The organism is Pseudomonas sp. MWU13-2517 (assembly GCF_023242545.1).
Lineage (GTDB): Bacteria > Pseudomonadota > Gammaproteobacteria > Pseudomonadales > Pseudomonadaceae > Aquipseudomonas.
Genome location: NZ_JALMFA010000009.1, coordinates 113,819 through 229,161 on the forward strand (window position 1 = coordinate 113,819; position 115,343 = coordinate 229,161).

General features: G+C 58.8%; 99 protein-coding genes, 1 tRNA gene and 6 pseudogenes (2 of these 106 running past the window's edge). 53 read left to right on the plus strand and 53 right to left on the minus strand.

Annotated features, from left to right (window positions below):
* On the plus strand, window positions 1-1,347 hold the 3' portion of the coding sequence (locus tag M5B97_RS14855) for an efflux transporter outer membrane subunit (protein WP_248731880.1). The gene continues 123 nt to the left of window position 1, outside the view; the window shows 1,347 of its 1,470 coding nt (coding positions 124-1,470); its start codon lies beyond the left edge, outside the window; it ends in the stop codon at window positions 1,345-1,347.
* Here M5B97_RS14855 and hpaA read toward each other — a convergent pair.
* A complete protein-coding gene (gene hpaA / locus M5B97_RS14860) occupies window positions 1,274-2,134 on the minus strand; it encodes a 4-hydroxyphenylacetate catabolism regulatory protein HpaA (protein ID WP_248731881.1) in 861 nt (286 codons plus the stop codon). The genes M5B97_RS14855 and hpaA overlap by 74 nt on opposite strands.
* A 128-nt stretch (window positions 2,135-2,262) precedes the next feature.
* On the opposite strand from hpaA, the gene M5B97_RS14865 reads away from it, so the two are divergent.
* From M5B97_RS14865 to hpaI, 8 genes are all read left to right on the plus strand, one after another.
* A complete protein-coding gene (locus tag M5B97_RS14865) occupies window positions 2,263-2,928 on the plus strand; it encodes a fumarylacetoacetate hydrolase family protein (protein ID WP_248731882.1) in 666 nt (221 codons plus the stop codon).
* On the plus strand, window positions 2,925-3,695 hold the full coding sequence (locus M5B97_RS14870) for a fumarylacetoacetate hydrolase family protein (protein ID WP_248731883.1): 771 nt from the start codon (window positions 2,925-2,927) through the stop codon (window positions 3,693-3,695). The genes M5B97_RS14865 and M5B97_RS14870 overlap by 4 nt, the downstream gene beginning before the upstream one ends.
* A gap of 5 nt (window positions 3,696-3,700) precedes the next feature.
* Entirely contained in the window at window positions 3,701-5,161 is a 1,461-nt protein-coding gene (gene hpaE, locus M5B97_RS14875) for a 5-carboxymethyl-2-hydroxymuconate semialdehyde dehydrogenase (RefSeq protein ID WP_123716987.1), read from the plus strand.
* 48 nt (window positions 5,162-5,209) lie between these two features.
* Window positions 5,210-6,067 (plus strand): 3,4-dihydroxyphenylacetate 2,3-dioxygenase, encoded by an 858-nt coding sequence (hpaD, locus tag M5B97_RS14880; RefSeq protein WP_134656684.1) that lies wholly within the window; start codon window positions 5,210-5,212, stop codon window positions 6,065-6,067.
* Window positions 6,068-6,082: 15 nt separating this feature from the next.
* The gene (locus M5B97_RS14885; RefSeq protein ID WP_248731884.1) at window positions 6,083-6,475 is read left to right on the plus strand and encodes a 5-carboxymethyl-2-hydroxymuconate Delta-isomerase; all 393 of its coding nucleotides are present in this window, start codon (window positions 6,083-6,085) and stop codon (window positions 6,473-6,475) included.
* A gap of 133 nt (window positions 6,476-6,608) precedes the next feature.
* The gene (locus M5B97_RS14890; protein WP_248731885.1) at window positions 6,609-7,913 is read left to right on the plus strand and encodes an MFS transporter; all 1,305 of its coding nucleotides are present in this window, start codon (window positions 6,609-6,611) and stop codon (window positions 7,911-7,913) included.
* 11 nt (window positions 7,914-7,924) lie between these two features.
* On the plus strand, window positions 7,925-8,728 hold the full coding sequence (hpaH, locus tag M5B97_RS14895; RefSeq protein ID WP_134656687.1) for a 2-oxo-hept-4-ene-1,7-dioate hydratase: 804 nt from the start codon (window positions 7,925-7,927) through the stop codon (window positions 8,726-8,728).
* 16 nt (window positions 8,729-8,744) lie between these two features.
* Complete coding sequence (gene hpaI / locus M5B97_RS14900; RefSeq protein ID WP_123716946.1) at window positions 8,745-9,545, plus strand: 4-hydroxy-2-oxoheptanedioate aldolase; 801 nt, start codon at window positions 8,745-8,747, stop codon at window positions 9,543-9,545.
* Window positions 9,546-9,572: 27 nt separating this feature from the next.
* Here the strand turns inward: hpaI and hpaR are convergent, their stop codons facing one another.
* Window positions 9,573-9,995 carry a homoprotocatechuate degradation operon regulator HpaR gene (gene hpaR, locus M5B97_RS14905; RefSeq protein WP_123716945.1) on the minus strand — a complete coding sequence of 141 codons (423 nt, stop codon included), beginning with the start codon at window positions 9,993-9,995 and terminating at the stop codon, window positions 9,573-9,575.
* Window positions 9,996-10,202: 207 nt separating this feature from the next.
* On the opposite strand from hpaR, the gene M5B97_RS14910 reads away from it, so the two are divergent.
* The 5 genes from M5B97_RS14910 to M5B97_RS14930 are packed head-to-tail and all read left to right on the plus strand — an operon-like array spanning window position 10,203 to window position 14,267.
* Window positions 10,203-11,501, plus strand: coding sequence for an FAD-binding oxidoreductase (locus tag M5B97_RS14910; protein ID WP_134656690.1), 1,299 nt, complete (start codon window positions 10,203-10,205; stop codon window positions 11,499-11,501).
* Window positions 11,502-11,529: 28 nt separating this feature from the next.
* Entirely contained in the window at window positions 11,530-11,895 is a 366-nt protein-coding gene (locus M5B97_RS14915; protein WP_134656691.1) for a cupin domain-containing protein, read from the plus strand.
* 12 nt (window positions 11,896-11,907) lie between these two features.
* On the plus strand, window positions 11,908-12,729 hold the full coding sequence (locus M5B97_RS14920) for a molybdenum cofactor biosynthesis F family protein (RefSeq protein ID WP_123716942.1): 822 nt from the start codon (window positions 11,908-11,910) through the stop codon (window positions 12,727-12,729).
* Window positions 12,722-13,522: an SDR family oxidoreductase gene (locus M5B97_RS14925; protein WP_248731886.1), complete on the plus strand. Its 801-nt coding sequence runs from the start codon at window positions 12,722-12,724 to the stop codon at window positions 13,520-13,522. Before M5B97_RS14920 ends, M5B97_RS14925 begins: the two co-directional genes overlap by 8 nt.
* Window positions 13,515-14,267, plus strand: a complete 753-nt coding sequence (locus M5B97_RS14930) for an SDR family oxidoreductase (protein ID WP_248731887.1) — start codon at window positions 13,515-13,517, stop codon at window positions 14,265-14,267. Before M5B97_RS14925 ends, M5B97_RS14930 begins: the two co-directional genes overlap by 8 nt.
* A gap of 101 nt (window positions 14,268-14,368) precedes the next feature.
* Here the strand turns inward: M5B97_RS14930 and feaR are convergent, their stop codons facing one another.
* From feaR to M5B97_RS14945, 3 genes are all read right to left on the minus strand, one after another.
* Window positions 14,369-15,301 (minus strand): transcriptional regulator FeaR, encoded by a 933-nt coding sequence (gene feaR / locus M5B97_RS14935; RefSeq protein WP_134656695.1) that lies wholly within the window; start codon window positions 15,299-15,301, stop codon window positions 14,369-14,371.
* A 112-nt stretch (window positions 15,302-15,413) separates the two neighbouring features.
* Window positions 15,414-15,977, minus strand: coding sequence for a DUF3156 family protein (locus M5B97_RS14940; RefSeq protein ID WP_248731888.1), 564 nt, complete (start codon window positions 15,975-15,977; stop codon window positions 15,414-15,416).
* Entirely contained in the window at window positions 15,943-17,442 is a 1,500-nt protein-coding gene (locus tag M5B97_RS14945; protein WP_134656697.1) for an APC family permease, read from the minus strand. The genes M5B97_RS14940 and M5B97_RS14945 overlap by 35 nt, the downstream gene beginning before the upstream one ends.
* Window positions 17,443-17,660: 218 nt before the next feature.
* Between M5B97_RS14945 and M5B97_RS14950 the strand changes: the two genes are divergently transcribed.
* Window positions 17,661-18,983, plus strand: a complete 1,323-nt coding sequence (locus M5B97_RS14950) for an alginate export family protein (protein WP_248731889.1) — start codon at window positions 17,661-17,663, stop codon at window positions 18,981-18,983.
* A 38-nt stretch (window positions 18,984-19,021) separates the two neighbouring features.
* Here the strand turns inward: M5B97_RS14950 and M5B97_RS14955 are convergent.
* Together M5B97_RS14955 and M5B97_RS14960 are read right to left on the minus strand one after the other, a co-directional pair.
* A pseudogene (locus tag M5B97_RS14955) lies at window positions 19,022-19,495 on the minus strand (flavin reductase family protein); the annotation flags it as partial.
* A 57-nt stretch (window positions 19,496-19,552) separates the two neighbouring features.
* Window positions 19,553-20,722, minus strand: coding sequence for a p-hydroxyphenylacetate 3-hydroxylase oxygenase component (locus M5B97_RS14960; protein ID WP_248731890.1), 1,170 nt, complete (start codon window positions 20,720-20,722; stop codon window positions 19,553-19,555).
* A gap of 236 nt (window positions 20,723-20,958) precedes the next feature.
* Between M5B97_RS14960 and M5B97_RS14965 the strand changes: the two genes are divergently transcribed.
* Window positions 20,959-22,446: an aldehyde dehydrogenase family protein gene (locus M5B97_RS14965; RefSeq protein ID WP_134656702.1), complete on the plus strand. Its 1,488-nt coding sequence runs from the start codon at window positions 20,959-20,961 to the stop codon at window positions 22,444-22,446.
* Window positions 22,447-22,525: 79 nt separating this feature from the next.
* On the opposite strand, the gene M5B97_RS14970 is transcribed toward M5B97_RS14965, so the two are convergent.
* From M5B97_RS14970 to M5B97_RS15000, 7 genes are all read right to left on the minus strand, one after another.
* Window positions 22,526-23,452 (minus strand): pyridoxamine 5'-phosphate oxidase family protein, encoded by a 927-nt coding sequence (locus M5B97_RS14970; RefSeq protein WP_248731891.1) that lies wholly within the window; start codon window positions 23,450-23,452, stop codon window positions 22,526-22,528.
* 79 nt (window positions 23,453-23,531) lie between these two features.
* Window positions 23,532-24,416: a LysR substrate-binding domain-containing protein gene (locus M5B97_RS14975; protein WP_248731892.1), complete on the minus strand. Its 885-nt coding sequence runs from the start codon at window positions 24,414-24,416 to the stop codon at window positions 23,532-23,534.
* Window positions 24,416-25,336 (minus strand): LysR family transcriptional regulator, encoded by a 921-nt coding sequence (locus tag M5B97_RS14980; RefSeq protein ID WP_248731893.1) that lies wholly within the window; start codon window positions 25,334-25,336, stop codon window positions 24,416-24,418. The genes M5B97_RS14975 and M5B97_RS14980 overlap by 1 nt, the downstream gene beginning before the upstream one ends.
* Before the next feature lie 18 nt (window positions 25,337-25,354).
* Window positions 25,355-25,987, minus strand: coding sequence for a glutathione S-transferase (locus M5B97_RS14985; RefSeq protein WP_248731894.1), 633 nt, complete (start codon window positions 25,985-25,987; stop codon window positions 25,355-25,357).
* Between the two features lie 119 nt (window positions 25,988-26,106).
* A complete protein-coding gene (gene fetB / locus M5B97_RS14990; RefSeq protein WP_123716927.1) occupies window positions 26,107-26,898 on the minus strand; it encodes an iron export ABC transporter permease subunit FetB in 792 nt (263 codons plus the stop codon).
* Window positions 26,895-27,572 (minus strand): ATP-binding cassette domain-containing protein, encoded by a 678-nt coding sequence (locus M5B97_RS14995; protein ID WP_248731895.1) that lies wholly within the window; start codon window positions 27,570-27,572, stop codon window positions 26,895-26,897. The genes fetB and M5B97_RS14995 overlap by 4 nt, the downstream gene beginning before the upstream one ends.
* Window positions 27,573-27,747: 175 nt before the next feature.
* Window positions 27,748-28,269: a chemotaxis protein CheY gene (locus M5B97_RS15000; protein ID WP_123716925.1), complete on the minus strand. Its 522-nt coding sequence runs from the start codon at window positions 28,267-28,269 to the stop codon at window positions 27,748-27,750.
* A gap of 201 nt (window positions 28,270-28,470) precedes the next feature.
* Between M5B97_RS15000 and M5B97_RS15005 the strand changes: the two genes are divergently transcribed.
* The 9 genes from M5B97_RS15005 to M5B97_RS15045 all read left to right on the plus strand — a co-directional run bounded on the left by M5B97_RS15005 (window position 28,471) and on the right by M5B97_RS15045 (window position 42,338).
* Window positions 28,471-29,151, plus strand: a complete 681-nt coding sequence (locus M5B97_RS15005; protein WP_248731896.1) for a molecular chaperone — start codon at window positions 28,471-28,473, stop codon at window positions 29,149-29,151.
* A gap of 23 nt (window positions 29,152-29,174) precedes the next feature.
* The gene (locus M5B97_RS15010; protein ID WP_248731897.1) at window positions 29,175-30,158 is read left to right on the plus strand and encodes a fimbrial protein; all 984 of its coding nucleotides are present in this window, start codon (window positions 29,175-29,177) and stop codon (window positions 30,156-30,158) included.
* A gap of 59 nt (window positions 30,159-30,217) precedes the next feature.
* The gene (locus M5B97_RS15015) at window positions 30,218-33,016 is read left to right on the plus strand and encodes an ATP-binding protein (protein WP_248731960.1); all 2,799 of its coding nucleotides are present in this window, start codon (window positions 30,218-30,220) and stop codon (window positions 33,014-33,016) included.
* Window positions 33,003-34,196, plus strand: coding sequence for an EAL domain-containing protein (locus M5B97_RS15020; RefSeq protein ID WP_123716923.1), 1,194 nt, complete (start codon window positions 33,003-33,005; stop codon window positions 34,194-34,196). Before M5B97_RS15015 ends, M5B97_RS15020 begins: the two co-directional genes overlap by 14 nt.
* Before the next feature lie 81 nt (window positions 34,197-34,277).
* Entirely contained in the window at window positions 34,278-37,451 is a 3,174-nt protein-coding gene (locus M5B97_RS15025) for a hybrid sensor histidine kinase/response regulator (protein WP_248731898.1), read from the plus strand.
* A 23-nt stretch (window positions 37,452-37,474) separates the two neighbouring features.
* Window positions 37,475-38,122, plus strand: coding sequence for a response regulator (locus M5B97_RS15030; RefSeq protein ID WP_248731899.1), 648 nt, complete (start codon window positions 37,475-37,477; stop codon window positions 38,120-38,122).
* Between the two features lie 196 nt (window positions 38,123-38,318).
* The gene (locus tag M5B97_RS15035; protein ID WP_123716920.1) at window positions 38,319-38,924 is read left to right on the plus strand and encodes a fimbrial protein; all 606 of its coding nucleotides are present in this window, start codon (window positions 38,319-38,321) and stop codon (window positions 38,922-38,924) included.
* Window positions 38,925-38,998: 74 nt separating this feature from the next.
* Window positions 38,999-39,739, plus strand: coding sequence for a molecular chaperone (locus M5B97_RS15040; RefSeq protein ID WP_248731900.1), 741 nt, complete (start codon window positions 38,999-39,001; stop codon window positions 39,737-39,739).
* 85 nt (window positions 39,740-39,824) lie between these two features.
* Complete coding sequence (locus M5B97_RS15045; protein ID WP_248731901.1) at window positions 39,825-42,338, plus strand: fimbria/pilus outer membrane usher protein; 2,514 nt, start codon at window positions 39,825-39,827, stop codon at window positions 42,336-42,338.
* 148 nt (window positions 42,339-42,486) lie between these two features.
* Here the strand turns inward: M5B97_RS15045 and fecE are convergent, their stop codons facing one another.
* Genes fecE through M5B97_RS15065 form a run of 4 tightly spaced genes read right to left on the minus strand, consistent with a single transcriptional unit; the run spans window position 42,487 to window position 46,151 of the window.
* Window positions 42,487-43,275, minus strand: coding sequence for a Fe(3+) dicitrate ABC transporter ATP-binding protein FecE (gene fecE / locus M5B97_RS15050; RefSeq protein ID WP_248731902.1), 789 nt, complete (start codon window positions 43,273-43,275; stop codon window positions 42,487-42,489).
* Between the two features lie 4 nt (window positions 43,276-43,279).
* Window positions 43,280-44,248 (minus strand): iron chelate uptake ABC transporter family permease subunit, encoded by a 969-nt coding sequence (locus tag M5B97_RS15055; RefSeq protein ID WP_248731903.1) that lies wholly within the window; start codon window positions 44,246-44,248, stop codon window positions 43,280-43,282.
* Window positions 44,245-45,234, minus strand: a complete 990-nt coding sequence (fecC, locus tag M5B97_RS15060; protein ID WP_248731904.1) for an iron-dicitrate ABC transporter permease FecC — start codon at window positions 45,232-45,234, stop codon at window positions 44,245-44,247. The genes M5B97_RS15055 and fecC overlap by 4 nt, the downstream gene beginning before the upstream one ends.
* A 2-nt stretch (window positions 45,235-45,236) precedes the next feature.
* Window positions 45,237-46,151, minus strand: coding sequence for a Fe(3+) dicitrate ABC transporter substrate-binding protein FecB (locus tag M5B97_RS15065; protein ID WP_248731961.1), 915 nt, complete (start codon window positions 46,149-46,151; stop codon window positions 45,237-45,239).
* 194 nt (window positions 46,152-46,345) lie between these two features.
* On the opposite strand from M5B97_RS15065, the pseudogene M5B97_RS27720 reads away from it, so the two are divergent.
* Window positions 46,346-46,512, plus strand: a pseudogene (locus M5B97_RS27720) (4-oxalomesaconate tautomerase); the annotation flags it as partial.
* Window positions 46,513-46,555: 43 nt separating this feature from the next.
* Window positions 46,556-47,869 carry a C4-dicarboxylate transporter DctA gene (dctA, locus tag M5B97_RS15075; protein ID WP_248731905.1) on the plus strand — a complete coding sequence of 438 codons (1,314 nt, stop codon included), beginning with the start codon at window positions 46,556-46,558 and terminating at the stop codon, window positions 47,867-47,869.
* Window positions 47,870-47,918: 49 nt separating this feature from the next.
* Here dctA and M5B97_RS15080 read toward each other — a convergent pair whose 3' ends face one another.
* The 6 genes from M5B97_RS15080 to M5B97_RS15105 are packed head-to-tail and all read right to left on the minus strand — an operon-like array spanning window position 47,919 to window position 55,041.
* Window positions 47,919-48,341, minus strand: a complete 423-nt coding sequence (locus M5B97_RS15080; protein ID WP_123716912.1) for a RidA family protein — start codon at window positions 48,339-48,341, stop codon at window positions 47,919-47,921.
* 11 nt (window positions 48,342-48,352) lie between these two features.
* Window positions 48,353-49,936, minus strand: coding sequence for an FAD-dependent oxidoreductase (locus M5B97_RS15085; protein ID WP_248731906.1), 1,584 nt, complete (start codon window positions 49,934-49,936; stop codon window positions 48,353-48,355).
* 12 nt (window positions 49,937-49,948) lie between these two features.
* Window positions 49,949-50,872 (minus strand): ABC transporter substrate-binding protein, encoded by a 924-nt coding sequence (locus tag M5B97_RS15090; protein WP_248731907.1) that lies wholly within the window; start codon window positions 50,870-50,872, stop codon window positions 49,949-49,951.
* A gap of 18 nt (window positions 50,873-50,890) precedes the next feature.
* A complete protein-coding gene (locus M5B97_RS15095; RefSeq protein WP_134656721.1) occupies window positions 50,891-51,664 on the minus strand; it encodes an amino acid ABC transporter ATP-binding protein in 774 nt (257 codons plus the stop codon).
* Window positions 51,657-52,622 carry an amino acid ABC transporter permease gene (locus tag M5B97_RS15100; protein ID WP_248731908.1) on the minus strand — a complete coding sequence of 322 codons (966 nt, stop codon included), beginning with the start codon at window positions 52,620-52,622 and terminating at the stop codon, window positions 51,657-51,659. The genes M5B97_RS15095 and M5B97_RS15100 overlap by 8 nt, the downstream gene beginning before the upstream one ends.
* A gap of 25 nt (window positions 52,623-52,647) precedes the next feature.
* On the minus strand, window positions 52,648-55,041 hold the full coding sequence (locus M5B97_RS15105) for a TonB-dependent receptor (RefSeq protein ID WP_248731909.1): 2,394 nt from the start codon (window positions 55,039-55,041) through the stop codon (window positions 52,648-52,650).
* 653 nt (window positions 55,042-55,694) lie between these two features.
* On the opposite strand from M5B97_RS15105, the gene M5B97_RS15110 reads away from it, so the two are divergent.
* Window positions 55,695-57,320, plus strand: a complete 1,626-nt coding sequence (locus tag M5B97_RS15110; RefSeq protein WP_134656724.1) for a methyl-accepting chemotaxis protein — start codon at window positions 55,695-55,697, stop codon at window positions 57,318-57,320.
* Window positions 57,321-57,405: 85 nt separating this feature from the next.
* Window positions 57,406-57,936 (plus strand): GAF domain-containing protein, encoded by a 531-nt coding sequence (locus M5B97_RS15115; RefSeq protein WP_248731910.1) that lies wholly within the window; start codon window positions 57,406-57,408, stop codon window positions 57,934-57,936.
* An 18-nt stretch (window positions 57,937-57,954) separates the two neighbouring features.
* Here M5B97_RS15115 and M5B97_RS15120 read toward each other — a convergent pair.
* The 5 genes and pseudogenes from M5B97_RS15120 to M5B97_RS15140 form a co-directional block, all read right to left on the minus strand.
* Window positions 57,955-58,119: pseudogene (locus M5B97_RS15120) on the minus strand (lysis protein); the annotation flags it as partial.
* A gap of 134 nt (window positions 58,120-58,253) precedes the next feature.
* The gene (locus M5B97_RS15125; protein WP_248731911.1) at window positions 58,254-58,628 is read right to left on the minus strand and encodes a fe2+ zn2+ uptake regulation protein; all 375 of its coding nucleotides are present in this window, start codon (window positions 58,626-58,628) and stop codon (window positions 58,254-58,256) included.
* Between the two features lie 70 nt (window positions 58,629-58,698).
* Entirely contained in the window at window positions 58,699-60,915 is a 2,217-nt protein-coding gene (locus tag M5B97_RS15130; protein ID WP_248731912.1) for a TonB-dependent siderophore receptor, read from the minus strand.
* 110 nt (window positions 60,916-61,025) lie between these two features.
* Window positions 61,026-61,427 (minus strand): ParB N-terminal domain-containing protein, encoded by a 402-nt coding sequence (locus tag M5B97_RS15135; protein ID WP_248731913.1) that lies wholly within the window; start codon window positions 61,425-61,427, stop codon window positions 61,026-61,028.
* Between the two features lie 26 nt (window positions 61,428-61,453).
* Window positions 61,454-62,344, minus strand: a complete 891-nt coding sequence (locus M5B97_RS15140; protein ID WP_248731914.1) for a CoA ester lyase — start codon at window positions 62,342-62,344, stop codon at window positions 61,454-61,456.
* Between the two features lie 612 nt (window positions 62,345-62,956).
* On the opposite strand from M5B97_RS15140, the gene M5B97_RS15145 reads away from it, so the two are divergent.
* The 13 genes and pseudogenes from M5B97_RS15145 to M5B97_RS15205 all read left to right on the plus strand — a co-directional run bounded on the left by M5B97_RS15145 (window position 62,957) and on the right by M5B97_RS15205 (window position 79,998).
* Complete coding sequence (locus M5B97_RS15145; protein ID WP_248731915.1) at window positions 62,957-64,351, plus strand: Y4yA family PLP-dependent enzyme; 1,395 nt, start codon at window positions 62,957-62,959, stop codon at window positions 64,349-64,351.
* A 14-nt stretch (window positions 64,352-64,365) separates the two neighbouring features.
* Complete coding sequence (locus M5B97_RS15150; protein ID WP_123716901.1) at window positions 64,366-65,409, plus strand: cysteine synthase family protein; 1,044 nt, start codon at window positions 64,366-64,368, stop codon at window positions 65,407-65,409.
* A gap of 28 nt (window positions 65,410-65,437) precedes the next feature.
* The gene (locus M5B97_RS15155) at window positions 65,438-66,598 is read left to right on the plus strand and encodes an NAD/NADP-dependent octopine/nopaline dehydrogenase family protein (protein ID WP_248731916.1); all 1,161 of its coding nucleotides are present in this window, start codon (window positions 65,438-65,440) and stop codon (window positions 66,596-66,598) included.
* Window positions 66,599-66,634: 36 nt separating this feature from the next.
* Window positions 66,635-68,485, plus strand: coding sequence for an IucA/IucC family protein (locus M5B97_RS15160; protein WP_248731917.1), 1,851 nt, complete (start codon window positions 66,635-66,637; stop codon window positions 68,483-68,485).
* A 13-nt stretch (window positions 68,486-68,498) separates the two neighbouring features.
* Window positions 68,499-69,740, plus strand: coding sequence for an MFS transporter (locus M5B97_RS15165; protein WP_248731918.1), 1,242 nt, complete (start codon window positions 68,499-68,501; stop codon window positions 69,738-69,740).
* A gap of 16 nt (window positions 69,741-69,756) precedes the next feature.
* Window positions 69,757-70,935: an aminotransferase class V-fold PLP-dependent enzyme gene (locus M5B97_RS15170; RefSeq protein WP_248731919.1), complete on the plus strand. Its 1,179-nt coding sequence runs from the start codon at window positions 69,757-69,759 to the stop codon at window positions 70,933-70,935.
* A gap of 91 nt (window positions 70,936-71,026) precedes the next feature.
* Complete coding sequence (locus M5B97_RS15175) at window positions 71,027-71,542, plus strand: sigma-70 family RNA polymerase sigma factor (protein ID WP_248731920.1); 516 nt, start codon at window positions 71,027-71,029, stop codon at window positions 71,540-71,542.
* A complete protein-coding gene (locus M5B97_RS15180; RefSeq protein ID WP_248731921.1) occupies window positions 71,543-72,520 on the plus strand; it encodes a FecR family protein in 978 nt (325 codons plus the stop codon).
* A 96-nt stretch (window positions 72,521-72,616) separates the two neighbouring features.
* Window positions 72,617-75,031 (plus strand): TonB-dependent receptor, encoded by a 2,415-nt coding sequence (locus tag M5B97_RS15185; RefSeq protein WP_248731922.1) that lies wholly within the window; start codon window positions 72,617-72,619, stop codon window positions 75,029-75,031.
* A gap of 62 nt (window positions 75,032-75,093) precedes the next feature.
* Window positions 75,094-76,275, plus strand: coding sequence for an ABC transporter substrate-binding protein (locus M5B97_RS15190; RefSeq protein ID WP_248731962.1), 1,182 nt, complete (start codon window positions 75,094-75,096; stop codon window positions 76,273-76,275).
* The gene (locus M5B97_RS15195; protein ID WP_123716893.1) at window positions 76,272-77,333 is read left to right on the plus strand and encodes an iron ABC transporter permease; all 1,062 of its coding nucleotides are present in this window, start codon (window positions 76,272-76,274) and stop codon (window positions 77,331-77,333) included. Before M5B97_RS15190 ends, M5B97_RS15195 begins: the two co-directional genes overlap by 4 nt.
* A complete protein-coding gene (locus M5B97_RS15200) occupies window positions 77,327-78,082 on the plus strand; it encodes an ABC transporter ATP-binding protein (RefSeq protein WP_248731923.1) in 756 nt (251 codons plus the stop codon). The genes M5B97_RS15195 and M5B97_RS15200 overlap by 7 nt, the downstream gene beginning before the upstream one ends.
* A gap of 479 nt (window positions 78,083-78,561) precedes the next feature.
* Window positions 78,562-79,998 (plus strand): annotated as a pseudogene (locus M5B97_RS15205) (tyrosine-type recombinase/integrase).
* Window positions 79,999-80,189: 191 nt separating this feature from the next.
* Here the strand turns inward: M5B97_RS15205 and M5B97_RS15210 are convergent.
* Both M5B97_RS15210 and M5B97_RS15215 read right to left on the minus strand, forming a co-directional pair.
* The gene (locus M5B97_RS15210) at window positions 80,190-80,453 is read right to left on the minus strand and encodes a hypothetical protein (protein WP_248731924.1); all 264 of its coding nucleotides are present in this window, start codon (window positions 80,451-80,453) and stop codon (window positions 80,190-80,192) included.
* A gap of 103 nt (window positions 80,454-80,556) precedes the next feature.
* A pseudogene (locus M5B97_RS15215) lies at window positions 80,557-80,688 on the minus strand (NlpC/P60 family protein); the annotation flags it as partial.
* A 778-nt stretch (window positions 80,689-81,466) separates the two neighbouring features.
* Here M5B97_RS15215 and M5B97_RS15220 point away from each other — a divergent pair.
* The 5 genes from M5B97_RS15220 to M5B97_RS15240 all read left to right on the plus strand — a co-directional run bounded on the left by M5B97_RS15220 (window position 81,467) and on the right by M5B97_RS15240 (window position 87,999).
* Entirely contained in the window at window positions 81,467-82,066 is a 600-nt protein-coding gene (locus M5B97_RS15220; protein ID WP_248731925.1) for a hypothetical protein, read from the plus strand.
* A gap of 683 nt (window positions 82,067-82,749) precedes the next feature.
* Entirely contained in the window at window positions 82,750-83,145 is a 396-nt protein-coding gene (locus tag M5B97_RS15225; protein WP_184323071.1) for a hypothetical protein, read from the plus strand.
* 739 nt (window positions 83,146-83,884) lie between these two features.
* Window positions 83,885-84,979 (plus strand): hypothetical protein, encoded by a 1,095-nt coding sequence (locus M5B97_RS15230; protein WP_248731926.1) that lies wholly within the window; start codon window positions 83,885-83,887, stop codon window positions 84,977-84,979.
* Window positions 84,980-84,991: 12 nt separating this feature from the next.
* Window positions 84,992-86,575 carry a hypothetical protein gene (locus M5B97_RS15235; RefSeq protein WP_248731927.1) on the plus strand — a complete coding sequence of 528 codons (1,584 nt, stop codon included), beginning with the start codon at window positions 84,992-84,994 and terminating at the stop codon, window positions 86,573-86,575.
* Window positions 86,576-86,697: 122 nt separating this feature from the next.
* Window positions 86,698-87,999, plus strand: a complete 1,302-nt coding sequence (locus M5B97_RS15240; protein ID WP_248731928.1) for a hypothetical protein — start codon at window positions 86,698-86,700, stop codon at window positions 87,997-87,999.
* A gap of 241 nt (window positions 88,000-88,240) precedes the next feature.
* Here the strand turns inward: M5B97_RS15240 and M5B97_RS27650 are convergent, their stop codons facing one another.
* The gene (locus M5B97_RS27650; RefSeq protein WP_256214295.1) at window positions 88,241-88,369 is read right to left on the minus strand and encodes a hypothetical protein; all 129 of its coding nucleotides are present in this window, start codon (window positions 88,367-88,369) and stop codon (window positions 88,241-88,243) included.
* 562 nt (window positions 88,370-88,931) lie between these two features.
* Here M5B97_RS27650 and M5B97_RS15245 point away from each other — a divergent pair.
* The 3 genes from M5B97_RS15245 to M5B97_RS15255 are packed head-to-tail and all read left to right on the plus strand — an operon-like array spanning window position 88,932 to window position 94,865.
* Window positions 88,932-91,355 (plus strand): TerB N-terminal domain-containing protein, encoded by a 2,424-nt coding sequence (locus M5B97_RS15245; protein ID WP_248731929.1) that lies wholly within the window; start codon window positions 88,932-88,934, stop codon window positions 91,353-91,355.
* Window positions 91,352-92,647 (plus strand): ATP-binding protein, encoded by a 1,296-nt coding sequence (locus M5B97_RS15250; protein ID WP_069557042.1) that lies wholly within the window; start codon window positions 91,352-91,354, stop codon window positions 92,645-92,647. The genes M5B97_RS15245 and M5B97_RS15250 overlap by 4 nt, the downstream gene beginning before the upstream one ends.
* Window positions 92,622-94,865 carry a DEAD/DEAH box helicase gene (locus M5B97_RS15255; protein WP_248731930.1) on the plus strand — a complete coding sequence of 748 codons (2,244 nt, stop codon included), beginning with the start codon at window positions 92,622-92,624 and terminating at the stop codon, window positions 94,863-94,865. Before M5B97_RS15250 ends, M5B97_RS15255 begins: the two co-directional genes overlap by 26 nt.
* Window positions 94,866-95,020: 155 nt before the next feature.
* Here the strand turns inward: M5B97_RS15255 and M5B97_RS15260 are convergent, their stop codons facing one another.
* The 13 genes from M5B97_RS15260 to thrS form a co-directional block, all read right to left on the minus strand.
* Window positions 95,021-96,070 (minus strand): hypothetical protein, encoded by a 1,050-nt coding sequence (locus M5B97_RS15260; protein WP_248731931.1) that lies wholly within the window; start codon window positions 96,068-96,070, stop codon window positions 95,021-95,023.
* Entirely contained in the window at window positions 96,070-97,614 is a 1,545-nt protein-coding gene (locus M5B97_RS15265; RefSeq protein WP_248731932.1) for a hypothetical protein, read from the minus strand. The genes M5B97_RS15260 and M5B97_RS15265 overlap by 1 nt, the downstream gene beginning before the upstream one ends.
* The gene (locus M5B97_RS15270; protein ID WP_248731933.1) at window positions 97,615-98,424 is read right to left on the minus strand and encodes a hypothetical protein; all 810 of its coding nucleotides are present in this window, start codon (window positions 98,422-98,424) and stop codon (window positions 97,615-97,617) included.
* A gap of 11 nt (window positions 98,425-98,435) precedes the next feature.
* Window positions 98,436-99,872 (minus strand): hypothetical protein, encoded by a 1,437-nt coding sequence (locus tag M5B97_RS15275; RefSeq protein WP_248731934.1) that lies wholly within the window; start codon window positions 99,870-99,872, stop codon window positions 98,436-98,438.
* Between the two features lie 736 nt (window positions 99,873-100,608).
* A tRNA-Pro gene (locus M5B97_RS15280) sits at window positions 100,609-100,685 on the minus strand.
* Between the two features lie 90 nt (window positions 100,686-100,775).
* The gene (locus M5B97_RS15285; protein ID WP_003174972.1) at window positions 100,776-101,132 is read right to left on the minus strand and encodes a MerR family transcriptional regulator; all 357 of its coding nucleotides are present in this window, start codon (window positions 101,130-101,132) and stop codon (window positions 100,776-100,778) included.
* Window positions 101,113-101,415, minus strand: a complete 303-nt coding sequence (gene ihfA / locus M5B97_RS15290; RefSeq protein ID WP_002553164.1) for an integration host factor subunit alpha — start codon at window positions 101,413-101,415, stop codon at window positions 101,113-101,115. The genes M5B97_RS15285 and ihfA overlap by 20 nt, the downstream gene beginning before the upstream one ends.
* Window positions 101,416-101,418: 3 nt before the next feature.
* Window positions 101,419-103,797 carry a phenylalanine--tRNA ligase subunit beta gene (pheT, locus tag M5B97_RS15295; RefSeq protein WP_248731935.1) on the minus strand — a complete coding sequence of 793 codons (2,379 nt, stop codon included), beginning with the start codon at window positions 103,795-103,797 and terminating at the stop codon, window positions 101,419-101,421.
* 26 nt (window positions 103,798-103,823) lie between these two features.
* The gene (gene pheS, locus M5B97_RS15300; protein WP_034099107.1) at window positions 103,824-104,840 is read right to left on the minus strand and encodes a phenylalanine--tRNA ligase subunit alpha; all 1,017 of its coding nucleotides are present in this window, start codon (window positions 104,838-104,840) and stop codon (window positions 103,824-103,826) included.
* 109 nt (window positions 104,841-104,949) lie between these two features.
* On the minus strand, window positions 104,950-105,306 hold the full coding sequence (gene rplT, locus M5B97_RS15305) for a 50S ribosomal protein L20 (protein WP_003174975.1): 357 nt from the start codon (window positions 105,304-105,306) through the stop codon (window positions 104,950-104,952).
* Window positions 105,307-105,336: 30 nt separating this feature from the next.
* Window positions 105,337-105,531 (minus strand): 50S ribosomal protein L35, encoded by a 195-nt coding sequence (rpmI, locus tag M5B97_RS15310; protein ID WP_002553160.1) that lies wholly within the window; start codon window positions 105,529-105,531, stop codon window positions 105,337-105,339.
* Between the two features lie 60 nt (window positions 105,532-105,591).
* On the minus strand, window positions 105,592-106,143 hold the full coding sequence (gene infC, locus M5B97_RS15315; RefSeq protein WP_185021903.1) for a translation initiation factor IF-3: 552 nt from the start codon (window positions 106,141-106,143) through the stop codon (window positions 105,592-105,594).
* Window positions 106,143-108,065 (minus strand): threonine--tRNA ligase, encoded by a 1,923-nt coding sequence (gene thrS / locus M5B97_RS15320; protein ID WP_123716889.1) that lies wholly within the window; start codon window positions 108,063-108,065, stop codon window positions 106,143-106,145. The genes infC and thrS overlap by 1 nt, the downstream gene beginning before the upstream one ends.
* Before the next feature lie 366 nt (window positions 108,066-108,431).
* On the opposite strand from thrS, the gene M5B97_RS15325 reads away from it, so the two are divergent.
* On the plus strand, window positions 108,432-108,746 hold the full coding sequence (locus M5B97_RS15325) for a hypothetical protein (protein WP_123716888.1): 315 nt from the start codon (window positions 108,432-108,434) through the stop codon (window positions 108,744-108,746).
* Window positions 108,747-109,035: 289 nt separating this feature from the next.
* Window positions 109,036-109,248, plus strand: a complete 213-nt coding sequence (locus tag M5B97_RS15330) for a cold-shock protein (protein ID WP_003234260.1) — start codon at window positions 109,036-109,038, stop codon at window positions 109,246-109,248.
* Window positions 109,249-109,321: 73 nt separating this feature from the next.
* Here the strand turns inward: M5B97_RS15330 and M5B97_RS15335 are convergent, their stop codons facing one another.
* Both M5B97_RS15335 and M5B97_RS15340 read right to left on the minus strand, forming a co-directional pair.
* A complete protein-coding gene (locus M5B97_RS15335) occupies window positions 109,322-109,642 on the minus strand; it encodes an I78 family peptidase inhibitor (RefSeq protein ID WP_248731936.1) in 321 nt (106 codons plus the stop codon).
* A gap of 144 nt (window positions 109,643-109,786) precedes the next feature.
* A pseudogene (locus tag M5B97_RS15340) lies at window positions 109,787-110,094 on the minus strand (hypothetical protein).
* Between the two features lie 155 nt (window positions 110,095-110,249).
* Between M5B97_RS15340 and M5B97_RS15345 the strand changes: the two are divergent.
* Window positions 110,250-110,462: a hypothetical protein gene (locus M5B97_RS15345; RefSeq protein ID WP_248731937.1), complete on the plus strand. Its 213-nt coding sequence runs from the start codon at window positions 110,250-110,252 to the stop codon at window positions 110,460-110,462.
* A gap of 33 nt (window positions 110,463-110,495) precedes the next feature.
* Here the strand turns inward: M5B97_RS15345 and M5B97_RS15350 are convergent, their stop codons facing one another.
* The 6 genes in view from M5B97_RS15350 to M5B97_RS15375 are tightly spaced (at most 27 nt apart) and all read right to left on the minus strand, a layout consistent with a single transcriptional unit that may run on beyond the window.
* Window positions 110,496-111,524, minus strand: coding sequence for a nucleoside hydrolase (locus M5B97_RS15350; RefSeq protein WP_248731938.1), 1,029 nt, complete (start codon window positions 111,522-111,524; stop codon window positions 110,496-110,498).
* A 27-nt stretch (window positions 111,525-111,551) separates the two neighbouring features.
* On the minus strand, window positions 111,552-111,956 hold the full coding sequence (gene rbsD, locus M5B97_RS15355; protein ID WP_134656744.1) for a D-ribose pyranase: 405 nt from the start codon (window positions 111,954-111,956) through the stop codon (window positions 111,552-111,554).
* Window positions 111,953-112,870: a ribokinase gene (gene rbsK / locus M5B97_RS15360; protein WP_134656745.1), complete on the minus strand. Its 918-nt coding sequence runs from the start codon at window positions 112,868-112,870 to the stop codon at window positions 111,953-111,955. The genes rbsD and rbsK overlap by 4 nt, the downstream gene beginning before the upstream one ends.
* 23 nt (window positions 112,871-112,893) lie before the next feature.
* Window positions 112,894-113,916, minus strand: a complete 1,023-nt coding sequence (locus tag M5B97_RS15365; protein WP_248731939.1) for a LacI family DNA-binding transcriptional regulator — start codon at window positions 113,914-113,916, stop codon at window positions 112,894-112,896.
* Window positions 113,917-113,919: 3 nt separating this feature from the next.
* Window positions 113,920-114,897, minus strand: coding sequence for an ABC transporter permease (locus M5B97_RS15370; RefSeq protein WP_010209107.1), 978 nt, complete (start codon window positions 114,895-114,897; stop codon window positions 113,920-113,922).
* Window positions 114,894-115,343: the final stretch of a sugar ABC transporter ATP-binding protein gene (locus tag M5B97_RS15375; protein ID WP_248731940.1), read on the minus strand. 1,104 nt of this gene lie beyond the right edge of the window; the window shows 450 of its 1,554 coding nt (coding positions 1,105-1,554); its start codon lies beyond the right edge, outside the window; its stop codon occupies window positions 114,894-114,896. The genes M5B97_RS15370 and M5B97_RS15375 overlap by 4 nt, the downstream gene beginning before the upstream one ends.

Below are 115,343 nucleotides of genomic sequence, written 5' to 3' on the forward strand. Positions count from 1 at the left end.
GCACTGGCACAGGCCGGCACCGTTGCAGTGAAGCCGGACTGGCAGGCCTTGTTCCATGACCCGGCTCTGCAACAACTGATTGGCGCGGCGCTGATCAACAACCGTGACCTGCGGGTGGCTGGCCTCAACGTGGAGGCGTTCCAGGCACAGTACCGCATCCAGCGCGCCGACCTGTTCCCGGCGGTGTCGGCCAACGGGGCCGGTAAACGCCAGAAATTACCCGCCAATGTGACGGGCACCGGCAAGTCGGCGATCACCTCCGCCTACTCCGCCACCTTGGGGTTAAGTGCCTATGAACTGGATTTCTTCGGCCGCGTGCGCAGCCTCAGTGAGCAGGCGATGCTCACCTACCTGGGCACCGAAGAAGCACGGCGCAGCGCACAGTTGAGCCTGGTGGCCAACGTCGCCAATGCCTACCTGACCTGGCGGGCCGACCAGGAACTGCTGGTCCTCGCCCAGCAAACCCTGGTAGCCAACGACCACAGCTGGCAGTTGACCGACCGCAGCAAAACCGCGGGCAAAGCCTCGGCGCTGGACGTGGTGCAGGCCCGTACAGCGGTCGAAAGCACCCGCGCCAGTGTGGCCCGCTATGAACGCCAGGTTGCCCAGGACCTCAACAACCTCGCCCTGCTGGTGGGCGCCCCGGTGGATGAAAACCTGCCGGCGCGCCCATTGGCCGATGACCTGGTGGCACGCGTGCCGGCGGGGCTGCCGTCCGACTTACTGCAGCGCCGTCCGGATATCCTCCAGGCCGAATACCAACTGCAGGCCGCCAATGCCAATATCGGCGCGGCGCGCGCGGCGTTCTTCCCGTCGATCACTCTCACGGCCAACGCCGGTAGCACCAGCACTGACCTGTCGGGGCTGTTCAAGGGGGGCTCGGGCACCTGGACGTTCCAGCCGCAGATCAACCTGCCGATCTTCAACGCCGGCAGCCTGCGGGCCAGCCTCGACTACGCCAAGCTGCAAAAAGACGTCACCGTGGCCCAGTACGAAAAATCCATCCAGACCGCCTTCCAGGAAGTCGCCAACGGCCTCGCCGCGCGCCAGACGTTTAACGACCAATTGAAGGCGCAAAGGGATTTCGTCGCCGCCAACCAGGCGTATTACGACCTGGCTCAACACCGCTACCGCAGCGGCGTAGACAGCAACCTGACGTTCCTCGATGCGCAACGCTCGTTGTTCAGTTCCCAACAAGCGTTGATTGTGGACCGCCTGGCGCAACTGGTGGCAGAAGTGAACCTGTACACGGCATTGGGCGGCGCATGGAGCGTCACCGCAAGCCCGACTGCCGCAGCCGATACTCCCCCGGTGTCACCTGCGCGTAACGAAGGAAAAACCGGCTGAAATAGGCCGGGTCCTTGAACCCCAGCTGGTAGCAGATTTCATTCGCGGAGCTGCCGGTAAACAGCAGCAGGCGCTTGGCCTCCTGCATCAGGCGCTCCAGGATCAGACGCTTGGACGGCAAGTCGGCCATGCGTCGGCATACCTCATTGAGGCGCGCTTCGGTGACGCCGATCCTCTCGGCGTAACGCGCCAGCGGCCAATGCTCCAGGTAGTGGGCCTCGATCAGTTCGTTGAAGCGATTGAAGATGCGCAAATCCTCATGCCGCGTCGGACGCGCCGGCAGCGAATGGGCACACAGGCGCAGCAGGCGAATCATGATCAGGCGGGTCAGGCTATCCAGGGCGGCGGCGCGTCCTGGCCGTTGGGCATTGATCTCGCTGTTCAAGGCTTCAAACAGTTGATCCAGCCCTTGGGCATCCTCCGTCAAGGTGACGCAGGCAGCACCTGAGGCCAGGCTGGGGTCGGCTTCTATCAATGCCCAGACCAGTTGCTGGCGCACCGTCAACACATGCCCGTCGGCGTCAGCTTCGGTGACAAAAGCGTGGGGCACCGTGGGGGGCGTGAGGAAAAACATAGGCCCCGCTTCGACGTATTGGCGGTCATCCAGATACACCCGCACCGCACCACTTTTTACGTAATGCACCTGGAAAAATCGGTCATGCCGATGCACGGGCATGTTGCGCCCGAAAAATTCCGCCAGGTTGGCGAGCTTGTCGTAATGCACCTCGGCGTCGCTGTAACGCTGGTCGTAGACCTGCCCGATGTTGATGTTGGGAATCGGCTTCACGCTGCTCTCTTCTTATTATTGCGGTGTCGCTGGATTTTGCCATGCTTGACGATAGTTAACATATTAATTATAACGTTAACACATTAACGAACTGCCTACGCAGCCGTTGCCACCGCCAGGAGAAACGCATGAGCCGTACCCTGCATGATGTTGCCAGCGGCACCCTGTTCGGCGTTGCGCTGAACTACCAGGGCCTGCTGGACCAGCATCTCGCCGCCTTCGAACAGGCGCCCTATCAGAAGCCGCCGACCAAGCCGGTGCTGTTTATCAAGACCCCCAATACACGCAACGAGCACGGCGGCGTGGTGCTGCATCCTGCAGGAGAACGCCTGCAACCGGGGCCGGCGTTGGGCGTGGTGATCGGCCGGCGCGCCAGCCGCGTCAGCCTGGAAAACGCCATGGCCCATGTGGCCGGGTATGTGGTGGTGAATGAGTTCAGCCTGCCGGAAGACAGCTACTACCGCCCTGCCGTCAAAGCCAAATGCCGCGATGGATTCTGTGCCCTGGGGCCGCAGGTGGTGCCACGGGATCAAGTCGCCAACCCCAATCAGCTGAGTCTCAAACTCTGGGTCAACGGTGAGCTGCGCCAGGAAGACTCCACATCCAACTGGGTGCGCGACATCCCGCAATTGATCGCCGAGATCAGCGAGTTCATGACCCTGCACCCGGGCGATGTGCTGATCACCGGCACTCCGCCAGGTCGTGTGGATGTGCTGCCGGGCGACAAGGTTGAAGTCGAGATCGACGGCGTGGGCCGCCTGGTCAGTCATGTTCAAGCGGAGACTCAAGCATGAAACACGCGCGCATCCGTTTTGAAGGTGAAGTCCACGCCGTACAGGTTGAAGCCGATAATGCCGTACGCCTGAACGATGGCCGCCGGGTCGCGGAAGATCAGGTGCAATGGTTGCCACCGGCCACCGGCAACATGTTCGCCCTCGGCCTGAACTACGCCGACCACGCCGCCGAGTTGGCGTTCAAGCCGCCGACCGAACCCCTGGTGTTTATCAAGTCGGTGGGCACCTACACCGGCCATCGCCAGGTCACGTGGCGCCCGGACAACGTCGCCTACATGCACTACGAGTGCGAGTTGGTAGCGGTCATCGGCAAGACCGCGCGCAACGTCAATCGCGCCGACGCCCTGGACTACCTCGCCGGCTACACGGTGTGCAACGACTACGCGATCCGCGACTACCTGGAAAACTATTACCGCCCCAACCTGCGAGTGAAAAACCGCGACACCACCACACCGGTCGGCCCTTGGATCGTCGATGTGGCTGACGTGCCCGACCCGGGCAATCTCACCCTGCGCACCTGGATCAACGGTGAACTGCGCCAGGTCGGCAGCACCCGCGACATGATTTTCGATATTCCTTATCTGATCGAATACCTGTCCAGCTTCATGCCCCTGCAGCCGGGCGACATGATCGCCACCGGCACGCCCGAAGGCCTGGCCGATGTAGTGCCGGGAGATGAAGTGGTGGTGGAAGTCGAAGGCGTGGGCCGTCTGGTCAACCGAATTGTCAGCGAGGCGGATTTTTTCTCCGCCCGGAAAGAGGCGTGAGCAACATGATCAAACACTGGATCAACGGCCGTGAAGTCGAAAGCAAAGACACCTTCATCAACTACAACCCGGCCACCGGCGAGGCCATTGGCGAAGTCGCCAGTGGTGGCGCCGAGGAAGTCGCCCAAGCGGTGGCGGCCGCCAAGGAGGCGTTTCCCAAGTGGGCCAACACCCCGGCCAAAGAGCGCGCCCGGTTGATGCGCAAACTCGGCGAATTGATCGAGCAGAACGTGCCGCACCTGGCCGAACTGGAAACCCTCGACACCGGCCTGCCGATCCACCAGACCCGGAACGTGCTAATCCCACGTGCTTCGCATAACTTCGATTTCTTCGCCGAAGTCTGCACGCGCATGGACGGCCACAGCTACCCGGTGGACGACCAGATGCTCAACTACACCCTGTACCAGCCGGTGGGCGTGTGCGGTTTGGTGTCGCCATGGAACGTGCCGTTCATGACCGCCACCTGGAAGACTGCGCCGTGTCTGGCCCTGGGCAATACGGCGGTGTTGAAGATGTCGGAGCTGTCACCGCTGACCGCCAATGAGCTCGGACGCCTGGCGGTGGAAGCCGGGATTCCCAACGGCGTGCTCAATGTGATCCAGGGTTATGGCGCCACCGCCGGCGACGCCCTGGTACGCCATCCGGACGTGCGGGCGATTTCCTTTACCGGAGGCACCGCCACGGGCAAGAAAATCATGCAGACGGCCGGCCTGAAAAAATACTCCATGGAACTGGGCGGCAAGTCGCCGGTGTTGATCTTTGAAGATGCCGACCTTGAGCGTGCCCTGGACGCCGCGCTGTTCACCATCTTTTCCCTGAACGGCGAGCGCTGTACCGCCGGCAGCCGGATCTTCATCCAGGAAAGCGTCTACCCGCAGTTTGTCGCCGAGTTTGCCGCCCGCGCCAGACGCTTGATCGTCGGCGACCCGCAAGACCCCAACACCCAGGTCGGCTCGATGATCACCCAGGCGCATTACGACAAGGTCACCGGCTACATCAGGATCGGCCTCGAAGAAGGCGCCACCCTGCTCGCTGGAGGCCTGGAGCGCCCCGCCAACCTGCCGGCGCACTTGAGCAAAGGCCAGTTTATCCAGCCGACCGTGTTTGCCGATGTGAACAACAAGATGCGCATCGCTCAGGAAGAAATCTTCGGTCCGGTGGTGTGCCTGATTCCGTTCAAGGACGAGGCCGAGGCGCTGCAGCTGGCCAACGATACCGAGTACGGCCTGGCCTCCTATATCTGGACCCAGGATATCGGTAAGGCCCATCGTCTGGCGCGCGGCATTGAAGCCGGCATGGTATTTATCAACAGCCAGAATGTGCGGGACCTGCGTCAGCCGTTCGGTGGGGTCAAAGGCTCCGGCACCGGGCGCGAAGGCGGCCAGTACAGCTTTGAAGTGTTTGCCGAGATCAAGAACGTATGCATTTCCATGGGCAGCCATCACATCCCGCGTTGGGGCGTATAGCCAGCCACCTTTGCACACCAACAAGAATAATGACTCAGGAGAATCATCATGGGCGAAGTGGTTCTGGCAGCGAAGATCTGTCATGTGCCGTCGATGTACCTGTCGGAATTGCCCGGCAAACATCATGGCTGTCGCGAAGCGGCGATTGCCGGGCATAAGGAAATCGGCCGTCGTGCTCGAGCATTGGGCGCCGACACCGCGGTGGTGTTCGACGTGCACTGGCTGGTCAACAGTGGGTATCACGTCAACTGCGGCGAACAGTTCCAGGGCACCTACACCAGTAACGAGCTGCCGCACTTCATCAAGAACATGGAGTACGCCTACCCCGGCTGCCCCGAGTTGGGCGAACTGATCGCCGCCGAGGCCAACCTGGCCGGTGTGCGCAGCATGGCCCACAACATCCCGAGCCTGGAGCTGGAATACGGCACGCTGGTGCCCATGCGCTACATGCACATGGGCGTGCCGGACGATGAAAAATTCAAGGTCATTTCCATCGCCGCCTGGTGCGCCTGGCACCGTCTGGAAGACAGCTTCACGTTCGGCGCCGCCGTACGCCGGGCCATCGAAAAGAGTGACCGCAAGGTGCTGGTACTGGCCTCCGGCTCTCTATCCCACCGCTTCTCGGACGACCGCGAGGCCGAAGCGAATATCCACAACTGGACCCGCGAATTCGACAAGCAGATGGACCTGCACGTGGTGGATATGTGGCAGCAAGGCCGTTTCAAGGAGTTCTGCGCGATGTTGCCGGACTACGCCGAGCACTGTTTTGGTGAAGGCAAGATGCACGACACCGCCATGCTCCTCGGCCTGCTGGGCGGGCCCGAATATGCCCAGCCCGCCGAGATCATCACGCCCCCGTTCGGCAGCTCGGGCACCGGCCAGATCAACGCGATTTTCCCGCTGTAAACCTGGGAGAAACCCATGCCGCACTTTATCGTCGAGTACACCGACAACATCGAACAACAGGCCGACCTGCCCGGTTTGTTTGAACAGGTCCACTGCGTGCTGGGAGACAGTGGCGTGTTTCCCCTCGGCGGTATCCGCAGCCGTGGCGTGCGCCTGGACACCTGGCGCATGGCCGATGGCAAGCACGACTACGCCTTTGTGCACATGACACTCAAGGTTGGCCACGGCCGCGACCTGGCCACGCGCCAGGCGGTAGCCGAAGCGGTGTTCGCACTGATCACCACGCACTTCGCCGAGTTGCAGGCGCAGCGCCTGCTGGCGCTGTCGTTCGAGATGGTCGAGCTGCACCCACAGCTCAACTTCAAGCAGAACAACGTGCATGCGTTTCTGAACAATCCGGCGAACTGAAACGGACGCAGTCCTTGCAGGAGCGAGCTTGCTCGCGAAGATCCCACACGCACCGTGGGTAACCAAAGGCGCTGCGTTTTCGTTGACGTTTTTCGCGAGCAAGCTCGCTCCTAACAACAAAAAGTACACCATCATGAGCACAGCCCAAACCACTGCCAGCCGCGTACTGGCCGAGCACGACCGCACCCATCGTTCAGTCACCTGGCACCTGATGCCGCTTCTGCTGGTGTGTTACCTGTTCGCCCATCTGGACCGCATCAACATCGGCTTCGCCAAGATGCAGATGAGCAGCGACCTGCACTTCAGCGATACGGTCTATGGCTTCGGCGCGGGGCTGTTCTTCATCGCCTACGCGCTGTTCGGCGTGCCGAGCAACATGGCACTGGACAGGGTCGGGCCCAGACGCTGGATCGCCAGCCTGATGGTGGTGTGGGGCTTCTTGTCCACCGGCATGTTGTGGGTCGAGAGTGCGCGCGGCTTCTACGTGCTGCGCTTCTTGCTGGGGGTGGCCGAGGCTGGGTTTTTCCCGGGCATCCTGGTGTTTCTCAACCGCTGGTACCCGGCCCGCCGTCGCGCCCAGGTCACCGCGCTGTTCGCTATCGCCGTGCCCATGGCCGGGGTGCTGGGCGGGCCACTGTCCGGGGCGATTCTCGAACACTTCCATGATGCAGGCGGCCTGCGTGGCTGGCAGTGGATGTTCCTCATCGAGGGTGCGCCGGTGGTGCTGCTGGGGCTGGTGGTGCTCAAGGGGCTGCCGGACGGTTTCGACTCGGTGCGCTGGCTGACCGCCGAACAAAAGCAGCAGTTGCGCGCCCAACTGAACAGCGAAGAACAACGCAAGACCATCACCTCATTCGGCGGCATCCTGCGTGATCCGCAAGTGTGGCTGCTGGTCGCGGTGTACTTTGCGGTGATGCTCGCAGTGAACACCCTCGCGTTCTGGATGCCCACCCTGATCCACGGCGCCGGCATCGGCCGCGACAGCCAAATTGGCCTGCTCAGTGCCGTGCCGTACCTGGCCGGCTGCTGCTTCATGATCGGCTGCGGGCGTTCTTCCGACCGCCATCGCGAACGCCGCTGGCACCTGTGTGTGCCATTGCTGATGGCCGCCGTCGGCATTGCCGTGGCAGGCCTGGCGCCAGGCAATCCATTGCTGGTGATGGGCGGGCTGGTGGTGGCCGGCATGGGCGCCAGTGCGGCCCTGCCGATGTTCTGGCAACTGCCGCCGGCGTTTCTATCCAACACCACCCAGGCTGCCGGCATCGCCATGATCAGTTCGTTCGGCAGCGTCGCCGCATTTCTCGCGCCGTACCTGATCGGCTGGATGCGCGACGCCACCCAAAGCGCCAGCCTGGCCCTGTATGTCCTTGCCCTGTTTATCGCCCTCGGCGGCCTGCTGGTGCTACGCACACACGCCGCCATCGTCAACCCATACTAGAGATTGTTGCCATGCTCGACTCCCAGCAAATCCTTGAAGCGGCCGCCCGCCTGGACCGCGCCGAACACAGCCGTGAACAAGTGCGTCAGTTTTCCCTCGACTACCCGGACATCACGCTCGAGGACGCCTATGCGATCCAGCGCGCCTGGGTCGCCCAGAAGATCAAGGACGGGCGCACCTTGAAAGGCCACAAGATCGGCCTGACCTCGCGGGCCATGCAGGTGTCGTCGAACATCACCGAACCCGACTACGGCGCGCTGCTCGATGACATGTTTTTCGACGAAGGCAGCGACATCCCCTTCGATCGCTTCATCGTGCCAAGGGTGGAAGTGGAGCTGGCTTTCATCCTCGGCAAGCCCCTCAAAGGCCCGAACTGCACAGTGTTCGATGTACTCGACGCCACCGAATGGGTGATCCCGGCGCTGGAGATCATCGATGCCCGCATCCAGCAGGTCGACCCGCAGACCCGCGCGACCCGCAAGGTGTTCGACACCATCTCCGACAACGCCGCGAATGCCGGTGTGGTGCTGGGCGGTCGCGCCGTGCGCCCCACCGAGATCGACCTGCGCAAAGTGCCGGCGGTGCTGTACCGCAATGGAGTGATCGAGGAGTCCGGCGTCTCCGCGGCGGTGCTCAACCACCCGGCCAAGGGCGTAGCTTGGCTGGCCAACAAACTGGCGCCGTATGACGTCACGTTGCTGCCGGGGCAAGTCATCCTCGGTGGCTCCTTTACCCGGCCGGTGGCGGCCAACCCTGGCGATACCTTTCATGTCGACTACGACCTGCTCGGGTCGATTGCCTGTCGTTTCGTCTAAGCCCTGGAGGATTGCCATGGACATGCCCGTCAACCGCTTCAAACAACGCTTGCTCAACGGCGAAGTACAGATCGGCCTATGGCTCGGCCTTGCACACGCCTACTGCGCGGAACTGGCCGCCAACGCCGGTTTCGACTGGCTGTTGATCGACGGCGAACATGCACCCAATGACTTGCAAGGCCTGCTCGGGCAGTTGCAGGCCGTGGCGCCCTACCCCAGCCAGGCGCTGATTCGCCCGGTAATCGGCGACAGCGCGCTGATCAAGCAACTGCTGGATATCGGCGCCCAGACCTTGTTGGTGCCGATGGTGGAAAGCGCCGCCCAAGCCCACGATCTGGTGCGCGCCATGCGTTATCCACCTGCGGGTATCCGTGGCGTCGGCAGTGCCTTGGCCCGCGCTTCGCGCTGGAACAGCATTTCCGGATACCTCGACCAGGCCGATGAGCAGATGTGCCTGCTGGTGCAGATTGAAAATCGCGAAGGCTTGGCCAATCTGGAGGCCATAACAGCGGTCGACGGCGTCGACGGGGTGTTCATCGGGCCGGCAGATTTGAGTGCGTCCATGGGACATCGAGGTAATCCCGGGCATCCCGACGTGCAGGCGGCGATAGAAACCGCCATCCGGCGCATCGTGCAGTCGGGCAAGGCGGCAGGCATCTTGAGTGCCGATGAAACGCTTGCTCGACGCTATATCGAACTGGGTGCAACGTTTGTGGCAGTGGGCGTGGATACCACGGTGTTGATGCGCGGGCTGCAGGCCCTGGCAGGGAAGTTCAAGGGTAGTCCAGAGCCTGCAACCACTGGTGGGGTGTACTGAAATCGCACGTTCGGATTTGGCGGTGACTCAGCGCTTGATGTTCTTCAAATCTTCCAGCAGGCCCAGCAGGGCCTCGAACTTCTCTTCGCCCAACTGATCCTGCAAGCGCTGGTAGTTGGCTTCCATGCAATGGCTCATCGACTCGAAACTCGCCCTGCCCTTGTCGGCCAGCGTCACCAACACGCGGCGCTGGTCCTGCTCGGCTTTACGTCGGTGCACCATGCCGGCGGCTTCCATGCGCACCAGCACGCCGGTCATGCTCGGCTTGAGGATGCAGGCCAGTTCCGCCAACTGGTAAATCTCCAGCTCACCGTACTGTTCAAGGATGCGGATGATCCGCCATTGCTGTTCGGTCAGGCCGTGTTCATTCAACGACGGGCGGAAGAAACTCATTGCGGCTTCGCGGGCTTGCAGCAGGGTCAAGGTCAGGGACTGGCGAGGTTTGGACATAGGGATCAGGGTCACGAGGTATTTAGTTAATAATTTAACGAAACTCTAGCATTCCCTGCCAGTGAGAGCGCTATAACTTGTTGAGCGCACTGCCCATGGCGCTCTGAATCAAATGCACGGGCACGCAGCGTCAAGACTTCCATCCCGTCAGGGCCCTTAATGGAGGCATCCGCTTCAGAGCCTTCCTTCACCTTTTCAGGCTGCGCCATGATCAACATCGAAACTCCCACGTATTACACCGCCACCAAGAAATACAACCTCAGTTTCCCCACCCTGGAACAGGACATCGAAGCCGATGTGGTGGTGATCGGCGGCGGTTTTTCCGGCATCAACACGGCCCTGGAACTGGCGGAAAAAGGCATCACTGACATTGTGGTGCTGGAGGCACGCTACCTGGGCTTTGGCGGCACCGGCCGCAACGGCGGGCAGATCATGGCCGGTATCGGCCATGACTTGGAGAAGATCAAGAAGGACGTCGGCGAGGACGGCCTGCGCCAGGTGTTCGAGATCAGCGACCTGGGCGCCGACATCATCAAGAACCGCATCGCCAAGTACAACATCGATGCAGACTTCTGCCACGGCTACGGCTACATGGGCTTCAACGCCCGCCAGGAAAAAACCCTGCGCGCCTGGGAAAAAGACTTCAAATCGATCAACAGCCAGCACGAAATCCGCTTTCTCGGCGGCAGCGATGTGCAGCAGATCATCGGCTCCAACGCCTATACCAGCGCCCTACTGCACATGGGCGGCGGGCATGTGCACTCGCTGAACCTGCTGCTGGGCGAAGCCACCGCCCTGGCCAGCCACGGCGTACGGATTTTCGAGAACAGCCCCGCGCTGGAAGTCAGTTACGGCGAGCGCATCACCGTGCGTACCGGGCGCGGCTCGGTGCGCGCCAGCAAGTTGTTGTGGGCCTGCGACAGCTTCCTCAACAAACTCGAACCGGAGCTGCACCGCTCGACCATCAACACCTACGCGTTCCAGATGATGACCGAGCCGTTGTCCGAAGAGCTGATCCAGCGCATCAGCCCGATTCGCGGAGCCTACAGCGACATTCGCCCGGTGATCGATTACTACCGCGTGACCAACGAGAACCGCCTGCTGTTCGGCGCCGCGACGCCTCTGGTGGAGCATATTCCCGGCGACCTCAAGGCCTGGAACCGCCACCTGATGCTGAAGATTTTCCCCTACCTCAAAGACGTAAAGATCGACCTGGCCTGGGGCGGCCCGATGGCGTGCAGCCCCAATCTGTTCCCGCAGATCGGCACCCTGCCGGGCCGCAGCAATGCGTTTTTCGTGCAGGGCTACTCAGGCTTTGGCGTGACCCCCAGCCACATCATCTGCAAGGTCCTGGCCGAAGGCATGAGCGAAGGCTCGGCGCGCTATGACCTGGTCAGCTCCATTCATCGCCCGACCATTATCGGCAAGGACGCCATCCGCCCGTTGCTGCTGACGGCGGGCAAATCCTGGCACCAACTGTCCGGTTACTGGAACGGGCGCCGCTAATCCCCTTTACTCATCAGGAGCAACTGCCATGACGCTTATCACCCTCAAGCACAACGTCCAGCTGTCGGAACTCGACGCCTGGGGCACCGTGGCCGACCTCGGCTCGCAGATTCTCGAAGGCGAAGTGCGCGCCTTCGGCAAGATGACGTTTGGCGCGCCCACCGACCCCGTCAGCAGCGCCTATTTCGGCACGACCCAAGGCAAGTTCCGCATGGTCTACCCGTTCGCCGAACAAGCCACCATCGTGACTGGCGAAGTGGTGCTGACCGATGAATCCACCGGCCAGTCCGCACGCTACAAAGCCGGTGACAGCTGGTTCGTGACCAAGGGCACGCCGGTGTTGTGGGAAGTGGTCAGTGAAAGTTTCGTCAAACACTACTTCGCCGTCGCGTAAGGAAGCGTTGTCATGACGAATTCTCCGGATTGGATCACCGTGGGCGCCCTGGCCGACGGTTTCGCCCCGCAAGCTTTTATCCTGCCGAACCTGGCCGAGCTGGCCGGCCAGACGTTCACCCTGCACTTCGCCAATGGCTGGCAGATCGAGCACCGTTTCGAGCAGGAGCGCCTGGCCTGGCACGCCGCCGATGGCCACTCCAGCGGCAGCGCGCCTTATCGGGCCACCTCGATCCGCCCAGGGCTGTACCTGGTGGACTTCATCAAGCACGAAGCCGGGCAAAGCTGGTCGATCAGCCTGGTGCTGGATGTACCGGCAGCGTCATTCACTGCCGTGATCGGCAACCTGCCAAGCCAACAGGAGACCCACGAGGGCCTTTACCATCGGGCCCTGGCCGGCAAGCCGCTGACCTCGGTGCAGGTTGACTTCCTTCACGGCAGCCTCGACCGTCCCTGGCAGGACGGCCATTGCCTGCACGCCCCCACCGACGAACTGGTGGGCCTGCGCAATCAGTATCGCTACAGCCCCAGCGAGGTCTACGAGCATATCTACCTCAACCAGCGCTTCTACGCGTGGCAATGCCTCAAAGGCGTGGAACAGGGCTTGTGCGACACCGACCGTTGCCATTACTACAAAATCGCCGAGCAGTTGTACCTGTTTGTATGGCAGGAGAAGATCGTGCCCACCCTCGGCCTGGTGCTGATTGACCTGCAACAGCACCGCAGCGACGGCAAGATCTTCGGCTATGCCGGGGCGTCGTTCGATGCGCTGTCGAACTTCCCGATCAGCTCGTACTGCCAGGTGCTCAACCGCACGGAGTACCCTCGTGACTGAGCGGCGCACGGTGCTGATCACCGGGGCCGGCACCGGTATCGGTGCCGCATGCGCACGGATGTATGCCGAGGAAGACGCGCGTCTGGTGCTGGTCGGCCGGCGTCGGGAGCCGCTGGAGCAGGTGGCGCGCGAAACCGGTGGGCTGATCCTGGTGGGCGACGCTGCCTGCCCGGACACCTGGGACGGCTTTATCCGCCAGATCCGTGAACATTACGGCCGCCTCGATGTGCTGCTGGCCTGTGCCGGTGGCCATGGCCTCGGCAGCGCGACCCACACCAGTCCCGCCACCTGGGCAGACGCCCTGCGCAGCAATCTCGACAGCGCGTTCTACAGTGCCCGCGCCTGTTTGCCGCTGCTGCAGGCAAGTGCGGGCAACATCGTACTGATCGGTTCCATCGCCTCGCTGGCAGCGGGGCCTGAAGTGTGCGGCTACACCACGGCCAAACATGCGTTACTCGGGCTGAACCGCTCCCTTGCGCGCGATTACGGGCCACACGGTGTACGGGTGAACGCGGTGTGCCCGGGCTGGGTTCACACGCCCATGGCCGATGCGGAGATGCTGCCGTTGATGGACGCTTATGGCGAGACCTTGCCGCAGGCCTATGCGCGCGTGTGCGCCGACGTGCCTTTGCGGCGTGCCGCCCAGCCAGAAGAGATCGCCAAGGTGTGCCGCTTCCTGGCATCCGGCGATGCCTCGATCATGACCGGCGCCACAGTGGTGGCCGACGGTGGTTCAAGCATCGTGGACGTCCCCACTCTGGCCTTCGCACACCTGGAGACCCACCATGAATGACCTGCAATTCAGTGGGCGCGTGGTGTTGGTCACCGGCGGTGCCCAAGGCATCGGGCGCGGCATCGTCGAGGCATTTGCCCAGCGTGGCGCACGGGTGGTGATTGCCGACCGCCTGTTGGCGCAGGCCCAGGCAGTAGCTGCAGCGTTGTGCGCGCAGGGTTATTACGTCGAAGCGCTGGGTGTGGACCTGGCAGAGGCCGAGGCGGTATTCGATTGCGTCAAAGGACTGCCTCGGCTGGATACCGTGGTGCACAACGCGGGGTATTTTCCATTGACCGCTTTGCAAGACATCACCCCGGCGCTGCTGCAGCGCACTTTGGCGGTCAACCTGTCGGCGCTGTTCTGGCTGACCCAGGCGGCGTTGCCGATGTTCCGCGCACAAGGCCAGGGCTGCGTGCTGGTAACGTCGTCCGTCACCGGCAACCGGGTCGGCTACCCAGGGCTGAGTCATTACGCGGCATCCAAGGCCGGGGTCAACGGGTTTATCCGCAATGCGGCGCTGGAGCTGGCGCCGCTGAATGTGCGGATCAACGGCGTGGAGCCCGGCGTGATCGCCACCCCGGCGATGGGCAATCTGGGTGACGCCTCGCTGACCGACAGCATCGCCAGCCGCGTGCCCCTGGGGCGGTTGGGCGCGGCGGCGGATATCGCGGGGGCCATGCTGTTTCTCGCATCGGACCTGGCCAGTTACATCACCGGACAAACCCTGGTGGTAGACGGCGGGTCTACCCTGCCTGAAATCTGAAACCCGATTCAAATGAGGGAGGGGCTCGCTCCCGATAGCGATGGGTCAGCTACAGATGTATCAACTGACCCAGCCTCATCGGGAGCAGGCGCCCTCCCACATCAAGCCTGCAACCGGCTCGACCGGAAATCCTTCGGCGACACCTCGAACTGCTTCTTGAACGACCGGCTGAAGTGGGCCGAATCGGTAAAGCCCCACTTGTAGGCAATCGAGGTGATCGACTCACTGCGCAGGAACGGGTTGGTCAAGTCATCCGCGCTGCGCATGAGCCGCGCCCGCTGGATATAACGGCAGACGCTGTCGTCCTGCTCTTCAAACAACCGGTAAAGCTGGCGCACTGAAATGTTGAGCCGGTTGGCCAGGCCGATCGGGCTCAGGCCCGGCTGGCTGAGTGACTCATCAATCACCTTCTGCACATAGCTACGCAGGTTATTGCCCTGCAGCGCCGCCACGCCTTCGCAGCACTTATCGCCCTGCTCCAGGGCCGAGCCCAGCAGTGAGACGAACGCCGCTTGCAGCGCCTCGACCTCACCTGCGCCATCTTCGGTGTCGTCCTTGCACAGTTGGTCCATCAGCACGTGCAGCATGCGCCCACAGGCCTTGGTCGAGGATATCTTGCCGAAGGCGCGGGCTTCACCGCCCACGTGCTTGCACACCTCGGCGCGTGCGAGGGACAGCGAGGCATGTTCAATCAGGCCGAAGGGGGTGATTTCGATGGAGCCTACCGAGTCCATCAGCAGCATCTCGCCGGGGGCCAGTTGCAGAGTCTGGCCGTTCTGTACGATCTGCGAGTAACCGCTGCGCTGGCTGATCAGGAAACACGCCTGGTCGTCGTCATGGTCGGCATGGTGCGACGCACGCTTGATCAGCCCGGCATTGGTGCGCAGGATGGCCAGGCCGCGCGGGAGGTTGTGGATCTCGCCGATGAACAACGAGCGGTTGAAGGCCAGTTCGGTATCGAAGTGACCGCACGCGGCGCGCAGTTCGCTATTCCAGCTGTCGAGCCCGTTGTGTGCATGCTGTGGGATGCTCATGGGGTATCTCCGCAATGGCTTCTTTTTGTTGTTCTGGCGCAATAGTTAACATGTTATCTATATGCACGCAACAACTACCTGTTTGCCATTGCAGAAGCACTATTGATGCCAATCAGAGCGTCGATAACACGCGTTGCAACCCGGCCAACGTCGCGAGTAAATGTTCGCGCTGCACAGGGCTCAAGGCGATATAACGACGAAACGCCGGCATTCGATTAACCACTTCACTGCCGCCCATATGCTCCAGCCGTACGCTCCATTGCCGGTCTTGCAGCTCAAACCGCAAGCGCTTGAAATCCAGTGGCATCAGGGCCTGTAAAAGCACGTCGTCGGCCTGCAACCGCGCCTGCAATTCACGGCCCAGCGCCGGATTACCGGAGCGGCATCGTACGCGAATGCCATTGCGCCGGATCGCGCCGCCATGGTGCACCTCGAAACGCCCCGTGCCTCCTGCCGAAGCAGGTACCTGTAGAAGAAATTCGGTCATGACCAGGTGCATCAACAGCTGCGACTCGGTGCGCTCGACGATCTCAAACGCAAAGCCATTCACTTGGAGTGTCGCCAGCCCGAGATTGCGCCGCAAATGCGCCAGGGTGACTCCTGGCCGATACCCTGTCGGGGGGCGGTCGGCGCGTAACAGCTCAAACAGTTTTTGCCGCAAAGTCGCTATAACCATCACGCAGATGCCCCGGTTCGTTGCTGAATTCCTTGGCCAGTACCTCCTCCACGGAGGCCGGTTTGAAGGGATTGACCTTCTGCACCACCAGGGTCCAGAACAATGCATACGCCGCGGTCACGCCGAGCATCACGCCGAACGGCACATAGATATCGGCCGGGTGCATGCCTGGCGGTGTGATAAACCACATGCCCAACAGGATGCCGAAACTCGATACGATCTGCGGCAGCGGAAACCATGGCGAGCGGTAGGCCCGGGGCAAATCCGGGCGACGGATGCGCAGGATCACCACCGACACCGTCACCAGCAGGTAGGCAAAGCTCCACGCACACACCGCCGCCAGCACCAGGTGCATGATGTTGTCGGTGTTGCCACCCAGGTAAAGCGCGTGCAGGCAAGGGATCAGCATTGCCACGAGGATGCACAGCAGCGGCGTCTTGAAACGCGGATGCAGGTAGGTAAAGACCCTGGGCAGTGCGCCGTCCACTGCCATGCCGTAGAGAATGCGAGGCACACCGGCCATCAGGGTGTTGATGGTCGCCGCCCCGGCAAACAGAAAGCCGATGCCCAGCCACAGAGGGCCGACGTGTCCCATCACCTGCTCGGCAAATTTGGGGATCGCCATCGGCGTGTCCAGCAGGTGCACACCGGACGCGGCATCCAACACTACGTTTTCTACCTGGCGCTTCATCGCCGCGCCATAAATGAACATGCACATGGCCACGCCTGACAACCCGAGCATCATCGCGCGCGGCATCACCTTGGCCGATTGGCGCAGGTCCGGCGCCAACGGCGTGACGAACTCGCAGCCGACGAACATGAACATCGCCAGACCCACCAGCGACAGCACAGTGATCAGGTCGGTGCCCACCAGCGACGCACCGAACCAGCCATCCAACTGCACCGCCGGCGCGGCGATCAGGCCGAGCACGCCGAACACCATCAGGGTGGTCCACATGCCAAAGGTCAGGATGATTTCCGCACGGCCGAACGCGCTGACGCCAAAGGCATTCAGCACGCCGAAGACCACCACGAAGCCCACGCCGAGCAACCACGAACCGCCGGCGGATTCGGCCAGGGTATTGAGGTGTTCGAAGTTCACCAGGGCCATGACCCCTGAGAGGATGGTTTCGGCGGTGCCGGCAAACACATGCACGATCAGGTAGGCCGACAAGGTCCCGGTGATCGCAAAAAAACGCCCCATGCCGCAGTTGATGTAGTCGTACACCGAACCCGTGGTGGGCAGCAGGGAGGCGGCTTCGGCGAAGGTGCTCGCCTGGGCCAGCATCATCACCACGGCGATCAGCATCGCCAGGGCAAACGCACTGCCGCCGATGCCGAAGCCCATGGTGGCGGTGAGTATCACAGGGCTTGCCATGATCAGGCCGATGGTGCTGGCCAACGCGGTGGGGAAACCTACCGTACCCCGATTGAGGTGTGCGGTGAGTAGGTCGTTGCTCGACATGGTGGGGCCCTCGAAAAGGTTTTTTTTAATGTATCGGCACTCTGCGCCCCACCCGAGTTGCTCGTCTTGCCCCTGTGTGCCGCTGGTTTTGTTGCTCCCTGCCACAACGTGCCGGCTGGCGGCCTGGGTCAATTCCCTGGCACGCAGAGGAAAGACTTGGCTACTCGCCGCTCCCCCTAATGCGCCCTCACTCTCAACCAAGCATAAGGGCAATAATAATGGAGCACACACTGAAGAATCGTCGCCTGCGCCAGGCGGTCGTGCTGGGTATCAGCCTGCTGGCGGGCAAAGCCTGCGCCATCGAGTTGTACGCCGACGCCGACACCAAGGTCACAGGCAATTTCCTTGCCGTGTACGGCATGTTCAACAGCCCGAAGAACTACGATGGACGCAGCGGGGGTTCCACCTGGCGTGAGGCCTTCATCAAGTATGGCCTGAGCGTGGACCAGAGCCTGGGCAGCTTTGGCGGCATGTATGGCACCGCCAACCTGGTGAGTTCCGGGACCTGGGGCGACGGCGATGCATCCGGGGTCACCACCGGCAAGGAACGCACCACCAAGTTTGACGAAGCCTTTGCCGGTTGGCGCTCCGGCGACCTGTTCACAGCCTTGGGCAAAGACGGCGTGGACCTGTCATTCGGCCGACAGATCATCACCCTGGGCGACGGTTTTATCGTCAACGACGACGGGCCCAACCTGGGCAAGGGCGTGGGTGATGGTGAATTCAACCGAGGCGGCGCCTACTACATTGCGGCGCGACATGCCTTCGACAAAACCGCGGTGATCCGCCTGGGCGGCAAGGATGGCGTGCATGGCAGCCTGATGTGGATCAAGTCCGACAACCCCGCCCAGGCCATGACCGAAATGGCCGCAGGCACCCTGGAATACAGCACCGCGCCGGGCACCCTGGGGCTCACCTATCTTCACGGCATCGATGTGGATGAGCGCTTCGCCAGCGAGGTACAACGCCAACGCAAAGGCATGAACCTGTACAGCCTGCGCGGCACCGGCAATGCCGGCATCGACAATGCACACTTCGCCTTTGAACTGGCCCGCCAGGACCGCCGCGACAGTCAGCAAAACGCCGGCTACGCCGAAGCCGGCTATACCTTCACCAACCTGCCGTGGTCACCCGACCTGACGTACCGCTACGCACGTTACTCGAAAAACTGGGACGGTATGTTCTCGGGCTTCAACCGTGGCTACGGCACCTGGGTGCAGGGCGAAGTAGCAGGCAACTATTCCGGGCCGTACAACACCAATACGGCAGTGCAACACGTGGCGCTCAAGGTCAAGCCGCTGGACAACGTCACCCTCGGCGCACTGTTTTTCGACTACAGCACCGTCAGCACCCGCGGCCAACTCAACCTGGATGGCCGCGAGCTGGACCTGTACGCCGAGTGGGCAGTGAACGAGCACCTGATCATCACCCCACTGCTGGGCCTGTACAAACCCGACAAGGCGGCAGAGACCGGCGGCAACCAGGTTGGTGGCAACGGTACCAATGTCTACAGTCAGTTAGTGGTTGCCGTACCCTTCTGAACCACCTCGGGCGCACACGGATGCAGCGCCCGCACCTCTGCGTAGGCACCTTGATGATAGACCAGCGGCGCACGGCCGAAGTCGTCGAAGGCCACCACCTTGCCGATCATGATCCAGTGGTCGCCGCCGTCCACCTGCTGGTATTTCTCACAGTGGAAACGTGCGCAGCAATCAGCGAACACCGGCGAGCCGCCTTCCCCGGGCTCGTACTCGATCAGGGCAAAACGGTCCTCGCGCGGGCGCGCAAAGTTATTGGACAGATGCACCTGGTCAGCCGCCAGCACGTTCACCGCAAAGTGGCTGGCTTCCTCGAACACTTCATGGCTATTGGAACGTTTGTCGATGCTCCAGAGCACCAGCGGCGGGTCGAGGGACACCGAATTGAAACTGTTGGCAGTCACGCCGACCTTGCGCCCGGAGGCGGTGGCGGCGGTGACCACGGTCACACCCGTGGCGAAGTTGCCCAAGGCGCGGCGAAAGGCCCGTGGGTCGAAAAGGCGGCTATCAGACATGCAAGACTCCCGGGCGGCCCCGTGGGCGCGCCCTGATTGTTATTAGGAAAGAACGCGTCACACCATGCTCGGGTCCGGCTCAAGCCCCATCAGCTCGCGGCCCAGGATTTGCGCGCAGACATCGTAATCGGTATAGGCATGGGCACCGGTCATATGGGAGTCGCGGAACAGGCGCTGCATTTCGTTGTGCTCGAACCAGGCATTACCGCCTGCTGCGGCGAACAGGCGATCGACTGCCTCGATGCACATTTTGGTCGCATAGGCCTGGTTGGTGCGCCAGAACGCCAGGGTTTCGCGGCTGGGATAGCGTTGCGCTGCGCTATGTTCGGCGTGGTCCTGCCAGGTTTTTTCAAGGAAGGCGCGGGCAGCGGCCACCTGGTGCGTGGATTCGGCCAGGCGCATCAACGCCGGGGTTGCGGCGCCTACGGCGGCACCGGTGTAGGCGCGCACGCGATGTCTGGTTTTTTCACGGAACACTTCCAGCATGCGCTCGGCTACGCCGAGGCTGACGGTGGAAAAACCACTGGCGAAGTATGGCCGATACGGCGCGTAGAAAATCTGACTGTCGGGGTAGAGGCCAAAACCTGCGGATTTGCCTTCCATCATGTCCTTGGCCTTTTGGATACGGTGCTCGGGCACCCAGGCGTTGTCGATGAGCAAGGTCTTGGTGCCGCTGCCTTTCATACCGGCGGCGTGCCAGTCATCACGGATCTGGTAGTCGCTGCGCGGCAGTACCGCGAAGCAGTAATCCTGGCTGCCTTCGGCGTTCTGGCGGCGGCAGCCGACAATCGCCCACTCGCTATGGTCACAGCCACTGCTCCAGCCCATCTCACCGCTGAAATACACGCCGCCCTCACCCTCCGTCACCTGCCCGAACGGCGCGATACTGCTGCTGGCCGTGGCGTCCGGGTTCTCGCCCCAGATCTCCTGCTGCAACTTCGCCGAGAACAGCGCCAGTTGGTGACTGTGGGTGCACAGCAAGCTCATGGCCCAAGCGGTGCTGGCGCAACTGCCGGCGAGCAAGGCGATGCACTCGGTGAACTCGGGCAGCGAGAGTTCCAGGCCGCCAAAGGCCTTGGGCTGAAAAGCACGGTGCAGGCCGATGCTTTTGAGCAAGGCGATATTTTCATCCGGCACCTGCCGCAGTTGCTCAGCGCGTGCGGCATTCGCGGCGATGGTAGACAGGAGAGGCTTGAGGTCTTCAAGCAGCGGGTTTGGCTTTTTCATGGATGGCCCTGCTTATTATTGGAAGTCCGGCACACGCTCCGGATCGAGGAACGACGCCGGATGCAGGGCCAGTATCGACCGCTCGGCCCAGGCGGAAAATGCACGTTCCACAGGCAAGGTTGTACTTTTCACAGGCTCGGCAGGCACAGGCATGAACCCTGGCAGGCACAGTCAAGCCACCTCGATATTCCTTGGTTACCCTCGGCTTTTCTCAGTGAACTGCCAGGAAACCTGCCATGAGCGATATCCCGCTGCTGCCTCAAGTCGAAGCCTTTTTGCATCGCCGCCATGGGCTGTTCATCGATGGCATCAACGTGCCGAGCCACGCCGACCAGACGCTGGCCGTGACCAACCCTGCCACCGGCCAGGTCATCGCCGAAGTTGCCGATGCGAACCTTGCGGATATCGACGCCGCAGTCAGCTCCGCCAACCGCGGCTTTGCGCTGTGGTCACAGACCGCACCGGCGACGCGTGGCAATGTGTTGCTGAAACTCGCCGACCTGCTGGAACAGAATCGTGAAGAGCTGGCGCAGATCGAAACCTGCCAGTCAGGCAAGATCATCCAGATTGCCCGCGCCTTTGAGGTCGACCAGGCCGCGCACTTCCTGCGTTATTACGCCGGTTGGGCCACCAAGATCAGCGGCCAGACGATTACGCCATCGCTGCCTTCCTTCAATGGCGAGCGCTACACCGCCTTCACCCTGCGCGAGCCGGTGGGTGTGGTGGTGGGCATCGTGCCATGGAACTTCTCGACCATGATCGCCATCTGGAAACTCGCTTCGGCGCTGGTGACCGGCTGCAGCATCATCATCAAACCCAGCGAGTTCACACCATTGACCCTGCTGCGCATCGCCGAGCTGGCTATCGAAGCCGGGTTGCCGGCGGGCGTGCTCAACGTGCTGACGGGGAGCGGCCACGTCGGCAAGGGCCTGGTAGAGCACCCCGGCACCCACAAGGTGTCGTTCACCGGTTCGGTGCCCACCGGCATCGCCGTGGGCCGCAGCGCCATGGGGGCCGGCTTGACCCGTGCGACCCTGGAACTGGGCGGCAAAAACGCCGCTGGGTTCCTGCCTGACATGGATGTAGACAAAGCGGTAGAAGGCATCATCGAGGCAGGCTTTCTGCATTCCGGACAAATCTGCGCGGCAGCTGAACGCTTCTTCGTGCATCGCTCGCAGATCGACGCCGTACTGGAAAAGCTCAGCCGACGCCTGAGCCGCCTGACCATCGGCTCGCCCCTGGACGAACGCACCGAATTTGGCCCGGTGACCCACCGCCAGCACCAGCTCAAACTGCTCGGCTACTTCACCCAGGCCCGCGCCGAGAACAACACAATCATCCACGGCGGTACTCTCCTCGACCGCCCCGGCTGCTATGTCGAACCTACGGTGATCCTGGCCAACGGCATCAACGACACCCTGCTCAACGAAGAGACCTTCGGCCCCATCGCCACCTTCCTGCCCTACGACAGCGAAGACGAACTGCTCGCCCTGATGAACAACAGCCCTTTCGGGTTGAGCGCCAGCCTGTGGACCAACGACCTCGGCAAAGCGCTGCGCATGATCCCGGCGGTCAATGCGGGCACTGTGTGGGTGAACATGCACACCTTGCTTGACCCGGCGGTACCGTTTGGCGGCAATCGTTCTTCGGGGCTCGGCCGCGAGTTCGGCAGTGCGTTTATCGAGGATTACACAACGCTCAAATCGGTGATGCTGCGGTATTGACGGGCTTGCCGTCATGCATGGCGTCGGTTGAAAACATACCCAGTGACCAGGGGGGGCGGGCGCGGGGCCGGCCCGCTCCCTACCGGTGCCCGCTCACCTCGGGCGAAAATTCTGCAAACCGCCATCTCAATGCCAACGCCGCCGGACGCCGCACCCCATGTTCCACGGTGACCGTCCACAGCCGCTGCGCGCCCTCGAACAGGGCCACTTGCGGGCCGTCGAGGATCAACGATGTCCGTCCCGTCACTTGCAGCACGTCCCCCGACTCAAAGTCGATGAACAACAGGCCTGCCACCGGGTTCGCCTGCAGGTTGCCCAGTGTGGCGAAAAACAGGTTGCCGGCAAAGTCAGGGATGGTCAGCACGTTGCCTTCGACCCGCACAAACCCCGGGTTACCGCCTCGATGAGAAACATCCACCGAACGTTGGTCGTCCACCTCGACGTAACTCGCGACAAAGAAGGTGTCGGCATTGCGGATCATTGTTTGTGCCGCGTCATCCAGGCTGTCGAAATGCTCGGCCAACGTGCCGGGTTTGCGCACGACGCAATCAACCGGTCGCAGTTGGATGTACTTGGGGCAGTTGCCGAATGTGTGCACCACGTCGACCGAGAAACCCTCGTGATCGAGCGCCCCGACCCGGCCGTTCATGCGGTTGCGGCGGCGGGTATTGAGGTCGATACCCAGCAGGCCCACCGATGCGCCGTCTCGCAGGGCATGGCGGGCCGGGTCGCCCGGAGACGGCAGGCTGTCGATCTGTAAAGTCTGTGGGTCCGGCGAGTGGGCAAATCCCGGTGCCCCTTCAATCATCGTCGCCCAGGGGATACCTTGCCCGTCGACCACGCCCAGCATCAGATAAGGCAGCAAGGGGTAGAAATTGCGGTGCTGTTCCGGCAGGTGATCGCGAATCACCTTGGGCCCGACCACGGCCATGCGGGCGGCCACGCCAGCCAGCGCTTGCAGGTGCCGTTCGCCGGCATGCCAGGGTGTTTGTTCGATGGAGTTCATGGCGAGCACCTCATAATGAATGCCCCGATACTGCACCCTGCCCACCGGCGCGAGAATAACCACGCCCGGCAATCCACTATTACGCCAACTGAAATGCCGGATGCTCACGCAGCGCCGCTACGCAGTGGTCGACAAAACTGCGCACGCGCAGTGAGGCATGGCGCCCTTCGCGATACACCACCTGCACGGGCAACGCCGGCCGCTCATAGGCGGGCAACACCCGGCACAATTGCCCCTTAAGCAGGTAATCATGCACCGGGTAACTCAGGCAGCGGATCAGCCCCGCGCCGCCGACGGCCGCATTGATCGCGCCTTGCACTGTAGAACAGACCAAGCGCGCACGGGCCTTGAGCAAATAATCCTGAAACTCCCAATACAGCGGGTCGGCGTTGGCGATCAGCTGATGTTGCTTGAGGTCAGCCGGATGCCCGGGCTCGCCGTGGGCCGCGAGGTACTCGGGGCTGGCGCAGAGGATAGGTCGCACCTGCCCCACCGGCCGCGCGATCAGCGACGAATCAGGCAACTTGCCCATCAGTATCGCCACGTCCACGCCCTCTTCATGCAGGTTCACAAGATAGTCGTGGTAGTGCGCCTCCAGGCGCACGCCGGGATAACGCTCCATGTAACTGGCCAAGACCGGCGCCATCACATAGCGGCTGAACAGTAACGGCAAGAAAACCCGCAGATTGCCCTCGGCCTGCACATGCAGCCCCTTGGCCGATGCTTCGGCGGCCTCCACGGCGGCCAGCAAGCGCACGCAATCGGCCAGGTACGCGTGGCCCGCATCGGTCAAGCTGACACCCAGGGTACTGCGCAGCAGCAACGGCACGCGCAAGTGTGCTTCCAGCCGTCCCAGCGCCCGTACCAATGTCGGGCCGGACACCTGAGCAGCACGCGCCGCCGCCGCCAGGCTCGATTGCCCGGCCAGTGCGGCGAACAGTTGCATATCGCGATAACGCTGCATCAGCCGCGCCGCGTCGTCGTCGGGTTCAGGGCAATGTCCTGACCCAGACGCTGGGAAAGGAAGTCCACGAAGGTGCTGACCTTGGCCGGCACCCGCGCGCTTTTCTGGAACACCACTTGAATCGGCAACGGTGCCGGTTCGAATGCCTCCAACACAATTTCCAACTCACCCGCCGCCACCGCCGCCGCGACTTGATAGGACAGCACCCGCGTCAAACCCCAGCCCAACCGGGCCAGATTGATCGCCGCATTGTTCGCGCTCACCACCAGCCGCGGTTCGATAGGTACCGTCAGCGGCCGGCCCGCTTCGACAAACGTCCACTCGTTCACCCGTTGGCTGGCGGACGACGTGGCAATCTTGAATTCCCGCAATTGCGCTGGGTGCCCGGGTCGCCCCTGTTGATCGAGAAAGGCCGGCGCCGCACACACTACTCGGCGCACCTCGCCGACTTTAACCGCCTGTTGCCCCGGCTCGTGCAGATGACCGATACGCACCGCCACATCGACGCCCTCGTCGGGCAGGTTGACCACGCGGTCGACCAGCAACGCGTTAACCGTCACCAAGGGGAAACGGTCCAGGTAATCGCCTAGGATCGGCGCCACATACCGTTCGCCAAACAGCACCGGCGCCGTCACCGTCAGGTGTCCGCACGGGATGGAGTAACTCCCCGCCGCCGCTTCCTCGGCTTCATCGAGTTCGGCCAGTATGCGTCGACAGTCCTCCAGGTAACGCTGGCCGGCCTCGGTCAGATGCAAGCTGCGCGTGGTGCGCGAAAGCAACTGGGTGCCGATGCGCGCTTCCATCGCGGCGATAGCCCGGGTCACGCTGGGCGGGGAGGTTTTCAGGCGGCGGGCGGCAGCGGCAAAACCCTCCTCCTCGGCCACCGCCAGGAACACCTGCATTTCATGAAATCGATCCATCGGCGCCCCTTCCGGACGTTATTGGGTTTGCAAACCCGCCGCCGTGCGGGGCATGCCGACAAAACCCGGCAACGCCTCGATACTGGCGAGCCAGGCCCGCACATGAGGGTAGTCGGCCAGCGACACATTGCCTTCCGGCGCGTGGGCCACGTAGGAGTAAAACGCGATATCGGCGATGGTCGGTTGTTCGCCGACGAGAAAACGCGTCTGGTTGAGCTGCTGCTCCACCAGTTTCAGCAAGGCGTGGGAACGGGCGATGGCATTGACGGTGTCGATCTCGGCGCCAAACACCACGGCCAGGCGCGCCGACGCAGGCCCGACATGCAATTGGCCGGCGGCGGCCGACAGCCAGCGCTGTACGCGCGCCTGCCCGACAGGGTCGCCCGGCAGCCATTGGCCTTTGCCGTAGGTGGCCGCGAGATACACCAGGATCGCATTGGAATCCGCCAACACGACACCGTTGTCGTCAATCGCCAGGACTTGCCCGAAGCTGTTGACCTCAGCGAGATAAGCCGCCGTTTTGTGCGCGCCCTGCTTGAGGTCCACCAGGATGAACTCCGTCGGCAGGCCTAGCAGGGACAACATCAGCTCGACCCGATGGGAATGACCGGACAACGGGAAACCATACAGTTTAATCGCAGGCTGGGACATTGAGAGGCTCCAAAGGTTGGGGTTTAGACGCCCGCCATGTTCCACCACGATCCGAATCGTTGGAATCACCAGGATTTACAATCCAGCATTTCACCGGGTGGAACAATCCCCTAGGGCTCTCAGCGCTCCTCCAGACGGTCGCGCAAAAACCGATGGCTGACGGAAAACAACCGCCGGTAGGTGAGCAGCACCGCCCCCACCGTGCCCAACGCCGATGATGCCGCGATCAAAAACATGATCACGATCTGGTAACGCACGGCATCCAGCGGGCTCTCCCCCGCCAGCACTTGGCCGGTCATCATGCCGGGCAGGCTGACAATCCCGACCACCGTCATCTGGTTCAGCGTGGGGATCATCCCGGCTCGCACGGCCTGGCGGATCGCCTCCTGGGCGGCTTCCCAACGTGAGCCGCCCAGGGCCAGGATCATCTCGATGGTGTTGCGCCCCGACGTGAGTTCCTGGGTCATGCGCTCAATGCCCAAGGACACGCCGGTCAGGGTATTGCCCAGAATCATGCCGAGAATCGGGATCGCATACTGCGGCTCATACCACGGGTGGATGCGGATTACCGCGAACAGGCCCACCGCCGTCACCAGCCAGGAACTGCCCCATACCGACACAATGCTGTCGACCCGCTGCCCACGGTAAGTGCGTCGCCCACGGCCCGCCGCCGACATCCCGGCGATCAAGGTCATCGCGCACATCAACGGCAGCACCACGTACCAGTAGGCAAACTCGAACACCCAGCCCAACAAATAACCGATAGCCATCAACTGCACCACCGTACGCACGGCGGCCCACAGCAACTGGCGCTCCAGGCCCAGACGCAGCAGCAACGATAACGCGCCGTTGATCAGGATCAGCGAGGCGGCAATGCCCATATCCACGGCGGTGAGATTTTGATAATTCATGGCTGGGCGACTCCGTGCAGAACACCGCCGCTCATCTGCAAATGGAGGTCGCTCATGCGCCGGGCCTGGTCCAGGTCGTGGGAAACCCAGATGTAGGCGCGGGCCTTGTCGGCGGTGTACCAGGCATCGATCAGCGCTTCGACATCGCGGGACGAAGCAGGGTCGAGGGCGGCAGTCGGCTCATCCAGCAACAGCACTTCGGGGCCCAATTGCAAGGTGCGGATCAACGACACCACCTGGGATTCGCCCCCCGACAAATCGCCGGCGTTCTTGGCCAGGAAGTCCGGTTGCTTACCGGCATGTCCCAGCAACTGGGTCACGGCGTGCAGATCGAAGCGGCGCTTGCGCAGGGTTTTGAGGCTGAACGGGAAGCGCAAATTGTCCTCCACGGTACCTTCGATCAACGCCGGGCGCTGGGACAGGTAGCTGATATGGCTGCGGTAATGGGGAATCTGCGTGTTGGCAATCGGTTGGCCATTCCACAGGATCTGCCCGCTGGTGGCTGCGTCCAGCAGCGCCAGCGCGCGCAGGAACACGCTTTTGCCGGAGCCTGAGGAGCCGGTGATCGACACGCGGTCGGCGCGGTTCAACATGAAATCGGTGGGTTGCAGCAAGGTCGCCTGGCGACGTTCGTCCTGGCGCGTGAGGGCGCGGGTTTCTATCAGTGCGCTCATGGACACGGTGTTCCTCTTGATCCTGTTGGCGCAATGGTGAGGTACGCGCGCGAAGAATTCATGAAGTTTTTTTAAAAATAATCCTCGGCACCGTGCAGATACACATAGGAACACAGGCTTACCCTGGCGAGCGAGCTTGCTTGCGCCAGGCTGCCGGGCAGCCCTTGAAGGTGCATCACCGCTTGGGCGATAACCCCACCGCACAGGCCACCACGGCGGGGTCGCCCACACCGTTCGCGCGCAGGCTGATCGGCGCATGCAGCGTTCGCGTGTCCACCGCTCGCAACACGGGTCGCTCAACCACTGGCGGACTGTATGCCGGGTCGACGATTTCCATGCAGCGGCGCAACGAGTTGAAATCGGGCGATTGCGACAGTGACAAGTGCAGGGTCTGGCTCACTGACACCGACACCATTGAACTCAATGCACACTGCCCGTCATAGATCAGGGTGTGGCGGATCAACGGGTTGTCGTGGCAGTACTTGAGCAGGTTGACCTGGCGCGAATGCACCAGTGCCGTGTTGATGATCAACAGGTCGAACGCCACCCCCACCGAACGTGTCAGCCCCTGCAGTTCTTCGAATGAACTGATGGGAGCAATACGGTAATAACCCAGTTGATTCAGCATTTTCTCGAGCTTGATCCGTTGCAGCAGGTCGGCATCGGCAATCAGAAGGCGCAGCGCTTTGTTAGACATAGGGTAAACCTGACAGTTGGGCATCAACGTTGATCAACGGTGAACACGGTAACGGTCAGTGGCCGGGGATGACTTTAAGGCAATCCTGAAACGGTGAACGGTGGTCAGGGCGCACTTTTAAGAATCGCCTCAAAGCCCTGCCCTCGCCTGGTCTCTACCATGGCCGCCGTCCACAAACGCCCCATGGAACTCACTGTGTTGATGTCACTTTTGCGAATGCTGCTGATCGCCGGCATGTTGCTGGCCCTCGCGCCGCCCGCCCGCGCCGCGCTGAAAATCGAAGGTACGCGCCTGATCTATTTCGGCCAGGACAAGGCGGCCGGCATCAGCGTGGTCAATCAGGCGTCACGGGATGTGGTGGTGCAAACCTGGATCACCGCCGAGGACGAAACCGCCAACCGCGACGTGCCGTTTGCCGCCACCGAGCCGCTGGTCAAACTCGGTCCCGGGGAGCATCACCGGCTGCGAATTCTGTACGCGGGGGCCGGTTTGCCCACCGATCGTGAATCGTTGTTCTGGCTCAACGTCATGGAAGTCCCGCTCAAGCCGGAAGATCCCAACAGCGTGCAATTCGCGATACGCCAACGCCTCAAGCTGTACTACCGACCACCCATGCTTGAAGGCGGCTCGAGCGAAGCGGTGCAGCAGTTGGTATGGCGCCACGACGGACAGAGCATCACCGTGAGTAACCCCAGCGCGTTCCACCTGTCGCTGGTCAATGTGCACACCGACACCCAGGCGCTCAGCGACTATCTGCTGCTCAAGCCCCACGAAAGCAAGACCCTGACCACGCCGGGCGCGTTGCCCAAAGGCACCACCCTCCACTTCACCGAAATCAACGATATCGGTTTGCAGGCGCGCCATCGCGCGGCGCTCAACTGATCCATCGCGGGGTATTGGCACCTATGTCACTCATCAAACGTGTTGTCCCTTTATTGCTCTGCGGCTGCGCTGCGCTGCCCGCCACCAGCTATGCGCTGAGCTGCGTGGAAGATGGCAGCGGTGCGTACGTAGACATCAACCCTCTTGGCACTTCGCTGGCGGTCGCGGCCGACGCGCCGGATGGCACGATCATCTGGGAGTCGGGCCCGCGCTCCACTAATGTGCTGTGCAAGGACGACCGGAACCATGGCCGCGAAGAGGTGTATTTCTACGTCAACCCGGCCAATGTCAGCATCGGCCAGGGCATCCGCGTGGGCATCCGCTACAACAACGTGCCGATCACCCAAAGCACGGGCAAGGTCGGTACCGGTTTCTTCTCGGACCATGGCTGCACCTGGTCCAACTGCAAAGGTTGGGACAAGGCACGCTTTACCCTGAACTTCAGTGTATTCATTGAGAAATATGGCAAGACGCCGCCCAACGGCCAAGCCAGCACCCTGACCCAATACCGTGTATTTCAACTGGACGGTGTACGTGGGCTTAACACCAATCCCAACAGCAACCTCAATTACATCGTCACCGGTATGAACGACATCCGTTTCGTGCCCTGTGCGCCCGAACTCACCATCACCCCCAGCGTGGTCAATTTCCCCACGCCTTCACGTACGGCGCAGGTCGGCGCCGTGGCCAGCAGTGCAAATTTCAACCTGAGTCTGCGCAAAGCCTGCGACACGCCCTACACCGTCAATGCGCGCTTCGCCACCACCCCGGGCGGCGGCAGTGTGATCAATGGCTTGCTGGTGCCAGCCAACAACAGCTCGGTGGGCATCGCGTTATCCCGTGCCGAAAGCGATCAGCGCCTGCCGTTCAATGAATGGTTCACTTTGCAGACGCTGATGGGCTCCGGCCAGGCGCGCAACGATTTCCGCGCGGACCTGAACTGGCGCACCCTGCCGATTCCCGGGGCTTTCGAGGCGGCCGTAGTGGTCGACATGTTTTACAAGTAGCTGGCGACTTTAAGGATCGTCTTATGCCACTGGCAGCGATCTGCCACTACTCTCTGCCGATGCGATTGAAAAGTTATCTGCTCCAGATCAACCCCGTCCTTTCCCGACCCGAAGCAGCCAGAAGGCTGCTTCGTACGTTTGCCACCGTGTTATTGATCGGCATCCTGAGCGGGGTCTATACCTTCCTGCTGTCCACCTTCAACAACGACATCTCCCAGCGACGCGGCTACATGAGCAGCGCCATCGCCGAGGCACACACTTTTTTCACCAATCGCGAGGCCTTGCTCGAAAGCCTCAGCCTGTCGGCCGTGCGCAAACAGGCGCGGATCTACCCGCCCTCCCCGGAAGAAGAACACCTGCAACTGGGCGACATGCCCGGCAACCAGTGGAGCATCTGGCTCACCGCGCGCATGCGCGACTACCTCAAGGCCAAGCAACTCAACCTGCTCTATGTGAACGCCGGTCCCAGCCCACAGGTGATGCGCCTGTACAACTCGACCGCGCAGGCATTGCCTATTTCCAAGTGCATGCTCAACCGCCTGAAGGCCCTGCAACGTAGCAACCCGACCATGCTCGGGGAGCTATGGCTCAGTGACAGGACCGAGCACCACTCGCACCTGTACGTGTTTACCCGGCTGGATGAGCGCGATGTCAATTCAGGTTGGCTCGGCCTGGAGATGGAAAGCCGCGAGGTCTCCTCGGCGCTCAGCGACCAGAGCGCCGGCGAGTTCATGATGCTCAATTCCCAAGGCATGCTGGTATTCACCAACAGTGCCGATACGCGCCTGAGCCAACAACGCCTCAAGCCTGGCGAAGACAGCTTTTTCGGATTTGTGGGCAACGGCTGGTTGCCCGACCACCTGGTGATCCGCAAGCACTTGAAATCCTCCGACTGGCAATTGATGTATTCCATCGATCTGCGTGCGGTAGTCATCGGTCTATGGAAGCAACTGCTCGGTTCATTGTTATTCTGCCTGTTCAGCCTCACGCTGATCTGGCTGGTGATGCGCCGGGTCGACCAGCGCTTCATCATCCCGTCGATCCATCGCATCCAGGCCTTGATCGAGAGCGAAGCCTTTGGCCGCGATGTCATCCAGACCGCGCCGGTCGCCTTGTGTGTACTGCGCCGTACCGACGGCCAGGTGGTGCTGGAGAACACCCTGGCCCAGCAATGGCTGGGCAACGGCCCGGAACGCGAAACCCTGCGCGACGGCTGGATCGAGCAAGCCTTTGCCGGCGAACCTTCCGAACGCAGCGACTACTTTGAAACCGTCGACGGTCGCCACCTGTACCTGAGCAGCGTGCCCACCCGCTACAAAGGCGAAGACGTGCTGTTTTGCGCCTTCAGCGACCTCAGCGCCCGCAAACAGGTCGAGGCCGCGCTGGAAGAAGCCCGGCAATCGGCGGATGCCGCCAATGCTGCGAAAACCCTGTTCCTGGCGACCATGAGTCATGAGATCCGCACGCCCTTATACGGAGTGCTGGGCACCCTGGAACTGTTGGCCCGAACCCAACTGGATACCCAGCAGAAAGACTACCTGCATGCCATCGAAGGCTCGTCCGCCACGCTGCTGCAACTGATCTGCGATGTGCTCGACGTATCGAAGATCGAGGCCGGGCAACTGGCGCTGGAGATGAGTGAGTTCTCACCGTTGGACCTGGTGCACGAAATCATCCAGGGCTACGCCGCGGCCGCCCAGGCTAAAGGCTTGCAGCTGTATGCCTGCCTCGATCCCAAGTTGCCCGAACGGTTGATTGGCGATGTGACGCGTATCCGCCAGATCCTCAACAACCTGCTCAATAATGCGGTGAAATTCACCGATTACGGGCGGGTGGTGCTACGGGTCAAGGTGCTCGGCCGCGACGGCGAGCGCTCCAGTGTGTTGTGGCAAGTCTCGGACACCGGCAAAGGCATCGCCCAGGAAGACCAGGCGATGATTTTCGAGCCGTTTTACCAGAGCGAAGGCAACACTAATGTGGTCGCCGGCACCGGGCTGGGCCTGCCGATCTGCCAGCGCCTGACCGAATTGATGAACGGCTCGCTGCGCATGGTCAGCGAACTGGGCCTGGGCAGCAGCTTCAGCCTTACCCTGCCGCTGGAAGAAGCGCCTACCCTGCCGATGAGTGCATTACTGGCCGACACCATTTATGTCGCCTCCCCCATTCCGGAACTCGCCCACGCCATCAGCGGTTGGCTGCGGCGCTGGGGCGCACGGGCCCAGGCCGGCCTGCCGACCCTGCCCGACCAGAACCTGCTGCTGCAATTGCACCCCGGCAGCGTCGACCCATTGCTGGCACCCGACTGGCCGGGGCCGGTGATCCATGTCAGCAGCAACGCCTGCACCAGCGTGGAAGCCGAGGCCGGCGCGTGGCACGTCAACCTCAACCACCTCGGTGCGATCCATCAGGCAGTCAGCCAGGCCCAGGGGCTGTGGGTGGCCCGCAGCGATGAGCAAACGCGCCAGCGCGATGTCGACGCACTCAACCTGCACCTGTTGGTGGCCGAGGACAACATCATCAACCAACTGATATTGCGCGACCAACTCGAAGAACTCGGCTGCACGGTGGAGCTGGCGGCCGATGGCCAGGAGGCGCTGCAGTTGTACAGCGCCGGGCATTTCGACGTGGTGCTGACCGACGTCAACATGCCCCACATCAACGGTTATGAACTGGCGCGCGAACTGCGCCGCCAGGGCTGCTCGTTGCCGATTATCGGGGCCACCGCCAACGCCATGCGCGGCGAGGCCGACCTGTGCCTGGCCGCCGGCATGAACCACTGCCTGGTCAAACCCTTCGCGTTGCGGGCTCTATTCAATTCCCTGGCGCCTTATGCACGGATCACCCATGAAGCCCCTTAGTATTTTGATTGTCGAGGATCATCCCCTGCAGCACATCTACCTGCAGCACCTGCTCACTGAGTTGGGGGATTTCAGGCTCGAAACCGCCGAGGATGGCAAACAAGCGCTGGAGCGTCTGCGCCAGCGGGATTTCGATTTGGTACTGACCGACCTGCTGATGCCCGGCATGGACGGCGTGCAATTCATCCAGTGCCTGGCCAACCTGCGCTGCAAACCGGCCCTGGCGATCATGAGCGCAGCCTCGCGGCGCATGCTGATGGCGGCCAGCCTGGTGGCGAAAAACCTTGATGTCGAAGTGATCGGGCTGATCTCCAAACCGGTCGCCGTCGAGGCCCTGCGCAGCCTGGTGGAGCAACTCAAGAACAAAATGCACCAGCCCTCTCCCGACTTGACCGAGTACCTGGACATCGACCGTCACACGTTGATCCAGGCCATGGGCAACGGCCAGTTCCAAGCGTGGTTCCAACCGAAAAAATCCCTGGCCAACGGTCGTATTGTTGCCGCCGAAGCCCTGGTGCGCTGGATGCACCCCGAGCAAGGTGTAATGCTGCCGGCTGCGTTCCTGCCGGCGATCAAGGCGTTCGAGCTGGAGGAGCGCCTGTTGTGGGTGGTGCTCAAGCAGGCCATTCACGCCCAGGAGCGTTGGCGCCAGCGCGGTTATGAAATACCGGTGTCGATCAACCTGCCCACACACTTGCTCAACAGTCATGACCTGGCCGACCGCCTGCTGGAGTTCGTGCTGCACTACGATGGCATTCCCGGAATGATTTGCTTCGAGCTGATGGAGTGCTCGGTGCCGCAGGACATCAGTAACTTCTACGCCGGAGCTTGCCGCCTGCGTATCAAGGGCTTCGGACTGTCCCAGGATGATTTCGGCAAAGGCTACAGTTCATACCTCAACCTGGTGTCCACCCCGTTCACCGAACTGAAGATCGACCAGGCCCTGGTCCAGGGCAGCCACGACAACGAAGGCATGGCCCAGGCGCTGGCGAGCATCATCGCGCTGGGCCGCAAACTCGGCCTGACCGTGGTCGCCGAAGGCGTGGAAACACCCCAGCAACTGGCCCTGCTGCGCAAGATCGACTGCAATCAGGTACAAGGCTTCCTGATCTCCCATGCGGTGTCTTCAGACCAATTTCAGCAGCTACTGAACAATGATGGCCCCGCGACATCTCACTAGCTGACGGCCCCGGATCATTTGCCTTTTTAAGGGCTAAGCTCCATCCAGCGCCGATTTATCCAGCGCCTGCGGAAACCCCAGATGAAGCACAACAACGCGATCCTCGAAGCCTTTACCCGTAGCTCTGTACGCCTGAATAAAGGCCTGATGGTGCTGATTGGAATCGCTTTGCTGCTGCTCCTCAGCAACTACTGGTCACTGCAACGGGGAATCGAGACCCGCTACGGCGCCACGCGCTTTCACTTCGCGCGGCTGATGGAAAACTTCGCGGAGCAGCAAACCTACCTCAAGAGCCTGACTCACCCGGGCATACAGGCCGAACTGTTGCGTGCCACTCACGTTCAGGTCAGCCTGAAAAGCCGCATGGTCGACAACCGCCGCACGCTGTACGAAGGCCAGAAGTACTCGTTTTCGGTGCCGTTCAGCGTCAAGTTCGATGAGCAGCAGGTCGGTGTCGCCGCCAGACCGCCGATTTTTGCCTTGGGTGCGCACCTGACCAGCTACTACAGCGCCTTCTGGTCCTCGTCGCCGTACGAGGCGCCGCAAACCTTCCTGCTCAACCGTCAGACAAACTACACCATCACCATTCCGTCCGTGGGTTACCAGCGACGGGAAACTACCGAGGAAACTGGCAACCTGGTGGCGTTGGTCAAGGCCGTGCAAAACACCCTCGCGCAGACGCCGCAGCCGCTGGAGGAAGATCGCGTGTACTGGCAGACCGGACCAGAACCCGGACACCTGCTGGCCTATATCGGCCTGCCACTCGACGGTCAGGGCCAGGCGGTGGTGGGCACCTTGCTCGACCTGGCGCAGGTCGACGACGTGCAGCGTGCCCTGGATCACTCGGCATTTGATCGCTTCACCCTGATTGCACCCGACGGCAACCGATTGATCGGACCCGCGACACTGGCGCCACTCAGTGATGGCGTGCACTTCACCGCCCAGGGCTTCGAATTCAAGATTACCCAGGCCGGCGACCAGCCCTGGAGCGCGGTCTACGGCCTGGATTACTCGCACTTCTTCCATTCCGCCGTATGGCCGCTGAGTACGCTTACGCTACTGCTGGCCAGTTTGATCACCCTGGGTTGGGCCGGCAGCCGTTGGTATCGGCGCCAGGTAATCACGCCGGCGCGCCTGGCCCATGAACACATTGCCGAAAGCGTGGCATTCAGCCGCGTTGTCATCGACACCGCCCCCACCGGCCTGTGTGTGGTGCGGCGCAGCGACGGCAAGGTATTGATCGAAAACCAGCGTGCCCAGCAATGGCCAGGCAGCGCTCGCCTGGTGGCGGCCATGGCCGGTCAACATGAGCATGCCGAGAACGGCGAGACGCATCTGGAGATCGAAGGCCGGCACCTGCAAATCGGCTTCGTGTCGACCCGCTACCAGGCGGAAAACGTGCGGTTGTACGCGTTCAACGACATCACTCGGCATGTCGAAGATGCCCAGGCGCTGGAAGAGGCGCGCCACGCTGCCGATACCGCCAACAAGGCCAAGACGCTGTTCCTGGCGACCATGAGCCATGAAATCCGCACACCGCTGTATGGCGTCCTCGGCACCCTGGAATTGCTCGGCCTGACGGACCTGAACCCGCACCAGCAAACCTACCTGCACACCATCCAGCGCTCGTCCGCCACGCTCTTTCAACTGATCAGCGATGTGCTGGATGTATCGAAGATCGAGTCCGGGCAAATGGTGATAGAAGCCATGGATTTCTGCCCACTGGACATACTCGAAGATACGCTGCACACCTATGCCGCATCCGCCCAACGCAAAGGGTTGCAGCTGTACAGCTGCATCGACCCGCAGTTGCCGGACGGCGTAATAGGCGACCCGATACGCATTCGCCAGATCCTCAACAACCTGGTGAGCAATGCCATCAAGTTCACCGACTCCGGACGTGTAGTCATTCGTGCCCGAGTGACAGGGCGCGATGCCGACAACGTCGACCTTGAATGGCAAGTCGCCGACTCCGGCGTCGGTATTCCCGAGGCACAGCAGGCCAAACTGTTCGATCTGTTCTACCAGGCGCCGGATACGGCCTGCGAAGGTGGCGCAGGCCTGGGGCTGCCTATATGCCGGTGGCTGGCGCAGATGATGCAGGGTGAAATCAGGGTGGTCAGCGAGCCGGGCCTGGGCAGCAGTTTCACCTTGAAGATGCGCCTGCCACTGTGCGGCGGCACGCTGACCAACCTGCCACTGATCGAACCGAGCTCGACGCCGGTGTATGTGCAGGCACCGGTACTTGAGCTGGCGCAGGCAACGAGCGACTGGCTCAATCGCCTGGGCATTGCCGCGGTTCTGGCAGCGACCGCACAGGAAAAACACCACCACCACGCGGTATTGGTCGACCTGCTGCCCAACGAGCCCTTGCACCCCTGGCCCGGCCAGCGTGTGCTCTGCCTGCCAGGTGCGCACAGCCCGCCGCTGTACACGGCGCAAGGTTGGGTGGTGGATATGCACGACGTGCGTACGCTCGCCGCCACCGTGTCACTGGCGCAGCACGGCAAGCATGAACAACTGGCGGCGGCACAGCCACAAAGCGCGGGGCAATTGGGGTTGCGCATCCTGGTGGCCGAGGACAACCCGGTCAACCAGGCGATCATCAAGGAACAGCTTGAGGCGCTTGGTTGCTCGGTGACCCTGGCCGCCAACGGCGAGCAGGCGCTGCAACTGTGGCAACCGCAGGTCTTTGACCTGGTGCTGACTGACGTGAATATGCCGTTGATGAACGGCTATGAACTGGCCAGGGCGCTCCGTGAGCATGACCCGCACTTGCCGATCCTCGGCGTGACCGCCAATGCAATGCGCGAGGAAGGCATGCGCTGCCTGGCGGTGGGCATGAACGCCTGGATCGTCAAACCCCTGAGCTTGCAAACCTTGCGCGCCCAGTTGATCAAGTGGTGCCGGGTCAAGCCGCCGCCGGAGCCTGTAGCCGAGGTTTTCGATGACGGCGTGCAACTGTCGGACAAGATGCGCGCGCTGTTCATCAGCACTGTGCAGCAAGACCTGCGGCGCATCGGCGCAGCGCTGGAACAACGCGATGCCCACAGCCTCGGGCACCACCTGCACTCAGTCGCCGGCGCCCTGGGCGCCGTGCAGGCAGTGGCGCTGTCCCAGGCCTGCATCGAACTGGAAAGCGCACTCAACAGCAGCAGCCTCAACACCGCACTGGTACTCAAGGTGAAGGCTGTCATGCAGCGAATGTCGGCCATTCTGGAGACACTCCAGCCTGGGCACACTTCACTCACTTGAACTGGCATTACGGACGGCCCCTTATGAAAACATTCAACGTGGTTATCGCGGACGATCACCCGATCGTGCTGCTCGGTGTACGCGAATTGGTGGAGCGCGATACGCGCTTTGCGGTCGTGGGCGAGGCCGTCTGTTCGGCGGGCTTGATCGAGTTGCTGCAACACCAGGTAGTCGACATTGTGATCACCGATTACAACATGCCGGGCGACTCGCCCTACGGCGACGGCCTGAAGCTGGTGGAGTACCTGAAACGGCACTTTCCTCAGGTACAAGTCCTGATCCTGACGATGATTTCCAATCAGCTGATTCTCACCCGCCTGCAGGAGCTGGGAGTGGTCGGCATCATCCAGAAGAGCCAACTGCATACCGAGATCCAACTGGCGCTCAAGGCGATTGCCCAACAAGGCACCTATCACAGCCTGGAGCCGGCCAAGACGTCGGTGATCGAAACGCTGACGGCCATCGACGAGCGCTTTTCCACCTTGTCACCCAAAGAGTTTGAAATCCTGCGCTTATTTATTTCCGGGATGAGCGTAAGTGATATTGCGCGCTGCCAGAATCGAAGTTCTAAAACCATCAGCGCGCAAAAGATTTCAGCCATGCGAAAACTTGAAGTCAGCAGTGACCAAGACCTGTTGGCTTATTGCCTGGCGCGCAACATTTTCAACTAACGAACAACTTGCAAGCCATTCCTGGACAATGGCTTCGCCCCTTATTTACTGGCCTGAAACCCAATCAACCAGCGCAGCCTCCCCGCTTTTTGAGCCGCTTATAAGAATCGTCTTATTTTCCCGCCTGCCGCCGCCCACTACTCTTTCCTGGCAGTTCAACAACAGTATTTCCCAACTAACACTTACGGACATCATCATGAAGAAGTTTTCCCTGGCTGTTATCGCCTCGGCCATTATCGCCGCTTCCGGCAGTGCGTTCGCCGAAGACCCGGTAACGCCCACTCCAACCCTGGGTGGCAGCGGCAAAATCACCTTCACCGGCGTCATCAACAACGACGCGTGCTCGGTAGACGGTGCCAACTCCGACCGCACCATCTCGGTCGATATGGGCAACGTTTCGATCAAGGACATGGGCACCGCAGAAAACCCGGCCGCCGGCCGCGTAACCGCTAAAGACTTCAACCTGAACGTCAACTGCAACAAAGGCACCAAGGTGGCGATGATCTTTGACGCGAACAACGGCGGTTCGGGCCTGGTCACCGGCAAGAAGGTCCTGGCGCTGAACGCCGGTTCCGCATCGGCGAAAAACGTCGGTATCGCCCTACTCGACAGCAACGGTGCACTGATCGACCTCAGCTCGCCGTCCACCGCGCGCATTGAAAGCACCATCCACGGCCAGGGTACTGAAGGCGGCGACGCCACCTTGAGCTTCGCGGCCGCCTACGTCACCACCGCAGCCGCCGGCTCCGCCGTTGCCGGTCGTGGTGATGCGACCCTGCCGTTCATCCTGCAATACGAATAATCGGCGCACGAGCACCGAACGCGCGGGGCCCTGCGGCCTCGCCATTTTTCTTTCTGATCACACTGGAAACCCTCATGCTGCCTCGTTCGATTGCCGCATGCCTGGGGCTGCTGGGCATGCTTTTGGCGACCCAGGCCAGCGCCAGCATTTCACTGAATGCCACCCGTATCGTGTTCGATGGCGACCACAAGGAAGCCAACATCACCGTGCGCAACGGCAACCAGGACGTGTTGGTGCAATCCTGGGTCGACATGAATGACGCCAGCGCCAGCCGCGCGCCCTTCGCCGTCACGCCGCCCCTGGCCCGCGTGTTTGCCAAGGAGCAGCAACTGCTGCGAATTCTGTATGAAGGCACGGGCATGCCCACGGACCGTGAGTCGGTGGTGTGGCTCAACGTACAGGAAATCCCCAAGGCCAGTGACGCCGAGAACACCTTGCAGTTGGCCATCCGCCAACGCATCAAGATTTTTTACCGCCCTGCCGGCCTGCCCGGCAGCGCCTTGCAGGCCCCGGCACAGCTTGAGTGGGCATTGGTCCGCCACGGTGCGCAGACGCTGTTGAGCGTGAAAAACCCGACGCTGTATCACGTGTCGATGGCCGACATCAAAGTGCAGGCGCAACTGGCGAGTGACTCCACCATGATCGCGCCCGGTGAGCACAAGCAATTTCCGCTCAGTGCCCTGCCCACCAGCGGCCCGGTGCAGTTGTCGTTCTATAGCATCAACGACTACGGCGCGCAGAGTCACTACACCGCGCCCCTGTCCAGCGGCGTTTCGGCCCCCGCACGCGCCACTGAATCACGTCTGGCCCCTTAAGCATTTTCTCTAACCCCCGGGCGAACGTGGGGCGCGTATCTACGTGCCCGCCTGTTCGCTGAGGAGGGATGTCAAAGGTCTTCGCATGTCTTCTCTTTCCAGCAACAGGCCCGCGCGTTACGCGCTGAGGCTCAAGACACTGTCGCTGGCGATTGCCGCCAGCCTGCCGGCCTGGGCGATGGCCGATGAAGCCGGCGAAGCGTTCAACACCACGTTCTTGCAAGGTGGGCAGGCGGTCGACCTGCAGCAATTGCTCGCGGCCAACAGTGTGCTAGCCGGCAATTACCGGGTGGACCTGTACAGCAACGAAGTGCTGGTGGGCCGGCGCGATATCGACTTCCTGCGCAACCCGAAAAATGGCCAGGTCGAAGCCTGCCTGACTCTCGACCTGCTCAAGCAACTGGGCATCGACATGGCCCGCTTGCAGGCCCAGGGCAAAATCGACCCCGAGCATCCCGCGCCCTGCTATTCACTGCCTCAGTTGATCGAAGACGCCAGCGTGCGGTATGACAGCAGCCGCCTGCGCCTGATGGCGAGCATTCCACAAATAGCCCTGCAACGCGGCCGGCGCGGCTATGTCGACCCGCAGTTGTGGGACGACGGCGTGCCGGCCGCGTTCATCAACTATCAACTCAACAGCAGCCGCACGGCCGGCGACTATAAAACCCGTGTCGCCAATAACCTGGGCTTGCGCAACGGCATCAACCTGGGCGCCTGGCGCCTGCGCAACGAGTCCAACTTCAGTGGCGGCACCGCCCGCGCGAACACCTTCACCAGCAACCGAACCTACGTGCAGCATGACGTGACGGCGATCAAGGGCCAGTTCAGTGCCGGTGAGATTTTCTCCGACACCGACCTGTTCGACAGCGTGCGCTATCGCGGTGTGAAGCTGGCCTCGGACGAAGGCATGCGCGCCGACAGCGAGCGCGGCTATGCGCCGGTGATCCGTGGCGTGGCGCAGACCAACGCGACGGTGGAGATCCGCCAGAACGACTACATCCTCTACACCGCAAACGTCGCGCCGGGCCCGTTCGAGATCAACGACATCTACCCCAGCGGTTCCAACGGTGATTTGCAGATCACCGTGATCGAAGCCGACGGCAGCCGCCGCGTGACGACGCAGGCGTTTTCCAGCCTGCCGATCATGGTGCGTGAAGGCCAGGTCAAGTACAGCGTCTCGGCGGGCACGTTCAAGAGCAATGCCGAAGGCCTGGCCACCCCACGGTTTTTCAGCAGCACCCTGGCGTACGGCTTGACCAGCAGCCTGAGCGGTATCGTCGGCGTGCAGGCCAGTGAGGCGTACAATGCGCTGTCCCTCGGCGCCGGTAAAAACACAGCGCTGGGCGCGGTGTCGCTGGATGTCACGCACTCGTCGAGCAAGGCCCGCGGACAGACCACCCAGGGCAACAGCATCCGTGCGCTGTATGCCAAGACCTTTGCCGGCACCGACACCAACTTCACCCTGGCGGCGTACCGCTACTCCACCGAGGGCTACCGCAGCTTCGCCGACCATGTCGAAGACATCAGCGAAGGCGCCCGTGTGCGCACCGGCAACTCCAAGACCCGCACCGACCTGACCATCAACCAGAGCATCGGGCGTAACCGCGAGTACGGCAGCCTGTATATGAACGCCAGCGATCAGCGCTATTGGAACCGGGGTGGCTCGCAGAGTTTTTCCGCCGGCTACACCAGTAACTGGGGCGATGTGACGTACAACCTCGGTGTAACGCGTACCAAGCAAATCGTCACCTGGGGCGAACCCAGCGATGACACCCAGGTGAACCTGTCCATCTCCTTCCCACTGGGCAGCCAACCGCGTGCGCCACGAGCGTTTGCCACCACCAGCAGCAACCACGGCGACACCACCACCCAAGCCGGTATCAACGGCTACGTCGCCGATACCAGCGACACCTTTTATTCGGTGCAAGCCGGCCACAGCGACACCAGTGGCGATTCGGGCTCGGTGAATATCAACAGCCGGACCTCGGTGGCGGACGTCAGCCTGGGTTATAGCCAGGGCCAGGGCTACAACTCGCAGAACCTCAACCTCGCGGGCTCCGTGGTGGCTCATGCGGGTGGCATCAACCTGGGGCAGACCGTCAGTGAAACCTTCGCACTTGCCGAAGTACCCGGTATCAGCGGGGCAAAAATCGGCAGCTACAGCGGCGTCGAAACCGGCTACAACGGCTATGCGGTGATCCCCACGGCCCAACCCTATCGGGTGAACTGGGTCAGCCTGGACACCCGCGACCTGGGCGGCGACGTAGAAATCACCAATGCCACCCAACAACTGGTGCCGCGCCGTGGCGCCATCGTGGTAGCGCATTACAGTGGCACCACCGGGCGGCGCGTGTTGTTCGAGTTGTTCGATGCCCAGCATCAGCCGTTATCGTTCGGCGCCTCGCTGGAAGATGCCCAAGGCAAGCAACTGGCGATCGCAGACCCGAACGGCAACGCCCTGGCATTGGTGGAGCAGGATCAAGGCACCTTGGTCATCAAGTGGGGCGAGCAGCATTGCAGTGCGAGCTACACGCTGCCACCCCGGAACAAGGCGCTGAACTACGAACGCCAGGCACTGGTGTGCAAGCCCGCACAATGATCCGTTTTCGCCAGGCCGATGGCGCAAGCCTGTGTTCGGCCAGCGTGATTCGACGGGGCGCCCAAGCTCAAAGCCAGTCCCCAAGCAGATCAGGAACAGACTGAATTGAGCTGATGCGTGAAGCAACCTGTGGCAGCGGCGCCGACAATCAATGAGTTCGTGCGCTCTTCTCCACCACACACATTGGCGTACCCGCCACCGGCTCATCGACGATCTGCACGTGCACATCAAACACCCGCCGCATCAACTCGGCACTGATCACCGCCGCGGGCGCACCGTCGGCCACCAACCTGCCGCCGTGCATCACTGCCAGATGATCGGCATAGCGACACGCCTGGTTGATGTCGTGCAGCACGGTGATGACGGTCTTGCCTTCGGCAGCCAGCTCGCCCATCAAGTCCAACAGTTCAACCTGATGGCTGATGTCCAGGTACGTGGTGGGTTCGTCGAGAAGCACCACCGGTGCGTTCTGTGCCAGCACCATGGCCAACCACGCACGTTGGCGTTGACCGCCGGACAGGTCCGCCAAGGCACGCTCGGCCAGGGTATCCAGTTCCAGGCGTTGCAGGGCTTGGCTCACATGGGATTGGTCGTTGCCGCTCAGGCGCCCCCACAACGAGTTGTGCGGGCTGCGACCGTAGGCAACCAGCTGGCGCACACTCACACCCTCCGGCACGGGCAACACTTGCGGCAGGAACGCGATCTGCTGCGCCAGTTGCCGAGCGGACAAGCTGGCGTAGGCTTGCCCCTGCAGGGTCAGCGCGCCATGGGTTGGCTTGAGGATACGGGCGAACGCTTTGAGCAAGGTGGACTTGCCGCAGCCGTTAGGGCCGATCAACGCAGTGACCTTTCCCGCCGGCGGCGCGAACGACAACCCCTGCACGATGCGCGTCGCGCCATAACCGATATCGAGCTGGTGTGCGTGCAGAATACTCATGTGATCAGCCCTTGAACCGTGCCAGTAACCAAAGAAAATAGGGCGCGCCGATCACTGCCGTGAGCACCCCTGCCGGGATTTCGCTGGGTGCGATCAACGTGCGCCCGAGGGTATCGGCGAGCACCAGCAACAACGCACCGATCAGCATCGCGGCCGGCATCAGGTAGTGGTGATGCCCACCCACCAGGCGCCGGGCCATATGGGGCGCCACCAGCCCGATGAAACCGATCGGCCCTATCACGCCCACGCCCAGGCTGGTGAGCATCACTGCGCAGGCCATCGCCACCCAGCGCGTGCGGCGCAGTGCGGTGCCCAGGCTATGCGCAGCCTCATCACCGAGCGCGATCAGGTTCAGTGGCTTGGCCAGGCACAGCCCGATTGGGATCAATACGAGGAACGGCAGTACCAACGCCACATGGTGCCAGTTCCGACTCCACAGGCTGCCGGTGAGCGCGAGCAACGCGGTGTTGATATCCAGCGGGTGGGACAGGATCAGGAATTCGGTGATGCTGGACAAGGTCACCGCAATCGCCACTCCGGACAACGCAAAGCGTACCCCGGAAAAATTCACCCCCGTGTTGTACAGCGCCAACAGCAGCGCTCCGCCGGCCCCGCCCAGGCACGCCACCAGTGGCAGCCAGGCAATCGGCAATTGCGGCCAGGTGATGATCGCCACGGTGAGCGCCAACCCCGCGCCTTGGGTAACCCCAAGAATTTCCGGCGAGGCCAAAGGGTTGCGGATCACGCCTTGCACAATCGCCCCTGCCAGGCCGAAGGCACACCCGGCGAGGATCGCGATCAGGCTGCGAGGCAGGCGGTGGTTCCACACTTCAAAATCGAGGGCGTCGTGGGCCAACAGGCGCTCAAACACAGTGTCGGGCGTGAGCCACGAAGTGCCGGCGCTGAGGCTGACAAACGCCACCAGCAGCAACAGGCCCGATAACAGCCCAAGGCGAAAACGTGGCCGAATCATAGGGCGCGCCTGGCGAGAAAGAGAAAGAATGGCGCGCCGATCAGTGCAGTGACCACACCGGCCGGGGTTTCCACCGGGAACGCCACGGCGCGACTGAGCAAGTCGGCGCCCAGCACAATCACGGCGCCCAAGGCGGCACTCAGCGGGATCAGCCAGCGATAATCGTTACCGAGAAACTGCCGGACGATATTGGGCGCAATCAGCCCGACAAAGCCGATGGGGCCGACCGCACAGACGCTGGCGCCCACCAACAGCAAACTGGCGACGAAGACCTGCAGGCGCAGGCTGGCAATACCCACGCCCAGCGAACGGGCGGCATCTTCGCCCAGGTTGATCAGGTTCAAGCGTGGCGCGCACCACAGCGCCCACAGGCCGCCGACCAAGGTGCAAGGCCAGAGCAGTTGCACCTGTGCGGCACCGGTGTTGGCCAGGGAACCGGCCAGCCAGTTAAGGACACTTTGCGCCTGGGCTTCCACCAGGATCACCGTGAGCCGGGTCAAGGCCGCGCACAACGCCGCCACGGCCACGCCGGCCAGCACCAGGCGGCCTTGGGACGTGGCGGGTGACCACGCGCCGCCGAGGCTGAACACGGTGACCCAAGCCAGCGCGCCCCCCACGCAAGTCATCAACAAGGCGCCCCCTGCAAAGGGTGGTGCCACCAGCCCGGTGGAAAACAACGCCAGGCCCAGGGCTGCCCCCGCCGTCACACCGAACAAAGACGGCGAGGCCAGGCGGTTGCGCGTGATGCCTTGCATCAATGCGCCCGCCAAGCCCAGGCACGCGCCCACCAAAGCCGCACACACCGCACGGGGCACCCGCAGTTGGGCGACGATGTAAGCCATATTCCCGCCCTGATGGCCCTGGTGCACCAGGCCATTCCACGCATCGGCCGCGGTAATTACAAACGGCGACCAGCTATACAGCGACAGCCAGAACAACCAGGCCCCCGACAGCACGATGCCGACGGCGGCTAAACGGCGCTGCACGGTTATTGACTCAGTACGGCTTTGCCGCCCTTGAGAATCGCCAGGGCGTCTTCTGCGATCTGCTCCGAGGCCAACACACCTCGATTGCGCGCCCAACTGTCCCCGTCCACTTCGGCCACATGCTGGTTGCGCACTGCGCCAAGCACTTGCCACAGCGGCTGCTTGCTCCAGGCGTCAACGATGCTCGGGCGGCGGTAGTGGCCGACCAGCAACCAGCCGGGGTCGAGCGCGAGCAGTTGTTCCAGGCTGACGAATTCGGTAGGGGCGGCCTTGGCGCGTACCGACGGTACTTTCAGGCCGATGGCCTCGAGCACGCTGCCGGCGTAGGAGTCCGGACCGTGCACGGAAAAACTGTCTTCGCGCGCGACGCCGAACAGCACACTGGCACCGGCGGGGATCTGCTGTGCGATCGCCTTCAGGTGTTCACGGTTCTGCGCAATGCGCGCTTCCATCTGCGGGCTCTTGCCCAACGCCTTGCCGATCAGTTCGGCGGACTTGAGGCTGCCCTGGTAATCCTCGCCACGCGACGGCAGCAGCAAGGTGGGTGCGATGCTGGAAAGGTCGCTATACAGTGCCTGGTGGCGGTTCAGGTCCGCGACGATCAGGTCTGGCTTGAGCCGAGCGATTTCCTCGATGCTCGGCTGCGAGCGCAAGCCCACGGATGTCCACTGGCCGATAGCCTTGCGTACCTTGGGCAACACGCGGTTCGCGTCGCCATCATCCGCCGCCCCTACGGGCGTGACGTCTACTGCCGCAAGGCTGTCGAGAAAGGAAAACTCCAGCACCACCACGCGCTTGGGCGCATCCGGCAGGTGCACGGCGTGCTGGCCGTCGTTGAGGTCGATGGGGGCGGCGCATAACACACTTGAAGAGAATGCCAGGACAAAGGCGGCAAGGGTCGGAATGGAGCGCAGTATTCGCATGAACAACCTCGGCGTTGAAACACCCCAGCTAGGCAGGCTGGGGAAAACGGCGGGTACTATTCCATAACGGCGCGACGCAATCAAAAAACATTCTTATTAACACCACTCCAGCCAAGCACGACACGGGGGGACGCGATCGACGGCATTTCAGTAACCTGCATCGGATGAAAGCCCGGCAGAACTGGACGCCGCGCCCTGAAGCGGTGCATATCGAGTCCCCAAGCGGCGCATTGATGGCGTACTGTCCTAAACCGGGCTCAACGGTGAGACAATCCTGGCGTGCTCTGTACGTACCGCACGCAGGCTTTTCTCCGACTACGTTTACGCCACAGACTCACAGCGCTTCGACGGATAATTTCGGCGGTGGTTGGCATTTTTGCATCCGCAGAATGCTAAGAATGGGTGATGCCATGAAAGTTGTTAAATCGCTCTACTTCCAGATTCTCTGCGCCGTGATACTGGGCAGCGTGGTCGGGCACTTCTGGGCTCAGCAGGCCATTGCACTCAAACCGCTGGGTGATGCATTCATCAAGCTGATCAAGATGATGACTGCGCCCGTGGTGTTTTGCACCATCGTCACTGGCATCGCCGGGATGAGCGACAAGCGCTCCCTCGCGCGCCTGCTCAGCAAGACCATGCTGTTGTTCTTCGGCTTGACGGTGATCAGCCTGTTGATTGGCCTGGTGGCGGTGTACCTGCTCCAGCCCGGCGCGGGCATGAACATCGATCCCAGCCAACTGAGTACCAAAGGCCTGGCCCAATATACCGAGCCGGCCGCAAAGCTTGGGGTGGTGGAGTTTTTCATGCACATCATCCCAGAGACTTATATCGGTGCCTTCAGCAAGGAAGAAGTGCTGCCGGTGCTGTTTATTGCGGTGTTGACCGGCTTCGCCTTGTCGTCACTGGGCGAGCGCGGCAAACCGATGCTCGACCTGCTCGAGTCCGCCTCGCAGGTGGTCTTCAAGATCTTTGCGTACCTGATGCGTTTTGCTCCGGTCGGCGCCTTCGGGGCGTTGGCGTTCACCGTCGGCCAGTACGGCATCACCTCGCTGGGCTCTCTGGCGAAGCTGATCATGACCTTGTACATCGCCTGCGGTTTTTTCGTGTTCGTGGTACTGGGCAGCATTTGCCGCGCCAACGGTTTCAGCCTGTGGAAACTGCTGCGCTACTGCCGCGAAGAGTTCCTGGTGGTGCTCGGCACGTCCTCTACGGAGTCCGTCATGCCGCGCATGCTGGAGAAACTCGAGGCGCTGGGTTGTAAAAAAGGGTTCGTGGGCCTGGTACTGCCAGCCGGCTACTCGTTCAACCTGGATGGCACCGCGATCTACTTGTCGTTGGCGGCGATGTTCATTGCCCAGGCGTGCAACATCGAGCTGAGCCTGACGCAGATCATCACCATGCTGGCAATCATGCTGCTGTCCTCCAAGGGCGCCGCCGGCGTCACCGGCAGTGGGTTCGTGGCACTGGCCTCGACCCTGACGGTCATCCACGACATCCCGGTGGCCGGCCTGGCGCTGCTGATCGGCGTAGACCGCTTCATGTCGGAAGCGCGGGCCCTGACCAGCCTGGCCAGCAATGCCGTCGCGACGGTGGTGATTTCGCTATCGGAAAATGCCTGCCATCGCGAAACGCTGCACCGGATGCTCGACGCCAAACCCTCGGCGACGCAGGCAGAAGCCTGGGACGACCTGAAAGCCTCCAAGCGCACTTAGCAAATACGCGCGGCACGGCGCCAAGCAGGACCGTGGGCAGGCGCCTGGATCATGCGGTGCGCGCGGCAATCGCCTCCACTTCCACCAACGCGCCGGGCAATGGCAAGGCCACCACTTGCAACGCGGTGCGCGCCGGTTTCTCGGGCTGCTGCGGCGTGCCGAAGAACTGCGTATAGCCGCGCTGCAACCCGGCGAAATCGAGCTTGCCGGCGGTCTCCTCGGCGCCCACCAGAAATACGCGCAACTGAACAATATCGCCCAGGTCCAGGTCGTGTTGGCGCAGGATCCGGCGGATTTTATTGAACACCGAAACCGTCTGTATTTCAGTGTTGCCGTAGACGCCTGGAACGTTAGGATCGACGAGGTCCGGCAAGGTGCCACTGACAAAAACCAGGCTCGCTGAAGCCGGTACGGTGACGGTCTGCGAAATAGGGAATTCGCCGAGGCTGGTGCGTTGAATGCTGTCGCTCATGGTATTGCTCCTTATGAGGCGGCCACTGCCGCGATCTGTAGTTGCTGAGTTACGCGTTCGGCCAGTTGCCCCACCACATGACGCGCCGAGTTGGCCGCCGATTCCTGCCAGATACCCACGCCGCTTTGCACCAGGCCGTCACCGGCGAAGTACACACGGCCATGGGGTTGCTCCAGCAAGGCGCTGGCGTCAGCCGGGAAGTGTTCGCGTTGCAGCCAGGGGCCTTCGCTGTAGGGGATCTGCTCCCACGACACCGCCAGCGGGTTGCGCAGGTGTTTCGAGTAGCCCGGATGCAGCCACTCCACCGCATCCCTGCACGTGGCGTACTGCTTATCGAGGGGTTGTGCGCCAAACACGTCGGCCCCCTCCCCGGTCACGTAACCGGCCACCAATAAACCTTCGCGCGTATTGAGATCGTTGCTCGGATACCACAACAGGCGCGCCGGGTGCTCGATCCAGGAAAGGCCACCGTAGGTGCGGTAATCGGTTTCCCAGAAGCGCGGCGATTGCCACGCCACCTTGGTCGCCTGATCGTTGCGCGTGCTGCGCAAGGCGGCCTTGATCGGATCGCTGAAGTCGGTGTCGAGCCTGGCCAACAGCGGCAGCGGCAAGGTCGAGACCAGATAATCGGCGCGCACCACCTGTTCGCGTCCGCTGGGTGAGTCGTGATAGGTCACCGCAACGCCGTCTTCGAGTTGGCGGATCTGCCGCACCTGGGCGCCCAGTTGCACCTGTCCGCGCACGCGTTGGTAGAAGGCCTCGGTGATACGGTCCATGCCGCCCACGGGCTGGAACATGGTGGCCGAGAACTCCGGGAATTCAGTGTGCAATAACGCGCCCCAGAGCTCGGGGTGCAGCAGTTGATCCAGCGCCAATGGGCTGCGACTGGCGGGCAAGGCGCCGGGGTGGGCCGCTGATTCCAGATGCCCCGAACGCAGCGTGCCTTCAAAGGCCAGCTCTTGCGACAAGTCGCCATACACTTGCAGGAACGCCAGCAACCGGGTGCGCTCTTCGCCGCTTAATACATCATCGAGGGCATCCCGTTGCACGGCCTTGGCCAGCAAACCGGACAGGTGCCCACGCGCATCGTTGACCGCCTGGCCGACCGTAAACGCCGGCCGTTGCAGATCCGGCCGCACCTGGGCGCCATGGCTGCTGTTGACCAGCACTTCCAGCGGCACGCCCAGTTCACTGCAATAGTCGAGAATCGTGCGGTGCTGGCTGGGAATGCGAGCAGGCCCCGCGTTGAAATAGTGGCCCTGGTCAAAAGCGGCGGTCTGCGTGCGGCCGTCCTTGTAGTCCACACGGTCGCCGTGACGGATTGTCCAAGTACGCCCGCCGACCCGCTCCCGGGCTTCCAGCACCTGCACGCTGAACCCGGCGCGGCTCAGCTCCAGGGCCGTGACCAGGCCGGCGATCCCGGCACCGAGCACCAGCACGCGAGTGCCCTGGCCCAGGCCATCCTTGAGCTTCAAGGGTTGCGGCCGGCGGTGCGACGAAGGTCCCAGGCCCAGTACCGCTAGTGCATCCTTGACGGCTTTCTCGCCCCCTACTGCGGCGAGGCTCGACAGTGCTTCACGTCGTGTCAGTCCCATGGTCGATGCTCCTTAATCCGGCAGGCCCGGAGGGTTGATCAGCGACCGGTCGACACGCTCCACATCCAGGCCCCAACGCTGCAGCACCTGCTCGTATTGGCCGCCGGCAATCGCGCCCTCCAGAGCGGTGTGGATCGGCTTGACCAGACCGTTGTCCTTGCGTGTGGTCACGGCAATATCCGCCTGCAGCGGCCAGCCACCGTTCACGGTGCCGACGCGCTTGATGCCTCCGGTGATCGCCGCGGAATAGGCATACACCGAATTGGGCCCGAACAACGCATCGCTGCGCCCCGACTGTACCGCCAGTTGTGCGGCGGCCTGGTCGTCGAAGTACTGCAACAGCGCAGGCTTGATGCCGGCCTTCTCATTGGCCTCGTTCCAGGCCAGCAGGACCTTTTCCTGGTTGGTACCGGAGCCGACAATGATCTTCAGCCCGGCAATGTCCGACGCCTGTTTGATCTCGCTGATCTTGCTGGTGCTCTTCACATAAAACCCGAGCACGTCCTGGCGATAAGTGGCGAAGTCAAAACGCTTCTTGCGCGCTTCGGTCACGGTTACGTTGCTGATCACCGCGTCGTATTTGCCCGAGCTGACGCCCAGCGGCCAGTCTTCCCAACTGGTCTGCACCACGTTGAGTTGCAGGCCCAGGCTATCGGCGACCAGTTGCGCGGTGTCGGCCTCGCTGCCGATAGTGGTCTTGTCGTCATTGGCCAGCAGCGCCAGCGGTGGCCCGGCCACGCCGGACACGGCCACGGTGAACTTGCCCGGCTGGGCGAACTTGAAGCCTGGCGGGATCTGCGCGATAGCCGCTTCATTGCGCGGCGCATGGATGCGCACGCGGTCGGGGCTGAGGTCGACCTGTTGCACGGCATAGGCGGTGTGCGCGGTGCCGACAGCAAGCGTCAGCAAGGCCACGCGGGCAGTATTGATGAACATGGGCAGTCACTCCTTGAACTAAAGCACTTTGCCGAGAAAGGCCACGGTGCGGGGATGTCGGGGCTGGCGGAAGATCTGTTCGGGCGGGCCTTCTTCGATCAGTTGACCGTCGCAGAGAAACACCACGTGGTCGGCCACTTCCCGGGCAAAACCGATCTCATGGGTGACGATTACCAGGGTCACGCCCAGTCGGGTCAGGCCCTTGATCACGTCGAGCACTTCGCCCACCAGCTCCGGGTCGAGGGCCGAAGTAGGCTCATCGAACAGCAGCACCTTGGGGTCCAGCGCCAAGGCCCGCGCGATGGCGACGCGCTGTTGCTGGCCGCCGGAGAGCTGGCGCGGGAAGGCATCGGCCTTGTCCGCCAGGCCGACCTTGGCGAGCAACTCGGCCGCCTTGGCCTGCGCCTCGGCCTTGCTCCAGCGCTTATGGGCCAGGGGCGCTTCGGCGATGTTTTCCCAGGCGGTAAGGTGCGGGAACAGGTTGAAGTTCTGGAACACGAAACCTACGTCGATGCGACGCTTGAGAATCTCGCGTTCCTTGAGTTCGTAGAGCAGGTCGCCCTTGCGTCGATAGCCGACGTATTCACCGTCGATGGTGATATGCCCGCTGTCGATCTTCTCCAGGTGGTTGATGGTGCGCAACAACGTGGATTTGCCCGAGCCGGATGGCCCGAGGATCACCGTGACTTTGCCCGGGTCGATGGTCAGGTCGATGTCCCGCAGGACCTGCTGGTTACCAAAGCGCTTGCCCACGCCCTGGATCTGAATGCGCCCGGCGCGTGCTTCACCCATGGGCCTTCTCCTTGAGCCAGCCGCGTACGCGTTGCAGCGGCGTGGGCGGCAATACGCGGGCGGTGCCGCGGGCAAAGTGGCGCTCGACGTAGTACTGGGCGCTGGTGAGCACGGTGGTGATGATCAGGTACCACACGGTCGCCACGATCAGCAGCGGGATCACCGCCTGGGTGCGGTTGTAGATGACCTGCACGGTGTAGAACAGCTCCGGCAAGGCCAACACGTAAACGATGGACGTGCCCTTGACCAGGCCGATGATCTCGTTGAACCCCGACGGTAAAATCGAGCGCAGTGCCTGGGGCAGGATGATGCGAAAGATCCGTCGCGAGGCGGGCAACCCCAGGGCCGCCGCCGCCTCATGCTGGCCGGCGTCGACACCGATCAGACCGCCGCGAATGATCTCCGCCGCATAGGCCGCCTGCATCAGGCTCAAGCCCAGCACCGCCACGGTGAATTGGCTGAGCACATCCACCGTCGACCACTCGGCAAACACCACTTCGGTGAACGGCACACCGAGCACGATGTGGTCATACAGATACGCAAAGTTGTACAGGATGATCAGCACCAGCAGCGCCGGCATTGAGCGGAAAAACCAGATGTAGCCCCAGGCCAATGCCGCCAGCAGCGGCGACCCCGACAGCCGCGCCAACGCCAGTGCGGTGCCGAGGATGACACTGAACACGGTACTGAGCAGCGTCAACAGCAACGTCTGGCCCAAGCCGCGCAGTACCGACGGCGAAAAGAACCACTGGCCGAACACGCCCCATTCCCAGCGCGGGTTGGTGGCCAGGGAATGCGCGATGGCGAGCAGCACCACTGCGGCGAATATCGACCCGGCCCAGCGCCAGGGATGCCGGGCGGGCACCACGTGCAGGGCCTTGATCGGCGTGGCGACGCGGGCCTGGCGAACCGGGCTGACCTCATCAATCAGGTCATAGGATTTGGCGACGATAGGCATGTTCTGTTCCTCGCTCGTGCAGGCGTTAGAAGGCGTAGGTCAAACGGGTGTAGTAGTACCCGCCGGTAAAACCGTAGGGCGAATAGGTGCCGTAGCTGGCGAGCATGGTGCTGCTCGGCACGCCTTGTTTCTTGGGGTAGAGGTCAAACAGGTTCTTGGCGCCGACAGCGATGTTGAGGGCTTTGGTGAGGTTGTAGCCAAGGTCGAGGTCGGTGATCCAACGGGCGTTGTAGACCCGGTCGAGGTCACGATTGGCCGAGGAATTGACCTCCTTGTACGAACCGTAGCGGGTCAGGGCCAGGTTGAGGTTGAAACGCTCGATGCTCCAGTCGCCGCCCAGGATCAACTTGGTATTGGGTTGCACGCCGGTGATCAGGTTGCGGGCCTGGCGGTCCATCAAATCGTAGGAGGTGCCCAGGATAGTGGTGGAGGCCTTGTAATTGAGGATTTGGGTCTGGTTCCAGTTGAACGCCGCCGTCCATTTCAACGCACCGAACCGGCCGAGGTCCTGGCTGTAGTTGCCCACCAGGTCGACACCCTTGGTACGGGTGTCGGCACCGTTGATGAAGTACTGGCCGCCCGAAGTGGAGTTGATGCCATTGTTCTGCAAGACCTGGGTGACTTCGGGGCCGAGCAAAGTGCCGGTGAGGGTGATGCGGTCGCGCAGGTTGATCACGTAGGCATCGGCGGTGAAGTTCAAGCGGTCGGAAGGCGTCAGGGTGAAACCGAGGCTGAAGTTGGTCGAGCGCTCGGGCTTGAGATCCTGGGCGCCCAAGGCCTTGGCCGCCGCCGAGCCGACCGGCAGTACACCGTAGTTGATCGACTGGTAGACGCCATCGACCACGCCATAAGTCGTGGAGCGCGCACTGAACAGGCTGTTGGCCAGGGACGGTGCCCGAAAGCCATTGCTGACCGTGGCACGCACGGCGAATTGCGGGGTGAAATCGTAGCGGGTGGTCAGCTTGCCGCTGCGGGTGGCGCCCACGCCTTCGTTGTAATGCTCATAGCGCAAGGCCGTGCCGACGTACCAGTCCGGCAGTGGGTTGAACCCCACATCAACGTAACTGGCGAGGCTGTTACGCGAGGCGCTGCTTTCTTCATCCGGCGAAATGCCGTTGGTGACCTGCGCCCCGGACGAAGCGCAATTGCCCGGCGCCACGCAGTAGCCGCCGTTGGCATAGGACGCGTAGTCACCGGCCTGCACCTCATAAGTGTCGCGCCGATGCTCGAAGCCATAGGACAGATCGAGCGGCTTTTGCAGGCCGATATCGAAGCCGCGCTTGAAGTCCAGGTTGGTGGTCAGTTCGGTGGAAATCCAGGTGCCGGAGGTGAAACTGTTCGGCGTAGCCTCACCCAGGGACGGGTTCTGGTTATGGGTGGTGCCCTGCTCCGCTTCGTTACGCCCGTAGGTGGTGGACAAGTCCCAGTTCCACTCACCGAGGGTGCCTTTGCCGCCGAAGGCCGCCTGGAAATCGTCCTCGTCGATGTACCAGGTGGGCGTATACCCGGCCGGGTAACCATTGGGCCCGGTGGTGATGGTGTTGGTGATGGTCGGCAGGCGGAAATTCTGCCCCTGCTCGGCCTTGCGCCGCGAATAGGTGGTAAAGGAGTACAGGCTGAGGCTGTCGTCAATCGGTAGCTCGGCGTTGTAACCCAGGGTCAGCAAGTTGGTCTTGGGTGTGCCGTAGCCGCCATAGGTGGCCTTGCCTGCCAAGCCATAAGCCTGCTCATAGGTGTAGCCGTTGGCGCTGGCCTTGTTGTCATCGTTCTGGCTGCGCGCATCCAGCGCCAGTTGCAGGATGCCGCCGTCACCGATCTCAAAGCCCTTGTTAAGGCTTTGCTGCACGGTCTGCTTCTTGCCGTCGTAACCCTGGCCGACGTTGGTTACCGAGGTGCCGCTGGTATCGGCCTTGAGGATCACGTTGATCACACCGGCGATGGCGTCGGAACCATACTGGGCGGCAGCGCCGTCGCGCAGAACTTCCACATGGTCGATGGCGCTGATGGGGATCAGGTCGAGATCGGCAGGCGCCGCACCGGTGTTGATACCGTTGATGTTCAGCGTGGCGCTGGTATGGCGGCGCTTGCCATTGACCAGCACCAGCACCTCGGCGGCGCTCAGGCCACGCAGGTTGGGTGCGCGAGCAATGCCGCTGGCGTCCCAGCCGGTTTTCTCCGGCAAGGTGAGCGACGGAATCACCGCGCTCAAGGCCTCCATCAGGCCGGGCTTGCCGGTGCTCTGCAATTGTTTGGCACTGACCACATCTATGGGCACCGGGCTGCTGGTGACGGTGCGTTGCTCGGCGCCACGGTTGCCGGTGACGACAACGGTGGACAGGGTGCTGTCGTCCTGGGCTTGCGCCGTGTTGCCCAGTAGGGCCAATGCCAGTGCGGCGCTTGGTGATAAGACGTGCTTCATATCCACTCCAGCATTTCCAAATCGCGAAGTCGGGCAGTCACGCGGTCGTGAAGACTGCGCGGTGTCAGGAGGTGTGTCGGCGGTTTGGGCTAGGTGTGGCGAGGGGGTTGAATCGACAACATGGGGTGAGCTCCCTTCCAACGATTCGCGGTGGGCTCAGGGGTTGATCACCCTGGCATGGTGCGCGGAATCTGAATCACGCTGGGTACCATCCGGGGTCAGGGGTAGGCTGTTGAGTCCAAACATAACGGAATGGATTTCAAAAATATAATGCTGTTTTGATATAAGCTAATATTCTCTAATTTTATTATTTATAAAAATCTTTATTCCTATTAAGAATGTTTTTTTGCTGCATTGACTGGGCCTGGCAGCACGCGAGTGCTTTCTCCGAGGTGTTGGGATTGGCGGTAGACGGACCGCAGGGCACGCTTTGAGCGTGCGCCGAAGGCGCTTTGCACAACTCAGGCAGACACTCCGCAATAAATTTGCTCGCAATTATTTAGCGCGCCTATTATTTCGATTGATTCTTTTGTATTCCTGAATTTCCAAACGGCCTCCAAGCTGAAGCTGAGAATCACTGTGTCGCCCGAACAGGCTGCCGATGTTCGCATGTGGGAAAACCCCACCACCAAACCTGGCCCCTGGAGGCCTCTATGAAATTAAGATCCTTGAATATCGCCCGCAGAGCTTTCGTCTGCTTTGGGTTAATCACACTCGTACTCATCAGCTTGGCAGGTTTCTCGTATGTCCAGATAGATCATCTGCGTAATGCAGAGCAGGATATCGAGCAAAACTCACTACCCAGCGTCCAGGTCATCGACGATATTCAAATCGCCCTTCTTCACGCTCGCCTTGAAAGTATCCGCATGCTCTCGAGCACGACCAAGGATGTGCACGATAAATCGCTGTCATTGGTCGAAGACGCTATACAGACACTTCAAGCGAAGACAGCGTTTTACCGCGACCACCTCCTATCCGGCCAGCAGGATGAAATCCAGTTCGCGAAAACCAATCAGGCCCTGAATGTGTACATCGACGGCCTCAAAAAAGTACTTGCCCTGGATTCGTCTGACCATGACCAGGCTGTCATCTTTGCCAACACAGAACAGGCACAACGAGCCATTGCTTATCAAGAGCAGCTAACCATTCTTCGAGAGCAGAATGCGCGTCAGGCGGTAATGTCTGGCCAAGACGCGGCAAACGTCTATACGCATAGCGTTAATGTGCTGATTGCGGTACTGGTCGTGGCATTTATCTTAACCATCGTGTTGGCGACTCTGTTCACTAACAGCATTGTCAGCCCCATCACTTCCTCGCTTAAGTTGGCGGAAGACATTGCCTCCGGCGACCTCACCCACGACCTGGAAGTAACAGGTTCGGATGAAGCCTCGCGCTTGATGCATGCACTCAATCTGATGCAGAAAAATCTCAGGAGTACAATTTTAGAAATCTCGGGGGCCTCTACCCAACTGAGTACTGCGGCCGTTGAAATGACCTCGATCACAGAAAGTGCTGATCGCACCCTGCAACAGCAGAACAGCGAAATAGAGCAAGCAGCCACAGCGGTAACCGAGATGAGTGCTGCTGTCGAAGAGGTCGCCCGGAATGCCAACTCCACATCTGAGGCGGCGATGCAGTCGAGCTTGGCAGCTGACCTCGGCAACCAAAAAGTGACTGAAACGCTGACAGCAATGCGCGGGCTGACAGGACTGGTCGAGGTCTCCTCGGAACAGGTAAAAGAACTCGCAGACCAGGCCCAGGACATCACCAAAGTTCTGAACGTGATTAGAGCGATTGCCGAGCAAACGAACCTCTTGGCGTTGAACGCGGCGATTGAGGCGGCCCGTGCAGGAGAACAAGGTCGTGGTTTTGCAGTCGTAGCAGACGAAGTTCGGGCTTTGGCGCACCGCACCCAGACCTCGACTCAAGAAATTGAACAGATGATATCTACGATCCAGGCAGGTTCTTCAGCCGCAGTCGAATCGATGCAGAAAAGTACGTCTGAGGTCTACAACACACGAGATACGGCGGAGCAAGCCGGTAATTCACTACGCCAGATTATTGATTCCGTTCTAGAAATCAACGACCGCAATATCCAGATCGCTACCGCGTCTGAGGAACAAGCGCACGTAGCACGTGACGTTGATCGCAGCCTCATCAGCATTCGCGACCTTGCCGTTCAGAGTACTGAGGGCACCCGTCAGACCCTGGTTGCCAGTAATGAGTTGTCGCGTTTGGCAATCAACTTGAACGACTTGGTGCTCCGGTTCAGGACATAGCAGCAGGCCCCAGTGTGGTGCCAAGTCATAACACCGATACAAAACCTCCAGTGAACCGCTCAGCTACAGATAGCAGAGGATAAAAATGGCTTCTCATGAGACCGCCTTGCATTCTGTGCTGAGCGCAGATGAACGCTCGACAATAGCTGAACTTGAGTCCACAAGCGCTATTTTGCAGTTGGTTACGCGCCTTACAGGGATGCGGTTTGCCGGTATTGCCAAATTCACAGAAACGGACTGGATAGTTTGCTCGGTTCACGACCCCACTCATCTGGGTATAGAGATCGGAAACATTCTAGAGCTGGAAATTACGCTCTGCAGCGAGCTGAGAAGAAACCCCCAAGCACTTTTTATCCCAACGATCAGTGGCGATAGCAGATATTCAGAGCGCAGCGTCGTAAAGCGGTACGGATTAGAAAGTTATGCAGGTGCTCCCATCTTTCTTCCTGACGGACGACTCTATGGTGCTCTGTGCGCACTAGACTCGCGTTCAATGTTATTTGAAGATCCTGACCTGGAAGAAACTTTGATGTTATTTGCGAAGCTCATAGGCTGTATTTTTTTCTCCAATCTTGCTGCTGATCAAGCGTCAACACATCCTTGTGAGATGGCGTAGAACCAACAGACTTAAACGTCAGTGAAGAATAGCAGTGACGTACGCCTGGCATGCCCACGGCGCAATCAGCCCTTGCTCACCTTCACCGGTGATGGCGATGATTCTTTGGGCATGTGTCGGGGCAAGTTGGGCTCGCCGGGCCGTATGAACCACGCCGATGACGCTGGTGGTGGAAGGCACGTTCAGCCAAGACGGCCATGGTATCACCCAGATCAGCATGGCCCTCATACCCTACCTGACGCGTCGCCCCCAACAGAGCGGACTGTGCGTTTTATTCTGGTTGAAACGGCGACTGACGGCCGGGCTTCCAGGGCTGTTTATCCAAGATGTGGCTTTAGCATGTCCCACGCTTCGGTGGTAAATCGGTAACTTCTGTCCGACTGAAAAGCGATGACGCCCACCTCGGCAAGACGTTTGAGTACTTCCCGCACACTGACAATCGTCAGTTCGGAAGAAGACGCTTCTATATAAGCATGCACGCCCTGCACACCGATCAAACGTTCCTCCTGCGTAGCCAGGACTAATGCATTGATCACCTTCAAACGAAAGAGACTGGTACGCAACCCGTAAACACGCAGCATCTCGCGGATATGGTGGTTCGTACTGTAATCACATTCGAGTGCGAGTTGACTGGTCGTGGCCTGAAACGGACGACACCTGTCAGTTGAGGTAAATCCCTGGTTGTCCAGCATGCGAATACTCCCTTTCCGAAATGTTCAGATGGAGTTGCTACGTCTGCCGTAGCAACCCTTCCCGTATTCGTCAGAAGTCGACGGTGGCCGATAGCTGCAAGGTCCGCGGATAACCCGGGGAGAATGCGCCGTAGGAAGCAACGCCCGACCAGTACTCACGATCAAACACGTTCTGCACGGTGGCCCGAAACGTCGTCGGCCGGCCTTCGATTTTGGTGGCATAACGCGCGCCGGCATCAAAGCGGGTCCAGGAGCTCAGTTCCTGCGTATTGGCCTGATTGACGTACTGGCTGTCGGTGTAGATTGCGCCGCCAGTGAGGGTGAAGCCCTCCAGCCATGGCGTATCCCATTCGGCCCAGAGATTGGCCTGCACGTCCGGCACTCCCACCGGTTTGTTGCCGCGGTTGGCCTTGGTCGCCGAATCGGTCAGCTCGCCGTCGAGTAGCGTCACACCGCCCATCAATCGCGTGCCCGGTGCAACTTCGCCGAACATGCTCAACTCGATACCGCGATTACGTTGCTCAGCCTGCACTGAGAACACGTTGTCGGCAGCGACTTCGCCACTGGGTTTCTCGATCTGGAACAACGCCAGCGTGGTCATGAACGTGCCGTGTTCATATTTGACGCCGATCTCATGCTGCTTCGACTCGTACGGCGCGAAGGTCTCTCCGGCGTTGGCCGCCGTGCCCGGGGCAATGTCGCCCTTGCTCAAGCCTTCTACATAATTGTAGTAGAGCGAAACGTCTTCCCAGGGCTTGACCACCACGCCGACCAGCGGGGTTGTGGCGTTGGCCTTATATTTCGAGCTGACCGCACCGGCGGCGCTGTAGTTACGCGATTCGATGTCCTGACGCCGTACACCCAGGGTCAACTGGAAGCGGTCATCGAGTATCGACATCGTGTCGGTCAACGCCACGCCGGACAGCTCCGATTCGGAAACGCGCAACACGTTTGGTGAATTGATGTACTGCTGCGGCCTGTCGATCGGGTGGTAGATATTCGACAGGATGGCCGTGCCGTTGTTGATGCCGCGCGACAGTTCATCCTGATACCGGGTCGCCATCACCGTGGTGGTGTGGGTGATCGGCCCGGTGTCAAACACGCCACGCAGGCCGATATCGGCGGTCGAGCGATCGACGTTGAATTTGTAATAACCGGGGATGTTGCTGGTGTCACCGGCGTCGTTGAGGATTCTCGGCACCTGGTCGGACAGGCGTTTGACGTCGGATTTACCTCCGCCGGCATGGGCGAACACAGTGACTTTATCCGTCAGGTCATATTCACCACCGAGCAACGCCGACTGTTCTTTGGTGTCCGACCAGCCCCAGTCCTGCGACAGGTTGGTGCGGCCGTTAGGCGCGGACGGCACATCAACCCCCGGCGCGATAGTGAAGGGCCGCGAAGCGCCCTCCCAGCTTTCTTTCTGGCTGATGTAATCGAGGTTCAAGCGCAAGCGCTCGCCGCGGTAATCCAGCGCAATGGCGCCGATACCGAGATCGCGATGTTGATCGTCAATCGCCGTATCACCTCCTTGCAGGTTGCCGTTGAAACGCACGCCGAACTGGTTTTCCGAACCGAAGCGCCGGCTCAGATCCAGATGCCCGCCGACTTGAGAGTCGGAGGCATAGGTGCCGGTGAAGCGGGTCAGGTCTTCATCCAGCGGACGTTTGGGCACAATGTTGATCACACCGCCGACGCCGCTGTTGGGCGAGATGCCGTACATCAGCGCGCCGGGGCCTTTGAGCACCTCGACTCGCTCGGCGTAGTCGGTGAACACACGATAATTCGGCGCGACGCCATAGACACCATCGAACGCCAGTTCACCGAGGTTACCTTCGCCAATCGGGAAGCCACGAATGAAAAACGAGTCGACGATACCACCAGTCTGGCCGGTCGAACGCACCGAGGGGTCGCGCTCCAGCGCATCGGCGACGGTCACGGTTTGCAGATCGGCGAGGGTTTTGGCGGTGTAACTGGTGACGCTGAATGGCGTGTCCATCACATCTTTGTTGCCCATCATGCCCAGTCGGGCACCGCGAGCAACCTGACCACCGGCGAGGGTGTCCGGTAAAGCCGTCGCGCCGTTGTAACGGGCACTGACGTTGGTGGTGTCGAGGATCAGCGCGTCCGGAGCGGCGTTCGCGGTCTGGTCGGCGACGACGCCTGGTTGCTCGGCGTTGGCGGCCCAAGCGTTGGCGCTTCCCGCGACCAAAACGAAATTCAGCATGGCGGTACGCACAGCGAGTGTTAACACCCGCTCACCGCAAGGACGACTGACAACAGGCATGACTTGAGGATCCTTTTCATCGAGAGAAAATGGTAATCACTCCTATTGCCAGTCGACCCGCGAAAAAGTATCACCCGCAGTACAGTTTTTTTGCTGAGGTCCGCACAGGGTCAGGCGTAGAGGCGTTCCAGCGGAATCGCGACCACCGGCAGCGCCGGGTCAAAAGCGTGCCGGGTGGTCTTGTACGGAAATATCTCACCGCGAGCGATGGTGCTGAAAATACGCGCCACCTCGAACGCCTGCCCGGTTTGCCAATGCCGCACGCACACCCGCGGATCGGTGTAATCGAGCTGGATGCACGGCACCCGTTTCAATCCCAGTTGCAACGCCGCAGTGAAACGGTGATTGCCGTCCATCACGATGCCGCGCGAGCGCTCGACGATGATCGGTTCCAGCCAATGCCCGGCGCGAACAATCGACTCGCGCAGCAACGTCACGTTGGTCGGGTCGACCTGCTCCGACTGCAACACTTCACACAGTGGCCGCAGTGCAATCTGATAGCCGTGGTCCATGGGGATCTCCTGATTCGCCGAGGATGTCAGCAGGCGTCGGCGCGGACGACGGGCGCATGCTGACCAGCCACTTCAAGCAGGCGCCGGGCGTGTTCGATCAGCGGCAAATCGACCATCTCGCCGTCCACTTGCACCGCATGGCTGCCGCTCGCAACCGCTCTCATCACCCGATCGGCCCATGCCAGTTGGCGTGAATCCGGCAGGAACGCACGCTGCACCGTGGCCAGTTGGCCGGGATGGATACACAACTTGGCGCCGAACCCCAACGAACGGGCGTAATGCGCGTCCTTGGCGACCGCCGCCAGGTCGCCGATCGCCGGCGACACGCCATCGATCGGCGACGGTAAATCCGCCGTGCGCGAAGCCAGTACGATGCGGTTGCGGGCGAACAGAAACGCCTCCGGCACTTGGCTGCAGCTGATATCGAGCGAGAAATCCAGCGAACCGAACGCCAACCGCGCCAAGCCCGGAATCGCAGCGATCGACTCGATCTGTTGCAAACCTTTGGCGGTCTCGATGATGGCGACGATCGCAAGCGTCGGTTGCCATTCCAGCAAACGCTCGACGACGCGCGCCAGTGCCTCGGAACATTCAGCCTTGGGCAAGAAAATCCCGTCGCATCGCTCGGGATAGCGCAGGTCGCTGAGCCAATTCAGATCCTCGACAAACAGCGCGCTGCTGACGCTGTTCAGGCGGATATACCGCTCGCAGGCAACACTCGGCGTACCCTCCTGCCATACCCGGATGGCGGTGCGGGCAGCGGCTTTGCTGTCCGGATGAACGGCATCCTCAAGGTCAAGAATAATTGCGTCCGGCGCCGCTTCGCAGGCTTTGGAAAAGCGCTCGGGGCGATTGCCCGGCACGAACAGGTAGCTGATCGCGAGTGGGGCTTTGCGGTTGAGTCGATCGGATTGCATGGCGTTGCTCCTATGACGTGAACCAGTCGTGGTTTGTGAAAATTTTCAGGCCCCTTGAACGGCGGATTTGCCTGCTATTGCGGGGCTTGTTGCAACAGCCTTTAACGCCTTATTGATCAAGCAATTAAGAGACTTTTTAATCTCGGGACGAACGAGTCCTTGAGCGTGTAAATGCACGTTCATGGATTCGCCTGGAGCAGGTGTTTATTCAAAAATATTTGAAAACCTTACTTGATAATCGTTCCTGTTCGCAATATTGTTCACCCCGCCAAGAGGAACTATCCTCGTTTCAAAGCAAGACATTCGTATCTCGGGAAGTACCTTTCAGTGATGTCACTTAAACATCAATCACGGGTATTTACAGGGCGCTGACCTATAACTACCGGTCAGCTCATACATCCGTGCAAACCTTATGGAATGGGGTTCTCATGCAATTGATTTGTGAACCATTTATGAAGACTTGCGTTTCTGAATCAGCATCGAATTTTGTCTGGCATCCACCTCCGAGCCATTTACAACCTCGTTTCTGACGAGCTAACACATTAAAAAATCGATAACGTTTAGTTATTGAAATATCAATGGCGAGGTCACTTCCAACGCCAGGGGCCAACTATGCCTAAAACAAATACGCTGCCGGTCGTATTGCAAAACAAAGTCCATCATCCGGAGCTATTAAAGCCACTGATCGACCCGGTTATTGCCACGTTTATCAACAACTTCCCGACGACACTTGCGGATCTTGTAGAACAGCATGGATCGCCGTTGAATCTGGTCTGGCCCCATGCATTTGAATTAAATACGCAGGCCTTGCTGACGGTGTTAAAGCAGTACAACGTGCCCCACGCGATTTTCTACGGGGCCAAGGCCAACAAGTCGCAAAGCATGCTCAGCGCAGCCGCAAGTTCGGGTATCGGTGTCGATGTGTCGAGCGTCCACGAATTGCATGCCGCGCTGCGCGCAGGTACGCCCGGGAGAAAAATCTGCGCCACGGGACCGGCGAAAACGGCGGTATTCCATCAAGCGCTGATCGGCGCCGGCTCACTCATTTGCGTGGACTCGCTGGAGGAATTCGATCATCTGCATGGCGTAATTGAAACGCAGCCACCCCCTGCAAAAGTCCGAGTTTTACTGCGATACAGGCCAAAAAGCAGTGCAAAAAGCCGGTTCGGCATGGGTTCGCAAGACATGCTCGAATGCTTGCAACGGCTGACGAAACACACCCGCCTTTTTCACTTCGAGGGCTTTCATTTCCATCTGGGTGGCTATGGATTCGAATCCCGTGCGCAAGCGTTCCGTGAAGTCACCGGGTTCGTCGACGCAGCGAGGGAAATCGGCTTGAATCCGCAGATGATCGACATTGGCGGCGGTTTGCCGATTCGTTATGTCGAGCCTGAGACCTACGCGCAGTTCCTGCAAAATGATAATAACCCGAGCCATTATTACAACCAGACCGTTCCCGCCGCTTATTACCCTTACGGCAGCAAACTGACAGCGCCACAGTGGTTGAGGTTATTACTCGAAGCCGAACATTCACCGGGGCTGTCAATTGCCAACTATTTGATTCAGCAAAATATAACCCTGGCACTGGAACCGGGCCGAAGCCTGGTTGACCAAGCGGCGATTTCAATATTTCGTATAACGCGCACAAAAAAGCTGGCCGACAATAAAACCGTCATTTTTGTCGAAGGCAGTAGTTTCAGCGCTTGCGAAACCTGGTTCGCCTCTGAATATTTGATTGATCCGATCCTGATCAGCGCAGAACAGCACCCACCTACACAAACCCAGGCATATATCGCTGGGCATAGTTGCCTCGACGATGACGTCATCACTTATCGCTTGATCAACTTTGCAAACCAACCCCGCTGCGGTGACCTGTTGATTTACGTCAACACCGCCGGTTATCAGATGGACTTGCTGGAAAACGAGTTTCATCGCCATCCGCTGCCCCAGCGGTTGACGGCGACCTGTTGTACGGAAGGTAACTATGCGTTTTCACCTGACTACTAAAGGGAACAATTAAAATGATATTGAACAAAGTCTCGGACCTTATCGGTAATACACCGATGTTGGGCATTGATGTTCCGGACACCAACGCCCGTTTGTTATTGAAGATTGAAAAGAACAATCCCGGCGGCAGTATCAAAGACCGCATGGCGCGCAACATGGTACTGGCGGCGCTCAAGTCCGGTCGCCTGAAACCCGGCGGTGTCGTTGTCGAATCGTCATCGGGCAACACCGGGATTGGCCTGGCCATGGCTGCGGTCGAGTTCGGTCTGCATTTCATCGCCGTGGTCGATCACCACGCCGCGCAAGACAAGATCGCCGTGATGAAGGCCCTCGGTGCCGACATTCGTTTCGTCAAAGGCACCTATCGCGAAGATGAAGTGGCCGTAGTCGAGCGCCAACAGATGGCAGCCGAGCTGGCCAGCGAGATTCCCGGCGCGGTGTTCATGAACCAGTCCGACAATGCGGCCAATGCCGGCGGCTACAGCGATTTCGTCCGCGAAACCATTGCCCAGGCTGAAGGCGCTGTCGGCGCTTACGTCGGTTGTGTCGGCACCGGCGGCTCGATGACCGGCATCGCGCGCGGCCTGAAAGTGCACAACCCGGACACTGTCACCGTCGCGGTGGAACCCGCCGGTTCGATCGTCTTCGGTCACCCCGGCTACCCCTACTACCAATCCGGCACCGGTACGCCGGCCGGTGACACCGTGGGCCTGGTGCTCGACTACAGCTGCATCGATCTTGGCGTGCAAGTCACCGATTCGCAGGCGTTCGAAACCGCCCGCTATATCGCGCGCAACTTCGCCTTACTGGTCGGAGGCTCGACCGGTGGTGCGATTTTCAAGGCACTGGAGCTGATCCACAAAGGGGTGCTGACCGGCAACGTCGTGGTGCCGATTGCCGACGGTGGCGAGAAATACCTGCACACGGTGTTCGATGACAAATGGCTGCAGGAGCGCGATCTGATCGACCCGAGCATCGCCCCGCAACTGGACGCCTGGCTGGGCAAGACCCAATGGCTGGACACCGTTTCCGCGCCGCTGCAACTGAGCGTCGCATGACCCCCCCTTCACACAGGAACGCCTCTCGATGAATCTGTTGAAAGTCGCTATCTGTGGTGGCGGCAGGACTGGCCATCTCAACGCCATCCTGTTCAAGCAGCTACCGAATGTCCAGGTTTCGATGCACACCCATAATCAGGAGGTCATCGAACAACACGCCCGCCAGACGCCGATGCAGGCGTTGCTGCCCGACGGGTCGACCCTGAGCGCCCGACTGGATCGGGTGACCAGCGATGCCAAAGCAGCGGTTGAAGATGCCGACATCGTCATCATCACCGTGCCGGCCCATGCCCGCCCGCAAACCCTGAAGGATATCGCACCGCATTTGACCACCAGCAAACCGGTGTTTATCGGTGCCATTCCCGGCTTTTGCGGTTTCGACTGGCTGGCCGAAGCCACCCTGCCCAACCGGCCGAATGTGGTGATTTGGGGCATGAAGGATGTGCCGCATACGGCGTTCGAATTGACGCCGGGACGCTCGATTAAAATGGGTGGTGGCAAAAGCCAGTTGTATGTGGCGACCCACGCTCGGGAGCCGCAAACAGCGCGCCAACTGTTGGAAAAGATACTGATCAGACTGTACGGCCCTTGCGTGACGATGCTCGATCATTATCTGGAAATCACGCTGACGCCAGGCAACCCGATTATGCACAGCTCGGTGATCTACGGCCTGATCGGCCCCTACGGCCAGTGGCATCGCAAGATCTTCCCGCAACCCATGTGCTGGTGGACCGAGTGCCCGGAACTCGGCGCCTATTTCCTCGAACGCATGGATCAGGAAAGTCAGGCGCTGTGTGCAGTGATCAGCCAGCGCCTGGACATCGACCTGTCTTCGGTGAAATCCCTGAAACAGGAAATCGTCGAGGCCTACGGCGAGCAGATCCGCGACCCGAGCAGCATGCTTTCGATACTGCGCACCAATCAGGCCTACAACAACATCCTTGCGCCGATGGTGCCGGCCGCCGACAACCGCGCCGGTTACGTGATCGAGCGCGAAAGCCGCGCCTTCAACGAAGACGTCGCCTACGGTCTGGTGCTGCTGGCGGAAATGGCCAAACGTTTCGACCTCAAGGTGCCTTACATCGAGGAAGTGTTGCAGTGGAGCGTGGCCTACATGCAAGGCCTGCGCGACTCGGCACTCGATTACTTCCCAAGCCAATGGCCGCACACGACAAGTGCCGCCGCTTGATCTCTCTATTCAATTTTCGACGAGCAGACCGCTGATATGGATGACTTCAAGACACTGATCGCCTACTCCCGCAAAAACGCCATGCGCCGTCTGGTGCGCTGCCTGTTTGCGGAAAACATCCTCGACCGATCGGCCCTGCGCTTTTCCGTCGAGGGCCACCAAGCCACTTATCCGCTCAAGGGCGGCCACGCCCATCTGGCCTTTTCCGATATCGCCAAAGGCCCGGCCGATACCGTGATCAACGACGGTGACGTAGTGTTGGTGACCGATGAAGGCGTGCGCCAGCTCATCAGCAGTCATCAGGACATGCTCGATGTGCTGCGTGACAGTTTCGACTTCGCCCCAACCGACGAAGGCTTGGCCGGGCTCAAGGCCGACATGGAAAACAGCCTGACCAACGATGCCCACGCCCGTCAGCATCGCCAGCACTGGAATGCCCGACTGCAGCAGGCCGGCAAGGATGCCGGGCTCGACAGCTTCACCGACTACCTGCGCCAACACGCCAATACCAAGGACGCCGCGATTCTTCTCGACCAGTGGGGTTCACTGGAAGGCCACCCGTATTACCCGACCTGGAAAGCCCGCCCGGGCCTGACCGATGAGGAAGTCGAGCAACTGTCGCCCGAGTTCAATGCACAGGTGCCGCTACGCATCGCCGCACTGCGTGCCGACAATGCGAAAACCGAAAGCATGCCGCACGTGATCGATTACCGCACCTGGTTCGCCGAGAACTTCCCGGCGCAGTGGGAGCAATGGAAAGCCTCACTGAACAACAAGGGGCTGAACGAAAACCAGTGGCTGCCCTTGCCGATCCACGGTTGGCATTTGCAGGCCTACGTGCTGGAAACCTTCGCGCAGGAGATCGCCGAGGGCATTCTGATCACTGACGGTCCGGACCTGCCAACCCTGCCGACCATGTCGTATCGCACGATGATGCCGGTGCTGGATGACTGCGCGCCGCTGATCAAACTGCCGATCGCGGTGTGGATGACCAGCGAACTGCGCAGTCTGCAAGCCAAGTCGATTCACATGGGGCCGCGCATCAGCACGGTGATCAGCAAGATTCTCGAGGTGGAAAATGGCTTCGATCAGCGCCTGGAAATCTTCCCGGAAGAAATCGGTGTGCGTTACAAAAACGCGGTGACTCAGGACGATCATCCAGGGCGGCATTTGTCCGTGGTCTATCGCGCCAGTGCACCCGCGTTTCAACGCCAGGATGACTGCCTGCCGATTACTGTGGCGGCGTTGTTCACCCGTTTGCCCGGCAACGGTCGTCCGCTGTTTACCGACCTGATCGAACGCGACGGCGTGCGCGCCACTGCCGCGCAGGTCGAGAGCTGGTTCCGCGAATACGCCAAAGTCGTCACCCACCCGGTAGTGGCGATCTACTTGATGTACGGCATCGGCCTCGAAGCCCATCAGCAAAACACCATGGTGCTGTTCTCCCCTGACGGCAAGGCGCGTAGTTTGCTGATCCGCGATTTTGGCGATGGCCGCACGTACGCGCCCTTGCTGGAAGGACGCGGCTACAGCCTGCAACCGCATGTGCAACCGGGTATTCTGCCGACGGTGTTCTCGGGTGATATCGAGCCGGTGCGCATGTTTGTGCTCGACGCGGCGTTCCTCACGCACCTGCATGAGATCGCCTTGTGGCTGACCAAGGAGTACGGCTTGAACAACACGCGGCTCTGGCAGGTGTTGCGCGAGGAAACCGACCTCGCCTTCGAAGCCGTGCGCGACCGTGTCGCGGCAGACGTGTGGGAAGTCGAGCACAAGGCGTTCGTCGAAGATCCATGGCCGACGCGCTCGTTGTTGCGCATGCACTTGATGCAGTACAGCAACTATCGTTTGCAACACACACTGACCAACCCGCTCGCTAGCGTTTAACCGAGGCTGACTCATGTCCCATGCAGGTGCCATCCAGGGTTCGAGAGTAAGAATCCTGATTTATCTTCTATTTGCGATCCAGTTGGTATCGATGGGCGCGATGGAAATGAGCGGGCCGTTCTGGCCTGTCCACCTGCGTGGGCTGACGACGTCAGAGTCGCTTTTCAGCTTTGCCAGCATCGCCGTGTACGTCGGGCCGATGCTGGGCATTATTCTGACCAGTGCATTCTGGGGCCGGATCGGCGATCGCTACGGCCACAAGTTGATGATGATCCGTGCCCTCGCCGGCCTGTCATTGACCCAGCTTGGGCTGGCCCTGTTCAGTGACATCTGGGTGATTCTGGTCCTGCGTTTCCTGCAAGGCGCGTTTGCCGGCTATATCGCCCCGGCACAGGCCTATGGCGTCAGTATCGAAGCGCCGTCGCGACGAGCACGGCTGTTCGCCATTCTGCAAATTTCTACCAACGTCGGCTCGCTGCTGGGTGCGGTGGTCGGTGGCTTGATCCTCGATTACGCGACGTTCTTCTGGATCAATATCATCGCTTCGGCGTTGTGTGCGGTGTGTACCGTGATCGCCGCCGTGACCTTGCCGGACGTGCCGCCGGTGAAAAAAACCGTGGTCGTGGACAAGACCGCGCCGGCGCGTTCCGCCAGCCTCTGGCAAGGTTCGCCGTTGTTGTCGCTGCTGGGCGTGATGGGCATTCTGTTGCTGGCGCGGATGCTGCCGCAGACCTCGTTCTCGCTGTATGTCAGCTCGGTGTTCGAGGTCAGCAATTCGGTGGTCGGCCTCTGCTACGGTTTGCTGGCGCTGGGCTTCATTCTGTCGGCCACGGCCTGGTCGCGCTACTTCGAACACCGCGGCCAGCAGGACACTTTGCAGCGCATGACCTACGTGGTGATCGGCTGCATCGTCCTCACTGCGGTGGCCGGCGTAACCCGTAACCCGCTGGTGTTCGTGATCGCCTACTTCATCTGGGGCGTACTGCTCGGTGCAACAACGCCGGTGTTGATGGCGCTGATCTCGAAAACCGCTGACAGCTCGCAGCAAGGCCATGTGTTGGGAATCGCTCAGGGCACCGCGCAATTCGCCTCGATTGCGGGGATATCGGCTGGCGGCTTGCTCAGTCAGGTCTACGGTTTGCAGTACACCTATCTGTTCGTATGTCTGGCCTACATCGTCGCGCTGATCCCGATTGTCGCGCTGCGCTACTGGCCCGCAGTGATGCAGGCAAGCCCCGCCCCACCCGGGGATTGATCAAGGAGTCTGGCTTTTGAATATTGAACAACTGCGCGCCGACACCCCCGCCGTCGCGCACCTGATCCACTTCAACAACGCTGGCGCCGCACTGATGCCTTCGTCGGTGATCTCCGCGATGACCCGTCATATTCAGCTTGAAGCGAGTCTGGGCGGCTATGAAGCGGCCGCGCAGCAGTCGGCCCAGGTGGAGAACGTCTATGGCGCTATCGGGCGTTTGATCAACGCCGAGCCTGACGAAATCGCGGTGATCGAAAACGCGACCCGCGCCTGGGACATGGCGTTCTACTCCTTGCCGTTGCAACCCGGTGATGTGGTGCTGACGTCGACCACCGAGTACGCCGGCAATTACATTCCCTATCTGCAAATGAAGCAGCGGCGTGGCATCGAGATTCGGCTCATCCCTAATGATGAGCACGGGCAGGTTTCGTTATCGGCACTTAGAGAGTTACTTCACGATGAACGGGTCGCGCTGGTCTCGCTGCCGGTGATCGCCACCAATGGCGGCCCGGTGCAGCCCATCGAGCAGATTGGCGCCCTCGCCCGTGCGGCCGGCGTGCTGTTTCTGCTCGACGCTTGCCAGGGTGTCGGGCAAATGCCGATCGACGTGCAGAAGATCGGTTGCCACATGCTCGCCGCCACCAGCCGCAAATACCTGCGCGGGCCACGCGGGATGGGATTCTTGTATGTCGAAAAAGCCCTGTGTCAGAACCTCGAGCCGGCGTTTCTCGACTTGCATGCCGCCGCGCTGCAGAGCGCCGACACGTTCACCATCCGCGCCGACGCCCGGCGTTTCGAGAACTGGGAATGCAACGTCGCCGCCAAGCTGGGCCTCGGTGCGGCGGTGGAATACGCGCTGGCGCAAGGTATCGAACCGATGTGGTTGCGGATTCAACAATTGGCCGGGTACCTGCGCCAACGACTGGCAGAGCTTCCCGGCGTCACGCCACAGGATCTGGGGAGGCAGAAGTCCGGTATCGTCACGTTCACCCATCAAAACCACAGCGCCGCGCAGGTTCAACAGTGGCTGGCCGGCCAGGAAAAACCCGTCAACGTCAGCACCTCGACGTTCCGCTCGACCCTGCTCGACATGCAACACAGGGAATTGCTGGAAGTCAGCCGTGCCTCGGTGCATGCGTACAACACCGAGGCGGAAATCGACACGATGATTGCTGCGCTGAGTCGTCTGTCGTGAGTCTGAAGCGGACACCAATCGGTGCTTGCGTCCCAGCGGCTTTGTAAACTAGCATTGGGAATACTTCTCAATTGCATGAAAATTTGCAGCCATGAGCGAAACCCTTCCCGCGAATAACGACAAGCACCTGCGCGCGATCGAAGCCCTGTACAGCGGCCATCACGGCTGGCTGTACGCGACGCTGAGAAAAAAACTGGGTAACGCCATGGATGCGGCGGATCTGACGCAGGACACCTTCACCCGCATCCTCGCCTCGCAAGTCACCGTCATTGAGCAGCCGCGCGCGTATCTGAGCTGCGTGGCCAAGGGCATTCTGGTCAACTGGTATCAGCGCAAGGCGCTGGAGCGCGCTTACCTGGACGCCCTCGCCCATGTACCGGCGCCGGAAGTGCCTTCGCCGGAACTGCGTTTCATGGTCCTGGAAACCCTGCACCAAATCGACACGATGCTTGACGCCCTGCCGCCGCTGGTCAAACGCGCGTTCCTGCTGTCACAGATCAGCGGCCTTAAATACGACGACATCGCCGAGCAATTGGGTGTTTCACTGATCACCGTCAAACGCTACATGAAGCAAGCCTTCGTGCAGTGCCTGTTGCTGGTGGAGTGAATGCTCAGCCGCCGCCATGAGCCGCACCTCGATCACCAGGCCCTGGAAGAAGCCGCCGACTGGTTGATCCGCATGAGTGACGGCGAACTCAGCGACAGCGAGCGCGGCGAATGGGAATACTGGAAAACCAGCAGCCCCGAGCGCGGTCGCGCCTGGGCGCGCGCGCAGTTGCTGCAGACCAAGCTAGGTGGCTTGCCTCCTTCACTGGCAATGTCGGCACTCGATCGTCCAAGCAGCCCTGAACGGCGCGCAGCACTCGGCAAACTGGCGATGATTCTGGCCATCCTGCCGGCCGGCTGGGGCAGTTGGAAGCTGGCCGAAACCCAGCAATGGTCAGCCGACTATCGCACGGCCGTTGGCCAGCAACGCGAGCTGACCCTGGCCGACGGTTCGAAAATCACCTTGAACACCGACACTGCCATCGACGTGCTGTTCGACACCAATCAACGCCTCATCCATCTGCGTGAAGGCGAAATACTGGTCCAGACCGCAGCGGACACTTCACCGCTGGCCCGCCCCTTTCTGGTCAGCACCCGTAAGGGCCGCATGCAGGCGCTGGGCACACGCTTCACGGTTCGAGAGTTGCAACCACGCACGCACCTCGCCGTGCTGGAAGGCGCGGTGAAAGTCGAACTCGCGGACAATCGCCAGCGCACTCCGCTGATCGTCAACGCCGGTCAACGCACCGACTTCTCTTCCGACACCTTTGGCCAGGTCAGCACTGCCGACCGCTACGTCGGCGCCTGGAGCCAAGGCATGCTGATGGCTGACAAAATGCGCCTGGCCGATTTCGTCGACGAACTTACGCGCTATCGCCGCGGTTTCGTACGCCTCGATCCGGCAATCGCCGATCTGCGCATTTCCGGCGCCTACCCGATCAGCGACAGCCAGCGCACCTTGAACATGCTGGCGCAAACCTACCCGATCCTCGTCAGCGGCCACCTGAATGGCTACTGGGTCATGCTTTCCCCCGCCTGAGGGAAAAAATATTCGCCTCGGGCTGATACTTTTTCTGGTTTCGACTGGCTATTGGGGAGAAGCACCTTTCCGTCCTGTTTATAGGCTCATTCATCCATGCTTGCTGCACGCCTCCTGCGCCCGGATCGTCAGTTCAAACCAGTTGTTCGCAGTGCGTTGTTAAGCCTTGTCCTGATCGGTGTGGTTTGCCCGTTTGCCTTGGCCGCCGTGCCTGTGCAACTGGACACTGTTGCGGTGCGTGCCTACAACATTCCTGCCGGGCCGTTGGGCGCGACCCTGTCGAGTTTTGCCGTGGACACCGGTATCGCGCTGTCGTTCGAGCCAGCGCTGACCGAGGGCCTGAACAGTCCTGCGCTGATCGGCAAGTTCTCGACGCAGGAAGCGGTCAATCGCTTGCTGACCGGCAGTGGCCTGGACATGGTGTTGCGCAGCGACGGCAGCTACACGCTGGTGCAGCGCCGGGTGACGCTGGATGAAACCGCCGTGATCGGCACCGACAAACGCACCGATGCCCTGCCAGAGGTGTACGCCGGTGGCCAGGTCGCCAATGGCGGACGCCTGGGGATCCTGGGCAATACCGATGTGATGGACGCGCCATTCAGCGTCAGCACTTACACTTCGGCGCTGATCAAGGATCAACAGGCCGTCACCGTTGGCGATGTGCTGGAACGTGACTCTTCGGTACGCTCCACCGGCCAGGCCGGGGGAATTGTCGACTCGTTCTTTATTCGTGGCTTTCCCGTTGGCGAAGGCAACCTTGGCGAACTGGCCTTCGACGGCGTTTACGGCGTGGCACCCAACTATCGGGTGTTTACCGAATACGCCGAGCGCATCGAACTGGTCAAAGGCCCCGGCGCCCTGCTCTATGGCATGTCACCGAACAATGCGGTCGGCGGCGTGATCAACGTAGTACCCAAGCGCTCGCTCGATGAAGATTTGTCGCGTTTCACCGCCAGTTACGCCATGGATTCGCAGCTCGGCGGCCACCTCGATGTCAGTCGGCGTTTCGGCGAAGAACGCCGCTTCGGCGTGCGCATCAATGGCAGTACGCAACTGGGCGACACGGTGATCGACGATCAATCGCGGTATGTCGATATCGGTGCAATTTCCCTCGACTATCAGGGCGAACGCCTGCGCACGACCTTCGACTGGCTTAGCCAGAAAGAAAGCTTCGACGCTGCCTCACGGCCATTTCTCATTGCTTCGGGCGTGGACATTCCTTCCGCCGCCAACGGCCGCCGCAACGTCAGTCAGGATTGGGGCTGGTCGCAAACCCGTGACAAGTCGGCGCTGCTCAGTGGCGAATACGACCTCAGCGACGCGTTGACCGTGTTCGCTCACGCCGGTGGCGGCAAATCGGATGTCGCGCGGATGTCCGACCAGACGCCGACCCTCATCAATTCGGCGGGCGATACCTCTTCGATCCCCGGCTATTACAAATTCGAAGTCGAGCGTTACACCGTCGATGCCGGTGCGCGGCTGCGCTTTGACACCGGGCCGATCAGTCACCGCACCACGGTGCAGGTCAGTCGCTATCGCGATGTGTTGTCGCGCGGGATTATTTCCGGCGCACCGATCCTGTCCAATATCTACCACCCGGTGGATCGCCCGAAGCCTTACATCCCCAAGCCGGACACACCGAAAGTGTCGGAAAGCGAGCTGACCGGTGTGGCGTTGGCGGACACCCTGTCGGCACTCGATGACCGTGTCCAGGTGACCCTCGGCATACGCAAACAGAACATCAAATCGGACAATTACAACGCCGCTGGCGTGGTCACTACGTCGTACGACGACGGCCGAACGACGCCGCTGTTCGGTGCCGTGATCAAACCCTGGGATCACGTTTCGCTCTACTACAACTACCTCGAAGGGCTCAGCAAGGGCGACATCGCCCCCTCCACCGCGTCCAACGCCGGCGAGATCTTTGCCCCCTATATTTCCCGCCAGCACGAACTCGGGATCAAGGCCGACTACGGCACGTTTACGTCCACCATCAGCCTGTTTCAGATCACCAAGCCCAGCGGCGAACTGGCCTCCGGTGTGTTCTCGGTACAAGGCGAACAGCGCAACCGTGGGCTAGAGCTGAACGTGTTTGGCGAAGTCACGCCGGGCACTCGCCTGCTCGGCGGTGTGACCTTGCTCAATGCCGAACTGACCCGGTCCGGGGTGGCCGCCAACCGCGGCAACAAACCGGTCGGAGTGCCCGAAGTCCAGGCCAACCTCTGGGCCGAATGGGACACACCGTGGCTTGAAGGCCTGACACTCACGGGAGGCGCAATCCATACCGGCAGCCAGTACGTAAATCAGGCCAATACGCAAAAACTCGATGACTGGACCCGCTTTGATATTGGCGCACGCTACACCACACGCATCGATGATCGACCCACTACGTTTCGCGCCACGGTGCAGAACGTGTTCGACCACGCGTACTGGTCAGGCGTCGCCTCTTATGGCGCGTTCTCACAAGGCTCACCGCGCACCTTATTACTGTCGGCGACTGTCGATTTCTGAAACGTTCAGTCGGAGCACGGCGTGAACCGTTGACCGAACTGACCATTGCAAAGGCTTTGACCATGGTGATTGTTGATCGACGCAGCTTCGCGTTTGCTGCGCTGTTACTGGCAGGACTGCTGAGCCTGATGACACTGGCGCCGCGCAATGCCCACGCCAGCGAAACTGATGCAACACGCACCGAAATGACCGACCTGCTCGGGCGCAAGGTCAAGGTTCATCTGCCGGTCAGGCGGGTCATCCTCGGTGAAGGCCGGCAGCTGTATCTGGTTGCCGCGCTGGACACACACAACCCGATCGAACGTATCGTTGGCTGGCGCAAGGACCTGATCCAGTCGGATCCGGACACTTATAACGCGTACCTGCGCAAATTTCCCGGCATCGCCAAAATCCCCACTTTCGGCGGCTTTGAAGATGGCACCTTTGATATCGAGCAGGCAATCTCGCAACGCCCGGACGTGATTATCCTCAACATCGAAGCGCAACACGCTACGGAGGACGCACGCTACATCGAGAAGCTCGACGCCCTCGGCATCCCGGTGGTGTACGTCGATTTTCGCAACAACCCGATGCAGAACACCGAGCCGACCATGCGCCTGTTCGGTCAGTTGTTCGGCAAGGAACAACGCGCCGAAGCCTTCATTGATTTTCGCAACCAGCAGATTCACCGCGTCACCGACGTCATCGAGAAACAGCATCCACCGCGCCCGAATGTGTTCATCGAGCGCATCGGTGGCTACACCGATGATTGCTGCCTGAGTTTCGGCAACGAAAACTTTGGCCTGTTCGTCGAGATGGCCGGCGGCAACAATATCGCCCGGCAGATCATTCCGACCACGTTCGGCCAGTTGAATCCCGAGCAGGTCATCGTCGCCAATCCGGCGCACGTCGTCGTCACCACGGCCAACTGGGAAGCCTTTGCCCCTGGTGGTCACTGGATCGGCGTCGGCCCGGGTGCGGACATGACCGAGGCGCGAAAAAAACTCGCGTGGTATACCCAACGCCCGGCCTACGCGGGCATCAAGGCTCAGGAAAACCAAGCCTTTCACGCCATCTGGCACCAGTTCTACAACAGCCCTTACCAATTCGTGGCCATCCAGCAATTGGCCAAATGGTTCCACCCGGAGCTGTTTGCCGATCTCGATCCGGACGCTTCATTTCGCGAACTGCATGAGCGTTTTCTGCCTGTGCCGTATGAGTCGGGCTACTTTGTCAGCCTGCGCAATCCTGAGGTCAAACCATGAGTTCGTTGACCGACACCGTCGAGGTGCAGCGCGACACCTATCGGCGGCTGGTGCTGCGTAAACGCCTGATCCTTGCCGGGCTGGTAGTTCTGCTGCTGTGCAGCGTGCTGCTGGACCTTGCTTTGGGGCCGGCGAGTTACAGCTTCAGCGAAGTACTGGGAGCCCTGTTCTCACCGGACAGCGCTTCACCACAAGTGCGCGTGGTGATGTGGGATATTCGTCTGCCGGTGGCGCTGATGGCGGTGGCGGTCGGCGCGGCGTTGTCGCTGGCCGGCGCGCAGATGCAGACGATCCTCAACAACCCGCTGGCCAGCCCATTCACCCTGGGCATTTCCGCCGCCGCCAGCTTCGGCGCGGCGTTGGGTTTGGCATTCGGCGTCGCGCTGTTCCCGCTGGCGGCGCAATTCATGGTGCCGCTGAATGCGTTCATCATGGCCATGCTGTCGGCGCTACTGATCCACTTTCTGAGCATGCGTCGCGGCGTCACCGCCGAAACCATCGTGTTGCTCGGTATAGCGCTGGTGTTCACCTTCAATGCGCTGTTGGCGCTGGTGCAGTTCTTCGCCACCGAACAGGCCGTGGCCGCCGTGGTGTTCTGGACCATGGGTAGCCTGACCAAAGCTACGTGGCCGAAACTCGGCGTTATCTGTCTGGTAATCCTGATCACCCTGCCGATATTCGCCAAACGCGCCTGGGCCCTGACCGCACTGCGCCTGGGCGACGACAAGGCCGCCAGTTTCGGCATCAACGTACGCAGCCTGCGCTTTCAGACGCTGATCATGGTCAGTCTGCTCGCCTCGTTTCCCGTGGCGTTTGTCGGCACAATCGGGTTCATCGGGCTAGTCGGGCCGCACATCGCCCGTATGCTGATCGGTGAGGACCAGCGGTTTTTCCTGCCAGCCTCCTTGCTGACCGGCTCGTTGATTCTGTCGGCCAGTTCCGTAGTCAGCAAAACCCTGATCCCCGGCGCGATATTCCCCATCGGCGTGGTCACGTCGCTGATCGGCGTACCGTTCTTCATATCTCTGATTCTCGGCGGGAAGAAAAACTCATGGTGAAGCTGCAACTGGTGAGTCTCGGTGCCCGCTACGGCCAGCGCGAGATCATTCGTGATGTCTCGACGGCTACGTTTTTCGGCGGTCAGGTGGTCGCCGTCGTCGGGCCCAACGCGGCGGGCAAATCGACGCTGTTCAAACGCATGGCCGGACTGATCGACGGCCCCGGGCAGGTGATCTTGCAGGAGTCGAAGAAAGGACTGACGGGCATCAGTTACATGCCGCAGGGTCTGAATGCCAGTGCGCGGTTGACGGTGTATGAATCCGTATTGCTGGCGCGCAAGCAACTGACGCCGGGCTGGGTCGTTCACGATAACGAACTGAGACTGGTCGACGAGATTCTCGCTGCACTGGGCATCAGCGGCTTGTCCTTCCGCAACCTCGGTGAACTCAGCGGCGGGCAGCAACAGTTGGTATCCATTGCACAAACCCTCGTGCGCGAGCCCGAAATCCTGCTGATGGACGAACCGACCAGCGCCCTCGACATGCATCGCCAGGTACAGGTACTGAACTTCATGCGTACAGTGGCCCGCCAACGCGAAGTCATCGTGTTCATCGCGATCCATGACCTGAACCAGGCACTGCGTTTTGCCGACCAGGTGCTGGTCATCGCCGAGGGCACCACGCAAGGCAGTGGTCCAAGCAACGAGGTCATTACTGAACAGATGTTGCGCAATGTCTACAAGGTCGAAGCACGAATCGAGCAATGCAGTCGCGGGCTGTACCACATACTCATAGACGATATCGTTTAACGCCCGCTTTGGACCGTCTCAAGGGCAGCGGGCACCGAAGGTCGGCTCGCTGGTGGAGAGTAGCTTTTTGATGAGTCTTTCAAGATTTCAAAGATTGAAATTTCAGTGAGCGGGTGAACCTTCCACTAATGCTATCTGCAGGTTTCCGACCCCGTGCTGGTTGAAAACCTCCAGCGTTGAGGGCTCCACCCAGAGCCGGTGAATTTGTGGGAGTAAAAACGACCAAAAATAAAAAAGGGTCGCGAGATAAAATCTCGCAACCCTTTGAATTGTATGGTCGGGACGGAGTGATTCGAACACTCGCCCCCTAGCACCCCATCTTCTTTTTCATACTTCTTGAAAGCTTCCAAAATTTTACTCTGGATTTTTCTAAGCTAGTATTTACTTGAGCTCCAGCGGTGCTCTGCTCTACGAGAGTCCAGTAATGTCCATCAAGAGCCGACGTTTTTGTGGGGGTAAAAGTAGGGGGAGTCCGTTCCATGGCCAAAATCACCATCAAAGAACTTGAGTCACTGACCGCCAACGATGCCGGCAAAATCCTCAGGGAGGACGGCAATCTGGCCGGTCGAATCACAGTCCGCAAGGACGGTGTGTCGGTCAGCTTTTTCTATCGGTATCGGTGGGGCGACCAGAACAAAGAGTACTCCTGCGGGTCATGGCCGCGCAAATCCCTCACGGACATCCGTAAAGCACGCAACCAGGCCCGGGCGCTCATCGATGAGCAAATCAATCCCAACGAGCAAAAGAAAACCGCCAAGGCACAGGCATACGCCGCTGCTAACGTAGAGGCTGACCAAGTAAAAGCGACGAAGGTGAAAACGCTGACCGTCCAGGATTTGGCCAAGGCGTGGCTGTTGGATGGCGTGGCGCGCAAAGATGGCAATGTTGAATTGCAGCGCCGTTTTAACAAAGACCTTTTTCCGGCACTCGGCAAGACCGCGGTGAGCAGCGTCTCCGAACACGATGTTCGGGCGCTGATCCGCACCGTGGTCAACCGCGGCGCTCACCGGCAAGCCATCAGTTTCTTCGCCGACCTCACTCAGATGTTCAGCTGGGCCAGAAAGCGCCAGCCCTGGCGGGCCTTACTGGTCTAGGGCGATCCAACGGAGCTAGTCGACATCTCCCCTCTGATCCCTGCCGACTACGGGGCAGAAAGTAGCCGCATTCTTTCGCCCGCTGAGTTGCTGGAACTGCATAACCGCTTCCTACAAATGACCCAAGATTACAACGCCCTACCCGCTGGGCAAAAATACGACGGCATACGGCCGTTAAAGAAGGAAACCCAACTCGCGCTCTGGATCAGCTTGGGCACCTTGTGCCGGATTGGCGAGTTGCTGCAGGCCGAATGGAAAAATGTCGATCTAGACCAGCAGACCTGGTTCCTCCCCAGCGAAAATGTCAAAGGCACCCGTGGCAAAAAACAAGACCACCATGTCTTCCTCTCCCCCTTCGCCCTGCATTTCTTTGAGGAACTCAAAATCCTGACGGGCGACTCGCAATGGTGCTTTCCGAACAAGCTGGATGATGGGCATGTGGATGTGAAAGTGGTGAGCAAACAGGTCGGCGATCGCCAGGCCCGGTTCAAAAACCGCAAGGCCCTCTCCAGACGGTGCCATGACGATACCCTAGTCCTTGCCGACGGCCAAAACGGCGACTGGACGCCGCATGACCTGCGCCGTACGGGGGCGACCACGATGCAAGCCTTAGGCGTTAGCCTGGACGTCATTGATCGCTGCCAAAATCATGTACTGGCCGGCTCTCGGGTGAGACGCCACTACTTGCATCACGACTATGCCGACGAGAAGAAAAACGCCTGGAACCTGCTGGGCGATCGACTCAGTGCGGTGCTGTCCTCGACCTACGAGCACACGCCAAACGAGTCGAAGTTGTCTTTTCCAGCGTACACGGCGACATAGGCGCGAACACCCTCATAGGGTTGTTGCACCCAGCGCTCTCAGGAACTTAACATCCGCGACAACCGGCGTTGTGACCTTAAATTCGCGATGAGCAAAGATGACCGACTGCATGTACACATTCGTGAGCTTCACCGTTGCGGAACTGTTCGAAAAAGTATGGCAAACACCCATGAGCTTTCATTCTGCTTTTCCTAGGGAAACCTTCGAACCTCGAACTCTCCGCACTCAGTAATCAGAAAGATCTTACAACCACGTGCTACGAACTGCCCAGCGCGACCTCCAAGCACCAAGCCTGCGAGCAAATCACCTTCCACCTTGCCATCAGTTGGTACGAACCGGCCAACAGCAATATCCATGGACAGGTAAGCTCCGTGTTCAAGCCTTGCAATTGCATTCCCCTTGTCGTCGTACACGTCGAAAACCCGGTTCGACAGTTCGTCTATCTCAATTTGCATACTGATTACCTTTCATTTTGCGGACGCGGAAACCGCGCCTCATATACTGCCGCTGGCCAGCAGGTGCTGGCTGTATGCACGCCTACTCTGGTTTGACAGGCTTGCGATCACCTACTGCCGTTTCTGATTCACCACCCACTCTGGTTGAGTGAATAAAATTATCATCCCCCAAATAAATTCCCTGATATCGTCTTCCCGAAGAGTTGAAGAAGAGCAGATCACCAGGCTGCAATTTCAGCCCACCCCTTTCAATAGCGGTGAGTTGTTCCTCAGTGAGCTTCACTGGGGAAGAGTCGCTCAATAGCTTGGCGGCCCACTTTCTCAGCTCTCTCGGAGACTCTTGCTCTCCATTCTTTTTAGGAAGCAATAGCGAGACAGCCAAGTTCACATAGTCACGTTTGATCTGCTGGTCCTGCAGGCTCTGTTGCACCCAAAACCCGACCAAGGCAAGTACGATAGGAATCGCTAGGATCGACACGATTTGCGACACCACGAGAATGCGAGCAAGCGCCTGGTCGAGAGGTGTGCTGTTGTTTTGGGTCATGACCCTAGAATTCCTTTATTCAGGTTCAAAAGATTTTTCTACTTTGTTTCAGGAACACGGATGAGCTGCAAGGAAATGCTTTGCTCACAGCCTTACACTCAAAAAAGGCATAATACTATTATGCGCAGTCAAAACGAAAAACGCACGACCCATTTAAGGAAAATTAAGCGAATATACACGACTTAGTGAATCCGCCATCGGTAGTGAAAGTGACTCATTGGGCGGCTCAGCGTAGTCAACCGAAAACTGGCGTCGGACAAACTTGAGATCAGCGAAGCTCTGCATCACGCCGACCTGTAGATCAATTTGTTCTTTAAAAAACAACTATTGTAGGCTTGTAAATTTTCACGTCTATTTGAATTAGCCATATGACTACCTTCAGCCGATTAAGCATCTTCACGCCAATCTCCGCAGAGAATGCTAAAAGCTGTTCACTTCAGACAACTTTAAATTATGGATCAACCAATCAATGCAAGAACCTGACCTCACTACACATAGCGCTCCCCAGCCTAAGAAAAATTTTTTGGCACTTAGATATGTCGGAAATGCTTTTTTGCTTCTAATTGGCACCGGCTTTACCATCCTTCAAATCCACGATTCCGGTTATAACAAAGGAAAAAGTGAAGCTCAAACACTAGTTGAAACATACAAAGTACGACAGGAAGACTCTGAGAAAGCGACAAAGGTCGCGCAACAAGAAATTACCTCATTAAAACTGGAACTCCAACGTGCGATAGAGAAGCCCACTCCCAGAGAAAAATCAGCCCCAGGCCTAGATTTTATTGAGAAGAAGTTAGTCGAACAATCCAAGCAAGGCATTAGCCTCGCTCTTCAGACGGGTCAGACGAAATCACCTTTTGATGATGGTCTCTACATCTCTCTAGAGAGCATAATTTACATTGGATCACCACCCAGTCATGTTGCAACCTTGACATTGGGACATTCAGGCAAGCAGAACCTTCGCATTGAGAATGCAGCCGTGGGTTCGGTTACGATTTACGAGGGCTATGAAATTCGAATCATGACCACAAGCACTTTCTCCATTGGTCTGCAGGTCGAGAAAAAGTAAACTTTGGTCGAATCTCTGACATGGATACTTTTCGAGTTCATGTGCCGTCTTGACCAGTCTCGGCGCCCTCTTCAAGGCTGAAATCATTACGTCCAGGCGGGATGGGCAGCCTATGGCAACGAGTGGACACCGGGAACCAAACGGGATTGATCGCCCTGTGCGTTCTTGACATCTCTAGTGACACAGGCAAATCGCTGGATAGCGTCAGCTCCGCCCAGAGATCGGCTTTATCTCGCACTACTTCATACCCGAGTACAGCTTCTTGATAGTGTCGATGTCTCCAGCACTGAGATTGCCGTTGTTCAGAGACGTAGGATTGCAGTGGTTCATGATGGAGTACTTATCCGCACCACCGACTGTCCCGTCTGGACGGGTTGTGCTCTTGTCTTCCTTTAGCTGGTACTCCTTACACCGGTCGGGGGCGTCCGACCGCAGGCTTCCGTGAACGAGACCTAGTGCGTGGCCGAATTCATTGATGGCGTTCGCTGGCAAACAGCCAGGCACCAACTGGCTGAAATTTGCAGAAAATACCGCTGCTGACGATGATAGATCCCAATGCCATGGCCTAAATCCAGACTGAGCGTATAGAAGCGACTGAGTACTGTTAGTGATTCAGTGCCCGTACCATTACGATAGACGCGGAATGCAGCTTTTTTAAAATTATGTCTGAAGGGGCGGTACCTATGAATGACCAGGCTGTAGTTGCGATCCGCCTCACCCTCTTCAAGCACAGTAGGGATTCTTTTCTTGCGGCCCTGGACGATGCCTCCATTCGCCATTCCAGCGTTATGCAGTTTTCAGGGCCGCCGCAGGCCTCGGGCTTTACCGAAATTATCTCAGCGCTGAGCGATGCTATGCCTTGGAACGGCATTGCTAAAGTGATCATCTCTTGGGTCGAGGCTCGGAAAAGCCGACGCGTAATGGTCCAAGTGAAAGATGGCGCGGTTGTTATTGAAGCCAATGGATACAACGCGAAGGATGTGGAGCGCTTATTAAAAGCATGCGCGAGCGTAACCGTCATCGATACGCTGCCGGGGGATGCAGAAACCAAGGCCCTTGAATCAGATGCTGACGACTGACTCCGGCCTCTCAGTTCGGGGCTTTGGGGCAGCTAATTGCATAGCTCCGACTACTCACGCGCCAGTGCTGTTGTTGCCTGCTTGACGTAGCTTTCCTCGGCCCGCCTGTTAAGGAGTCGTGTGCTGATCATTAGGATAATGAACGCGATTCCGAGCAAGATGTGGTATCCACCAACGATGTGCGATTGATGATCAAGCCTTCAACCGAGGCGGCCAATCGTCCTTTCCCGACCGAGTTTCAAAAGCTGAGGTTTTGCTGATGGTTTTGAGACGGCCTGGTGAGCTCACAGGCGACCTTTTTTCCATTCGCAGCCAGTCCCTGCGAATAAGTGGTGGGTGTCCTGGGCTAGAGGGGGGCCGGGTACGCTTCGAATGGCTAGCCTCCCCAAAGATCATGGCTGGGCGAAGCGGCGCGATTGATGAACCAGAGTTACACCACGAGGCTTGGCCAGCTTTGGACTGTCAGGTGTAACTGAAAATCCGAGCCAGATCTGGCTCGGGTATGCCTATTGATGACCTACGATCTAAACCGTTCACTGTCAGACGCCAGCGAATACGGTCAGCCGTCCACAATGGCCCGAGCAGGCAGAAGAAACCCTGTAGTGGCACATCGCCAAAAAACGCTACACAAATTCAACTTCTTGCCGATACACTCGAAATCATGCACGCCGACTCTGCTTTCAGAGGCGCCCTTTCTGACTCTCCGCCAGACTGCCCATTTTTCGCAAGGACGTGACTTTTGTTTAGAAAATTTGATGCACCCGAGGAAGGTTACTACTCCCACATCCGGGAATTTGACACCTCTCCTATGAAGCGTTTCCCGGTAGATTCTACTTATATTTTTTCATCCATCAGCGACGCGCTATCAAAAGCTTACGACTCGGCTCGCGAGACTCTGGTGGAGGCCGCTGACAGCGTTGCGGACAAAGTTTCTGATGCCTACGACTCGACCGTAGAAACCGTATCTGAAGCAGCCGATGTTGTATCAGACGCCTACACCTCCACTCGATACGTCGTATCTGAAACGGCAGACAAAATCTCCGACGTTGCGTCTGACGCTTTCACCGCTACCACCGAAACGATCTCCACAGCAGCTCAAACTTTCGCGGATGCAGCGTCGGACGCGTTCGACGCCTCGCAGGAATACGTAAACGAATTAGGCGAAAAACTCACTGATGCTGATGGTTCGACTAACTATTGGGCGATCGCCGGAGGCGCAGCTATCGGTGTCGGAGCTGTCGCTGCGATTCCATTCACCGGGGGCGGCTCACTGCTGGGCGCCGCCACACTGATGGGCTCCTTGGCTGGAGGTGCAACAGTTGCTGCAGCAGTTGGAGCCGGAGTGGCTGGCGCGATAGCCGGTGTGCACCTGGGTGATAACACCGCCGAGCGGGAAAAAGGTTACAACAAAGGATTCGCTGAGGGAAAAGCTGAAAACGTTGTTGAGATTGAAAAGCTAAGTGAGAAATTTAAAACTCTGCGCGCTCAACTCAAAGAAACTGGGCAGTTCTTCGATGGAGTGATTGCCATGCTCGCGGTCGCGATTGCAGCAGCAAATTGCGACGGAGCGATTTCTGAAGTCGAAAAGCAAACAATCGAAATGCTCATTTCAGGCCTTGCCGCCGACTCAATGCCTCCCGCCGTGCTTGGAAAAATTGAATCGCAGTATCGGACACCACTCTCAATTCGCGATGCTTATGAGCTGGCAAAAGCGTCCAATGTGAACATGAATACGTTCCGCGAAATTATCACGATTGTTATGGAGTCAGATGGTCTCGCTCACATCGCCAAGGACACATTCATGCAAGCGTGGAATGAGCTAAGAGCCGCCTAAGGAAGGGATGCAATGAGCAAGCTAGAGATTTTTAGAAAACAGCAAGCCTTACGAGCCACTGTGGGCAATAGACCCCTGATGCATAGCGCTGCTTCACCCGATGCAGTTGCGCAAATACTCAGCGTCGAGCCTGATTACGTGAGGCTCTCATCCTTTAGCTATTTCGAAGCCATATCGCTAACGGCAGCTGACCATTCCAACGAAGCCCTTCGGCTGATTAACAAACTCGAGCAAGGCTTTGACACTGCCCGTCTCGATGACATGTTGCAGAAATGCCAGCGGGACGTGATTGGGGCTATAGCGAGCCCCTTAGGGCTGGGTAAATTACTCGCTGTGCACGATAGAGTCGGGGGAAATGTCACCACCATTCACAACGCAAATCAGGACATCTACGCCCGCGAGATGGACAAGTACAAGCGGGCCGAATACACAGATGCTCCTAACAGTCAGGGTGAGAAGTTCTCGGGCGACGGCAAAAAATCAGTAGGTAGCAAATTCACTAAATCTCAATTGGACGGTGAGGACCACCTCATCGATGGTTACACCCTTGATCGCATTAAGGGTAGCGAAAGCAGCCCTGATCACATTGTCTCAACAAGTGCCTTCCACAAGGATGGCGGCTTCATGCTACCCACGGAACGAAAAGCTGACTTTGGTACGGACACAGACAACCTAATTTCGACTCGCAGGGACATCAACATTTCGATGAGTGATGATGACAAGCGAGAATGGGTTGATCGCAAATCAAACGGCCGAAAGATCACAAACGAAGATCACTTCAACATTAAAAAGCCCCAACTCGAAGCAGCCGTCCAGCGTGGAGAAAAAGCGGCAGAAAAGCACGAGCCGACCTTGAGTGAAAAAGCTGAGTTCTACACCAAAAACGCAGCAACGACCGGCGTCAACGAAGGTTTGAAGATGGGGACTCAGCAAGCCTTCGGCTTGTTGATGGTTGAGATATTTTCAAGCGCCCTTGAGGAAATTAAAGACGTTTACAAAAACGGCCAACAGAGTGATTCCGTATTAGACGAGCTATCCCTACGTTTGAAACGCCTAGGCACGAGGGTTGCGTCCAAGTGGGAAAACCTGATCGAAGGCTTCAGTGGCGGCTTCATTTCCGGTTTTATCTCGAATGCGCTCACAATGCTTATCAACATGTTCGTGACTACCGGTAAACGTGCCGTTCGCATGATTCGCGAGGGCGTGTTCTCTCTTTTAAAAGCGATGAAAATGATGGTTTTCCCTCCAGAAAACCTAACCTTTGCCCAAGTTGCTCATGAAGCCTTGAAGCTCTTAGCTGTAGGTGGTGTGGTCATTGGTGGTGTCGCCTTGGAGGAGATGGTGGAGAAGCTGATTATGAGCGTTCCCCTGCTAGTACCTATCGCGCCTGTCCTTACGGCCGTGCTCGTTGGCGCTATGACGGCTTTGTGTATGACTTTTGTCTGCTACTTGATCGACAAAATGGATCTACTGGGCGTGATCAAAGCCGAGCGTAACAAGGCAACATTAAATGGGCTAGATGCGCAGATTGATGAAAAGGTTAAGAATTCCCACGTCATTATCGAAGATATAGAAAAGTATTTGCTTGAGGCCTGACAGCGAGATCCAAGGCACCGCCGTCCTCTTCCGGCTGGCGGCGACTTAAGGGGAATTTTCAACGTGCTGCCATGCAGTACTAGCATTAACTCATTATAGAAATTTTCAGGAGCTGTACTGCTGTGAAAGGACTCAACGTATTGTACAACTTCCACCCCGTAGGACAAGGCGTGTTCTCCAGCGGGATGCTGGCCCCAGAAGATGGCAGCAACCAGCGCTTTTGGTGGGTATTCGACTGTGGCACCCATCTGAAAAGGCATCACGCCCGCCGCGATGAGGAGATCGAAACCCTGGCCACCATGGTAGGCGGTGCCTCTGCCGGAAGACGCCCCCGGATTGATTTGGTCTTCATCTCCCATTTCGATAAAGACCACGTCAATGGCCTGCTCAAATTGCTTGAGCGATTCGATGTTGCCCGGTTGGTGCTTCCCTTCATCCCGCTGTATGAACGGCTGCTCATCGCATTTCCTACCACATCCGAACAGCCCCCTCACCCTTGGCAACTCTTCATAACTTCGCCTGCGGACTACATCCAGCGTTCTGAAGGATTACAGGTCGATCGGCTGACCGTCGTCCCGCCCTCCGGTTCGGAGGGGCCGCGCAGTGACATCGACGGCGACCCGCGGCCTTGGGAAGATGACCTTGTCGAGATCGTTCCGCCGCCCTCCGAACTGCCGGAAGAGATCAGCGCGCTCGATAACCTTGGCGGTGCAGGCATACGGATAGAGTGGTTAGCTCAAGGGGCATCCCTTAAGGTGGGCAACGTTTGGGAATTTGTCCCTTACAACGATACGTCTACTGTCGTGCGGGCTACGCTGCCCTTCCGGCAGCATGCCAAGCATCTCGCAGACCAGATGATCAGTGCCACCTGCGAAGATACCCGCAAAGAAATCAAGAACAAAATTGTCGAATGGTATGGTATGCACCATGGCACTACCGCTCCAGAGAAAAACCTAATATCTCTATTCGTTTACGGGGGGCCATTGTTTAAACCAGAACGGCTGGAATTGGGCAGACTCAGCCACCGTTTCCATCCAGAATTTTTGCTTCACGATTTTCATCGCTACGTCTATTGGTCACCGTTCTATCCTCATTCTCAGGACAACACTCACGCCATTCTGTACACGGGGGATGGTTTTTTGAAGAAACCCGAGCAGCTCTCGCACATGCTTGGCTATTTCGGAACGGGACGGACCGAACAGCCTAAAGTTGTGCAGATAACGCATCATGGCTCTAGGTCCAGCTGGCATCAAGGCGTCGCCGACGCACTCGCACCGACCTTCAGCATTTTTTGCGCATATAAGGACGGACTTTACTTCCATCCACACGACGATGTCTGGAATGACTTTGAAGTCTATGGACGATGGATCTGTGGGGCGGAAACTTACGAGTGTTTCCGGCTCTATCAGCGACTGCTGATCTGAAGCGGGAGCACTCACGATTAACCATAGCTGTGGCAATCAAGGTTCTTGCGACGACTCATCCCGTGCGTTGCAATGCCCCATCATCGTCAGGGGCTCAGCAGTAAACCAAATACGAGGGATTGGCGAACCAGTTTTCGTGATGTCCTCTGCGCGCGCTGCGTAGAGGATCCAGGAATGCCTTCATTCCCTAAAAGCCTCAATGACAAAAGCTACTATTAAAGTAGCTTCTGCCAGTGATAACCTATTTTTTTGAGGACTTGCTAGGTTTCAAGTCGGGATTATTTCCCTGCGTGTCTTTATTGTCACGACGACGCTTATCAACTTCGCCGGTTGATTTAGCAATTGGCTTTGGGCCTGGTTTAAGTGCCATAAGATCTCTCCTTGATTTTAATATTGATTTGGTTGTTACAGAATCATCTTATTAGTGCCGACTGATACTTTCAATAGACATGAGATGCCTGATTTTAGCTATGTGAAAAATTGAATTAGCTTTGGAGGTATCTACTAATTATCTACCGGCAGGCTAGGTTGTTGATTTACATCCATTTGTGCGAAGTTGCAGGTAGCACAGCACGTCCAGAGTCATTCGTGCATTGCTTAGGGCGCGGCGGGAGCCGACCTCCAGCACCCCGCATTCGATATGCGGCCTCGATAAACTTGATCCAGCGCCATTGCCAGCCTTTTTACCCATTCACCACTCCATATACAGCAGCATTGCGCAGGCAGTGGTCAGCTCCGGGGCGGTTAGTCCGTGGCGATGGCGGGGGATGATCTGCGCGCGTCACGCTGAAAAGCTACTTCTGATGATTGTAGCTATTCGTGCGCGAGCAAAATTATCCGATCAATAGCGTTCCTCAGGCCATGGTTCTCGTAGGGCAATTATCGGATACTGCCATTGCGCCAGCACCCATATTTCAAGGTTGAAACGAATCATGGCAAGGAAGAAGGCAAAAAATTCTACAAGTAACGGCATCCTGATCATTTTCGCTCTGGCCTTCGGCGCAGTCGCATCGATCCCGAAAAATGCTTGGATCGCCATTGGTGTTATTGCTTGCATTGCCGCGGTTTTTTGGCTGCTGGTTCGTCGCTCAAGGCGACAGGCCGAGCAATTGTCAGTGGCCGTTTCGGAGACGGAACATCTGCGAGAGCATCAACGGTCAGGCATCACTTTCTCTATCCGTGAGGTTTCAGGGAGCAATATGGGCACAGAGGAAACCTCTGATTTTTACACTGTCCAACTCGGCTCAGCATCTTCAAAGTCCTTCAAAATTCCAAATGCGAGCACGCAAAAACCTGATGTTAGCTGGGTGCCAGCAGGTGAATCTGTCACCGTTTCCGGTTTTTCAATTCCCGGTGGCATGTTCTATATGGGCAGCGTGCTAGGTGGCCGGCACGATGCCGAAGAACCCTCACTGATAAACCCCAAGCTCCGTATCGCAAAGACACACGTCGATCTAGAAGAACGGCTGATGTCCTATTGGCCCAGTTTTCACTCCATCACGTCAGAGGCTCGCCGTGGATACCTTCAATGGCTGGAGGGCGGTCGTCGTTACCCACTGGCAGACACCGGCTACGTCTTTTTGTATTTCTATGGTCTAGAGCGTCGAGCACTCGTTGACGCAGTGAGTGACCCGGGCGTCAAGGCTGAGCTTCCTTTGATCGTAGAAGAAGTCCAGCGCCTATTGAGTATCTACGGGGAAAATAGGTCGTTCAGGGGATATGCGGAAGGTTTTCTGGATTACCTGAGCAACACCAAGATCGATCCAGACCTTTACCTTGGCCCACCTCCCAACGTTGTCGCGTATAGCTACGAGATGCCACTGCCACTGCGCGTAGGTCTGGGGCAATTCGCCTCCAACAAGCGCCCCCTTGATGCCGATTGGGCACTAGCCTGGGCGCTAGCTGACCCCAACATCAGCAAACGCACGCCCGTGACCCGCTGTAAGGATGTCTTTTCGAGACTGTTCAAGCTTAAGTACACAAGCGCCCATCCTAAGGGCCTTAGCCTGGCGCAGAACAAGACCAAGCTTAAAACCAGCTATCGGCCGGCATCCGCGGTCTTAATGGCGCCCACGCTTAGCTTGGGTGAACTTCCTGATGTCCTGGCCACGTCAGGCACACGAAAAAGCCTGCAGTTGCTGGTTGAGCTATGCACTACCGAGCTTGAACCCTACAGCCGATATTTGGGCCGCAACCCTGATAGCGCAGAAGCTCTCGAAGGTCTTTTGCAGCTTCCCGTCGCTCTCTGGCCGACGGCAGCCCGTGCAGAATTGGACGAGCTTCAATTCAGAATTGGCGACGACCTGATTGTCATGAGCTTTGGCGAACTAGCAGGCCGGTTCAAGAGCGCCGGCGCCCTGTCCCGCGACAAAGTACTTGCACTTGCCCGCGCACTGGAATCGCTTCACATCGGTATTGAACCCGACGTACTGGCTGGCAGTAAGACACCGAAGGCAGAGGATCAAATCGCGCTGTTCGTGACTCAACCAGAAGACGGGTCACTGCGAGCTTCTGCAGCTTACAATGCAGCTTCGGTGACGCTCGACCTTGCTAGCGCTGTAGCTTCTGCCGATGGTGATACCTCCACTGAGGAAGTTACGCTGCTTGCTCAACACATCGACTCCTGGAATCACCTGAGTGTGGCCCATCGCAAACGCCTTAAAGCACACCTGCGAATCCAGATCCAGCAACCACCAACGCTGGCCAGCCTGAAGAAAAAACTCGACCCACTAACGGTCGAAGCCAAACGCACGATTGCCAGCTTCCTGGCCCATCTGGCGCAAGCTGATGGCATCGTCAGCCCATTGGAAGTGAAACTTCTTGAGCGCGTTTACAAGGCCCTGCAGCTAGACAGTCAGTTGCTGTACAGCGATCTCCACGGTGCTGCATCTGGAGCAAGTATTGCCTCCGTAAAACCAAAAGCCGGCATTCCTCGTCCCGAGCCTGGTACCCCGATCACCGCCACTGCAAATCAAGGGTTCGTGCTTGATCACGAGCGCATTGCAGAACTGCAACGAGAAACCGCAGAGGTCTCCGCGCTCCTTGCCGAAGTCTTCACTGATGACCAGGTTGACGAACCGGAACAGTTGGTCGATGTGGCAGAATCAGTACAAGAATCGAGTGCAGACATTGATGGTCTCGATTTGGAACACTCTGCATTCCTTCGGTTGCTGATCTCACGCCCTGAGTGGAGCCGCTCCGAACTTGAAGCTGCCGCCAGCGACATGGAGCTGATGCTCGATGGTGCCCTGGAACAAATTAACGACATGGCTTTTGAACGTTTCGACATGCCCGTCACTGAGGGTGATGACCCTGTCGAGATCAATACAGACATTCTGGAAGAGTTAGCCCTATGAGCACTATCAGAGCCAAGGATCGCGATGCGGTCATCCAGTCGCTACGCGCAGGCGTCGTTCCTCGCGTGGGCCAACACCTGATTCAGGTTGGCCGGGTAGGCGAACTAGATGCACTGATTAAGGACGTCAATCGCCTGGTTGAAAGTGGATCGGCATTTCGAGTCGTCATTGGCGAGTACGGTGCGGGCAAGACGTTCTTTCTGAACCTGGTACGAGCCATTGCCATGGAGCGCAAGCTTGTCACCATGCATGCCGACTTGAACCCAGATCGCAGATTACATGCCACGGGTGGACAAGCACGTTCGCTTTACTCCGAGTTGGCTAAAAACATGTCGACTCGTACGAAGCCCGACGGAGGGGCTATGCAAGGCATTGTTGAGAAGTTCATCTCTCAGGCCAAAACCGAAGCCAAGGCGGCGGGTACGGACAGCGAGACTGTTATTCGTGCTCACTTGGCCGAGCTGACCGAGATGGTCAACGGGTATGATTTTGCGGAGGTGATTGCCGCCTATTGCCGAGGTTTCGAAGAAGGCAACGAGCAGCTCAAGGCCGACGCCATCCGTTGGTTGCGTGGAGAGTTCACCACTAAGACTGATGCCCGAGCAGCCTTGGGTGTACGAACCATCATTGATGATGCCTCCGTCTACGATCAGCTCAAGCTCCTGTCGAGATTCGTCAGACTTGCAGGTTTTGGCGGTCTGATGATCTGCCTCGACGAACTGGTCAACCTCTACAAACTGGCCAATACCCAAGCTCGTAATGCCAATTACGAACAGATCCTCCGTATTCTCAACGACTCTCTGCAGGGATCGTCCGAAGGGCTTGGTTTCGTTTTAGGTGGCACTCCTGAGTTTTTGATGGACACTCGTCGGGGGCTATTCAGCTACCCTGCCCTGCAATCTCGATTGGCCGAGAACTCGTTTGCAAAATCAGGATTGGTGGATCTATCGGGGCCGGTCATTCGCCTGACCAGCCTGACCCCGGAAGACTTCTACGTGCTGCTTCAGAAACTTCGTCACGTATACGCTGGCGGGGATGTCGAAAAATACTTACTACCTGACGAAGCGCTCCCCTTGTTCATGGCGCATTGTAATCAGCGCTTGGGAGAAGCTTACTTCCGCACGCCACGTACCACGATCACAGCGTTCATCAACCTGCTCGCCATCTTGGAGCAAAACCCGGGCGCCGATTGGCGAATGCTGCTTGGAGCCGTCGAGGTCGCCAGGGACTCAGGCGGCGAAGACGATACCAAAGTCGATGCGGACGATGAACTTGCCACCTTCACACTCTGAGTCATCGGGTTTCGATCAACTTGAGTCCCGAATCCAGAGATGGGTTTGGGCGGAAGGCTGGACTTCCTTGCGCGACGCCCAGGAATGGGCGGTACCTGTTCTGGTGGATGCCGATCAGGATGTCATCATCGCCGCAGCAACAGCGGCAGGCAAAACCGAGGCTGCTTTTCTTCCCATACTCACCAATTTGCTGAATCGTGATGATCCACCCGGTTCGGTGCTGTATATCAGCCCGCTCAAGGCCCTGATCAACGACCAGTGGGACAGGTTAAGCCGTCTTTGTGAGCAGCTTGAGATTCCCGTAGTGGCTTGGCACGGGGACATCTCCTCAAGCAAAAAACATCGCTTTTTGAAGTCCCCTGAGGGGGTGCTTCTGATCACTCCTGAGTCCCTTGAAGCTCTGTTCGTCAACCGCGGTTCAAGTCTTGGCGGGGTGTTCCAGCACCTGCGTTATATCGTCGTGGATGAGCTGCATGCGTTCATCGGTAGCGAACGAGGCAAGCAACTTCAGTCGCTAATGCATCGGGTAGAACTTGTTGCCGGCCACCGTCTCCCTAGAGTCGGGCTCTCAGCCACCCTCGGCGATATGAAGATGGCGTCGGAGTTTTTGCGCCCGGGAAATGCCGATGGCGTTACCGTCATTGAATCAAAAAGCTCCAACCAGACTCTCCAGGTGCAAGTTCGTGGTTACATTCAGCCACCCATGAGCGAGCTCAAGAAGAAGCCCGTAAAGCTCTCTGACCAGGCGGAAAATGAAGACGAGACAGAGAACGAGGCAAGCCCAGACTTCGCGATCGCTGATCATCTTTACAAGGTGTTACGCGGCAGTAACAACCTGATTTTCCCAAACAGCCGGTCTCTGGTTGAATGGTACGCAGATCAACTGCGACGGCGCTGCGAGAAAGACGGCGTGCCTAACGAATTCTGGCCTCATCACGGTAGCCTTTCGAAGGACTTACGTGAGCAAGCAGAACATGCTCTCAAGGCAGGGACTCATGCAGCATCCGCGATTTGCACCACGACGCTTGAGCTCGGCATAGACATCGGCAGCATCAAAACAGTCGTGCAGATTGGTGCCCCACCATCGGTGGCGAGTCTGCGACAACGTCTAGGGCGATCGGGAAGGCGCCCAGGAGAAAAAGCAACGCTGCGCGTTTACTGCAAGGAATCGCCACTCAAAGATGGATCGAGCCTCTCGGATCAACTGCGCCAAGGCTTGGTTCAAACCATTGCCATGGTTCGACTGCTGGCCAAGGGGTGGTTTGAACCTCCCAGGGCTCAAGGCATTCACGCGTCCACCCTCGTTCAACAATGTCTTTCAGTGATTGCCCAGTGCGGCGGTGCATCTGCTGCAGATCTCTGGAAAAGTTTGATTGCTGAGGGAGCATTTCCAAAAGTTGAGAAACCAGACTTTGTGAAGTTGCTCAAGGCGCTCGGCGAGCACGAGCTCATTGTTCAGGACAGCTCAGGGTTGCTTCTTCCTGGGACGGTTGGAGAGCGATTGATCAACCACTATGAGTTCTACAGCGCATTCACCAGCGACGAAGAATTTCGCCTTGTATGCGATGGTAGGGCACTGGGATCTGTGCCGGTAAGCCGTCCACTGACCAAGGATCAGCGCATTATTTTCGGAGGCCGGAGGTGGCAGGTTCGTGATGTTGATCTCCAGGCCAAAGTCATCATCGTTTCAGCAGCCCGCTGTGGTGCCCCTCCTCAGTTCGATGGTCTGGGTGCGATGGTGCATGACAACGTACGCCAAGAAATGCGAGCCGTCTTGGCAGACACAATCCCCTGCCCCTTTATTGATCAAGGGGCTCAAGAGCTTCTCGACGAGGCTCGAAAGACATTTGTTTCGCTGGGACTTGGTAAGCGCTACATAGTTGAGTCGGGCGGTAAGTGTTATCTGATGAGCTGGCTAGGTGATCATGCCAACGATGCACTGCGCTTGTTACTCAATCATGTCGGCCTTTCTTGTGATAACGCAGGCCTTACCATTGAGGTTGACGCCGACATCGGTCGAACCCAAATGGCACTGAAGGAAGTCGGAAGCCTGGATGCTGCTGATCTAGATTCGATACTTTCGGAGGTGGAAAACATGCTGCGCGAAAAGTGGGATTGGGCACTGCCGCAATCCTTGCTGATGAAGTCGTTTGCTTCCATATCGCTCGATATCTCGACCGCAATTCTTTTTGCACAGAGTCATTCTCTGGAAAAATAAGTGGAAGAAACCGCACTGCATTGCGCCGACGCGACTACGCGCGAACACGCTGACGTCCCGCCACTGGGCTGGTGATGAGTGATCATTACCAGCCTAGCCTTGCGTAATTCTGAGCCTGTTAACACGGCTCAGAAACCGCATGTCGACGACAAGACCTAACGTCGAACTTCAACCTTGTAGAACAAATTTTCTATCATCAGGCGGCGCCGATCAGACATCACTGCCCCTTGAATTTGACTCGCCAGTCGCACATAGAATTTACACTCTCGTTGATTGGCTAAATCAGATATGGAGCGTGCCGCCTGAAGAAAGTCCTCATACGTGCGAGTGGTGTTTGCCATCAGAGCGGAGAAATTCGGAAGCGCTTCAGCATCTGCCTGTCGTGTTGGCGGCCAGGCCGGTTCAAAGCTCAGCGAGTCCTCCTTCAAGTACACCGTGAGGAACATTTCTGCTTTGCCGGCTTCGTTCGCCCAGCAAGGCGGCAGATCGCCTCCCTTGCCCTTGTTCAGCTTGTTTTGTAGAAACTGAACCTGCCCTTTCAGGTCACTGTTGGTTTTCTGCAACGTCGTCGGATTTGCACCTTGTTTCTCGGCTTGGGCATAAGCTTCAGCGTTCTTCACAATGTCTGAAATCTGCTCCAAAGTCGGAACGACTTCTTGCCCTAACGCGGTCTTCAACAATTGCTCAGTTGCCTTGAGAGCACCTATGCGTTTGATGACGTCCGTGGGTTGTGCGTCCTTTTCCTGGTCAGGATCGACCACGAGTTTTTTGAGCTGGTCATAGGACATCATTGTTTCAAGGATAAGGCGCTTGGCATCTTCACCCTTGTTTTTGCTACCAGCCTCCTGCAAAGCCTTATCGATAGCGGCTAGCGCAGTAAGCTGTTCATCTTTCTGAGTGAGTAGCACCTTGAGGCGGCCGGCCTCTTCTTTTGCCTTGGAGGCATCGATGAGCTTCGAAATGATCTCGTCTGGATTTTTCACCTTAAGAGAAACCATTCGCGCCTTGAGCTCATCACTCGCAAGCTTGATAGCTTGTTCACGCTCATCGATATTTTGATAGGCAGAAATTTTGTTCGCCATCTCCGTATTCTTATGCGTGAGCTGCCAAACTTTGTACCCCATCAGCAAAAGAAGAATGAAACACAAAATGATCCAGATTTCGGTAAGTGACAGCTGAAACACCTGATCATTTTTAGAACTCATCAGGCAGTTCTCACATCCGACGCAGGCACATGGTCGAGGGCCAGCGTCGCGTTGGCAATTGACTCGAGTGATGGTCCGAAAGCTTCTTCGCTGGCCGCTAACAAACGTGTTTCAGGATTGCTGATGAGATCAATCTTGCCCATCAGCTCATCCAGCAATCTGGCATTCGCCGCCTCGATGCCGCGGTTGCTCGATTCAACGCTGGCAGCCAGCGCCTTATGCACATCACTGCTGGCCACGACCGCCTCCACCAACGGCATCAACGTCAAGCGTAAATTGTCCGCGAAGACCTCGTTACTCTTAACACCGGAATCGCTGACGGCATTTAGTGCGCCCGTTACTTCCTGAGTTAAACGCTCCACTGTGGTTTCGTCACTCACAACAGTGCGTAATTCTTCAAGCTTTTCGACAATTTTCGCGAATACCTGCTGGTTAGCTTTCATGTCCTCCATGAAATCCTCTCGTTGATCTTCCAACGCATCCAGATAGCTTTTTTGAATTTGTTCCACTCGATCCATGACGTCACTGCCCTGTGACTTCATCGATTGCGCCAAGCGTTCTTGGCTTTCCACGATAGAACTAACCGCGGCGACTGCCTGCCCGATCGTTTCAGTTTTGGTGTTCAAACTACGGATCGCAGTGCCCACCATCCGAGCGGCAGCCTTGACGTCCAATGCCAATGTAGAGACCCCTTCGTTCAGGGTGTCGGTGGTTCCGGATAGCGTATCAATAGCGGGGTTAAGTTTTTGAGCGAACAGGTTATCCGGGAACAGAGTCTGATCGAGCCGCTCCTGTGCTTTTTTACCGAAGTCGAGTGCATGCGATTCCATGCGATCGAGTGTCTGAGAGCTCTTCTCAGAAAGCCCGTTGATGGTGGTCAGTAAATCCGTACTGGCGTCATTGGCTTGTTTAAGGATGCGTTCGAAAGCTTCATTGCTTTGACGGGTAGCGCTGGCGAAAAACGCATCCATAGCATTGGTGCTGTGCTGAGAGATCGTGGTGATTTGCTCATGGACGCTCTGCACTGCTTCCTTGGAAGCAGCCATAACTTGATCCCTGAACACCTCCAGCTGCTGGCTGGCAGCGTCAAAAGCCATGGTCAGGTTTTCAGCCGACTGAACAGCACGCTCCTCAACGCTCCTGACCGCGTCGTTTGTATCAACTTTGAAGCCTGTATGTAGCACCCTGGCTAGCATGCCTATGGCTGTGCTCACCATCGCGGCGCCAAACCGAACGGCCATTCCATTGAGATTCTCACCAATGGAGTTAATGTCGAGCAGACAGATGATGATGCTGCCGACAGTGAATAAGAACCCGAGGTAGTACACCGAGTCCGCAAATTTCGCGAGGGTGAGCTGGACGTTCCACTTCTCCCGTACGCGGTAACCTACAAACCAATAACAACACATCACGAGCAATGGAAGCACAAAGCCGAGCCAGAAAGGCTCGTTGAGTAGGAGGCTGGTTACGGCCAAAGTAGCCTTGAGTATTACCGCCGCAATGAAGTAGGTTTGCACCCGGCGCACGTGCTTGTTGAAGTCCAATTACAGCCCCTCCATTGCAGTAATTGCCTCAACCGAAACCCCGTTGGCCTCGAAATATTGAGCCCAGAAATTGCCAAGCTCGTTGGTTTGTGGCGTTTTCTGCTCGTTAGCCAGCAAATTGATGGTCACGGTGGCTCCGTTTAAGCCTGGCGCTTGGGCGTTGCGACCATAAGGAGACTTGGCAAACTCTGCATAATTGTGTCGTTTATTTTTGTACATTGAGAAATCAGGCATGTTGGCCAACATGTCCGAGTAGATGACAAGCTTGCGGTCACCTTTTACGTTGGCATGATCGAACCCGTTGATGCCTACCAATTGGAGCATCTGAAAAATGGGTGACAGCTTGCTGTGTTCGTCGAGTGGGATATGGCGCACAACGGCATCGAGCGGCTTGGCGAACTTTTCATTGAAATCCCTATCAACAAACTTCTTGGTCGCCGTGAGTTGACTGCGATCGCCCCACTGACCAGGGTTGCAGCGTTCGAAGATAGGCTTTTCGTTTTGCTCAAATTTTTCCCCGAGCAAAAACACAGAAAGCAGGTGCCCTTCAGGCACCTCGTTCACCACCATCGTCTTGAGCCGCTGGGACAAAGCAGCCTTCTGGGTGAAAGGGAACGGCGAGGTGTTATCAATTAACACGACATATTGGCCTTTAGGGCCGTTACTGGGGCAAAGGGTCTCCTTGTCCAGGGTTTCGTGGTTCATTTTGTAATAGCCAATCCCGCCGAGCACCAAGGCGACTGCAACGCCAATCACACCACCCCAAATCCATTTCCCGGTGTTACTTTCACGCTTGGCATAAACCGACATCACAAATCCCCTTATACCAAATCCTGGAGCGGCTGAAGCTGGTTGTATTGCTGATTGAACGAGGATTGGACTCTTGCCCGGATCGGCTCAACTTCAGCGACCAATTCACGCAGAAGCTGCTCCTGTGCATCCAGTCGCAACTCATCCTTTTGAACACTGAAATCCGGCATGTCCAGGGGGCCAAATGTCACTGGATGGTCGAAATAATCAGGTGGTTGAGCATCCGTAGGGCGCGCCATCATATTTTCGTTCTGGTAGTAGCGGGTTAGGCTCTGCAGCGTTTCATCGGCCATGACCAGCGTTTCGGATACCTGTTTTTTCACTATCGACTTCTGGTTCATATTGAACTTGAAAGCTTTGATCGCCTTTTCAGCTGCCTGCACGCCGCTATCGATTTTCAACAGCACTTCGGCCTTCTCGACTTCCAGCCTATCTCGCAAGCCTTCGATCAGTTCGATATAGCGGCGGTGAGCCTCAGCATATTGACTCCATACCCCCGCATACCCCGGATAGCGATCCGTGAAGTTGTAGCCCTCCCAAACGCCGACACAGCCAAACACAATCGTCCCGAAGAACAGAATCAATGACTCGAAATCCTGAATGGGAAATATGCCTGTGCGAAGGCTTTGCCAGACCAGAGGGAAGGCGTTTTGACTTCCGCCTTCATCCACGGTCAGCACATAACGGAAATAGGAGATCAACACCCCCAATCCAATCATGACGGCTACTGCCAAAGCGAAAGAGACCCAACCCCAAAACTGGCGTGTTCCCCTGACGTGGTTCTTGTTTCTGAAACCAAGCCCTGCGAGAAAACACGCAAGTACGTTGAAAAACGACAACATGAAGGCCATCGTAAAACCGCTGAGCAAACCACCCTCCAGTCCTGAGCCGAAGAACGTGGCATTTAGCGCGCCTTCTAGGACGCAACAGCCAAGCACGACCATCAGCTTGAAAAATTGGCTACCACCAGTGTGGCATTTTGCAGGGATGCTGGGCAGGCGGTTTTCGCTACGAAAATCGCTGAGGATCTGAAATTTTGTTTTTGTGTCAGTTGCGAAATCCTTCATACGCCCGTCTTCACGAGTAAGGTGATGATCGGACGTACGAACAAACTCGTTCCCTAACTCGATGGCGCGGTTCATATCCAGCGTAATGTCGATCGAGTCCAGGCGATTCTGAATTTGCTTAACACGCTGCTCGCCATACTTCACCGTTTGCTCTCGCATCCGGCCAAGCTCCGCACGGACGGCGTGCTCAGCAGCGGTTAATTGCGTATCGCCGCTCCTCGGGATGCCTTTCGCGCCGTGTTCTCTAGCGATTTTTTGAAGATCCAGCTTTTTCTTGAGCTTCTCAGGGTCAATCTTCGGGATGAGCGGTTCGCTATGCTCTGTTTCCTGGCTCGAAAAAAGGGAAGCAATAAAAGCAAAGAATCTTTTGAAAAAATGCATTGAAGACATCCATGCGCTTTGTTAATCAATGACTTATGACATTCATATGCGCAAGCGTGCTACGCAGCATAAATTGCCGTTTTTATCGTTCTGGAGGGTGAGTTCAGGAGGAATCGTCGTCCGTAACGTGCAGCCGTATCAAATAGCCATCAAGATGGCGAAATGATGACTGCACCACTGCTCCATAGCAAGCAGGAACGAGTAGTTTGCGGACTAACGGACGGGCTAATAGGCGGCTGCTAGTCAAAGCAAGAATTTTTACTCGGCTGGAGGCCCAACTAGGTTGGATCATCCGCGCAGTACTAGAAGGGTCCGAACTATTCGCCAAGCAGCCTCAACTTGTAGGCCGCTGCCACGCCTTTGAAGCTAGATTGTTCATGGTGGACTATGACCTACGCAGTCTAGTCCCCCGACGGCTATACGATCCCAGTGCCGCCCAAGCCTAACTACCGGGTATGCAGGATGACCCGAGCGACCTGAGATAAACAAGCTGATGATTGACTTGTATGTAGTTCTCAATCAGCAAGAAAATAGCCTTAAACACTCAAAAACGTTAGGACCTGAAGAGAAAGACCAAACAGCATTGGTAAAGAGAACACGCGTGAGCGCCAAAGCCTGCGCCCGCCCACGCGGAAGCCGTGAGGATTCCACCCAGAGCCGGTGGTTTTGTGGGGGTAAAAACGGCAAAAAATAAAAAGGGGTCGCGAGATAAAATCTCGCAACCCCTTGAATTATATGGTCGGGACGGAGTGATTCGAACACTCGACCCCTAGCACCCCATGCTAGTGCGCTACCGGACTGCGCTACGCCCCGACTAGGCGTGTTACTGGGTTCGCTTCGCAACGAAGCGATCAGGAATATACCGCAAGCTTTTGAAATGTGGAAGTATTTTAAAAGCCTGAATTATTTCTTCAAAACCACGAGTACATCTTCGAGTTCGGAGATCATCTGGCGGATCAGTTGTTTGTATTGGGTGGTGTCGTCTTTGGCTTCATCACCGGACATACGCTGGCGCGCACCGCTGATGGTGAACCCCTGGTCGTACAGCAACGCGCGGATCTGTCGGATCATCAGCACATCCTGGCGCTGATAATACCGACGGTTCCCGGTGCGTTTGACGGGGTTGAGTTGAGGAAACTCCTGCTCCCAATAGCGCAACACGTGCGGTTTTACCGCACAGAGCTCGCTGACTTCACCAATGGTGAAGTAGCGTTTGCCTGGGATGACGGGTAGCTCGTCGTTATGACTTGGTTCCAGCATAAGCCTCAACTCGGGCCTTCAACTTCTGCCCTGGACGAAAGGTGACCACACGGCGAGCCGTGATCGGGATTTCTTCTCCCGTTTTTGGATTGCGGCCAGGCCGCTGGCGTTTGTCCCGCAGGTCAAAGTTGCCGAAACCGGACAGTTTGACCTGCTCATTGTCTTCCAGAGCGTGCCTGATTTCTTCAAAAAACAGCTCGACCAATTCCTTGGCCTCGCGCTTGTTCAGACCCAACTCTTCGTACAGACGTTCCGCCATCTCAGCTTTCGTCAAAGCCCCCATACGTCACTTCCTTAACGTGGCGTTCAACCTTTGTTCGAGCGAGGTGAGGATATTTTGTGTCGTGGTATTCACCTCATCGTCATTAAGAGTGCGCGATGGATGCTGCCAGGTCAAGCCAACTGCAAGGCTTTTTCTATGCGGATCAATGCCTTTACCCTGATAGACGTCAAATAGCCTGAGGTCTGTCAGCCATTCCCCTGCATTTTCACGGATTACGTCCAGAACCGCGGTAGCGGCGACTTCACGGTCAGCGATCAAGGCGAGGTCACGGCGCACTTCAGGGAAGCGCGACAACTCGCTGAATTTAGGCATTTTGCCCGAAGCCACTTCAGCCAGGACCAGTTCAAACACGAAGACCGGACGATCAAGCCCCAGGGTTTTCGACAGCTCAGGGTGAATGGCGCCGACGAAGCCCACCAGACGCCCTTCCCGCTCGATCCGTGCAGTCTGGCCCGGGTGCAACGCCGGGTGGCTGCCTGGCACAAACGTAAAGTCGCCCAGCGCACCGGCAAAGCCCAATACTGCTTCCACGTCAGCTTTGACGTCGAAGAAGTCCACGGCATCGCGACCTTGCGCCCAGCCTTCCGGCAAGCGGCTACCGCAGACGACACCGGCCAGCATCGGCTCTTGCTTCAGACCGTCCAGTTGCCCCACAAAACGCAAGCCGCTTTCGAACATGCGCACGCGATCTTGCTGACGGTTCAGGTTATGGGAAAGTGCTTTCACCAGGCCAGGCCACAGCGACGAACGCATGGCCGCCATGTCGTTGGAAATCGGGTTAGCCAGCATCAGCGGTTCAACACCTGGGTTGAACAGTTCGAACTGCTTCGGATCAATGAAACTGTAGGTGACCGCTTCCTGGTAGCCGCGGGCGACCAGCAGACGACGCAGCTCAGGCAGGTGAGCACGGGCCTCAGCCTTGGGTTGCGGCGCCAGGCGCGCTTGCGGATAACGAACCGGCAAGCGGTTGTAACCATACAGGCGGGCCAATTCTTCGATCAGGTCAACTTCCAGGCTGATATCGAAGCGATGGCTCGGCACCTCGACGTACCACTGGCCTTCCCCACTCAAGGAAATACCCAGGCCGAGGGCCGACAACAGTTGCTCGATTTCAGCTGGCTCGATCTTCAGGCCAAGCATCTGCTCAACGCTTTTGGCACGCAGGGTGATGGGTGCAACGGACGGCAGGTGCTGCCCACTGACGGTTTCAGTGATCGGACCGGCGTCGCCACCAGTGATTTCCAGCAGCAGGCCGGTGGCACGCTCCATGGCTTCACGGGCCAGTTTCCAGTCCACGCCACGCTCATAGCGGTGCGAGGCATCGGTGTGCAGGCCGTAGGAACGCGCCTTGCCAGCGATGGCAATCTGATCGAAAAATGCACTTTCCAGGAAAATATCGCGCGTGGTAGCGGACACGCCGCTGTGCTCGCCACCCATCACGCCGGCAATTGCGAGGGCGCGGGAATGGTCAGCGATTACCAGGGTATCCGCACGCAGGCTAACTTCCTGGCCGTCGAGCAGAACCAGCTTTTCACCTTCCTCAGCCATGCGTACGCGGATGCCACCGTTGATTTCGGCGAGATCGAAGGCGTGCAGCGGCTGACCCAACTCCAACATCACATAGTTGGTGATGTCGACAGCAGCATCAATACTGCGCACGTCGGCGCGACGCAGACGCTCAACCATCCACAATGGGGTTGGCTTGGACAGGTCGACGTTACGGATCACACGGCCCAAATAACGTGGGCAGGCGTTTGGCGCCAGCACTTCAATGGAGCGCACTTCGTCGTGCACTGCAGCTACGGGGGCCACAACCGGACGCGTGACGGGTGCGTTGTACAACGCGCCGACTTCACGAGCCAGGCCGGCCAGGGACAGGCAGTCGCCGCGGTTCGGGGTCAGGTCGACCTCGATGCTGGCATCTTCCAGATTCAAGTAAACGCGGATGTCCTGGCCTACCGGCGCATCAGCCGGCAGCTCCATCAGGCCATCATTGCCCTCGCCCACCTGCAGTTCAGCCTGGGAGCAGAGCATGCCATTGGACTCGACACCGCGTAGCTTGGCTTTCTTGATCTTGAAGTCGCCTGGCAGTTCTGCGCCGATCATGGCGAACGGAATCTTCAGGCCCGGGCGCACATTCGGCGCTCCGCACACGACCTGGAAGGTTTCGGTGCCATTGCTGACCTGGCACACACGCAATTTATCGGCGTCGGGATGTTGCTCGGTGCTCAACACCTCACCCACCACCACGCCGCTGAAAACACCGGCGGCCGGCGTCACGCTATCGACCTCAAGGCCGGCCATCGACAGACGGGCAACCAGCTCGTCGCGATCTACCTGCGGGCTTACCCAGCCACGCAGCCATTGTTCACTGAATTTCATCCTGCTCTCCTAAAGATTCGTTACGACTAGCGAAATTGCGCGAGGAACCGCAAGTCGTTGTCGAAGAACAGACGCAAGTCGTTCACGCCGTAACGCAGCATGGCCAGGCGCTCAACGCCCATGCCGAAGGCAAAGCCCGAGAACTCTTCCGGGTCGATCCCGGACATGCGCAGTACATTAGGGTGGACCATGCCGCAGCCCATCACTTCCAGCCAGCCGGTCTGCTTGCAGACGCGGCAACCTTTACCGCTGCACATCACGCATTCCATATCGACTTCAGCGGATGGTTCAGTGAACGGGAAGAACGAAGGACGGAAACGCACCGCCAGCTCTTTCTCGAAGAACACCCGCAGGAACTCTTCGATGGTGCCTTTGAGGTCGGCGAAATTGATATCGCGGTCAACCAGCAGGCCTTCGACCTGGTGGAACATCGGCGAGTGGGTGATATCCGAGTCGCTACGGTACACACGGCCCGGGCAGACAATACGGATCGGCGGCTTGTTCGCTTCCATGGTGCGGACCTGTACCGGCGAGGTATGGGTGCGCAACAGCATGTTTGCGTTGAAATAGAAGGTGTCATGCATCGACCGGGCCGGGTGATGGCCTGGGATGTTGAGCGCCTCGAAGTTGTGATAGTCGTCTTCGACCTCAGGGCCTTCGGCAATGCCGTAGCCGATGTGGGTGAAGAACTGCTCGATACGTTCCAGAGTCCGGGTGATCGGATGCAGACCGCCCGAGGCCTGGCCACGGCCAGGCAAGGTTACGTCAATGGACTCGGCCGCGAGCTTGGCTGCAAGGTCAGCCTCCTCGAGCGACGCTTTGCGCGCATTGAGAACCTCTGTGACACGCTCCTTGGCGACGTTGATCAGCGCACCGACTTGTGGTCGCTCTTCAGCCGGCAAATTTCCCAGGGTCTTCATCACCTGAGTCAATTCACCCTTTTTGCCAAGGTAGTGAACCCGGATTTGCTCCAGGGCATTGATATCTTCAGCGCTTTGCACAGCCTCAAGAGCTTGAGCGACGAGCGCGTCCAGGTTTTCCATGTACAGACTCCAGATACAAAATAGGGGAAGAGCTTGAAGGCTCTTCCCCTATTTATGACGTTTACCACCTTGGGCTACAGGAGCAGCCCAGGGTGACTGTCGGGGGTACTTAAGCCAAGGTGGCTTTAGCTTTCTCGACAATCGCAGCAAACACCGCTTTTTCGTTCACGGCCAGTTCAGCCAGAACCTTACGGTCGATTTCGATGGACGCTTTTTTCAGGCCAGCGATGAAACGGCTGTAGGACAGACCGTTAACACGAGCACCAGCATTGATACGAGCGATCCACAGAGCGCGGAACTGACGCTTTTTCTGACGACGGTCACGGTAGGCGTATTGGCCAGCCTTGATTACCGCTTGCTTGGCAACACGGAATACGCGTGAACGCGCGCCGTAGTAGCCTTTGGCAAGTTTCAGAATTTTTTTGTGACGTTTACGGGCAATGACGCCACGCTTTACACGAGCCATGAGTTACTTCCTCTATTCTTGATCCAAAAATTAACGAAGGCGCAGCATGCGCTCGACTTTTGCCACGTCAGACGGATGCAGCAAGCTGCTACCGCGCAGTTGACGCTTACGCTTGGTCGACATTTTGGTCAGGATGTGGCTCTTGAAAGCGTGCTTGTGCTTGATACCGTTAGCAGTTTTCAGAAACCGCTTAGCAGCACCACTTTTAGTCTTCATCTTTGGCATGTTCGGATACTCCGCATTCAGTTGATAAACATAATCAGAAGGCCTGCCGTGCCCTGTTGATTACTTCTTCTTTTTCGGGGCGATGACCATGATCAGTTGGCGTCCTTCCATCTTAGGATGCTGTTCGACCGAACCGTACTCGAGCAGGTCTTGTTCAACCCGCTTGAGGAGTTCCATCCCCAGCTCCTGGTGGGCCATCTCACGGCCGCGGAATCGCAAGGATACCTTGGCCCTGTCCCCATCACTCAGGAAACGTACCAGGTTGCGCAGTTTTACCTGGTAATCCCCTTCCTCCGTCCCTGGACGAAACTTGATTTCTTTTACTTGAATCTGCTTCTGGTTCTTCTTCGCTGCAGCAACCTGCTTCTTCTTTTCGAAGATCGACTTGCCGTAGTCCATCACCCGGCAAACGGGCGGGACTGCGTCGGCGGAGATTTCCACCAGGTCCAATTTGGACTCTTCAGCGATACGAAGCGCTTCATCAATCGAGACGATGCCAATCTGCTCGCCGTCAGCGCCAATTAACCGAACCTCGCGTGCCGAGATATTCTCGTTGATCGGGGCTTTCGGTGCAGCTCGTTTATCTTGTCTCATTTCACGCTTAATAATAATTACTCCGAATCTGGGCGACCACGCCGGGAAACCGCTTGCGCGAGAAACTCAGCGAACTGGGCGACGGGCATCGAGCCCAGGTCAGCACCTTCACGAGTACGCACAGCGACAGTCTGCATCTCGACTTCCCGATCTCCAATAACCAAAAGATAGGGAACCTTGAGCAAAGTATGCTCACGGATTTTAAAGCCGATCTTTTCATTTCTCAAGTCGGACTTGGCACGAAATCCGCTTTCGTTGAGAGTTTTTTCAACTTCAGCGGCGAAATCCGCCTGTTTATCAGTGATATTCATGATCACTGCCTGGGTCGGAGCCAGCCACGCAGGGAATGCACCCTCGTAGTGCTCGATCAGGATACCGACGAACCGCTCGAACGAGCCGAGGATCGCCCGATGCAACATAACCGGGTGTTTACGGCTGTTGTCTTCGGAGACGTATTCGGCGCCCAAACGGATCGGGAGGTTAAAATCGAGCTGCAGGGTACCACACTGCCAGACGCGACCAAGGCAATCTTTCAGCGAAAATTCGATCTTCGGACCGTAGAAAGCGCCCTCACCCGGCTGCAGGTCGTACGCAAGCCCCGCACTGTCCAGCGCTGCGGCCAATGCAGCTTCGGCGCGATCCCACAGCTCATCGGAGCCGACACGTTTTTCCGGACGAGTGGACAGCTTCATCTCGACTTCGGTAAAGCCGAAATCTCGATAAACGTCCATGGTCAGCTTGATGAACGCGGCGGATTCAGCCTGCATCTGCTCTTCGGTGCAGAAGATATGGGCGTCGTCCTGGGTGAAGCCACGCACACGCATGATGCCGTGCAACGCACCCGATGGCTCGTTACGGTGGCAGGCACCGAATTCGGCCAGGCGCATCGGTAGCTCGCGGTAGCTCTTCAGGCCCTGGTTGAACACCTGCACGTGGCAAGGGCAGTTCATCGGCTTGATGGCGTAGTCGCGGTTTTCCGACTGGGTGGTGAACATGTTGTCGGCGTAGTTGGCCCAGTGCCCGGATTTCTCCCACAGGCTGCGATCAACGACCTGAGGCGTCTTGATCTCCAGGTAGCCGTTTTCGCGTTGAACCTTGCGCATGTACTGCTCGAGCACTTGATACAGGGTCCAGCCGTTCGGGTGCCAGAACACCATGCCCGGCGCCTCTTCCTGGAGGTGGAACAGGTTCAGGCGCTTGCCGATCTTGCGGTGATCGCGTTTTTCAGCTTCTTCGATGCGCTGGATGTAGGCCGCCAGTTGTTTCTTGTCAGCCCATGCAGTGCCGTAGATCCGCTGCAGTTGCTCGTTCTTCGCATCACCGCGCCAGTAGGCACCGGACAGCTTGGTCAGCTTGAACGATTTGAGGAAGCGCGTGTTCGGCACGTGCGGACCACGGCACATGTCGACATATTCTTCGTGGTAGTACAGGCCCATCGCCTGCTCGTCCGGCATGTCTTCCACCAGACGCAGCTTGTAGTCCTCACCACGAGCGGTGAAGACGTCGATCACTTCGGCGCGCGGCGTGACCTTCTTGATCACGTCGTAATCTTTTTCGATCAGCGCATGCATGCGCTGCTCGATGGCCGCGAGGTCGTCCGGAGTGAAAGGACGCTCGTAGGCGATATCGTAATAAAAGCCTTCTTCGATGACCGGGCCGATCACCATTTTCGCCGTCGGGTACAACTGCTTGACCGCATGGCCAATCAAGTGCGCGCAAGAGTGGCGAATGATCTCCAGCCCCTCCTGATCCTTGGGCGTGATGATTTGCAGGCTGGCATCGGTGGTGATCAGGTCGCTGGCGTCGACCAGCTTGCCGTCGACCTTGCCGGCCACGGTGGCCTTGGCCAGGCCGGCACCAATGGATGCGGCGACTTCGGCTACGGAAACCGAATGATCGAATGAACGTTGACTGCCGTCGGGAAGAGTAATAGTTGGCATGGCGCCTCCTCTCCTAGTGGTGACCCCTACCAAAGGTCACGTGGGTTGGGATGAGCCAGTACAAGATCCAATACCAGGCCGTTCAATGATGAACGCCTGCCTTACAGCGGCAGGAGCCTTTCGGCCAACCGATAATCGAACCAGAGTGACTGGAGTGAGCTAAAAAGACATGGCGAGGCGGCAAATGGCGCGCCTGAGAAATAGCCAGAAAGCGGATGCTAGCACAGATGAACGGTCATCGCGTTGGCGACTCTTTATGTGAAGACAAATTCCAGGCTTTATAGCCGCAAAAGTGAACTTGGACTGTACGACAGCCCTCAAACCCACTGAGAATCGACGTTCGTCCTCAAACCAAAGGAGCACTCCATGATGCGTTTTACCTCCAGCCTCGCTCTCGCCGCCTCCCTGACCCTCCTTTCCCTCGGTGCACAGGCAGCAGCCCCATCGAACTGGCCAGCGGGCGCACGGGACAGCTTCGTCAGCGACTGCAGCAAAGCTGCCAGCCAGAACGTGGATGCCAAAACCGCAAAAACTCACTGCGAATGCGGCGCCGACAAGATCAACGCCGAATTGAGCACCGCCGAAATCAAGGAACTCATGACTAACCCGAACGCCAGCCCGGAGCTTAGGAACAAAGCCGTCGCGGCTATTTCGTCCTGCAAAGTCGTGAAGAAAAACTAAGATTTGCCACTGATCACACAGCTTCACTGCGGATAAAACAGTCCAAAAGCCGCCATTTCTCACAAAATACGCAGCTTTTACGGCTTTTTTTATCAGTTGATATTTCGGGCCAAAGCCCCGTAGATCGGGGCTTTCAGCAGGCCAGGGCATGAAACACAACGCTATTGATTAGCAAACAGTGCCTTGGGGGGGCTCCCAAGTCGAACATTTCGACTATGATAGCTCGGTGTGCCCAGTTGGCCTGAGCAGCACAGCACTACTGAAAATATATGTTTCTTGGAGATACACCATGTCTAATCGCCAAACCGGCACCGTTAAATGGTTCAACGATGAAAAAGGCTTCGGCTTCATCACTCCTCAAGGTGGCGGTGACGACCTGTTCGTACACTTCAAAGCTATCGAAAGCGACGGTTTCAAAAGCCTGAAAGAAGGCCAAACCGTTTCCTTCGTGGCTGAGAAAGGCCAAAAGGGTATGCAAGCTGCACAAGTTCGCGGCGAGTAATTCCCCGCTGAGCTAAAAAAACCCCGTCCATGTGACGGGGTTTTTTATGGGCGCTACAAAAGACGAGACGCTATCAGCCGCAATTGACCCGCGTGATCACCAGATTGTCGTCGGTGTTCAGGTTCAAGCGGTCGGAGCGATACTCCAGCGTAATCATATCGTTGGGCTTGAGGATACGTGCGTTCTGCGCACCGGCACGCGTACGCGCCTGCTCCAGCAACTGAGGCGAGGCTTTCTGGCCGATCGTGAACTCGGCGGCCTTCGACTCACAGCGGCTATGACCGGAATCGGTCACGGTGACATCTTTGCCTGGCTCAGAGGCACCCGGGGTGCTGCAACCCGCTAATGCGAGTGCTGCCAACAAAGTACCGAATGATGCGAGCTTCCAAGGCATGAAGCCTCCTATGATAAAAAATGGACAGAGATCGTGCGACAGCAGTCAAGGCGATTGGTTTCAAGACGTTAACCGCCTGCGCGCAAGTCTGCCTGACTCATGACCGGCAAGCGCACGGTCAATCGTGACTAGATATGAACGTATTCAGTAGATATCGATGTAGTCAGACGACGGTTTTGGCCAGTTCTGTTTCAGTGCATTGAAAATCTGCATGACCCAGACTTCATCGCTGGCCGCCACGATGCCGACATAGCCGGCCCCTTTGGCCCAGGTCTCCAGGCGAAACAGCAGGCCCTCAACGTCGAAACCGCCGACAGCCTTGCCGGAAGAGATATACGCGATACCAGCTCTGGTTACCCGCAATTGGGTATGTTCGTCATCACTGGCACTGGCAATGAGTTGACGCACGGCTCCAGCGTCAGGTTCTCGGGGTTGCTCAAGTCGATCTGCACGCGGCGTTTCCCAACCTTTAAACAGGCACACAGTGTCGCACAGCACCTGCCCTATGCCTAAGTAGCAGTGCCAATCGTGGCTTAAAGTGGTTAACTTCCCACGCTAACGCCGCGTTTTAGCGAACTGCCCCGTACCTACAGCTCACGAGACCTTCATGACCACCGTAACGCTCCAAGCCGACATCAAAGCCAAATGGCCCCAGGGACAAAGCGCCTATAGCCCTGGAAGCCCTGAAGAGCTGGCAATCATTGGTATCGACCTGCTGGTCAAGGAGCTCGGCACCCTGGCGGCACAAGCGTTCATCGGCCAAGTATTCGAAAAATACCCGGCCAACCACCTGGGCGCCCACAATCCGGAGCGCGAATAAGAACCGGCCGGCGAACGCCGACCGGCAACTGCATTACTTCAGGCGTGCCAAACGCTCAGTCAGCAGATCAAAGAAGCCCTGGGCATCGCCGTTCTCAACCCAGAACGCGTTTTTCGGCTGTTTCAGGCCGTCGTACCAGTCGACGATGGTCTGACCGAAGGTTGGGCCTTCGCGGCTGTCGACTACCACATTCACCTCACGTCCGCTGAACAACGCAGGCTTCAGCAGGTAGGCAATGACCGTGGCGTCGTGTACCGGGCCGCCAGGAATGCCGTAGTGCTCCATGTCGCCCTTGACGTATTCATTGAGAATATCGCCCACCACCTTGCTTGCATTGTTGTTAAGCGCGGCGATTTTTTTCAGGCGAGCCTCGCTGGTCAGCACCTTGTGGGTCACATCCAGTGGTAGGTAGGTCAGCTTTACACCACTTTTCAGCACGATCTCAGCCGCAGCCGGATCGGCGAACAGGTTGAACTCGGCCACTGGCGTAATATTGCCGCCATTGAAATGCGCGCCCCCCATCACGACGACTTCCTTGATGCCCTGGGTGATTTCAGGTGCCTGGGTCAATGCCAGCGCCAGGTTGGTCTGTGGGCCGAGCATGGCGAGGGTAATGCTGTGCGGCTTGGCGCTGCTCAGGGTCTTGATCAGGTAGTCGACGGCATTGCCTTCGGCCAGGCCTTTCTTGGGTTCGTGCACGGTAACGCCGGAAATGCCTTCCTTGCCATGAATGTTCTCTGCGTAGATCGGCGTGCGCAGCAGCGGTTTTGGCGCACCGGCGTACACCGGAATATCTTCGCGCCCTGCCCACTCGCGTGCCAGGCGAGCATTGCGGGAGGTCTTGTCCAGGCGCACATTGCCGGCGACGGTGGTCAACGCACGAATGTTCAACTCCTCCGGCGAGGCCATGGCGAACAGCAACGCCACCACATCATCGGCCCCCGGATCGGTATCGATGATCAGGTCGATTTTTTCCGCCGCTTGGGCGCTTGCAGCAGTGAGCGCGGACAAAAGCAGAACACTCCGGAACAGGTTTTTCAGGGTAGGTAGACCACGTTGCATAAAGCACTCCTTGTCATAGGGGGGACGCTAGAACGTTACGCCGGACACCAGCGCGATATTGCAGTACGGCTGACACTCGCCGGTGCGCACAACCGCACGGGCATTGCGACTCAGTTGCTTGAATTCGTCATGGCTGAGCAGACGTCTCTCACCCAGCGCAGCCTGCTCTGCGAGCGCATTGAGCGCGGTCAGAGCAGGTGGTTGTTTAACCAGGATCTCTTCCGCCAGCACATGGCTTTCCACCTGCATTTCGCTCAGCACGATACGCAAGGTGCTGATGAAATCCGGAATACCCTGGGTCAGCGCCAGGTCGATCAACTCCACGCCGGGAGGCACCGGCAGGCCGGCGTCACCGATGACCAGGATATCGCCGTGGCCCAGAGACGCGATGACCCGCGACAGGGCAATATTAAGCAGGGGTGTCTTTTTCATGAGGGCACAAAACCTTGTACGTCGTGCAGCGTAGGAATGGAGGGCTGAGCGCCGGCACGGGTCACTGACAACGCCGCCGCCACCTGGCCAAAACGGATCGCCTCGGCCTCGCTCTTGCCTGCGGCCAGCGCGGCGGCAAAGCCACCTACGAAGGTATCGCCGGCGGCCGTGGTATCCACCGCCTTGACCTTCGGCGCAGCCAGGTGTTCGAAGCCTTTACCGTCGGCAAACAGTGCGCCCTGGGCGCCAAGGGTGATGATCACCTTGCTCGCCCCCGCCTTGATCAGCGCTGTCGCCGCGACCTTGGCGCTGTCGAGCGAGTCGACCGTCACGCCGCTCAGGGCGGTGGCTTCACTTTCATTGGGGATCAGGTAGTCGATCGAGCGATACCACTCGGCAGGCAAAGGTGCGCTTGCCGGGGCAGGATTGAGAATGACCGTCTTGCCCAGCTCGCGACCGCGCTTGAGCGCATGTCCAACGGTATCCATCGGCACTTCAAGTTGACAGATGATCACTTCTGCCGCCTGTAACACCGCATCGCAGTTTTCCAGGGACGTTGGCGTCAACTGGCCATTGCTGCCCGCGACAATGACAATTGCGTTCTGGCTGTTGTCATCCACCACGATCAACGCGACACCGCTGGAACCGTCCACGGTACTGACCGCCTGGCAGTCGACCCCCTCCGCCAGCAGCGCATCACGCAATTGGCTGCCATAGGCATCAGTACCCACGCAACCAATCATTGCGACATCAGCCCCCAGACGGGCCAATGCGACTGCCTGGTTCGCGCCCTTGCCACCGGGAACGGTGGAAAACGTCTGGCCGACCAGGGTTTCTCCGGCACGCGGCAAGCGACTGGCACGGGTGACCAGGTCCATGTTCAAGCTGCCTATTACCACTACTTTTGCTGGCATACATCAGTACTCATCAATTCGGTTCAGCGGTATTGGGCGAACGCATCGGCCAATGGCGCGGTTGACTCACGCAAAACAATGCTGGGCGTCACGATGCGTTGATCGATCGGCAATTGGGGTGTTGCTATGCGTTGCAGTAATAATTCGGCAGCGGTCTCGCCCAATTGCAGGATCGACTGCCCGACCGTGGTCAGCGCGGGGTAAACGTAGCGCCCCATCTGAATATCATCGAAACCGATCACCGACAGCTCGCCCGGCACACGGATATTGCGCTCCGCGGCCGCGCGCAGCACGCCAAAACCAATCATATCGTTGCAGGCGAAAATCGCGCTGGGCGGTTTTGCCGATAACAACTGCACCGCTGCGGCATAACCACCCGTGCTGGTGAAGTCGCTTTCCAGGACGCGACCATCCAACGCCTCGACGCCCGCCTCGCGCAACGCACGCTGATATCCCGCCAGACGCATCTGAGCCACGCGGGTATGCCCAGGGCCGCCGATACAGGCGATGTCCCGATGCCCCAGTTCCAGTAAGTGCCGGGTGGCAAGGTAAGCGCCTTCTTCGTGATCGATACGCACCAGATCGACATCGATACCATCCAGCGCCCGGTCGACAATCACCATGGGCGTGCGTACCGCACTCAAGCCGGCGGCAAGACCACTGTCATCGCCGCCCACGGACGTCACGATCAAGCCGTCGACGCGCTTTTCCAACAACACGCGCAAATAACTGCGCTGTTTATCAGCGTCGTCGTCGGAGTTGCAGAGAATCACGCAGTAGCCATTGCGCTCGCAATAATCCTCGATCCCCCGAGCCAGCTCCGCAAAATACGGGTTGAGGCTATTGGGCACCAACAGGCCGATGGTCGCCGTGGTCTTGGCCTTGAGCGAACGTGCTACGGCGCTGGGCACATAGTCCAACTGCTTGATCGCCGCCTCGACCTTGATGCGTACCGGCTCGCTGACCGGACGCGTCTTGTTCACCACATGGGACACCGTGGTATAGGAAATACCCGCAAGCGCTGCTACATCCTTGATCGTTGCCATGGTTCAGCCTCGCCGACTGGCACGCTGACTGCGATAGGTATCGAGGACTACGGCGATCACAATCACAGCACCCGTGATGATGCGCTTAGTGGGTTCCGTAGCACCGATCTGGGCAAGGCCGGCCGCCAGCACCGAAATGATCAACACACCGAAAAAAGTACTGATGACCGAACCGCGTCCGCCCATCAGGCTGGTGCCGCCGATCACCACAGCGGCGATCACTTGCAGCTCCAGGCCGGAGCCGGCGTTCGGGTCTGCCGCCTCAAGGCGCGATATCTGGAACAGCGCCGCAACACCGGCCAACAACCCCATCAGGCTGAATACCAGGATCTTGTAGGGCTTGGGATTGATCCCCGCCAGGCGCACAGCTTCTTCGTTTGTACCGATACCGATGAGGTAACGACCGAATACCGTACGGGTCAGCACCAACTGCGCCGCAATAATCACCAGCAACGCGATGATGAACGACGGGGAAATGCCAAAGGCAATCGGGTTGGATAACCAGGCAAACGAGTCGCCGATATAAGCGGTGCGCGAGCCGGTCATCTGATAGGCCACGCCTCGCGCCATTTCCAGCACACCGAGGGAGACGATAAACGATGGAATCCGCCAGGCGACGGTGATGGAGCCGGTTATGGTGCCAGCCAGTGCCGCGCAACCCATGCCGAGTACGGCGGCCGGCAACACGCTCCAGCCCCAGCCAAGAATCGCCACGCTGACCGCCGACGCAGCCAATGCCAGCACCGAGCCCACCGACAAGTCGATACCGCCGATGATCAGGATGAAGGTCATGCCCACCGCCAGCACCATAAGGTCCGGAATCTGGTTGGCCAGGGTGCTGAAGGTGTCATAGGACAGGAAGTGGTCGCTGAGCACCGAGAACAGCGCAATCATCGCGAGCAAGGCACCGGCCAGGCCCAGATAGGTACCCAGGCCGTAGAAGTTACCGCCGGTTTTACCGGGGGAAGTTGTTGTTTTCATGGGGTATCCCTAAGCACTGCGTCGTTGAGCAGCGCATCACGTTTTTGGTAACCGGCGAAGGCGGCGGCGAGCAACTCGTCCTGGGTCCAGCTATCGCGCTCGAAGGTTTCGATCAGGCGCCCGGCTGACAGCACGCCGATCCGATCACAGATCAGCATCAGCTCTCGCAGGTCGCTGGACACCACCACCAGCGCCTTGCCCTGGCGAGTCAGCTCGCCCAGCAAGGCATAGATGTCGAACTTGGCGCCAACGTCGATGCCCCGGGTGGGTTCGTCGAACAGCATCACCGCACAATCGCGCTCCAGCCAACGGCCAATCACGACTTTCTGCTGGTTACCGCCCGAAAGCTCGGAGACCAACTGCGCCGGACTGGAGCTGCGGATGCGCATGGCATCGACCTGACGCTTGGCCAGGGCGGTTTCGTCACGGCTATTCACCACGCCGCC

What these genes read in the sequence shown, in the direction of transcription:
- M5B97_RS15370 (WP_010209107.1), bottom strand. Translation starts at nt 114,897, where the DNA reads ATGAAAACAACAACTTCCCCCGGTAAAACCGGCGGTAACTTCTACGGC.
- M5B97_RS15225 (WP_184323071.1), top strand. Translation starts at nt 82,750, where the DNA reads ATGAATGACCAGGCTGTAGTTGCGATCCGCCTCACCCTCTTCAAGCAC.
- M5B97_RS15140 (WP_248731914.1), bottom strand. Translation starts at nt 62,344, where the DNA reads ATGCAATCCGATCGACTCAACCGCAAAGCCCCACTCGCGATCAGCTAC.
- M5B97_RS15190 (WP_248731962.1), top strand. Translation starts at nt 75,094, where the DNA reads ATGGTGATTGTTGATCGACGCAGCTTCGCGTTTGCTGCGCTGTTACTG.
- M5B97_RS14885 (WP_248731884.1), top strand. Translation starts at nt 6,083, where the DNA reads ATGCCGCACTTTATCGTCGAGTACACCGACAACATCGAACAACAGGCC.
- M5B97_RS15030 (WP_248731899.1), top strand. Translation starts at nt 37,475, where the DNA reads ATGAAAACATTCAACGTGGTTATCGCGGACGATCACCCGATCGTGCTG.
- M5B97_RS15335 (WP_248731936.1), bottom strand. Translation starts at nt 109,642, where the DNA reads ATGCCTTGGAAGCTCGCATCATTCGGTACTTTGTTGGCAGCACTCGCA.
- M5B97_RS14930 (WP_248731887.1), top strand. Translation starts at nt 13,515, where the DNA reads ATGAATGACCTGCAATTCAGTGGGCGCGTGGTGTTGGTCACCGGCGGT.
- M5B97_RS15245 (WP_248731929.1), top strand. Translation starts at nt 88,932, where the DNA reads ATGGCAAGGAAGAAGGCAAAAAATTCTACAAGTAACGGCATCCTGATC.
- M5B97_RS15045 (WP_248731901.1), top strand. Translation starts at nt 39,825, where the DNA reads ATGTCTTCTCTTTCCAGCAACAGGCCCGCGCGTTACGCGCTGAGGCTC.
- M5B97_RS15020 (WP_123716923.1), top strand. Translation starts at nt 33,003, where the DNA reads ATGAAGCCCCTTAGTATTTTGATTGTCGAGGATCATCCCCTGCAGCAC.
- M5B97_RS15175 (WP_248731920.1), top strand. Translation starts at nt 71,027, where the DNA reads ATGAGCGAAACCCTTCCCGCGAATAACGACAAGCACCTGCGCGCGATC.
- M5B97_RS14970 (WP_248731891.1), bottom strand. Translation starts at nt 23,452, where the DNA reads ATGAACTCCATCGAACAAACACCCTGGCATGCCGGCGAACGGCACCTG.
- M5B97_RS14975 (WP_248731892.1), bottom strand. Translation starts at nt 24,416, where the DNA reads ATGCAGCGTTATCGCGATATGCAACTGTTCGCCGCACTGGCCGGGCAA.
- M5B97_RS15185 (WP_248731922.1), top strand. Translation starts at nt 72,617, where the DNA reads ATGCTTGCTGCACGCCTCCTGCGCCCGGATCGTCAGTTCAAACCAGTT.
- M5B97_RS15115 (WP_248731910.1), top strand. Translation starts at nt 57,406, where the DNA reads ATGGCTTCTCATGAGACCGCCTTGCATTCTGTGCTGAGCGCAGATGAA.
- M5B97_RS15150 (WP_123716901.1), top strand. Translation starts at nt 64,366, where the DNA reads ATGATATTGAACAAAGTCTCGGACCTTATCGGTAATACACCGATGTTG.
- M5B97_RS15165 (WP_248731918.1), top strand. Translation starts at nt 68,499, where the DNA reads ATGTCCCATGCAGGTGCCATCCAGGGTTCGAGAGTAAGAATCCTGATT.
- M5B97_RS15350 (WP_248731938.1), bottom strand. Translation starts at nt 111,524, where the DNA reads ATGCAACGTGGTCTACCTACCCTGAAAAACCTGTTCCGGAGTGTTCTG.
- M5B97_RS14995 (WP_248731895.1), bottom strand. Translation starts at nt 27,572, where the DNA reads ATGAGCGCACTGATAGAAACCCGCGCCCTCACGCGCCAGGACGAACGT.
- M5B97_RS15015 (WP_248731960.1), top strand. Translation starts at nt 30,218, where the DNA reads ATGCGATTGAAAAGTTATCTGCTCCAGATCAACCCCGTCCTTTCCCGA.
- M5B97_RS15195 (WP_123716893.1), top strand. Translation starts at nt 76,272, where the DNA reads ATGAGTTCGTTGACCGACACCGTCGAGGTGCAGCGCGACACCTATCGG.
- M5B97_RS15035 (WP_123716920.1), top strand. Translation starts at nt 38,319, where the DNA reads ATGAAGAAGTTTTCCCTGGCTGTTATCGCCTCGGCCATTATCGCCGCT.
- rbsD (WP_134656744.1), bottom strand. Translation starts at nt 111,956, where the DNA reads ATGAAAAAGACACCCCTGCTTAATATTGCCCTGTCGCGGGTCATCGCG.
- dctA (WP_248731905.1), top strand. Translation starts at nt 46,556, where the DNA reads ATGGGTGATGCCATGAAAGTTGTTAAATCGCTCTACTTCCAGATTCTC.
- rbsK (WP_134656745.1), bottom strand. Translation starts at nt 112,870, where the DNA reads ATGCCAGCAAAAGTAGTGGTAATAGGCAGCTTGAACATGGACCTGGTC.
- M5B97_RS15055 (WP_248731903.1), bottom strand. Translation starts at nt 44,248, where the DNA reads ATGATTCGGCCACGTTTTCGCCTTGGGCTGTTATCGGGCCTGTTGCTG.
- fetB (WP_123716927.1), bottom strand. Translation starts at nt 26,898, where the DNA reads ATGAATTATCAAAATCTCACCGCCGTGGATATGGGCATTGCCGCCTCG.
- M5B97_RS15325 (WP_123716888.1), top strand. Translation starts at nt 108,432, where the DNA reads ATGATGCGTTTTACCTCCAGCCTCGCTCTCGCCGCCTCCCTGACCCTC.
- M5B97_RS15285 (WP_003174972.1), bottom strand. Translation starts at nt 101,132, where the DNA reads ATGCTGGAACCAAGTCATAACGACGAGCTACCCGTCATCCCAGGCAAA.
- rpmI (WP_002553160.1), bottom strand. Translation starts at nt 105,531, where the DNA reads ATGCCAAAGATGAAGACTAAAAGTGGTGCTGCTAAGCGGTTTCTGAAA.
- M5B97_RS15145 (WP_248731915.1), top strand. Translation starts at nt 62,957, where the DNA reads ATGCCTAAAACAAATACGCTGCCGGTCGTATTGCAAAACAAAGTCCAT.
- fecE (WP_248731902.1), bottom strand. Translation starts at nt 43,275, where the DNA reads ATGAGTATTCTGCACGCACACCAGCTCGATATCGGTTATGGCGCGACG.
- M5B97_RS15210 (WP_248731924.1), bottom strand. Translation starts at nt 80,453, where the DNA reads ATGCAAATTGAGATAGACGAACTGTCGAACCGGGTTTTCGACGTGTAC.
- M5B97_RS14865 (WP_248731882.1), top strand. Translation starts at nt 2,263, where the DNA reads ATGAGCCGTACCCTGCATGATGTTGCCAGCGGCACCCTGTTCGGCGTT.
- M5B97_RS15130 (WP_248731912.1), bottom strand. Translation starts at nt 60,915, where the DNA reads ATGCCTGTTGTCAGTCGTCCTTGCGGTGAGCGGGTGTTAACACTCGCT.
- M5B97_RS15180 (WP_248731921.1), top strand. Translation starts at nt 71,543, where the DNA reads ATGCTCAGCCGCCGCCATGAGCCGCACCTCGATCACCAGGCCCTGGAA.
- M5B97_RS15365 (WP_248731939.1), bottom strand. Translation starts at nt 113,916, where the DNA reads ATGGCAACGATCAAGGATGTAGCAGCGCTTGCGGGTATTTCCTATACC.
- pheS (WP_034099107.1), bottom strand. Translation starts at nt 104,840, where the DNA reads ATGGAAAACCTGGACGCGCTCGTCGCTCAAGCTCTTGAGGCTGTGCAA.
- M5B97_RS15040 (WP_248731900.1), top strand. Translation starts at nt 38,999, where the DNA reads ATGCTGCCTCGTTCGATTGCCGCATGCCTGGGGCTGCTGGGCATGCTT.
- M5B97_RS15330 (WP_003234260.1), top strand. Translation starts at nt 109,036, where the DNA reads ATGTCTAATCGCCAAACCGGCACCGTTAAATGGTTCAACGATGAAAAA.
- ihfA (WP_002553164.1), bottom strand. Translation starts at nt 101,415, where the DNA reads ATGGGGGCTTTGACGAAAGCTGAGATGGCGGAACGTCTGTACGAAGAG.
- M5B97_RS15160 (WP_248731917.1), top strand. Translation starts at nt 66,635, where the DNA reads ATGGATGACTTCAAGACACTGATCGCCTACTCCCGCAAAAACGCCATG.
- M5B97_RS14915 (WP_134656691.1), top strand. Translation starts at nt 11,530, where the DNA reads ATGACGCTTATCACCCTCAAGCACAACGTCCAGCTGTCGGAACTCGAC.
- M5B97_RS15100 (WP_248731908.1), bottom strand. Translation starts at nt 52,622, where the DNA reads ATGCCTATCGTCGCCAAATCCTATGACCTGATTGATGAGGTCAGCCCG.
- M5B97_RS15260 (WP_248731931.1), bottom strand. Translation starts at nt 96,070, where the DNA reads ATGAGTTCTAAAAATGATCAGGTGTTTCAGCTGTCACTTACCGAAATC.
- M5B97_RS15125 (WP_248731911.1), bottom strand. Translation starts at nt 58,628, where the DNA reads ATGCTGGACAACCAGGGATTTACCTCAACTGACAGGTGTCGTCCGTTT.
- hpaE (WP_123716987.1), top strand. Translation starts at nt 3,701, where the DNA reads ATGATCAAACACTGGATCAACGGCCGTGAAGTCGAAAGCAAAGACACC.
- M5B97_RS15220 (WP_248731925.1), top strand. Translation starts at nt 81,467, where the DNA reads ATGCAAGAACCTGACCTCACTACACATAGCGCTCCCCAGCCTAAGAAA.
- M5B97_RS15275 (WP_248731934.1), bottom strand. Translation starts at nt 99,872, where the DNA reads ATGCATTTTTTCAAAAGATTCTTTGCTTTTATTGCTTCCCTTTTTTCG.
- M5B97_RS14980 (WP_248731893.1), bottom strand. Translation starts at nt 25,336, where the DNA reads ATGGATCGATTTCATGAAATGCAGGTGTTCCTGGCGGTGGCCGAGGAG.
- M5B97_RS14870 (WP_248731883.1), top strand. Translation starts at nt 2,925, where the DNA reads ATGAAACACGCGCGCATCCGTTTTGAAGGTGAAGTCCACGCCGTACAG.
- M5B97_RS15010 (WP_248731897.1), top strand. Translation starts at nt 29,175, where the DNA reads ATGTCACTCATCAAACGTGTTGTCCCTTTATTGCTCTGCGGCTGCGCT.
- M5B97_RS15255 (WP_248731930.1), top strand. Translation starts at nt 92,622, where the DNA reads ATGAACTTGCCACCTTCACACTCTGAGTCATCGGGTTTCGATCAACTT.
- hpaD (WP_134656684.1), top strand. Translation starts at nt 5,210, where the DNA reads ATGGGCGAAGTGGTTCTGGCAGCGAAGATCTGTCATGTGCCGTCGATG.
- thrS (WP_123716889.1), bottom strand. Translation starts at nt 108,065, where the DNA reads ATGCCAACTATTACTCTTCCCGACGGCAGTCAACGTTCATTCGATCAT.
- feaR (WP_134656695.1), bottom strand. Translation starts at nt 15,301, where the DNA reads ATGAGCATCCCACAGCATGCACACAACGGGCTCGACAGCTGGAATAGC.
- M5B97_RS15250 (WP_069557042.1), top strand. Translation starts at nt 91,352, where the DNA reads ATGAGCACTATCAGAGCCAAGGATCGCGATGCGGTCATCCAGTCGCTA.
- M5B97_RS15005 (WP_248731896.1), top strand. Translation starts at nt 28,471, where the DNA reads ATGTCACTTTTGCGAATGCTGCTGATCGCCGGCATGTTGCTGGCCCTC.
- M5B97_RS15105 (WP_248731909.1), bottom strand. Translation starts at nt 55,041, where the DNA reads ATGAAGCACGTCTTATCACCAAGCGCCGCACTGGCATTGGCCCTACTG.
- M5B97_RS14940 (WP_248731888.1), bottom strand. Translation starts at nt 15,977, where the DNA reads ATGGTTATAGCGACTTTGCGGCAAAAACTGTTTGAGCTGTTACGCGCC.
- M5B97_RS14945 (WP_134656697.1), bottom strand. Translation starts at nt 17,442, where the DNA reads ATGTCGAGCAACGACCTACTCACCGCACACCTCAATCGGGGTACGGTA.
- M5B97_RS14890 (WP_248731885.1), top strand. Translation starts at nt 6,609, where the DNA reads ATGAGCACAGCCCAAACCACTGCCAGCCGCGTACTGGCCGAGCACGAC.
- M5B97_RS15080 (WP_123716912.1), bottom strand. Translation starts at nt 48,341, where the DNA reads ATGAGCGACAGCATTCAACGCACCAGCCTCGGCGAATTCCCTATTTCG.
- hpaH (WP_134656687.1), top strand. Translation starts at nt 7,925, where the DNA reads ATGCTCGACTCCCAGCAAATCCTTGAAGCGGCCGCCCGCCTGGACCGC.
- M5B97_RS14960 (WP_248731890.1), bottom strand. Translation starts at nt 20,722, where the DNA reads ATGAAAAAGCCAAACCCGCTGCTTGAAGACCTCAAGCCTCTCCTGTCT.
- pheT (WP_248731935.1), bottom strand. Translation starts at nt 103,797, where the DNA reads ATGAAATTCAGTGAACAATGGCTGCGTGGCTGGGTAAGCCCGCAGGTA.
- M5B97_RS15095 (WP_134656721.1), bottom strand. Translation starts at nt 51,664, where the DNA reads ATGGGTGAAGCACGCGCCGGGCGCATTCAGATCCAGGGCGTGGGCAAG.
- M5B97_RS15085 (WP_248731906.1), bottom strand. Translation starts at nt 49,936, where the DNA reads ATGGGACTGACACGACGTGAAGCACTGTCGAGCCTCGCCGCAGTAGGG.
- M5B97_RS14950 (WP_248731889.1), top strand. Translation starts at nt 17,661, where the DNA reads ATGGAGCACACACTGAAGAATCGTCGCCTGCGCCAGGCGGTCGTGCTG.
- M5B97_RS15200 (WP_248731923.1), top strand. Translation starts at nt 77,327, where the DNA reads ATGGTGAAGCTGCAACTGGTGAGTCTCGGTGCCCGCTACGGCCAGCGC.
- M5B97_RS15345 (WP_248731937.1), top strand. Translation starts at nt 110,250, where the DNA reads ATGACCACCGTAACGCTCCAAGCCGACATCAAAGCCAAATGGCCCCAG.
- hpaR (WP_123716945.1), bottom strand. Translation starts at nt 9,995, where the DNA reads ATGTCCAAACCTCGCCAGTCCCTGACCTTGACCCTGCTGCAAGCCCGC.
- M5B97_RS14985 (WP_248731894.1), bottom strand. Translation starts at nt 25,987, where the DNA reads ATGTCCCAGCCTGCGATTAAACTGTATGGTTTCCCGTTGTCCGGTCAT.
- hpaI (WP_123716946.1), top strand. Translation starts at nt 8,745, where the DNA reads ATGGACATGCCCGTCAACCGCTTCAAACAACGCTTGCTCAACGGCGAA.
- M5B97_RS14910 (WP_134656690.1), top strand. Translation starts at nt 10,203, where the DNA reads ATGATCAACATCGAAACTCCCACGTATTACACCGCCACCAAGAAATAC.
- M5B97_RS15155 (WP_248731916.1), top strand. Translation starts at nt 65,438, where the DNA reads ATGAATCTGTTGAAAGTCGCTATCTGTGGTGGCGGCAGGACTGGCCAT.
- M5B97_RS15135 (WP_248731913.1), bottom strand. Translation starts at nt 61,427, where the DNA reads ATGGACCACGGCTATCAGATTGCACTGCGGCCACTGTGTGAAGTGTTG.
- M5B97_RS15025 (WP_248731898.1), top strand. Translation starts at nt 34,278, where the DNA reads ATGAAGCACAACAACGCGATCCTCGAAGCCTTTACCCGTAGCTCTGTA.
- M5B97_RS14965 (WP_134656702.1), top strand. Translation starts at nt 20,959, where the DNA reads ATGAGCGATATCCCGCTGCTGCCTCAAGTCGAAGCCTTTTTGCATCGC.
- rplT (WP_003174975.1), bottom strand. Translation starts at nt 105,306, where the DNA reads ATGGCTCGTGTAAAGCGTGGCGTCATTGCCCGTAAACGTCACAAAAAA.
- M5B97_RS14920 (WP_123716942.1), top strand. Translation starts at nt 11,908, where the DNA reads ATGACGAATTCTCCGGATTGGATCACCGTGGGCGCCCTGGCCGACGGT.
- M5B97_RS27650 (WP_256214295.1), bottom strand. Translation starts at nt 88,369, where the DNA reads ATGGCACTTAAACCAGGCCCAAAGCCAATTGCTAAATCAACCGGCGAA.
- M5B97_RS15270 (WP_248731933.1), bottom strand. Translation starts at nt 98,424, where the DNA reads ATGTCGGTTTATGCCAAGCGTGAAAGTAACACCGGGAAATGGATTTGG.
- M5B97_RS15000 (WP_123716925.1), bottom strand. Translation starts at nt 28,269, where the DNA reads ATGTCTAACAAAGCGCTGCGCCTTCTGATTGCCGATGCCGACCTGCTG.
- M5B97_RS15110 (WP_134656724.1), top strand. Translation starts at nt 55,695, where the DNA reads ATGAAATTAAGATCCTTGAATATCGCCCGCAGAGCTTTCGTCTGCTTT.
- M5B97_RS15090 (WP_248731907.1), bottom strand. Translation starts at nt 50,872, where the DNA reads ATGTTCATCAATACTGCCCGCGTGGCCTTGCTGACGCTTGCTGTCGGC.
- M5B97_RS15235 (WP_248731927.1), top strand. Translation starts at nt 84,992, where the DNA reads ATGAGCAAGCTAGAGATTTTTAGAAAACAGCAAGCCTTACGAGCCACT.